At 67.0% G+C, this 111,229-nt stretch carries 101 protein-coding genes (2 of these 101 cut by a window edge); 58 read left to right on the top strand and 43 right to left on the bottom strand.

All coding sequences use genetic code 11. The annotated features are described in order from the left end of the window. From mrdA to AC2A1N_RS15995, 6 genes are all read left to right on the top strand, one after another. Positions 1-122, top strand: partial view of a penicillin-binding protein 2 gene (gene mrdA, locus AC2A1N_RS16020; RefSeq protein ID WP_188217720.1) — the 3' portion only. It extends 1,951 nt beyond the left edge of the window; only the last 122 of its 2,073 coding nucleotides appear in the window; its start codon lies beyond the left edge, outside the window; the stop codon is at positions 120-122. Beyond that, positions 119-1,231, top strand: coding sequence for a rod shape-determining protein RodA (gene rodA, locus AC2A1N_RS16015; RefSeq protein WP_484372851.1), 1,113 nt, complete (start codon positions 119-121; stop codon positions 1,229-1,231). Before mrdA ends, rodA (AC2A1N_RS16015) begins: the two co-directional genes overlap by 4 nt. A 100-nt stretch (positions 1,232-1,331) precedes the next feature. Beyond that, positions 1,332-2,426 (top strand): rod shape-determining protein RodA, encoded by a 1,095-nt coding sequence (gene rodA / locus AC2A1N_RS16010; RefSeq protein ID WP_061479688.1) that lies wholly within the window; start codon positions 1,332-1,334, stop codon positions 2,424-2,426. 878 nt (positions 2,427-3,304) lie between these two features. Continuing rightward, positions 3,305-4,450 carry a lytic murein transglycosylase B gene (mltB, locus tag AC2A1N_RS16005; RefSeq protein WP_061479687.1) on the top strand — a complete coding sequence of 382 codons (1,146 nt, stop codon included), beginning with the start codon at positions 3,305-3,307 and terminating at the stop codon, positions 4,448-4,450. Then, entirely contained in the window at positions 4,447-5,718 is a 1,272-nt protein-coding gene (locus tag AC2A1N_RS16000; RefSeq protein ID WP_154351434.1) for a septal ring lytic transglycosylase RlpA family protein, read from the top strand. Before mltB ends, AC2A1N_RS16000 begins: the two co-directional genes overlap by 4 nt. 100 nt (positions 5,719-5,818) lie before the next feature. Beyond that, positions 5,819-7,039: a D-alanyl-D-alanine carboxypeptidase family protein gene (locus tag AC2A1N_RS15995; protein WP_154351433.1), complete on the top strand. Its 1,221-nt coding sequence runs from the start codon at positions 5,819-5,821 to the stop codon at positions 7,037-7,039. Positions 7,040-7,283: 244 nt separating this feature from the next. Here AC2A1N_RS15995 and AC2A1N_RS15990 read toward each other — a convergent pair whose 3' ends face one another. Continuing rightward, complete coding sequence (locus tag AC2A1N_RS15990) at positions 7,284-8,342, bottom strand: lipid A deacylase LpxR family protein (protein WP_080376906.1); 1,059 nt, start codon at positions 8,340-8,342, stop codon at positions 7,284-7,286. A 351-nt stretch (positions 8,343-8,693) separates the two neighbouring features. Here AC2A1N_RS15990 and AC2A1N_RS15985 point away from each other — a divergent pair, with 351 nt between their 5' ends. From AC2A1N_RS15985 to gnd, 7 genes are all read left to right on the top strand, one after another. Then, positions 8,694-8,972 (top strand): YbeD family protein, encoded by a 279-nt coding sequence (locus tag AC2A1N_RS15985; RefSeq protein WP_005411067.1) that lies wholly within the window; start codon positions 8,694-8,696, stop codon positions 8,970-8,972. Then, positions 8,960-9,670: a lipoyl(octanoyl) transferase LipB gene (gene lipB, locus AC2A1N_RS15980; protein WP_134968132.1), complete on the top strand. Its 711-nt coding sequence runs from the start codon at positions 8,960-8,962 to the stop codon at positions 9,668-9,670. Before AC2A1N_RS15985 ends, lipB begins: the two co-directional genes overlap by 13 nt. Before the next feature lie 18 nt (positions 9,671-9,688). After that, positions 9,689-10,699, top strand: a complete 1,011-nt coding sequence (lipA, locus tag AC2A1N_RS15975; protein WP_061479683.1) for a lipoyl synthase — start codon at positions 9,689-9,691, stop codon at positions 10,697-10,699. 270 nt (positions 10,700-10,969) lie between these two features. After that, positions 10,970-13,147, top strand: coding sequence for a carboxy terminal-processing peptidase (locus AC2A1N_RS15970; protein ID WP_005419368.1), 2,178 nt, complete (start codon positions 10,970-10,972; stop codon positions 13,145-13,147). Positions 13,148-13,381: 234 nt separating this feature from the next. Beyond that, positions 13,382-13,972: a DUF2242 domain-containing protein gene (locus tag AC2A1N_RS15965; protein ID WP_005419366.1), complete on the top strand. Its 591-nt coding sequence runs from the start codon at positions 13,382-13,384 to the stop codon at positions 13,970-13,972. A 17-nt stretch (positions 13,973-13,989) separates the two neighbouring features. Continuing rightward, on the top strand, positions 13,990-15,228 hold the full coding sequence (locus tag AC2A1N_RS15960; RefSeq protein ID WP_242891379.1) for a hypothetical protein: 1,239 nt from the start codon (positions 13,990-13,992) through the stop codon (positions 15,226-15,228). A gap of 10 nt (positions 15,229-15,238) precedes the next feature. Further along, positions 15,239-16,147: a phosphogluconate dehydrogenase (NAD(+)-dependent, decarboxylating) gene (gnd, locus tag AC2A1N_RS15955; RefSeq protein WP_484372847.1), complete on the top strand. Its 909-nt coding sequence runs from the start codon at positions 15,239-15,241 to the stop codon at positions 16,145-16,147. A 184-nt stretch (positions 16,148-16,331) separates the two neighbouring features. On the opposite strand, the gene AC2A1N_RS15950 is transcribed toward gnd, so the two are convergent. After that, complete coding sequence (locus AC2A1N_RS15950; RefSeq protein ID WP_061479680.1) at positions 16,332-17,375, bottom strand: oxidoreductase; 1,044 nt, start codon at positions 17,373-17,375, stop codon at positions 16,332-16,334. Positions 17,376-17,547: 172 nt separating this feature from the next. Here AC2A1N_RS15950 and AC2A1N_RS15945 point away from each other — a divergent pair, with 172 nt between their 5' ends. The 4 genes from AC2A1N_RS15945 to AC2A1N_RS15930 all read left to right on the top strand — a co-directional run bounded on the left by AC2A1N_RS15945 (position 17,548) and on the right by AC2A1N_RS15930 (position 21,935). Continuing rightward, positions 17,548-17,934 carry a BON domain-containing protein gene (locus AC2A1N_RS15945; protein ID WP_242891269.1) on the top strand — a complete coding sequence of 129 codons (387 nt, stop codon included), beginning with the start codon at positions 17,548-17,550 and terminating at the stop codon, positions 17,932-17,934. Between the two features lie 230 nt (positions 17,935-18,164). Then, the gene (locus tag AC2A1N_RS15940; protein WP_061479679.1) at positions 18,165-19,982 is read left to right on the top strand and encodes a sensor histidine kinase; all 1,818 of its coding nucleotides are present in this window, start codon (positions 18,165-18,167) and stop codon (positions 19,980-19,982) included. After that, positions 19,979-20,419 (top strand): response regulator, encoded by a 441-nt coding sequence (locus tag AC2A1N_RS15935; RefSeq protein ID WP_005411057.1) that lies wholly within the window; start codon positions 19,979-19,981, stop codon positions 20,417-20,419. Before AC2A1N_RS15940 ends, AC2A1N_RS15935 begins: the two co-directional genes overlap by 4 nt. A gap of 4 nt (positions 20,420-20,423) precedes the next feature. Next, a complete protein-coding gene (locus AC2A1N_RS15930; RefSeq protein ID WP_111201871.1) occupies positions 20,424-21,935 on the top strand; it encodes an ATP-binding response regulator in 1,512 nt (503 codons plus the stop codon). An 80-nt stretch (positions 21,936-22,015) separates the two neighbouring features. Here AC2A1N_RS15930 and AC2A1N_RS15925 read toward each other — a convergent pair whose 3' ends face one another. Then, positions 22,016-22,756, bottom strand: a complete 741-nt coding sequence (locus AC2A1N_RS15925; RefSeq protein ID WP_154351430.1) for a proteasome-type protease — start codon at positions 22,754-22,756, stop codon at positions 22,016-22,018. A 90-nt stretch (positions 22,757-22,846) separates the two neighbouring features. Here AC2A1N_RS15925 and folK point away from each other — a divergent pair, with 90 nt between their 5' ends. Further along, the gene (gene folK / locus AC2A1N_RS15920) at positions 22,847-23,332 is read left to right on the top strand and encodes a 2-amino-4-hydroxy-6-hydroxymethyldihydropteridine diphosphokinase (protein WP_053498221.1); all 486 of its coding nucleotides are present in this window, start codon (positions 22,847-22,849) and stop codon (positions 23,330-23,332) included. Between the two features lie 60 nt (positions 23,333-23,392). On the opposite strand, the gene AC2A1N_RS15915 is transcribed toward folK, so the two are convergent. Then, positions 23,393-24,130: a pteridine reductase gene (locus AC2A1N_RS15915; protein WP_005419347.1), complete on the bottom strand. Its 738-nt coding sequence runs from the start codon at positions 24,128-24,130 to the stop codon at positions 23,393-23,395. Positions 24,131-24,189: 59 nt separating this feature from the next. On the opposite strand from AC2A1N_RS15915, the gene AC2A1N_RS15910 reads away from it, so the two are divergent. After that, on the top strand, positions 24,190-25,374 hold the full coding sequence (locus tag AC2A1N_RS15910) for a class I SAM-dependent methyltransferase (RefSeq protein ID WP_061479676.1): 1,185 nt from the start codon (positions 24,190-24,192) through the stop codon (positions 25,372-25,374). Further along, positions 25,371-25,763: a VanZ family protein gene (locus tag AC2A1N_RS15905; protein WP_061479675.1), complete on the top strand. Its 393-nt coding sequence runs from the start codon at positions 25,371-25,373 to the stop codon at positions 25,761-25,763. The genes AC2A1N_RS15910 and AC2A1N_RS15905 overlap by 4 nt, the downstream gene beginning before the upstream one ends. Before the next feature lie 118 nt (positions 25,764-25,881). Here AC2A1N_RS15905 and AC2A1N_RS15900 read toward each other — a convergent pair whose 3' ends face one another. The 3 genes from AC2A1N_RS15900 to AC2A1N_RS15890 form a co-directional block, all read right to left on the bottom strand. Then, positions 25,882-28,239: a family 20 glycosylhydrolase gene (locus AC2A1N_RS15900; protein WP_134968137.1), complete on the bottom strand. Its 2,358-nt coding sequence runs from the start codon at positions 28,237-28,239 to the stop codon at positions 25,882-25,884. Positions 28,240-28,350: 111 nt separating this feature from the next. Next, positions 28,351-31,014 (bottom strand): TonB-dependent receptor, encoded by a 2,664-nt coding sequence (locus AC2A1N_RS15895; protein ID WP_484372841.1) that lies wholly within the window; start codon positions 31,012-31,014, stop codon positions 28,351-28,353. Positions 31,015-31,157: 143 nt separating this feature from the next. Next, complete coding sequence (locus tag AC2A1N_RS15890) at positions 31,158-32,174, bottom strand: glucokinase family protein (protein WP_065178048.1); 1,017 nt, start codon at positions 32,172-32,174, stop codon at positions 31,158-31,160. 375 nt (positions 32,175-32,549) lie between these two features. Between AC2A1N_RS15890 and AC2A1N_RS15885 the strand changes: the two genes are divergently transcribed. The 6 genes from AC2A1N_RS15885 (at position 32,550) to AC2A1N_RS15860 (ending at position 41,489) form a co-directional block, all read left to right on the top strand. Beyond that, positions 32,550-33,842, top strand: coding sequence for a sugar MFS transporter (locus tag AC2A1N_RS15885; protein ID WP_484372839.1), 1,293 nt, complete (start codon positions 32,550-32,552; stop codon positions 33,840-33,842). 39 nt (positions 33,843-33,881) lie between these two features. Next, a complete protein-coding gene (locus AC2A1N_RS15880) occupies positions 33,882-34,949 on the top strand; it encodes a LacI family DNA-binding transcriptional regulator (RefSeq protein ID WP_005411045.1) in 1,068 nt (355 codons plus the stop codon). A 7-nt stretch (positions 34,950-34,956) separates the two neighbouring features. Further along, positions 34,957-35,985 (top strand): SIS domain-containing protein, encoded by a 1,029-nt coding sequence (locus AC2A1N_RS15875; RefSeq protein ID WP_180867711.1) that lies wholly within the window; start codon positions 34,957-34,959, stop codon positions 35,983-35,985. Further along, complete coding sequence (gene nagA, locus AC2A1N_RS15870) at positions 35,985-37,133, top strand: N-acetylglucosamine-6-phosphate deacetylase (protein WP_484372836.1); 1,149 nt, start codon at positions 35,985-35,987, stop codon at positions 37,131-37,133. Before AC2A1N_RS15875 ends, nagA begins: the two co-directional genes overlap by 1 nt. Beyond that, a complete protein-coding gene (locus AC2A1N_RS15865; protein ID WP_065178052.1) occupies positions 37,133-38,200 on the top strand; it encodes an acyltransferase family protein in 1,068 nt (355 codons plus the stop codon). The genes nagA and AC2A1N_RS15865 overlap by 1 nt, the downstream gene beginning before the upstream one ends. Positions 38,201-38,462: 262 nt before the next feature. Beyond that, entirely contained in the window at positions 38,463-41,489 is a 3,027-nt protein-coding gene (locus AC2A1N_RS15860; protein ID WP_242891294.1) for an autotransporter family protein, read from the top strand. 92 nt (positions 41,490-41,581) lie between these two features. Here the strand turns inward: AC2A1N_RS15860 and AC2A1N_RS15855 are convergent, their stop codons facing one another. Together AC2A1N_RS15855 and AC2A1N_RS15850 are read right to left on the bottom strand one after the other, a co-directional pair. After that, the gene (locus AC2A1N_RS15855; RefSeq protein ID WP_021204665.1) at positions 41,582-41,920 is read right to left on the bottom strand and encodes a hypothetical protein; all 339 of its coding nucleotides are present in this window, start codon (positions 41,918-41,920) and stop codon (positions 41,582-41,584) included. A 54-nt stretch (positions 41,921-41,974) separates the two neighbouring features. Next, positions 41,975-42,421: a hypothetical protein gene (locus AC2A1N_RS15850; protein ID WP_242891296.1), complete on the bottom strand. Its 447-nt coding sequence runs from the start codon at positions 42,419-42,421 to the stop codon at positions 41,975-41,977. A 415-nt stretch (positions 42,422-42,836) separates the two neighbouring features. Between AC2A1N_RS15850 and AC2A1N_RS15845 the strand changes: the two genes are divergently transcribed. The 5 genes from AC2A1N_RS15845 to AC2A1N_RS15825 all read left to right on the top strand — a co-directional run bounded on the left by AC2A1N_RS15845 (position 42,837) and on the right by AC2A1N_RS15825 (position 45,436). After that, complete coding sequence (locus AC2A1N_RS15845) at positions 42,837-43,880, top strand: S41 family peptidase (RefSeq protein ID WP_242891298.1); 1,044 nt, start codon at positions 42,837-42,839, stop codon at positions 43,878-43,880. After that, positions 43,877-44,215 carry a hypothetical protein gene (locus AC2A1N_RS15840; RefSeq protein ID WP_061479619.1) on the top strand — a complete coding sequence of 113 codons (339 nt, stop codon included), beginning with the start codon at positions 43,877-43,879 and terminating at the stop codon, positions 44,213-44,215. The genes AC2A1N_RS15845 and AC2A1N_RS15840 overlap by 4 nt, the downstream gene beginning before the upstream one ends. A 49-nt stretch (positions 44,216-44,264) precedes the next feature. Continuing rightward, complete coding sequence (locus AC2A1N_RS15835; protein ID WP_242891301.1) at positions 44,265-44,567, top strand: type II toxin-antitoxin system HigB family toxin; 303 nt, start codon at positions 44,265-44,267, stop codon at positions 44,565-44,567. Further along, positions 44,564-44,923: a helix-turn-helix domain-containing protein gene (locus AC2A1N_RS15830; RefSeq protein WP_061479618.1), complete on the top strand. Its 360-nt coding sequence runs from the start codon at positions 44,564-44,566 to the stop codon at positions 44,921-44,923. The genes AC2A1N_RS15835 and AC2A1N_RS15830 overlap by 4 nt, the downstream gene beginning before the upstream one ends. 78 nt (positions 44,924-45,001) lie before the next feature. Further along, the gene (locus tag AC2A1N_RS15825) at positions 45,002-45,436 is read left to right on the top strand and encodes an SseB family protein (protein WP_242891303.1); all 435 of its coding nucleotides are present in this window, start codon (positions 45,002-45,004) and stop codon (positions 45,434-45,436) included. A gap of 342 nt (positions 45,437-45,778) precedes the next feature. On the opposite strand, the gene AC2A1N_RS15820 is transcribed toward AC2A1N_RS15825, so the two are convergent. The 3 genes from AC2A1N_RS15820 to AC2A1N_RS15810 all read right to left on the bottom strand — a co-directional run bounded on the left by AC2A1N_RS15820 (position 45,779) and on the right by AC2A1N_RS15810 (position 49,345). Continuing rightward, positions 45,779-46,999: a multifunctional CCA addition/repair protein gene (locus tag AC2A1N_RS15820; RefSeq protein WP_242891311.1), complete on the bottom strand. Its 1,221-nt coding sequence runs from the start codon at positions 46,997-46,999 to the stop codon at positions 45,779-45,781. 55 nt (positions 47,000-47,054) lie between these two features. Then, positions 47,055-47,291, bottom strand: a complete 237-nt coding sequence (locus tag AC2A1N_RS15815) for a hypothetical protein (protein ID WP_242891313.1) — start codon at positions 47,289-47,291, stop codon at positions 47,055-47,057. A 68-nt stretch (positions 47,292-47,359) separates the two neighbouring features. Continuing rightward, positions 47,360-49,345 carry a transglycosylase SLT domain-containing protein gene (locus AC2A1N_RS15810; protein WP_242891323.1) on the bottom strand — a complete coding sequence of 662 codons (1,986 nt, stop codon included), beginning with the start codon at positions 49,343-49,345 and terminating at the stop codon, positions 47,360-47,362. Between the two features lie 151 nt (positions 49,346-49,496). On the opposite strand from AC2A1N_RS15810, the gene AC2A1N_RS15805 reads away from it, so the two are divergent. The 3 genes from AC2A1N_RS15805 (at position 49,497) to AC2A1N_RS15795 (ending at position 53,295) form a co-directional block, all read left to right on the top strand. Further along, positions 49,497-49,904 (top strand): ExbD/TolR family protein, encoded by a 408-nt coding sequence (locus AC2A1N_RS15805; protein WP_154351756.1) that lies wholly within the window; start codon positions 49,497-49,499, stop codon positions 49,902-49,904. 57 nt (positions 49,905-49,961) lie between these two features. Continuing rightward, complete coding sequence (locus AC2A1N_RS15800) at positions 49,962-50,189, top strand: hypothetical protein (RefSeq protein ID WP_242891325.1); 228 nt, start codon at positions 49,962-49,964, stop codon at positions 50,187-50,189. 295 nt (positions 50,190-50,484) lie between these two features. Further along, positions 50,485-53,295, top strand: coding sequence for a TonB-dependent receptor (locus AC2A1N_RS15795; protein ID WP_429001055.1), 2,811 nt, complete (start codon positions 50,485-50,487; stop codon positions 53,293-53,295). Positions 53,296-53,427: 132 nt separating this feature from the next. On the opposite strand, the gene fhuE is transcribed toward AC2A1N_RS15795, so the two are convergent. From fhuE to AC2A1N_RS15780, 3 genes are all read right to left on the bottom strand, one after another. Continuing rightward, entirely contained in the window at positions 53,428-55,590 is a 2,163-nt protein-coding gene (gene fhuE / locus AC2A1N_RS15790; protein WP_484372830.1) for a ferric-rhodotorulic acid/ferric-coprogen receptor FhuE, read from the bottom strand. Positions 55,591-55,775: 185 nt separating this feature from the next. Then, on the bottom strand, positions 55,776-56,327 hold the full coding sequence (locus tag AC2A1N_RS15785; protein WP_061479612.1) for a M23 family metallopeptidase: 552 nt from the start codon (positions 56,325-56,327) through the stop codon (positions 55,776-55,778). A 77-nt stretch (positions 56,328-56,404) separates the two neighbouring features. Next, positions 56,405-56,887, bottom strand: a complete 483-nt coding sequence (locus tag AC2A1N_RS15780) for an Lrp/AsnC family transcriptional regulator (RefSeq protein WP_061479611.1) — start codon at positions 56,885-56,887, stop codon at positions 56,405-56,407. 72 nt (positions 56,888-56,959) lie between these two features. On the opposite strand from AC2A1N_RS15780, the gene AC2A1N_RS15775 reads away from it, so the two are divergent. Beyond that, positions 56,960-57,829, top strand: coding sequence for an EamA family transporter (locus AC2A1N_RS15775; RefSeq protein ID WP_484372828.1), 870 nt, complete (start codon positions 56,960-56,962; stop codon positions 57,827-57,829). A gap of 110 nt (positions 57,830-57,939) precedes the next feature. On the opposite strand, the gene AC2A1N_RS15770 is transcribed toward AC2A1N_RS15775, so the two are convergent. The 4 genes from AC2A1N_RS15770 to AC2A1N_RS15755 form a co-directional block, all read right to left on the bottom strand. Beyond that, complete coding sequence (locus AC2A1N_RS15770) at positions 57,940-58,677, bottom strand: endonuclease/exonuclease/phosphatase family protein (RefSeq protein ID WP_172412138.1); 738 nt, start codon at positions 58,675-58,677, stop codon at positions 57,940-57,942. Between the two features lie 53 nt (positions 58,678-58,730). Further along, positions 58,731-59,567: a thiol:disulfide interchange protein DsbA/DsbL gene (locus tag AC2A1N_RS15765; protein ID WP_484372826.1), complete on the bottom strand. Its 837-nt coding sequence runs from the start codon at positions 59,565-59,567 to the stop codon at positions 58,731-58,733. A gap of 106 nt (positions 59,568-59,673) precedes the next feature. Continuing rightward, on the bottom strand, positions 59,674-60,324 hold the full coding sequence (locus tag AC2A1N_RS15760) for a thiol:disulfide interchange protein DsbA/DsbL (RefSeq protein WP_484372824.1): 651 nt from the start codon (positions 60,322-60,324) through the stop codon (positions 59,674-59,676). A gap of 106 nt (positions 60,325-60,430) precedes the next feature. Next, complete coding sequence (locus AC2A1N_RS15755; RefSeq protein ID WP_049414654.1) at positions 60,431-61,231, bottom strand: c-type cytochrome; 801 nt, start codon at positions 61,229-61,231, stop codon at positions 60,431-60,433. 156 nt (positions 61,232-61,387) lie between these two features. Between AC2A1N_RS15755 and yihA the strand changes: the two genes are divergently transcribed. Continuing rightward, positions 61,388-61,990, top strand: a complete 603-nt coding sequence (yihA, locus tag AC2A1N_RS15750; RefSeq protein WP_049414655.1) for a ribosome biogenesis GTP-binding protein YihA/YsxC — start codon at positions 61,388-61,390, stop codon at positions 61,988-61,990. 99 nt (positions 61,991-62,089) lie between these two features. Here yihA and AC2A1N_RS15745 read toward each other — a convergent pair whose 3' ends face one another. The 3 genes from AC2A1N_RS15745 to AC2A1N_RS15735 all read right to left on the bottom strand — a co-directional run bounded on the left by AC2A1N_RS15745 (position 62,090) and on the right by AC2A1N_RS15735 (position 65,200). Further along, positions 62,090-63,064 carry an MBL fold metallo-hydrolase gene (locus AC2A1N_RS15745; RefSeq protein WP_134969190.1) on the bottom strand — a complete coding sequence of 325 codons (975 nt, stop codon included), beginning with the start codon at positions 63,062-63,064 and terminating at the stop codon, positions 62,090-62,092. A 610-nt stretch (positions 63,065-63,674) separates the two neighbouring features. Then, complete coding sequence (locus AC2A1N_RS15740) at positions 63,675-64,499, bottom strand: helix-turn-helix transcriptional regulator (protein WP_061479605.1); 825 nt, start codon at positions 64,497-64,499, stop codon at positions 63,675-63,677. Next, the gene (locus AC2A1N_RS15735) at positions 64,496-65,200 is read right to left on the bottom strand and encodes a VIT1/CCC1 transporter family protein (RefSeq protein WP_242891333.1); all 705 of its coding nucleotides are present in this window, start codon (positions 65,198-65,200) and stop codon (positions 64,496-64,498) included. The genes AC2A1N_RS15740 and AC2A1N_RS15735 overlap by 4 nt, the downstream gene beginning before the upstream one ends. 152 nt (positions 65,201-65,352) lie before the next feature. Between AC2A1N_RS15735 and AC2A1N_RS15730 the strand changes: the two genes are divergently transcribed. Next, complete coding sequence (locus tag AC2A1N_RS15730) at positions 65,353-66,717, top strand: glutamate--cysteine ligase (protein ID WP_242891335.1); 1,365 nt, start codon at positions 65,353-65,355, stop codon at positions 66,715-66,717. A gap of 92 nt (positions 66,718-66,809) precedes the next feature. On the opposite strand, the gene AC2A1N_RS15725 is transcribed toward AC2A1N_RS15730, so the two are convergent. After that, on the bottom strand, positions 66,810-67,868 hold the full coding sequence (locus AC2A1N_RS15725) for an NAD(P)-dependent alcohol dehydrogenase (protein WP_061479602.1): 1,059 nt from the start codon (positions 67,866-67,868) through the stop codon (positions 66,810-66,812). A gap of 107 nt (positions 67,869-67,975) precedes the next feature. Here AC2A1N_RS15725 and AC2A1N_RS15720 point away from each other — a divergent pair, with 107 nt between their 5' ends. Continuing rightward, positions 67,976-68,860 carry a LysR family transcriptional regulator gene (locus AC2A1N_RS15720; protein ID WP_242891337.1) on the top strand — a complete coding sequence of 295 codons (885 nt, stop codon included), beginning with the start codon at positions 67,976-67,978 and terminating at the stop codon, positions 68,858-68,860. Positions 68,861-68,913: 53 nt separating this feature from the next. On the opposite strand, the gene tli1a is transcribed toward AC2A1N_RS15720, so the two are convergent. Next, the gene (gene tli1a, locus AC2A1N_RS15715) at positions 68,914-69,414 is read right to left on the bottom strand and encodes a Tli1a family immunity protein (protein WP_484372821.1); all 501 of its coding nucleotides are present in this window, start codon (positions 69,412-69,414) and stop codon (positions 68,914-68,916) included. Between the two features lie 169 nt (positions 69,415-69,583). Next, the gene (locus tag AC2A1N_RS15710) at positions 69,584-70,246 is read right to left on the bottom strand and encodes a TetR/AcrR family transcriptional regulator (protein ID WP_242891339.1); all 663 of its coding nucleotides are present in this window, start codon (positions 70,244-70,246) and stop codon (positions 69,584-69,586) included. A gap of 75 nt (positions 70,247-70,321) precedes the next feature. Between AC2A1N_RS15710 and AC2A1N_RS15705 the strand changes: the two genes are divergently transcribed. Further along, a complete protein-coding gene (locus tag AC2A1N_RS15705; RefSeq protein ID WP_242891341.1) occupies positions 70,322-71,017 on the top strand; it encodes a DAPG hydrolase family protein in 696 nt (231 codons plus the stop codon). A gap of 12 nt (positions 71,018-71,029) precedes the next feature. Here the strand turns inward: AC2A1N_RS15705 and AC2A1N_RS15700 are convergent, their stop codons facing one another. Next, entirely contained in the window at positions 71,030-71,446 is a 417-nt protein-coding gene (locus AC2A1N_RS15700) for a VOC family protein (RefSeq protein ID WP_110713647.1), read from the bottom strand. Between the two features lie 140 nt (positions 71,447-71,586). On the opposite strand from AC2A1N_RS15700, the gene AC2A1N_RS15695 reads away from it, so the two are divergent. Next, the gene (locus tag AC2A1N_RS15695) at positions 71,587-72,117 is read left to right on the top strand and encodes a hypothetical protein (RefSeq protein WP_484372818.1); all 531 of its coding nucleotides are present in this window, start codon (positions 71,587-71,589) and stop codon (positions 72,115-72,117) included. After that, positions 72,107-72,721, top strand: coding sequence for a hypothetical protein (locus tag AC2A1N_RS15690; RefSeq protein ID WP_242891345.1), 615 nt, complete (start codon positions 72,107-72,109; stop codon positions 72,719-72,721). The genes AC2A1N_RS15695 and AC2A1N_RS15690 overlap by 11 nt, the downstream gene beginning before the upstream one ends. Positions 72,722-72,767: 46 nt before the next feature. Here AC2A1N_RS15690 and AC2A1N_RS15685 read toward each other — a convergent pair whose 3' ends face one another. After that, positions 72,768-73,871, bottom strand: a complete 1,104-nt coding sequence (locus AC2A1N_RS15685) for an alkene reductase (protein WP_242891347.1) — start codon at positions 73,869-73,871, stop codon at positions 72,768-72,770. A gap of 130 nt (positions 73,872-74,001) precedes the next feature. Here AC2A1N_RS15685 and AC2A1N_RS15680 point away from each other — a divergent pair, with 130 nt between their 5' ends. After that, complete coding sequence (locus tag AC2A1N_RS15680; RefSeq protein ID WP_061479599.1) at positions 74,002-74,907, top strand: LysR family transcriptional regulator; 906 nt, start codon at positions 74,002-74,004, stop codon at positions 74,905-74,907. Here AC2A1N_RS15680 and AC2A1N_RS15675 read toward each other — a convergent pair. After that, the gene (locus AC2A1N_RS15675; protein WP_180867657.1) at positions 74,889-75,926 is read right to left on the bottom strand and encodes a hypothetical protein; all 1,038 of its coding nucleotides are present in this window, start codon (positions 75,924-75,926) and stop codon (positions 74,889-74,891) included. The two genes, AC2A1N_RS15680 and AC2A1N_RS15675, sit on opposite strands and share 19 nt — an antisense overlap. A gap of 180 nt (positions 75,927-76,106) precedes the next feature. Here AC2A1N_RS15675 and frmR point away from each other — a divergent pair, with 180 nt between their 5' ends. The 5 genes from frmR to AC2A1N_RS15650 all read left to right on the top strand — a co-directional run bounded on the left by frmR (position 76,107) and on the right by AC2A1N_RS15650 (position 80,394). Then, positions 76,107-76,382: a formaldehyde-responsive transcriptional repressor FrmR gene (gene frmR, locus AC2A1N_RS15670; RefSeq protein ID WP_005411009.1), complete on the top strand. Its 276-nt coding sequence runs from the start codon at positions 76,107-76,109 to the stop codon at positions 76,380-76,382. A gap of 59 nt (positions 76,383-76,441) precedes the next feature. Then, complete coding sequence (locus AC2A1N_RS15665) at positions 76,442-77,551, top strand: S-(hydroxymethyl)glutathione dehydrogenase/class III alcohol dehydrogenase (RefSeq protein WP_061479597.1); 1,110 nt, start codon at positions 76,442-76,444, stop codon at positions 77,549-77,551. An 8-nt stretch (positions 77,552-77,559) separates the two neighbouring features. Further along, positions 77,560-77,907 carry a YqcC family protein gene (locus AC2A1N_RS15660; protein ID WP_061479596.1) on the top strand — a complete coding sequence of 116 codons (348 nt, stop codon included), beginning with the start codon at positions 77,560-77,562 and terminating at the stop codon, positions 77,905-77,907. A gap of 22 nt (positions 77,908-77,929) precedes the next feature. Beyond that, positions 77,930-78,760, top strand: coding sequence for an S-formylglutathione hydrolase (fghA, locus tag AC2A1N_RS15655; RefSeq protein WP_484372814.1), 831 nt, complete (start codon positions 77,930-77,932; stop codon positions 78,758-78,760). Between the two features lie 188 nt (positions 78,761-78,948). Continuing rightward, the gene (locus tag AC2A1N_RS15650) at positions 78,949-80,394 is read left to right on the top strand and encodes a GGDEF domain-containing protein (RefSeq protein WP_242891351.1); all 1,446 of its coding nucleotides are present in this window, start codon (positions 78,949-78,951) and stop codon (positions 80,392-80,394) included. A 114-nt stretch (positions 80,395-80,508) separates the two neighbouring features. Here the strand turns inward: AC2A1N_RS15650 and AC2A1N_RS15645 are convergent, their stop codons facing one another. From AC2A1N_RS15645 to AC2A1N_RS15625, 5 genes are all read right to left on the bottom strand, one after another. Further along, positions 80,509-80,847: a hypothetical protein gene (locus tag AC2A1N_RS15645; RefSeq protein WP_006469105.1), complete on the bottom strand. Its 339-nt coding sequence runs from the start codon at positions 80,845-80,847 to the stop codon at positions 80,509-80,511. Between the two features lie 77 nt (positions 80,848-80,924). Then, positions 80,925-81,866 carry a DegV family protein gene (locus AC2A1N_RS15640; RefSeq protein WP_164144675.1) on the bottom strand — a complete coding sequence of 314 codons (942 nt, stop codon included), beginning with the start codon at positions 81,864-81,866 and terminating at the stop codon, positions 80,925-80,927. Between the two features lie 95 nt (positions 81,867-81,961). Next, positions 81,962-82,594: a 2-hydroxychromene-2-carboxylate isomerase gene (locus tag AC2A1N_RS15635; RefSeq protein WP_061479593.1), complete on the bottom strand. Its 633-nt coding sequence runs from the start codon at positions 82,592-82,594 to the stop codon at positions 81,962-81,964. A 25-nt stretch (positions 82,595-82,619) separates the two neighbouring features. After that, a complete protein-coding gene (locus AC2A1N_RS15630; protein WP_242891360.1) occupies positions 82,620-83,882 on the bottom strand; it encodes an amidohydrolase family protein in 1,263 nt (420 codons plus the stop codon). Beyond that, positions 83,882-85,291, bottom strand: a complete 1,410-nt coding sequence (locus AC2A1N_RS15625) for an amidohydrolase (RefSeq protein WP_484372811.1) — start codon at positions 85,289-85,291, stop codon at positions 83,882-83,884. The genes AC2A1N_RS15630 and AC2A1N_RS15625 overlap by 1 nt, the downstream gene beginning before the upstream one ends. 152 nt (positions 85,292-85,443) lie before the next feature. On the opposite strand from AC2A1N_RS15625, the gene AC2A1N_RS15620 reads away from it, so the two are divergent. Both AC2A1N_RS15620 and AC2A1N_RS15615 read left to right on the top strand, forming a co-directional pair. Continuing rightward, entirely contained in the window at positions 85,444-86,220 is a 777-nt protein-coding gene (locus AC2A1N_RS15620) for an AMP nucleosidase (protein WP_049415280.1), read from the top strand. A 43-nt stretch (positions 86,221-86,263) separates the two neighbouring features. After that, positions 86,264-86,803 carry a DUF924 family protein gene (locus AC2A1N_RS15615; RefSeq protein ID WP_005419210.1) on the top strand — a complete coding sequence of 180 codons (540 nt, stop codon included), beginning with the start codon at positions 86,264-86,266 and terminating at the stop codon, positions 86,801-86,803. Between the two features lie 121 nt (positions 86,804-86,924). Here the strand turns inward: AC2A1N_RS15615 and grxD are convergent, their stop codons facing one another. Beyond that, positions 86,925-87,851, bottom strand: a complete 927-nt coding sequence (grxD, locus tag AC2A1N_RS15610) for a Grx4 family monothiol glutaredoxin (RefSeq protein WP_154351406.1) — start codon at positions 87,849-87,851, stop codon at positions 86,925-86,927. A gap of 59 nt (positions 87,852-87,910) precedes the next feature. Between grxD and AC2A1N_RS15605 the strand changes: the two genes are divergently transcribed. After that, positions 87,911-88,690, top strand: a complete 780-nt coding sequence (locus AC2A1N_RS15605) for a polysaccharide deacetylase family protein (RefSeq protein WP_061479589.1) — start codon at positions 87,911-87,913, stop codon at positions 88,688-88,690. Positions 88,691-88,815: 125 nt separating this feature from the next. Here AC2A1N_RS15605 and AC2A1N_RS15600 read toward each other — a convergent pair whose 3' ends face one another. From AC2A1N_RS15600 to AC2A1N_RS15590, 3 genes are read right to left on the bottom strand one after another with little or no spacing between them, the layout of a single operon-like run. Further along, on the bottom strand, positions 88,816-89,535 hold the full coding sequence (locus AC2A1N_RS15600) for a class I SAM-dependent methyltransferase (RefSeq protein ID WP_154351405.1): 720 nt from the start codon (positions 89,533-89,535) through the stop codon (positions 88,816-88,818). 4 nt (positions 89,536-89,539) lie between these two features. Continuing rightward, positions 89,540-90,157 carry an SGNH/GDSL hydrolase family protein gene (locus AC2A1N_RS15595; RefSeq protein ID WP_242891364.1) on the bottom strand — a complete coding sequence of 206 codons (618 nt, stop codon included), beginning with the start codon at positions 90,155-90,157 and terminating at the stop codon, positions 89,540-89,542. A gap of 3 nt (positions 90,158-90,160) precedes the next feature. Beyond that, positions 90,161-91,435, bottom strand: a complete 1,275-nt coding sequence (locus AC2A1N_RS15590; protein WP_242891366.1) for a pyridoxal phosphate-dependent aminotransferase — start codon at positions 91,433-91,435, stop codon at positions 90,161-90,163. 113 nt (positions 91,436-91,548) lie between these two features. Between AC2A1N_RS15590 and rsgA the strand changes: the two genes are divergently transcribed. Beyond that, entirely contained in the window at positions 91,549-92,658 is a 1,110-nt protein-coding gene (gene rsgA, locus AC2A1N_RS15585) for a ribosome small subunit-dependent GTPase A (protein ID WP_134969347.1), read from the top strand. 123 nt (positions 92,659-92,781) lie between these two features. Next, on the top strand, positions 92,782-94,035 hold the full coding sequence (locus tag AC2A1N_RS15580; RefSeq protein WP_061479584.1) for a flavohemoglobin expression-modulating QEGLA motif protein: 1,254 nt from the start codon (positions 92,782-92,784) through the stop codon (positions 94,033-94,035). Positions 94,036-94,473: 438 nt separating this feature from the next. On the opposite strand, the gene AC2A1N_RS15575 is transcribed toward AC2A1N_RS15580, so the two are convergent. The 4 genes from AC2A1N_RS15575 to AC2A1N_RS15560 form a co-directional block, all read right to left on the bottom strand. Next, positions 94,474-96,771, bottom strand: coding sequence for a TonB-dependent receptor (locus AC2A1N_RS15575; RefSeq protein ID WP_134968459.1), 2,298 nt, complete (start codon positions 96,769-96,771; stop codon positions 94,474-94,476). Between the two features lie 202 nt (positions 96,772-96,973). Continuing rightward, a complete protein-coding gene (gene phbB, locus AC2A1N_RS15570; RefSeq protein ID WP_005419193.1) occupies positions 96,974-97,714 on the bottom strand; it encodes an acetoacetyl-CoA reductase in 741 nt (246 codons plus the stop codon). A gap of 24 nt (positions 97,715-97,738) precedes the next feature. Further along, positions 97,739-99,067, bottom strand: coding sequence for a CitMHS family transporter (locus AC2A1N_RS15565; protein ID WP_005419191.1), 1,329 nt, complete (start codon positions 99,065-99,067; stop codon positions 97,739-97,741). Between the two features lie 75 nt (positions 99,068-99,142). Further along, a complete protein-coding gene (locus AC2A1N_RS15560; protein ID WP_242891383.1) occupies positions 99,143-100,282 on the bottom strand; it encodes an OprO/OprP family phosphate-selective porin in 1,140 nt (379 codons plus the stop codon). Positions 100,283-100,524: 242 nt separating this feature from the next. Between AC2A1N_RS15560 and AC2A1N_RS15555 the strand changes: the two genes are divergently transcribed. From AC2A1N_RS15555 to AC2A1N_RS15540, 4 genes are read left to right on the top strand one after another with little or no spacing between them, the layout of a single operon-like run. Next, positions 100,525-101,214: a response regulator transcription factor gene (locus tag AC2A1N_RS15555; protein WP_014038433.1), complete on the top strand. Its 690-nt coding sequence runs from the start codon at positions 100,525-100,527 to the stop codon at positions 101,212-101,214. Continuing rightward, positions 101,207-102,598 carry a sensor histidine kinase gene (locus tag AC2A1N_RS15550; protein ID WP_061479580.1) on the top strand — a complete coding sequence of 464 codons (1,392 nt, stop codon included), beginning with the start codon at positions 101,207-101,209 and terminating at the stop codon, positions 102,596-102,598. The genes AC2A1N_RS15555 and AC2A1N_RS15550 overlap by 8 nt, the downstream gene beginning before the upstream one ends. Further along, entirely contained in the window at positions 102,595-103,650 is a 1,056-nt protein-coding gene (locus AC2A1N_RS15545; protein ID WP_061479579.1) for an ABC transporter substrate-binding protein, read from the top strand. Before AC2A1N_RS15550 ends, AC2A1N_RS15545 begins: the two co-directional genes overlap by 4 nt. A 28-nt stretch (positions 103,651-103,678) precedes the next feature. After that, positions 103,679-104,329 (top strand): response regulator, encoded by a 651-nt coding sequence (locus tag AC2A1N_RS15540; RefSeq protein WP_061479578.1) that lies wholly within the window; start codon positions 103,679-103,681, stop codon positions 104,327-104,329. 329 nt (positions 104,330-104,658) lie between these two features. Here AC2A1N_RS15540 and AC2A1N_RS15535 read toward each other — a convergent pair whose 3' ends face one another. After that, positions 104,659-107,301, bottom strand: a complete 2,643-nt coding sequence (locus AC2A1N_RS15535) for a hybrid sensor histidine kinase/response regulator (protein ID WP_242891375.1) — start codon at positions 107,299-107,301, stop codon at positions 104,659-104,661. Between the two features lie 66 nt (positions 107,302-107,367). Further along, positions 107,368-108,537 carry an OprO/OprP family phosphate-selective porin gene (locus tag AC2A1N_RS15530; protein WP_061479576.1) on the bottom strand — a complete coding sequence of 390 codons (1,170 nt, stop codon included), beginning with the start codon at positions 108,535-108,537 and terminating at the stop codon, positions 107,368-107,370. Positions 108,538-108,869: 332 nt separating this feature from the next. On the opposite strand from AC2A1N_RS15530, the gene AC2A1N_RS15525 reads away from it, so the two are divergent. Together AC2A1N_RS15525 and AC2A1N_RS15520 are read left to right on the top strand one after the other, a co-directional pair. Continuing rightward, a complete protein-coding gene (locus tag AC2A1N_RS15525) occupies positions 108,870-110,213 on the top strand; it encodes a dicarboxylate/amino acid:cation symporter (RefSeq protein WP_484372804.1) in 1,344 nt (447 codons plus the stop codon). 230 nt (positions 110,214-110,443) lie between these two features. Further along, a protein-coding gene (locus AC2A1N_RS15520; RefSeq protein WP_061479574.1) for an NADP-dependent malic enzyme crosses the window boundary here: on the top strand, positions 110,444-111,229 show its 5' portion. The gene runs 1,506 nt beyond the window's last position; 786 of the gene's 2,292 nt are visible here — the first part of the coding sequence; its start codon is at positions 110,444-110,446; its stop codon lies off the right edge, out of view.

Raw genomic sequence — 111,229 nt, 5'->3', positions numbered from 1 at the left:
GAGAGCATCCGGTGCTGATCGGTGCACCCGCACCGGAGCCGGCGCCTGCGCCGCAGCCGGGTGCGCCGACCGCCGCGCTGCCCGCCACGCCCCGCCCGACCCCTGCGGAGCCTGCACGATGAGAGTGTTCCTGCGCTGGGCCGGCGACATGCTGCGCCGCTTTTTCAGCACGCTGGACTGGGTGCTGTGCCTGGCCCTGGGCGCGCTGATGGTGATTGGCCTGGCGACCCTGAAGAGCGCTGGTGGCGACAGCCTGGTGATGGCGCAGGGCGCGCGTTTCGCGGTGGGCATGGCCGCACTGTGGGGCATCTCGCGGGTGCCGATCCTGCGCATCCGCTCGGCCACGCCGATGATCTACGCGATCTCGATGATCCCGCTGCTGGCGGTGTTCGCGCTGGGCACCGGTAAATATGGCCGGCAGTGGCTGGACCTGAAGTTCTTCTACCTGCAGCCGGCCGAACTGCTGAAGGTGAGCCTGCCGATGATGGTGGCGTGGTACCTGCACAAGATGCCGCTGCCGCCGCGCTTCAATACCGTGCTCGTGGCCTTGATCATCATCGGCGTACCCACCGGCCTGGTGATGATGCAGCCGGACTTCGGTACCGGCGTGCTGATCGCCGCCAGCGGCGTGTTCGTGCTGCTGCTGGCGGGCCTGCCGTGGTGGTGGGTTGGGCTGGGCGTGGGCGGCGTGGCTGCGGTTGCGCCGGTGGCCTGGTTCTGGTTGCTGCGGCCGTACCAGAAGGACCGCATCATGATGTTCCTGGACCCGGAGATGGACGCGCTGGGCGCCGGCTGGAACATCATCCAGTCGAAGATCGCGATCGGTTCCGGCGGCTTCGATGGCAAGGGCTGGGGCGAAGGCTCGCAGTCGCACCTGAACTTCATTCCCGAGCAGACCACCGACTTCGCGTTCTCGGTGCTGAGCGAGGAGTTCGGCTGGATCGGCGTGGCCACCGTGCTGGCGCTGTACCTTGTGGTGATCGGGCGTTGCCTGTGGATCGCCAGCCAGTCGCGCGATTCCTATTCGCGCCTGCTGGCTGGTGCCACCGGCCTGGCGTTCTTCGTCTACGTGCTGGTGAATGGCGGGATGATTTCCGGCCTGCTGCCGGTGGTAGGCGTGCCGATGCCGCTGATCAGCTACGGTGGTACTTCGGCGGTGTCGCTGCTGGCCGGTTTCGGCCTGGTAATGGCGGTGCGCAGCCACAACCCGGTGCACGGGGGTTACGGGTAACATCGGCTGCGCGCTTCTTTAGAGTCGAGCATGGCTCGACTCTACAAACGCAGGGCCACAATGACAGCTTCACGCAAGCACCCGTTGCTACCGTGCCCGCGTGAAATGGAAACGACTGCTTGGCGGCTGCCGTGAGGCGCTGCGCACGATCGATCTGCCGTTGCTGGGCGCGTTGTTGATCCTGATGGGCGCCGGCCTGGCGGTGCTGCACAGCGTGTCCGGCCCGGTGGCCGGGCAGGCGGCACGCTTTGCCGGTGGGCTGTTGGCGATGTGGCTGCTGTCGCGTGTTTCGCTGCTGCGATTGCGTGCGTGGACCCCTGCGATCTACGCGCTGTCGATGCTGCCGCTGATGGCGGTTTACGTCATCGGCACCGGCAAGTACGGGCAGCGCTGGCTGAACCTCGGCGTGTTCTACCTGCAGCCGTCCGAGCTGCTCAAGCTCAGCCTGCCGCTGATGGTGGCGTGGTACCTGCATCGGCAACCACTGCCGCCCTCGCCGCGCACGGTATTGACTGCCGCGCTGCTGATCGGCATGCCGGCGGTACTGATCCTCATGCAGCCCAACCTCGGCACCGCCACGTTGGTCACTGCCAGTGGCGTGTTCGCGTTGTTGCTGGCGGGCCTGCACTGGGGCTGGTTGGCGACCGGGGCGGCAGGGCTGGCAGTGGCTGCACCCCTGGCGTGGTTCGGCTTGCTGCGGCAATACCAGAAGGATCGTGTGCTGACCTTCCTCGACCCGGCGGCCGACCCGCTTGGTACCGGCTGGAACATCCTGCAATCGCGCATCGCGATCGGTTCCGGGGGCTGGCAAGGACGCGGCTGGGGGCAGGGCACGCAGGCCACGCTGGATTTCCTGCCCGAGTACACCACCGACTTCGCGTTCTCGGTGCTGGCCGAGGAATTCGGCTGGATCGGCGTGGCGACGCTGTTCGCGCTGTACCTGTTCGTGGTGGGGCGTTGCCTGTGGATTGCGGTGCACGCGCGCGACACGCACGCGCGATTGCTGGCCGGTAGCCTGGGGCTGGCGTTCTTCGTCTACGTGCTGGTGAACGGCGGAATGATTTCCGGCCTGCTGCCGGTGGTGGGCATTCCGATGCCGCTGATCAGTTATGGCGGGACATCCGCTGTCTCGTTGCTGGCCGGCGTCGGGTTGGTGATGGCGGTACGCGGGCACCGGCCCGTGCACGGGGGATAGGGTTTCCAGCCAACGGCGCAGCCCCTCGTGGGTGGTTGGGTTGGTCGCTTAAAACCGGATTGCTGAGGGCTGGCCGGGTGGGTGAGTAGTGCGGGGACGCCGTAAACCCGTCCATGCCGCGGACACCCCGCACTACCCACCCACCCGGCCGCTGACAGTTCACGGGTGTTCTCCATCCACGGAGAAGAAAAAGAAGATCAAAGGCAAAAGCAGCTTGGCCGGTTGCTTCATTGCTTCCTGTAGAGCCGAGCCATGCTCGGCTCACGAGCAAGCGCAGCGCCGCGACCCGCTTTTGAATTTTCTTTTCTTTTCCATGGGGGAACGCGCCCGGAACCTGTCCGCAGCCCAGCTCCCCGGCCCCACCCGCGAACCGCTTTTCGCGACCACCCCCGAGGGGCGGCGCCGTTGGCCGAGGACTTCCTGGCGCTGCGCATTGCCCGTTGTGGAAGCGTTCTCACAACAATGCGACGCAACACGCTCCCCGACGAAAGTCCGCAAAAAACGTTAGCTGGTTCACATTTTTACACCGCGTTGATCTTGATCAATGGACTTGTCGTAATCGGCCTGCACAATGGCGGCCCGTTCGGCACGGCGCGCCGTCAATCGATGCAGCGCGAGGGGGCGTCGGGCGGGAGCAGTACTGATCCAACGGGTACAGGGAGCGCGGGGAACTGCCACTGGGGAGCGGCAGCCGCGCAGGTACCGACCGGATCCGGTCGCCGGTTGCGTCTGCGGGGATGGGGACGCAACCGGCCACCTCTATCTGAATGGGGAAGCTCGATCACGACGTCTTCACATTTCCCGCTGAACGCGGGCAAATCGTTGTGATTCATGGTGTTAGGGGTTTTAATTCATCCATGACCTGCTAACCTGCGACGATGATTCGACGCACTCTGGCCTGCATGCTCACCCTCGGCCTGGTCGCCTGCGCGACCCAGCCGAAGTCCCCACCGTCTCCGCCCCAGGCCAGCAGTACGCCGCGCCAGCCCGCCACCAAGGCCCACGGCCCGGCCGAGGCCGCGCCCGAAGCGGCCGCTGCTACAGCGCCGCCGGTCGATCTCACCCCGGTGCCGTTCGAGGTCGCACGGGCCCGCTTTGTTGCCGATACGGCCAAGCGCTATGGCCTGAAGCCAGAGCAGATCAGCAGCGTGCTCGACCAGGCGCAGGTGCGCCAGCCGATCATCGCCGCCATGTCGCGCCCGGCCGAACGGGTCAAACCGTGGAACGAATACCGGCCGATGTTCATCAGCAAGGCACGCATCGATGGCGGCCGCGCGTTCCTGGCCCAGCATCGTGCAGAACTGGATCGCGTGCAGCAGCGCACCGGCGTGCCGGCCGAAGTGATCGTGGCGATCATCGGCGTGGAGACCAGTTACGGGAAAAATGCCGGCAACCACCGCGTGCTCGATGCGCTGTACACGCTGGCGTTCTACTACCCGCGCAGTGGCGACCCGGCCAAGCTGGAACGCGAAGTGCGCCGCGAGCTGTTCTTCCGCGATGAGCTGGCCAAGCTGTTCGAGCTGGGCCGTGAGGAAAAGCTGGACATCACCACGCTCAAGGGCAGCTATGCCGGTGCGATGGGCATGGGCCAGTTCATGCCGTCCAGCTATCTCGATTACGCCGTGGACGGTAATGGCGATGGCCGTCGCGACCTGTTCACCAGCTACGACGATGTGTTCTCGTCCATCGCCAATTATTTCGTGAAGAAGGGCGGCTGGGTCCGTGGTGGTCAGGTGGCCGTACCGGCCACGCTGGCGCCGGGGCGCGAGGAGTTCAACCCCACCGAATGGATGCCGACCTGGTCGCTGGCCGACCTGGCACAGCGCGGCTACCAGCCCAGCGCTGCGGTGCAGCCGGGCGCCACCGCAACGCCGATCACGCTTGAGGGCAGCACCGGCAAGCAGTACTGGCTGGGCTTCCAGAATTACTACGCGATCACCCGCTACAACCTCTCGAAGATGTACGCGATGGCCGTGTTCCAGTTGTCGCAGGCCATCGCCGGACAGGAGCTGCCCCCGGCATGAACATCAGATGGCTGGTCCCGAGCTTGATCGTCCTCGCGCTCGCTGCCTGCAGCAGTGCGCCGAAGAAGCCGGCCACGGCCGGCCACGGTGGCAAGCCCAGCGGCACGGTGGTGCAGGGTCGCGGCTCGCGCCCGGCGCATTGCCCGGAGGGCTCGCCCTATGCCGCGGCCAAGGAAGACCCGAACACGCGCGGCAACTACACCGCCGGGGGGCTGTACAAGCCAGGCGTGCGTGACAGCACCCCGGACTACATTCCCAACGTCGCCTGCATTCCCGAGCCGGAAGTGACCGCCGAAGAGCGTTCGGCCATCGGCAACAAGTCGCCGTACGTGGTGCTGGGCAAGTCGTACAAGGTGCTCGACGACACCCGCAACTATGTCGAGCGCGGTACGGCGTCGTACTACGGCGCCAAGTTCCACGGCCGCCTGACCTCCAACCGCGAGGTCTACGACATGTACCAGTTCACCGCTGCGCACAAGACACTGCCGCTGCCCAGCTTCGCCCGCGTCACCAACCTGGACAACGGCGAATCGGTCATCGTGCGCGTCAACGACCGTGGCCCGTTCCATGATGGTCGCGTGGTCGACCTCAGTTATGCCGCCGCGGTACGCCTGGGCATCACCCAGCGCGGTACCGGCAACGTGGAAGTGCGTGCGCTGCAACCGGGCGAGAGCAACCTGCTGGCCCAAAAGCCGTCGCGCCGCGAGCGCCGTGCCGCCGAAACGGCTGTCGCGGCGGCCAGTACGCGCCCGGTAACGGCTGCGGGTGCCACCTCCGACAGCGACATTGATCGCCTGGTCAAGCGCCTGCCGACCGACGCCATGCCTGCGCGTGGCCAGCCGGCCACCACCCAGGGCGTGGCCAGCGCCGTGCCGGACGTGGCGGTCAGCAGCCTGCCGCCGAGCGCACCGCCGGCGCGCAGCGCCCCTGTGGCACCGGTTGCCGTCGCCAGCGCCGCGCCGCGCGCGGTCACGCCGGCGCCGGCGCGTACGACGCCGGCCACACCGACGGCCCCCAGCCTGTCGCAGCAGGTGGTGGGCGCGGTGATGGTGCAGGTCGCCAGCTTCTCCAGCCGCGACAATGCCACCCGCGCAATGGGCCAGCTCAACGCCGCCGGCATCGTCGGCGCGACCATCAGCGACATCGCCGCCGGTGGCCGCACCCTGTTCCGCCTGCGCGTTCCCGCCAGCGACCATGCCAGTGCCGCGGAACTTGTCGGCCGCATTGCCGGTCTGGGCCTGGGTTCGCCGCAGATCGTCAAGGATTGACCCGCCCGGGCCGGTGCTGCCGGCCCATGCTGCCCCGGCCTTACAATGGCCACTACGTTCCACCCTCCATTCCTGGCCGTCCCCTGGAGCCTGCTGTCCAATGAATTTCCGTTCCGCCGCCACCGCCCTGGCCGCCACCCTGGTGGTGGGCCTGGCTTCCGCCCAGACCCCGCTGCCGACCCCGGCCACGCCGGCGCCCGCCGCCGCCGCTGCCGCCCCGGCCACCGTTGCCACCCCGCCGGCGCCGGTGCCGAGCGTATCCAAGGCCTGGGTGCTGATGGACTACGCCACCGGCCAGGTGCTGGCTGGCGAAAACATCCACGAGCAGCTCGCGCCGGCCAGCATCACCAAGGTGATGACGTCCTACGTGGTTGCCGCCGAGGTCAAGAACGGCAAGGTCCGTGCGGATGACCCGGTGATGATGAGCGAGCGCGCCTGGCGCGAAGGCGGCGCCGGCACCGATGGCAGCTACAGCGGCTTCCCGGTCAACCAGACCGCACGCCTGGAAGACATGGAAAAGGGCATGGCGATCCAGTCCGGCAATGACGCCGCGATCGCCCTGGCCGAGCACGTGGCCGGCAGCGAAGAAGCCTTTGCGTCGCTGATGAACAGCTACGCCGCCAAGATCGGCATGAAGAACTCGCACTTCGTCAACGCCCACGGCCTGACTGCCGAAGGCCACCACAGCACCGCCTACGACCTGGCGCTGCTGGGCCGCGCGATGGTGCGTGATTACCCGGAAACCTACGCGTACAACAAGATCAAGGAATTCCAGGTCGGCAACATCAAGCAGCCGAACCGCAATCTGCTGTTGTGGCGCGACGGCAGCGTGGACGGCATCAAGACCGGCCACACCTCCGAAGCCGGTTACTGCCTGATGAGTTCGGCGCAGCGCGGCGACCAGCGCCTGATCGCCGTGGTATTGGGCGGTGCGTCGGAAAAGCAGCGTGCCGATGACAGTCTGGCCCTGCTGAACTGGGGCTTCCGCTTCTTCGAGACCCACCGCCTGTACGAGCCGGGCAAGGCCGTGGCCGAGCACAAGGTCTGGAAGGGCACCACCGACAAGGTGCAGCTGGGCGTGGCCCAGCCGATGCTGGTGAGCGTGCCGCGCGGCCGCTACAACGACCTGAAGCCGAGCATCGATGTGCCCAAGACCCTGGAAGCACCGTTCACCGCCGGCCAGCAGATCGGCACCGTGAAGGTCACCCTGGATGGCAAGGTCGTCGCCGAAGCGCCGCTGGTGGCCGTGGCCGCCGTCGAGCAGGCCGGCTTCTTCAAGCGCCTGTGGGACAGCTTCTGGATGTGGTGGGAATCGGAATGATCCACGCCCCGGCGTGGTGAACGAAAAGGCCGGCGAATGCCGGCCTTTTCTGTTTCGGGATGCCGGTTGCGTGCGGATGCGGGGAGTGCCGGCCGCTGGCCGGCTCCGCTTGAACCCATCCGGATGTGCCAACAGCCGGCCAGCGGCCGGCACTACCCTCACCCGCTCGCTTGCAGCGAGCGATGCAATAACCGGTGTGCCGACCAACGGTCGGCACCTGCCCGCTTCACCATCAGCCCCTCGCCTACAGCGACCGGCTGATGGTGAAGCTGCCGAACACCGGCGCCTCGCGCTGGCCGTTGAACTCGCGCGTGCTGTGGTAGCGCGCGGCGGCGAACTTCCAGCGGCCGTACATCACCGCCACGCCGTACCCGCCGTAGGCCACCACATGGCGCTTGTCCACGCTGTGACTGTTGCGGAAGGTGTTGCCATCCAGGGTGATATCGCGGATCACCCAGGCAGCGTCCGAGGTCGCGAACAGGTGCCAGGACCACCCACTGGGGCGGCCGCGGCGGGTCGGCGCGGTGTTTTCGCCGGCCGGGCGCAGCGGCGTGCTGCCGAAGTCGTCCGGCAGCTTCCAGCCAAAGCGCACTTCACCGCCGAAATTGGCCTTGGTTTCCAGGTTGCCGATCGACCCGCCGTAGTGGCTGATCGCGTCCCAACCCCAACCGTCGGCATTGACGCTGGCATCGCCCGGCCAGCGGCGCATGCGCTCATGGGTCAGCATGAACAGTGGTTCGTTGTGCAGCTGGTTGTCCCAACCCTTGAATTTTTCGTCGCCCAGCACGTCGTGCACGGCATTCTGCACCTGCTTGCCCTGTGCCCACGGACCGACCACGCCCAGTGTCAGCTGGGTGGTCTGCAGGCGGTCGCCGCTGCGCGCATTGAAACCGAAGTTCGCGATCAGCACGCCGGCGTAAGGGCGGTCGTCCTCGATCAGGTCCCTGCGAGTGAAATCGGTCGGGGTGAAGATCCCCTGGCCGATGCTGAAGATCATGTTCTGCTGTTCGAACTTGCCCGGATGCAGCCCTTCCAGGTACCGGTTTACCCAGCGCGCCATGCGCGGCAGGCAGGGGTCGTCGGTGTAATCGACCAGATTGGGGGAGACCAGGGTCAACAGCGCACCGTTGGTATAGCCCTGATCCTGGTGGCGGCCGCCGAACAGGTCGTTGTCGACGCGGAAATTGACCTGCGGCGGGTGGTCGCGCATGGCGTCCGGGCCACATTGTTCGGCCGCCTGGGCGGCAAGGGGGAGGGCAGAGGCCAGCAGGCCGGCGAGCCCGAGAGCTGCGACACTACGCATGGATGGAATGCTCATGGGGAAGGGGGCGGTTTTCAGTCGTTTTCTGCAACGCTACGGTACTCGTGCCCGCGCGTCGGAACGAGCACGTCCAGATCACTTGTCTGTTCCGAAAACAACATTGTCCGGCGGGCACAATTTGTTACCCGCGTACGCGCCGCAGGCCGGGCGTGAAGGCGGTCGCGGGCCGCCCGTACGATGTTCGCGCTGGTGATGGTCAGGAGATTGCAGTCAGCTGCCGTTGGGCCTCAGGCCCGTCCCTTTGGGCCGCCTGCAACGCAGCAGACCGCCGGTGCGGTCCTGGCGTTGATGAATACTCTTGGGTTTGTTGCCCTGCGGCCCGATAATGGGGCCATGGAAATCAAGTCCGACAACCCCGACCACGGCTTCCAGTTCCCCGGCCAGTTCGAGCTCAGCGCCATGGGCCCGGCCAACCGCGGCCTGGAGCATGAGCTTCCCCGCCTGTTGCTGGCCGCCGGCATCGATGTGGTGAACGAACGCATCAGCTGGAAGCACTCCTCCAACGGCAAGTACGTGTCCGTCCGCATCGTGTTCAAGGCCGAGAGCCGCGAACAGTACGACCTGGCGCACCAGGCGCTGCGTGACCACCCGGAAGTGAAGTGGACGCTGTAGCCGACTCCTGCCCGGCCGAAGCCGCCCCGGAGGACCGTGCGCCGCGTCCGGCGCTGGTCCGTGACCTCGGCCGCCAGCCGTATGAACCGGTGTGGCGCGCCATGCAGCGCTTCACCGACCAGCGCAGCGACGCCGATGCCGACGAGCTGTGGGTGGTCGAGCACGATCCGGTGTTCACCCTGGGCCAGGCCGGCAAGGACGAGCATGTGCTGGCGCCGGGCGACATCCCCGTGCTGCACGTGGACCGCGGCGGCCAGGTGACCTATCACGGTCCCGGCCAGATCGTGATCTATCCGTTGCTGCGCCTGCCACGGCTGGGTATCGGTGTGCGCGACTACGTGTGCCGCATCGAGCAGGCGATCATCGATACGCTGGCCGAGTGGAACATCGGCGCCGAACGCCGCGAGGGCGCCCCGGGCGTCTACGTCGGTGGTGCCAAGATTGCCGCACTCGGCATCCGTGTGCGCCGCGGCTGCACCTTCCATGGGCTGGCCTTCAACGTGGCCATGGACCTGGAACCCTTCCACCGCATCAATCCCTGTGGCTATCAGGGGTTGCAGGTGACCTCGGTGCTGGACTTGGGCGGCCCCTCGGGGATGGACGCCGTCAAGCCGGTGCTGCTGGACCACCTGGCCCGCCAGTTTGGCCTGCTGCTGCAGCACACGCCCGAACTGCCCGATCTTTCTGCGGCCGCCTGACCGCTCCCCGGAACTGCCATGACTGAAACCACCGCCCGTTCCATTCCCCTGCAGATCGTGCAGGGCGATTCTCCGTCCACCGCGCCGTTGCAGGCCGGGGTCAAGCAGCTGGGCGGTGACAAGATCAACCGTTCGCCGGTGCAGTTCGCCGATGCGCCGGTACTGCGCAAGCCGTCCTGGATCCGCGTGCGCATTCCTTCGGGCAATGCCGTGCAGAACCTGAAGGCCAAGCTGCGCGAGAACCGCCTGGTGACGGTATGCGAGGAAGCCAGCTGCCCGAATATCCACGAGTGCTTCGGTCATGGCACCGCCACCTTCATGATCCTCGGTGAGGTCTGCACCCGGCGCTGCTCGTTCTGCGACGTGGCCCATGGCCGCCCGAAGCCGCCGGATGCCAACGAGCCGGCCAGCCTCGGCCAGACCGTGGCCGACATGGGCCTGAAGTACGTGGTGGTGACCAGCGTCGACCGCGATGACCTGCGCGACGGGGGTGCCCAGCATTTCGTTGACTGCATCACCGCCATCCGCGAGAAGTCGCCGGGTACCCGCATCGAGGTGCTGACCCCGGACTTCCGCGGCAAAGGCCGCATGGAACGTGCGCTGGAGATCCTGGCGCAGAACCCGCCGGATGTGTTCAACCACAACATCGAGACCGTGCCGGACCTGTATCGCAACGTGCGCCCGGGTGCGGACTACCAGTGGTCGCTGAACCTGCTGAAGAACTTCAAGGCGCAGCATCCGGACGTGCCGACCAAGAGCGGCATCATGCTGGGCCTGGGCGAGGACTTCGAACAGATCAAGGCCACGATGCGTGACCTGCGCGCGCACGACGTGGACATGATCACCATCGGACAGTACCTGCAGCCGACCGCGCACCACCACCCCGTGCTGAAGTACTGGACGCCCGAGGACTACAAGGCGCTGGAAGTCTACGGCTACGAACTGGGCTTCAGCCACGTGGCCTCCGGCCCGATGGTGCGCTCGTCGTACCACGCCGACGTGCAGGCCAAGGGCGCCGGCGTTTCCTGACATCCTGCCGGTGGGTGGGAGCTGCTTCTCCTGTGGGTGCGGACCGCACACCTCTGCCTGCCGTAGAGCCGAGCCCATGCTCGGCTGCTTGCTGCCGGCCAGCCGAGCATGGGCTCGGCTCTACATGCATTCACAATTTGCTACACCGGCCCGGCTAGGCTGGTTTTCCACCGAGCGCGGCCGGGTGACAAACCCGGCAACTTTCGGCACTGTCGGGGTGTCTGAACACCCTGCAGTCTCTCCCTTGGCAAGGCGCCTTCGAGCACGTCAATGAAATTCAAAGCCCCCGCATTCCTGATGGCCCTGGCGCTGGTCGCGCCGCTGGCGCTGGCGGCCAAGGCCGACTCGCCTGCATTGCCCGCTGCGGCAACTGCCGATCAGGTGACCACCTCCAAGCTGGTGTATGGCCTGTTGTCCGACAGTCGTTACGCCTACCGCCCGCGTGCGCTGGACGAGGCCACCTCCAAGGACGTGTTCAAGCGCTATCTGGAGACGCTGGACGGCGCCAAGCAGTATTTCACCCAGGCCGACGTGGCGCGCTTTGCGCCCTTCGAAGCCAACATCTCCTCGGCCATCCGTGGCGGCGAGCTTGAGCCGGCGTTCCAGGTGTTCGCGGTCTACAAGCAGCGTGTCGGCGAACGTGTGGCCTTTGCGCGCAAGCTGCTCAAGCAGGAGCCGGACTTCACCACCGACGAGCGCTTCGAGTACGACCGCAAGAAGGTGCCGTGGGCGGCCAGCAGCGCCGAGCTGGATGAGCTGTGGCGCAAGTCGGTGAAGAACGACTGGCTGCGCCTGAAGCTGGCAGGCAAGAAGCCGGACGATATCCGCAAGACGCTGGACAAGCGCTACGCGACGCTGGAGAAGTCGGTCAACGAGCTGAAGGGCGAAGACGTCTTCCAGTTCTTCATGAATTCGTACACCAGCGCGGTTGATCCGCACACCGATTACTTCACCCCGCGCACGGCCGAGAACTTCAACCAGGCGATGTCGCTGTCGCTGGAAGGCATCGGTGCGCAGCTGCAGCGCCAGGACGACGTGGTGGTGATCCGCGAGATCATCGCCGGCGGCCCGGCTGCGGTGGACGGCACGCTGAAGCCGGGTGACCGCATCGTCGGCGTTGGCCAGGGCAAGTCTGGCCAGGTCGAGGACGTGATCGGCTGGCGCATCGACGATGTGGTGGCCAAGATCCGCGGCGCCAAGGACACCCAGGTCAAGCTGGAGTTCATTCCAGCTGCCGAAGGTGCCGATGGCAAGCACCACACCCTGGTGCTGACCCGGCAGAAGGTGCGCCTGGCCGAACAGGCCGCCAAGGGCGAGACCATGACCATTCCGGCCGCCAACGGCGAGCCGGCACGGAAGATCGGCGTGATCAAGCTGCCGACCTTCTACCAGGATTTCGAAGGCCGCCGCCGCAACGCGGCCGACTATGCCTCGGCCACCCGTGACGTGGCCAAGCTGCTGGCTGGTTTCAAGAACGACAAGCTGGACGGCGTGGTGCTGGACCTGCGCAACAACGGCGGCGGTTCGCTGGATGAAGCCATCGAACTGACCGGCCTGTTCATCGAGCAGGGCCCGGTGGTGCAGGTGCGCGAGTCCGGTGGCCGCGTCACCGTCAACAGCGATCGCAACCAGGGCGTGGCGTGGGATGGCCCGCTGGCGGTGCTGATCAACCGCGGTTCGGCCTCGGCCTCGGAGATCTTCGCCGGCGCGATCCAGGATTACGGCCGTGGCCTGGTGATCGGTGAAACCAGCTTCGGCAAGGGCACCGTGCAGAACATCGTCGACCTCGACCGCTGGCCGAGTGGCGAGACCCAGCGCTTCGGCCAGGTCAAGCTGACCATCGCCCAGTTCTTCCGCATCAGCGGCAGCAGCACCCAGCACAAGGGCGTGGTGCCGGACCTGGCCTTCCCGGCCAGCGTCGATGCCACCGAGTTCGGCGAGAGCACCTACGATAACGCCCTGCCGTGGACCCGCATCGCCGCCGTGCCGCACACCCAGTACGGCAACTTCGCGCCGCTGCTGCCGAAGCTGGAGGCCCGCCACGACGCGCGAATCGCCACCGACAAGGAATTCCAGTGGTGGAACGAGGACGTGCAGCAGTTCCGGACCGAGGCGGCGAAGAAGTACATCTCGCTCAACGAGGCCACCCGTCGCGCCGAACGCGAGCGCCAGGACGCCCAGCGCAAGGAACGCCAGCTGCAGCGCAAGGAGCTGGGCCTGGCCCTGGACCCGCTGGCCGATGACAGCAGTGATGATGGCCTGACCGGCAACGAACGCGACATCGTGAAGGATGCCGCCCGCGAGAAGGCCGCCGAAAAGCGTCCGGACCCGCTGCTGCGCGAGTCGGCCTCGATCCTGGCCGACGCGGTGAACCTGCTGGCCAATGACCGTCCGCTGTCGGCCCAGGTGCTGCCGCAGTCCACCGGCGCGGGGCGTTGGGCGGACTGAGCCGGAGACGGCGCGCGACATCCGCAGGGGCCGGCATTGCCGGCCCCTTTCTGTTTGGGAAGCGCATTCCCGGTCGCGCCGGGCCATGCCCGGGCCAGTGAAGTGCCGCAAACGACTTGATCCCCTCCGTCCCCTTTTACGTGCATGAACCGGGAGCAACGTGGGGGGGCATATCGACCTGCCGCACACGGGGGCGGGACTACCCTTGGTGCTTCCGTTCTCGCAGGAGTACCCATGCGGGCCTCCCGTCTTTCCAGCGCTGCCGTGGCGTGCGCCAGCGCCTTGATCCTTTCGGCCTGTGGTGGCCGCGCCGCCGACAGCACCGTGCTGCGCGAGTCTTTCGATTCCGGCGATACCTTCTCGCGCACCGTTGAGGGACGCCCCGGCGAAGCCTGCGAGGCCGCGCGCCGCACGCTGCTCAGCCAAGGCTATGCCATCGCCCGTTCCGATGATGCGCAGGTGGAGGGCAACAAGAACTTCCAGCCGCGCGAGGATGACCATGAGCAGCTGGTGCTGCGCATCTCCTGCGCCCCGCGCGGCAGCCAGACGCTGGTATTCGTCAGTGCCGTGCAGGACCGCTACGCGCTGAAGAAGAGCCCGACCTCGGCCAGTGTCGGTGTGGGTGCGCTGGGCTCGGTGTCGCTGCCGTTCGGCAGCAACGACGACTCGCTGGTGAAGGTGGCCAGCAGCACGGTCACGGATGCCGAGTTCTATCGTCGCTTCTTCCAGCGCCTGCAGCAGTATCTGCCGGCCGCGGCTGGCACGCCATCGCCATCGCCGGCAGCGGCGCCGGAACCCGCACCGGCGGTCACGGACCAGGGCTGAGTGTGCGCGGCAGGTGGCTGATTGCAGCCCTGCTGCTGGCGCCCGCGTGGGTCGTGGCAGCGCCATCCCCGGACTGTACGCAGGGCCTGCTGCAGCGGTTGGGGTGGCGCTTCGAAGAAGCGTCCCTCACCGCGCCGGAGGTGCGCGGTGGTCCCGTATGTACGCGTGCCTCGCTGGCTGATTCACAAGCGGCCGGCGACCTGCAGGTGCGGTGGCCGGCGGCGCTGCCCGCTGCCGCTCGGCAGGCACTGCTGCAGCAGCTGCTGGATGACCCCGCCACCGTCTGCGCCTATGCCTTTGAGCTGGGGGCGGCCACGCGGCGCGCGACTTCGGCATTGCAGGGCAATCCCACGTTCCGCTTCTCCGGCCCGCAGCTGGGATGGATCGGCTTCGGATTGCAGGGCGCACCGGCACAGGGTTGGCAGCGTACGCGCAGTTTCGGTCGTGGCTTCGTGCCCCGCGCGGGCAACAGCCATGCGCTGCAGGCGTTCTACAGCGGTGCCGTGCGTGCCGAATGCGGTGTCGGCCGCCAGGTCGCACAGCTGGCCACCCAGCGCGAGCTGTATGGCGATGCTGCGTTCGACACCGGGTTCGCAGCGGAGGAACTGTCGATCGGCACCTTCCTCGCGCTGCACGACACCGACAGCATCCTGCTCGGCGCGCATGCGGGCGACCTCTTCGCCGATGGCAAGGCGGTGCGCACCTCGGCGATGGGGCGGCAGGCGTTCGTGGGCGTGCCCGGTTTCATCGAACATGTGTACGACAAAGGCACGCTGGACGACCTGAGCAACCAGGCCGAGAACTTCGTGGTGGTCGAGGTGGGCGAGGGCGCTGCGCAGGCGCTGGCGCTGCACGCCGGCCTGGCCTGGTACGACCAGCGCAATGCCGAGCTCTGGAAACTGGCGCAGGACATCCCGCGCATCGGCCAGCGCTATTTCGAGCGCCTGCTGTTCGAGCGCGATCCACAGCTGCGCGCACGCCTGGCGCCGCGCTACCACGCGGCTCTTGTGCGCATGGATCAGCTGCTGGACGATCCGTTCTACCAGCAGTTCGTGATCTACGTGCATCCGCGCGGTATACGTCCTATCGGCTACCACATCGTCCGCCTGCTCGATCGCAACCCGAGAACGCCGTTTTCGATCGACCTGGCGGTGCACAATCTGCATACCACGCTCTACCGGCGTTGGCGCGAGGCGCAACTGCGCCACTGCGCGGCTACCGGCAGGCCAGGCAGCCTGACCCTAGACCCCAACTGAAGGTGAAACAATGGATATTGCAATGATCGGCCTCGGCCGCATGGGCGCCAACATGGCCCAGCGCCTGCATCGCGGCGGCCACCGCGTGGTCGGCTACGACCCGGGCGAAAGTGCGCGCCAGCGCGCTGCAGAGGGGGCCGGCCTGGAAGTGGTTGATTCGCTGGCCGCCGCCGTGGCCGCGCTGCCGGTGCCGCGCGTGGTGTGGCTGATGGTACCGGCCGGCGAAACCGTCGACCAGACGCTGGGCCAGTTGACCCCGCACCTGGCCGAGGGTGACATCGTCATCGACGGCGGCAACTCCAACTACCAGGACTCGATCCGTCGCGCCAAGGCGCTGGCGGAGGACGATCTGGGCTACGTCGACTGCGGCACCAGCGGCGGCGTGTGGGGCCTGCAGGAAGGCTACAGCCTGATGGTCGGTGGCGAAGCGCCGGTGGTGGAGCAGATCGCACCGCTGCTGCGCACGCTGGCACCGGCAGAAGATCGTGGCTGGGCGCGTGTCGGTCCGTCGGGCGCCGGCCATTTCACCAAGATGGTCCACAACGGCATCGAGTACGGGATGATGCAGGCCTATGCCGAAGGCTTCGCGCTGATGGAGCGCAAGCAGGAGATGGCGCTGGACCTGGCCCAGGTGGCCGAAGTCTGGCGCCACGGCAGCGTGGTGCGTTCGTGGCTGCTGGACCTGAGTACCGAAGCACTCAAGCGCAATCCGTCGCTGGATGGCATCGCGCCATACGTGGAGGATTCCGGCGAAGGCCGCTGGACCGTGGCCGAAGCCATCGCGCTGGACGTGCCGGCACCGGTGATCACGTTGTCGCTGCTGGAACGCCTGCGTTCGCGCGAATCGAATTCGTTCACCGACCGCCTGCTGTCGGCGATGCGCAATGAATTCGGCGGCCACGCCATCAAGAAGTCGTAAGCACTGCGGTGGGGTCAGAGCCCTTCGGCGTTGCCGAAGGGATCCGACCCCGGGCAGATCAGGGTCGGATCCCTTTCCGCAGGAAAGGGTTCTGATCCCATGCAGCCAGTCGAGCATGGCTCGACTCTACAAAAGCCGTCTCCGATCGTTGCCACGTCATCGACGCATGGCGTGGATCTACTGGTCAGTCCAACGCGATCCGCCGCCCTTCGCGCGCGCTGTCCATGCCGGCCTGCAGCAGCCGCATCAACTGCAATGCCTGCATCGGGCTGACCGTCGCTTCGCCGTCGCCGTGCATCGCCGCTGCGAACTGCGCATACAACCGACGATAGTCGCCGGGCAGGTTGTCGACGGTGCTGCGCAGAACATTGTCTTCTGCATCACAGCGCACCAGTTCGCCATGCCGGGGATCGATGCCCCAACCGGGCGCACCCGGTGCTACGCCGCGGCGCAGCTGGGCCTCCTGCACATCCAGGCCGTACTTGATCCAGCTGGCCTTGCTGCCATGCACGCTGAAGTGCGGGGCAGGGGCAGCCACCAGTGAACCGGCATGCACGATGGCGCGATGCCGCGGGTAGTGCAGTACGGCGTGGAAGTAATCGATGCCGGTGCCACCTTGGCGCTGCACGGCCAGATCCGCATCGATGGCGTCGGGCCAGCCGAACAGCACCAGCATCTGGTCCAGCAGGTGCGGGCCGAGGTCGTACCACAGGCCACTGCCTGGCCCGTCCTGTTCGCGCCAACGGTCGCGCACCTGCGGCCGGTAGCGGTCGAAATGCGCATGGCATTCGGCCACCTCGCCCAGCGTGCCTTCGGACAGCAGCGCCTGCAGCGTGAGGAAGTCGGCATCGAAGCGCCGGTTCTGGAACACGGTGGCGATGCGGCCGGCGTCGCGTGCTGCGGCCAGTACCGTTTCCGCTTCGGCCACATCCAGCGCAAAGGGTTTGTCGACCAGCACGTGCTTGCCGGCGGCCAGCGCGGCCATCGCCAGTGGCGCGTGCTGTTCGTTCGGCGTGGCGATCACCACCGCATCCACCGCTGGATCGTCGAACACGTCCTGTGGCGTTGCACGCACGTGTACGTTGCTGAACGTGCGCAGCAACGTGTCGCGCTGCGAGCTGACGATGCTGTGCAGGACCAGGCCGGGCGTGTGCTGGATCAGCGGCGCATGGAAGACGCGGCCGGCGAGGCCGTAGCCGATCAGGGCCAGGTGCAGGTCGGGGCGCATGGCAGAGCTCCGGCAGGGGGGGAAGGGCAGGGTAAACGACGGATGCGGACAGCCCAAAACTGAACCGTTGCCGTTGGAAACGCTTCGATTCACGGCGGCATGACCGCGACGCCACGCCTGCTCTACGTGCGCTTGTCCAGACTGGCAGCACATCCCGAAGGAGAACGACACGATGAGCAATACCACTCGCACGCTGATTGCTTCTGCCCTGACGCTGGGCCTGGCACTGTCCTCCTCGGCCGCCTTCGCCAAGGACCCGGCCGCGAAGAGCCCGCCGACCACCAGCGCACATCCGGCTACCCATGCGGATCGCCATGATTCCAACGAACCGGTGACCGACAGCTGGATCACCACCAAGGTGAAGGCGGACCTGCTGACCAGCAGCAACGTCCCGGGCACCGAGATCAAGGTGGAAACGGTGAACGGCGTGGTCAGCATGAGCGGCACCGTGGCCACCCAGGCCGAGAAGGACAAGGCGGTCACCACCGCCAAGGGCATCAAGGGCGTGACCCGCGTCGATGCCGCCGCATTGAAGGTCAGCGCTGCCGCCAAGCGCTGAACCGGTTGGGCGCCCCCGCGTGGGGCGCCCGCTGACCTGTAGAGCCGAGCCACGCTCGGCTGGAACTCCAAGGCAGCCGAGCATGGGCTTGGCCCTACAGTCTGATTGCCAACCCGTTCAGCTGGCCGCGCTGGAAATTCCAGAGTTGTGACCGCCTGCGCTATATTGCCGGTTCCGCCGCAACCGGGTTCGGCCCGGCCAACGCGTCGCGGCAGAGCTGACGAGGAACTATGGCGCTGGTTTTCAGTGACGACATCTGGGACCGCTGGCGGTTGCCGGCCTTGGCGCTGGCCGCCGCCGCGATCATCGTGGTGCCGTGGTTGACCCTGCGTAAACTGCAGCAGGACAGCGAACAAGCGATGGCCTGGGTCAACCACACCCAGGCCGTGGGCGTGGCACTGCAGCAACTGCAGGCCGATGTGCGCGATGTTGAATCGGCCGCGTTGACCCTGTCCAAGGGCGTGGATGCCCCCGGCCTGCGCGAGCGCATGGCCCGCGCCGATGAAATTCCCGGGCGCCTGGCCGAGCTGGGCCGGATGACCCGCGACAATCCCGACCAGCTGATCCGCATCGGTCGGATCGAATCGATGCTGGAAGGCCGCATGACACTCGCCCGCGAGCTGGCCAGGTCCGAGCCGAACAGCGACCAGCGCGAGCTGGTGCAGGACCTGAGTACGCGCTATCCCATCCGCGGGCTGGTGGAAGAACTGCAGGCCAGCGAGCAGAAGCTGCTGGCGCTGCGCGCCGAGCAGGCGGCGCGCCAACGCAAGCAGACCGAACTGGTGTCGTGGAGTTCGCTGGTGATCCAGCTGGCGCTGCTCGGCTTGGTGCTGTGGCTGCTGCAGCGGCAGATCGGCCGTCGCCTGCATGCCGAGCGGCAATCGCTGCGCTCGGCTGCACGTGCGGCGTCGGTGCTGCAGACCGTGCGCGAACCGATCGTGCTGCTCGACCGCGACCTGCGCGTGCAGCTGCACAATCCAGCGTTCGCTGAGCTGTACGGCCTGCAGGACGAGCGCGCCGACGGCCTGCTGCTGGAAAACGTTGGCGACAATGCATGGCAGGACCCGGTGGTCCGGCAGCGCCTGGCCGACGTGCTGTCGCGCGGTCGCGAACTGTGGGACTTCGAGCACGAGCAGCGCACCGCTGACGGCATGGTGCGCTACATGCTGCTCAACGCGCGGCGCATGCCGCTGCCCGACAGCGATGACGAGGTGGTGCTGCTGACCATCAGCGACGTCACCATGCAGCGCGCAGTGCAGCTGCGCGTGGAAGAGCTGAACCGCCAGCTGGAAGGCAAGGTTGCGCAGGTATCCGAGGTCAACCGCGAGCTGGAGGCCTTCAGCTATTCGGTCTCGCATGACCTGCGTGCACCGCTGCGCCACGTGGCCGGATTCTCCGACAAGCTGTCGCGCCACCTCGGCGATCAGGCCGATGACAAGAGCCGCCACTATCTGGACGTGATTTCCAGTTCGGCCCGGCGCATGGCAGCGTTGATCGACGACCTGCTGGTCTACTCGCGCCTTGGCCGTGCGGCGATGCGGCAGCAGGCGGTGGACATGCAGTCGCTGGTGGCCGACACCCGCGCCATGCTCGATTCCAACCTGCAGGCCGAGGCCGAGAACAGCGGCCATGCGCACCAGGTGGAGTGGAGCATCGCGCCGCTGCCGATCGTGGTGGGCGACGAGAACATGATCCGCCAGGTCTGGCTCAACCTGCTCGGCAACGCAGTGAAGTACTCGGGCAACCGCGAGCCGGCGAAGATCCGCGTTGACTACCAGCAGCAGCCCGACGGCGGCCATCAGTTCACGGTCAGCGACAATGGTGCAGGCTTTGACATGGCCTACGCCGGCAAGCTGTTCGGTGTGTTCCAGCGCCTGCACAAGGCCAGTGACTATCCGGGGACCGGCATCGGCCTGGCCAGCGTGCGCCGCGTGCTGACCCGCCATGGTGGCCGTATCTGGGCCGAGGCCGAACCGGACGTCGGCGCCACCTTCCACTTCTACCTGCCCCCCGCGACCGACGCGGACAAACAAGGTCCTTCTGCATGACGACTCTGCGCACCATTCTTCTCGCTGAAGACAGCCCGGCGGATGCCGAAATGGCGATCGACGCCCTGGAGGAAGCGCGTCTGGCCAATCCCATCGTGCACGTCGAGGACGGCGTGGAAGTGATGGACTACCTGCTGCGCCGCGGTGCCTTCGCCAACCGCGAGGAAGGCTTGCCGGCGGTGCTGCTGCTGGACATCAAGATGCCGCGCATGGATGGCCTGGAAGTGCTGCGGCAGATCCGCGAGCACGAAGAACTCAAGCGCCTGCCGGTGGTGATCCTGTCGTCCTCGCGCGAGGAAAGCGACCTGGCCCGCAGCTGGGACATGGGCGTGAACGCCTACGTGGTCAAGCCGGTGGACGTGGACCAGTTCTTCGGCGCGGTGCAGACCCTGGGCAAGTTCTGGGCATTGATCAACCAGGCACCGGAACTCGAGTGAGCCCATGCCCCTGACCGGTCCCGCCCTGGGGGCGCTGCGCATCCTGCTGGTGGAAGACTCACCGGAAGATGCCGAGCTGATGTCCGAACAGATGCTCGACGCGGGCCTGGAGGCCCGTTTCGAGCGTGTCGAGAGCGAGGCGGAACTGCGCCAGGCACTGGCGGTGTTCCAGCCGGACATCGTGCTGTCCGACCTGAGCATGCCGGGGTTCTCCGGTGACGACGCGCTGCGCATCGTGCGCGAGACCTCGCCGGAGGTGCCCTTCATCTTCGTCTCCGGCACGATGGGTGAGGAGAATGCGGTGGCGGCGCTGCAGAAGGGCGCCAACGACTACATCATCAAGCACCAGCCTGCGCGCCTGCCTTCGGCGGTCGCACGTGCGATCCGCGATGCACGCAGTGCGGTCGAGCGCGCACGCGTGGAAACCGAACTGATGCGTGCGCAGCGCCTGGAAAGCCTTTCACTGCTCGCCGCCGGCCTCAGCCACGACCTGCGCAACATCCTGCAGCCGTTGCTGATCATGCCGGACCTGCTGAAGGCCCGTACCGAGGATCCGCAGCTGCACCACCTGGCCGACGTCATCGCCGAGTGCGGCCGCCGCGGCCATGAGATGGCCGAGTCGATGCTGTCGTTCGTGCGTGGTTCGCGCAAGCCGAGCGAGCGCATCGAGATCAAGGGCCTGTTCGATGCGGTGGCGCTGCTGTTGCGCAGCAACGTGCCCGATGCCGTGCGCTTGGAACTGCAGGTGCAGGACGAAGGCCTGGTGGTCGACGCCAACTACACCGAACTGCAGCAGGTAATGCTGAACCTGGCGCTCAACGCGATCCAGGCGATGCCCAACGGTGGCCGCCTGAGCCTGACCGCCAGCCATGCCGGCCAGCGCGATGGCGTGGACTGGATGCAGATCTGCGTGTCCGATGAAGGCATCGGCATGGATGCGGACACGCTGTCGCACCTGTTCAATCCGTTCTTCACCACCAAGGCCGATGGCACCGGCCTGGGCCTGATTTCCTGCAAGCGCATCGTCGAAGGCGCCGGCGGCAGCATCCATGTCAGCAGCCAACCGGGGCAGGGCACCTGCTTCGAGCTGCGCTTGCCGATGCACGAAGCCAGCGACGGCAGCGAGCCGATCGAGCAGCTGGTGGCCCTGGGCAGTGGCCAGTCGATCCTGGTGGTCGACGGCGAAGCCACGCGCCTGTCGCTGCTCGGCAACGCGCTGTCCAGCCAGGGGTATCAGCTGCAGCTGGCCTCCGATGGCCCGGCGGCGCTGCGCTGGATGCAGCAGGAGGCGATGCCGGCGCTGGTGATTGCAGACGCCGGCTCAAAGCTGCTGCCGGCCAGCCAGCTGCTGGGCGAGATGGCTGCGCTGGGCTATCGCGGCCCGGCGCTGGTGCTGGAGGACGCGGCGGTGGCGGTGCCTGCCGATGCCTTCCCGGCCGGCGTGGACGTCCATGTACTGCGCAAGCCGCTGCAGATGCAGCAGGTCTTCCGCGCGGTGGCCGAAGCGCTGGGCTGAGTAAGCATCGCCGGGCATGGCCCGGCGCTACCCACCGCCTTCGGTAGCGCCGGGCCATGCCCGGCGGCAGGTCAGGTCGATCAATCCACGGTTTCCCAGGGGAACCGCGGCAGCGCGTCCACCGCCTGTTCCAGCCGCCGCGACCAGTTCTGGTGGATGTCGGCATACAGCGTGGAATCCGCGCCCAGCCGCAGCTGCTGGCCGATGCGCAGTTCACCGTCGCGCAGCAGCGCCAGATCGATCGGCAGGCCCACCGACAGATTGGAGCGGATGGTGGAATCGAGCGACACGATCGCCGTACGCGCTGCATCCTCCAGGCGCGTGGCGGGGCTGAGGATACGGTCGAGGATCGGCTTGCCGTACTTGGATTCACCGATCTGCAGGTAGGGCGTCTCCGGCGAGGCGGCTATGGCGTTGCCGAGCGGGTAGATCATGTACAGCCCGGGCCGCTCGCCGGCGATTTGGCCGCCGAAGATCAGCGTGGCCTGGGTGTTGACCCCGTCATGGCCGTGTTCGCTGTGGCTGCTGTGCACCTGGCTGTCCACCAGCAGCTGCCCCACATACGCGGCGGCTTCGAACAGGTGGGTCATGTCGCGCAGGTTGGGCACGCGCCGCTCTGCGGCATCGCGGCCCAGGCGCGACACCAGCAGCTGGGTGGTGGCCAGGTTGCCAGCCGCCATCAGCACGTAGGCTGCCTGGCCGGGATATTCGAACACGTGCAGCTTGCGATGCACGCGTACATCGTCCAGCGAGGCATTGGTCCGGGTGTCGGCAGCGAAGACCAGGCCCTCGTCCACCTCGATTCCAACGCAATAGGTCATGTCGGTGCCCTATCATGTGCGTCCCGGATTGTAGGCAGGCCGCCGTGACGACGGCATGTCCACGCCCCCCATCGCTGCCACCTGAACCGCATGACGACCGTGCTCCTGAGCCTGGGCAGCAATGTCCAGCCCCGCCGCTACCTCCACGCCGCGGTGGCGGCCCTGCGCGAGCGCTTCGGCGCGCTGCAGGTCTCGCCGGCCTACCGTACCGCCGCGGTCGGCTTCGACGGCCCGGCCTTCCTCAACAACGCGGTGGCGATCGAGACGGACTTGCCGCTGCAGGAACTGGACGACTGGCTGCATGCGCTGGAGGACGCGCACGGCCGCGACCGTAGTGGGCCGCGCTTCTCCGACCGGACCCTGGATATCGACGTGGTGTTCTACGGCGACCTGGTGGTGGAAGGTCCCGGCCACCTGCGCATTCCCCGTCCCGAACTGAAGCATGCCTTCGTGCTGAAGCCGCTGGCCGATATCGCGCCCGACTTCATCGATCCGGTCAGCGGGCTGGACCTGGCGACGCTGTGGCGCGCGCACGCGCAGTTTGGCGAGGCGTTCGAGGTGGTTGACCTGGATTGATGGAGGTTGCCGGCCAGCGGCCGGCATGACCGGTAGCGCCGGCCGCTGGCCGGCAACCTCTCAGCTGACCGTGCGCCCGCCATCCACGCGCAGCGTGTGGCCGGTGACGAAGCTGGCTTCGGCCACCAGCCAGTACACCGCTTCGGCGATCTCCTCGACCGTACCGATCCGCGCCAAAGGCGTGCGCGCCAGCAGGGCCTCGCGGGCGAAATCGTCCTTGCCCTGTTCCGGCCAGAGGATCGCGCCGGGCGCCACCGCATTGACCCGCACCTTCGGCGCCAGCTCCAGCGCCAGCGAACGGGTGGCCATCTCCAGCGCGGCCTTGGCCATCGTGTAGGCGATGTGGTCGCGCATCGGGTCGGTGCCGTGCAGGTCGGTCAGGTTGACGATGCAGCCCTGCTGGCGGCGCAGGTAGGGCGCGGCCGCCTGTGACAACAGCAGTGGCGCGCGCGCATTGACCGCATACAGCTCGTCCATCGCCTCGGCGGTGACCTGGCCGAGCGGGGTGGCATAGAAGTTGGAGGCGTTGTTGACCAGCGCGTCCAGGCGGCCGAAGTGGGTAACGGCCTGTTCCACCAGGTCGGGCAGGGCGTCGGCGTCACGCAGGTCGGCCTGCAGCGCAAGCACGCTTCCGGGCCGCACGTTGTCGAAATCGAACGCGGCCTGCTGCAGTTCGGCGCTGGAGGTGTTGGCATGCAGTACCACCGACCAGCCACAGGCGTGGAACTGGCGGGCGATGGCCGCACCGATCCGGCGCGCGCTGCCGGTGATCAGGACCACGGGGTGGGTATCGCTCATCGAGGGTCCTCCAAGGCTCGGCTATCCTGTGCACCATTGTCACCGCATTCGAAGACGCCATGCAGCCCACCTTCCCCCTGCCCGAAGCCGATGCCCTGGCCCACAGCGACCAGCTGGCGGCCGCCCTGCGCGCCGAAATCCTTGCGCAGGGCGGGGCGATGCCGTTCTCGCGCTTCATGGAGCTGTGCCTGTACACCCCCGGCTGGGGCTACTACAGCGCCGGCGCCAGCAAGTTCGGTGGCAGCGGCGACTTCACCACCGCACCCGAGCTCGGCAGCCTGTTCGCCGGCAGCGTGGCCAATGCGCTGGCGCCAGTGTTCGCCCAGCTGGGCGCGCAGGCCCGCATGCTGGAACTGGGCGGCGGTACCGGCGCCTTCGCCGAGGCCGTGCTGCTGCGCCTGGCCGAACTGGACGCGCTGCCATCGCGCTACGCCATCCTCGAACCCAGCGCCGACCTGCGCGAGCGCCAGCAGCAGCGCCTGCAGCAGAACCTGCCGGCCGAGTTGGCCGCGCGCGTGGACTGGATCGACCGCCCGTTCGAGGAGGACTGGGAGGGCGTGGTGTTCGCCAACGAGGTGATCGACGCGCTGCCGACCCCGCGTTTCCTGATCCGGGACGGCGAGGTCTATGAGGAAACCGTCGAGCTTGATGGCGAAGGCAACTTCATCCGTGGCGCGCAGCCGGCTGACATCCTGCTCAACGGTGCGGTGCGCCACATCGAGCGCTACCTGGAAAAGCCCTTTGCCGACGGTTACCGCTCCGAGGTGCTGCCGCAGCTGCCGTACTGGCTGCAGGCAGTGGCTGGCGGCCTGCAGCGTGGTGCGATGCTGTTTGTCGATTACGGTTACAGCCGCAGCGAGTTCTACCAGCACGACCGCGACGATGGCACAGTCCGCGCGTTCTACCGCCACCACGTGCACAACGACGTGCATCGTTGGCCCGGCCTGCAGGACATCACCGCGTCGGTGGATTTCACCGCGATGGCCGAGGCGGGCATGCACGGTGGTTTCGAATTGGCGGGGTACTGCAGCCAGGCCAGTTTCCTGCTCGGCAACGGCCTGGACCAGGTGCTGCTGCTGGCCGAAGAGCGTACGGATGAGGTCGGCCGTATCCAGCTGCGTGACCAGGTGAAGAAGCTGACCCTGCCGACCGAGATGGGCGAGCGCTTCCAGGCCATCGGCCTGCAGCGCGGCGTCGACTTCGAGCCGGCGTTCGAACTGGGCGACCTGAGCTGGCGCCTGTGAGCAGTGCGTTGCCGCTGATCAAGCCGCTGCGGCGGCCGCGGCTGTGGACTGTGCTGTGGGTGCTGGCGGTACTGCTGGTGGTCGTGGTCTGCCTGATCCCACCGCCGCCGATTCCACTGCCGGAAAACAGCGACAAGGGCGAGCACTTCCTCGCCTACTTCATCCTGGCCGGCAGCGCGGTGCAGCTGTTCCGGCCGGGGCGCCCGCTGCTGTGGGTGGGCGTGGGGCTGGTGCTGATGGGCGTCGGCATCGAGTTCGCGCAGGGCGCGCTGACCAGCAACCGCACTGCCGACCCGATGGACGCCATTGCCAACACGATCGGCGTGCTGGCCGGCATGGCCACGGCACTGACCCCGTTGCGCGATCTGCTGGTGCGCTGGCGGGGCTGAGGTCCCTGTAGAGCCGAGCCCGTGCTCGGCTTCCTCCCGAAAGGCAGCCGAGCATGGGCTCGGCTCTACAGTAGATCCACGCCATGCGTGGATGGATTGCGCCAGGACAGGCTTGCGGTTACTTCTTCAGCGTGACCTCATCCAGCACCCACATCGCCGGGCGCGTATCGCCGGTGAAGTTGATGCACAGGTCACCCGTGCCCTGCGTGCCCTTCGGCAGCGCCGCACGCAGGGTCACGAAGCCATCGGCATCGGGCGTGGCCGGCAGCGGTACTTCAGCCAGCACCTTGCCGCTGCAATCGCCGTGACGCACCTGCATTTCGCCATGCGCGCGCCTCGCTTTTTCGAAGCGACGCTTGGGTTCATCGTGGGCCAGCTGGAAGTAGTACGGAATGCGGCCCGCGCGGACCTCCACGCTGCCGATGCCGTCCAGCTGCGCCTGCGGCCAGCGCCAGCACGGCTGGAAGATGTCGACGTTGAACACCGCACGCGTTCCCTCGCGCGGGCCGTCGTCTTCCAGGCGCAGCACCAGCCCCTTCTTGCCCACGCAGCTGAGCAGCGCATCGCTGCGGCGGCTGAGCAGCGACTGCGCGGTGAACGTGGCGATGGTCGGCTTCGCGGCCAGCATCTGGCCCTGGTAGAACGCAGCGGCCTGCACGGTGGTCGGCAGCGTCGCGGTCAGCGGCTGCTGGTACAACGGCGACTGCGCGGTCACCGGCTGGCCATGGGTGCTGTAGCGCACTTCATAACCCAGCGGGTTGGCCAGCGATAGGGTCACGGAGTTTTTCGCGCGATCATCGGTGTAGTCCACGCCCACTTCGAACGGGGTCTGCGCGTAGGCCAGGCCCCAGGCACGGTAGCGCTGCAGCTGCGCGGGCAGGCGCGCGAGGAAATCGCGGAAGTCGCGATGTTCCGGCGTACTCCAGCCGGTCTCGGCCACGGCGGCCAGGCGCGGGAACAGGTTGTGCTGCAGGCGCGCGTAGGTGCGCGTGTGCTCGGTAAACATGTTGGCCTGCAGGCCGAGAATGTGCTGGCGCTTGTCGGCCGCCAGCTCGGCCGGCACCGGCTCGAAGTTGTACAGCTTGCCCAGGTTGACCTGGGCCGGGCGACCGGGTGGTTCATTCGGCGAGGCGGTCTGCAGGTAATCCAGGTACAGGTACCCCACCGGCGACATGACCACGTCATGGCCGGCACTGGCTGCAGCCAGCCCACCTTCGGTGCCCTGCCACGACATCACCGTGGCCTGCGGTGGTAGGCCGCCTTCGAGGATTTCGTCCCAGCCGATCAGGCGCCGGTCGTGCTGCTCCAGGAAGGTTTCCAGGCGCTTGATGATGTGGCTCTGCATGGCCATTTCATCCTTGATGCCCAGCGCACGCATGCGCTGCTGCACCTGTTTCGAGGCTTCCCACTGGTCCTTGACCGCCTCGTCGCCGCCCACGTGCACGTACTTCGCAGGGAACAGCGCGATCACTTCTTCCAGTACGTTCTCGAGGAAGGTGACGGTGCTGTCTTCCACGTTGAACAGGTTCGGGAACACGCCCCATTCGCTGATCGGCTTCAGCGGGGTGTTGATCGAACCCAGTTCCGGGTACGCGGCAATCGCCGCGGTGGCATGGCCGGGCACGTCGATTTCCGGAATCACCTGGATATGCAGCCTGGCGGCATAGGCGATCACTTCGCGGATCTGCTCCTGCGTGTAGAAGCCGCAGTACGGATGCTCCTTGCCACTGGCCGGATCGATGCCACCGTCGCCGGCCGGCAGGCGGCAGCTGCCCACCTCGGTCAGCTTCGGGTAGCGCTTGATCTCCATGCGCCAGCCCTGGTCATCGGTGAGGTGCCAATGGAAGGTATTGAGCTTGTGCGCGGCCATCGCGTCGAGCACATGCTTGATCTCGTCCAGGCTCTGGAAATGCCGCGCCGAGTCGAGCATGAAACCGCGCCAGCCGAAGCGCGGCGCGTCCTGGATCTGCACCGCCGGCAGCACGCCGTTGCTGCCACCCGTGGCCAGCTGGGCAAGCGTGGTTGCGCCGTAGAACAGGCCGGTTTCGTTGCCGGCCTGCACCAGCACGCCCTGCGCGGTGCTTTCCAGCGTGTAGCTCTCACCACTGTCGCGGAAGGTCGGGATGATCTGGAAGCGGATGCTGCCCGACGTGCCTGCCGCCTTGCCCTGGGCCGGCGTAAGGCGCGGACCGCCGCTGCGGGCCAGCAGGTCGGCGAACTGGGTGGCGACCCGTTGCGCGGCTTCGCCTTCGGCCTGCAGCGCGGTATCGGCGCGTACGGTGATGCCGCTACCCTGGCCGTGCTGCACGGTAGCGGGCGCGGGAATCAGCATCAGGCTGCCGGCGCGCAGCTGCGGGCCCGGTGCTTCAGCGGCCGGCGTGGGATCGGCGGCGAGCGCGGGTAGCGCCGGCAGCAGGGCGAGCAGGCTGCCCAGCAGTACTGCGCTGCGCATCTGGGCGCGGGAAGGCTTGACCATCGGAACGACTCCTTGGAACGGTGCGATGAACGCTATACATGAAAAACGCCGGGCCCGGAATGACCCAGGCCCGGCGTGCGTGCACGACTCGGCGATGTTGCTGCCGCTGGATCAGTACTTGAAGCGGAAGTTGAGGTAGTACTGGCGGCCGTTGCTGTAGAACGAGGTCGGGATGGCCGCGGTCTGGTAGTACTTGTAGGTCGGGTTGTTGAGGTTCAGGCCATCCAGGCTGATGCTCAGCCAGTCGGTGGCCTTGTAGCTCAGCGATGCCGACAGCGTGCCGAAATCATCCTGGTAGTACGGGTTGGTGCCCGACAGGCTGATCAGGAACGAGGAACGGCGGGTGTAGCTGACCCGGGCGCCAAAGCGCTCGTTCTCGAAGTAGGCACCCACGTTGTAGGTGTTCTTCGAAGTACCCAGCAGGTTGTGCGAACCATCCGACCAGGTGTGCGAGGTGGTGCCGTTGGCGTAGGTGTAGTTGGCATTGATGCCGAAGTACTCGCCGATCGGCTGCTCGTAGGCCACTTCCACGCCGGTGACCTTGCCGTCGGCATTGATCGGGGTGGAGATCTGGTAGGTCTCGAGCTGGTTGGTCAGTTCGCTGTACAGCTGGCGCGAGACCACGTCGAAGGCGATGTAGTCCTTCAGCTTCATGTGGTACGCGCCCACCGACAGCAATCCGCGCGGCATGAAGTACCACTCCAGGTTGGCATCCAGGTTGGTCGACAGGGTCGGCTTGAGGTTCGGATTGCCGCCGCCGCCGGTGCGGTTCAGGTCAGAGCCGTACGAGGACGCGCCCAGTGCCGAGTAGTCCGGCAGGGTCTGGGTCTGCGAGGCGGCGACACGCAGCACCAGCGAGTCGTCCAGGTCGAACTTGATGTTGGCGCTGGGCAGGACACGGTTGCGCTTGTTCTGGAAGGCCAGGCGCTCCCACATGCCGAACAGGCTGCTGACATCGGCGTCGGCGGCCTTGCTGACGGCGTTGTAGGTGTCGATGTCCTGCTTGATGTTGACGTAGCGCAGGCCGACGTTGCCGCTCCACCAGTCGCCGCGGAAATTGGCCTGCACGTAGCCGGCGAAGTTCTTTTCCTTCACCTTCCACTCGGCGCCATAGTTGTGGCGACCGGTCGGGCCATCATTGCCGGCCAGCCAGGTGGAGTTGTTGGTCACCGCATCCTTCAGCGCGCCCGGGGTGAAGTACCACAGGTTGCGCGGGAAGGTGCCGCCGATGTCACCGGCAAAGCCGCTGGGATAGTTGGCCGTGGCACCGTTCTTCAGCGCGCTCCAGATGTCACCCGGAGTTGCACCTTCCGGCGACAGCGCTTCGCGCTTGTGGTCGGCGAAACGCAGGCCGAAGTCGATCGAGCTCAGTACGCCGCCATCATTGAAGTACTGGTTGAAGTCGAGCGTGGCCCACTTCTCCTTGTCTTCAGCGGTGACCTGCTGGTTGCCCCAGGTGCCGAAGCTGGTCGCGCCGTTGGGCGAGAGGTCGCCGCCGACGTTCCAGTCGATCGGCGAGCCATTGCCGTGGGTGGCCCAGCTGGCGCCGCCGCCGTTGGCCAGGGTGACCTCGGCGATGTACTGGCGCGGCGTCTCGCCGGTGCCCTTGGTGCTGCCGGCCTGGAACGTGGCGGTCAGGCTGTCGCTGATCTGCCAGTCGGCATCGAAGGTGACATAGCTCGACTTGGCCTTCGACTCGCGGTAGATCATGTCGTACACCGCATAGTCGGTGCCGGGCACGCCCCTGTAGGTGGCGTTGGTCAGCACGCCGTCCTTGACCACATAGCCCGGATCCGGCGCCTGCGACTTGGCGAAGCTGTTGCCGAACATCATGAAGTTGCGGTTGTAGTTGTTGGCCTTCAGCTCGGAGCTGAAACCATTCAGGCCCAGGGTGAGGCTGTCGCTCGGCTTGAACTGCAGCGAGACCAGGCCGCCCTTGCGTTCGCGGGTCTGTTCGAACAGGGTCGAACCCAGCAGGCCCGGCACGTTGACGCCGATCAGGTCCGGATTGGTCCTGGCGACCGGGTCGCCGGCGCCGATCTTGAAGAAGCCGCCCGGGATTTCCTGCGCTTCACGGCGCAGTTCGCGCTTCTGGCTGAAGCCCTGCACCATCACGCCGAAGGTGCCTTCGTCGTTCTTGTAATTGAACAATGCCGAGTACTGCGGATCGGTCGATTTGGCCAGGTCCGAACGCACCGCACCGATGGAGCCTTCCGCGGTGAACGGCTTGGAGAATTCCAGCGGCTTGCGGGTGATGATGTTGACGGTACCGGTGGTGCCGCCGTCCTGCAGCTTGGCCTGCGAGGACTTGTTCACTTCCACCGAGCTGACCAGTTCCGACGGCAGCAGCGAGTAGCTGACGCTGCGGCCGACGTTGTTGCCCTGGCTGAGCACGAACCAGTCGGCGGAGCCGACGGTGTGGCCGTTGATCAGGGTCTGGGTCAGGCTCGGGCTGGTGCCGCGCAGGCTGACACGGTCGGCTTCATCGAAGCCACCTTCATCGGCGCTGGACGAGCTGATGTTGACGCCCGGCAGGCGCTGCAGGGTATCGGCAACGTTGTGCGCGGGCAGCTTGCCCACGTCTTCGGCGGTGACCACTTCCACGCGCGCATTGGCTTCGCGCTTGGTGTCCAGCGACTTTTCCATCGAGCCACGGATGCCGGTAACGGTCACGGTGTCCAGATCGGTGGCGGTCGGGGCCGCCTGCTGCGCGTGCGCACTGAAGGCGATGCAGCTGACGATGGCGGCCGAAAGCAGGGTCTTGCGGGTGTTCATGATGTCTCTCCTCATCACTCGATTGGGTGCCGGCGGCGGTGTTCGGTTACGGTTGCGATGACATGCGCGGGGCGGCGGCGAAGTCCCGTGCGTTGGCGTGCCACGTACTGCGTGCTGCGATTGCGTTGAAGCCTGTTGCGGTGTCAGGCGGCCGACTGCTGCAGGTACCAGCTGGCAGCGCCGACCACGCCCAACTGGCCGTGTTCGACGACCTTCACCGGGATGCGTGCCAGCGCTTCGCCCATCGGCCCCTTCTGCAGGTAGCGTTCGACGAAGGTGCTGGCATGCAGGTATTCGCGGATCTGCGGCAGGATGCCGCCGGCCAGGTAGACGCCACCGTGGGCGCCGTAGAACAGCGCCATGTCGCCGATGGTGCTGCCGAGCAGGCCACAGAACACGTCCAGCGCCTGGCGCGCATGTGCATCGGTATCGGCCATGGCGGCGGCGGTGACTGCATCGGGGCTTGCCAAGGTCGGCGCCTGCCCTTGCAGTGCACACACCGCACGGTACAGGTTCATCAGGCCGGGGCCGGAGATCGCATGCTCGATCGACACGTGCGCGCGGTCGCGCTGCATGTAGCGGACGATGGCCATTTCCAGTTCGGTGCTGGCCGCCAGGGTCGGCTGGCCGGCTTCGGTGGGCAGCACCACCGGGCCGTGCGCGGTGGGGATCCACAGCGCGGCGCCCAGACCGGTACCGGGACCGACCACCAGGGTCGGGCCACGTGTGGCAGTTTCCGGTCCACACAGGTGCAGCACGCCGCTGGCGTCCACCTGCGCGGCGGCGTAGGCCACCGCTTCGAAATCGTTGACGATGTAGACCCGCTGCAGGCCGACCTCGGCTTCCACCTGGCGCGCCGACAGCGGCCACGGCAGGTTGGCGGTGATCACCGTGCCGTCTTCGCGGGCATAGCCGGCGCTGGCGACCACGCAATGCGTGGGCCGCGGGCCTTCGCCCAGGAAGTCGGACAGGATCGCGCTGAGGCCGGCATGGTCGGCATTGCGGTACTTGCGGTACTCCAGCACCTGCACCGGATGGGCGGCGTCACCGCTGGCCTGGACCCGGGCCACGCGCACATGGGTGCCACCGACGTCGGCGGCCAGGAACGAGGGCGCGACGCGGGACAGGACATGCGACGGGGCGGGGTGGCTGGCGGTCACGCGGGCTCCTGCTGCAGGTGGGCCGGCCCGGGGATCGGGGGCGGCGATTGGGGCGGAGTCTGTAACCGCGCTGACAACGATGTCAACGAGTTCGTGACACTTTCGTTGCTGCGTCGCAACGAATGCGGCGCGCAGTAAACGTTTACACGGTGTGAGTGCGGGTTTCACATGGGAACCATTGGCGCACGGGGCTCTAGGCCTGCCGCGCATTCAGCGGGGCGTACCGCGGCGGACTTGCGCAGTGCAGCACAAGGTTCAGGCAGGCGTGCATGGAAGTTGACAAACCGCCGTTGTCCATCGAAAGAATGTGACAACGTTGTTCCCAGCCACTCTCCGACGCCGCGTTCTGCGGCCGTCGCCGCAGGAGCCCTCCTGATGTCCGCCGTCCCCGCTGCAAGCGCGCGCCCGAACGTGGCCACCTCCATCGCCATCGTTGGCGTGTTGTTCTTCCTGATCGGCTTCTTCACCTGGCTCAACGGCCCGCTGATCACCTTCGTCAAGTTGGCCTTCGAACTCAGCGAGGTCGGCGCCTTCCTGGTGCTGATGGTGTTCTACCTGTCCTATTTCTTCCTCGCCCTGCCGGCGTCCTGGATCCTGCGCCGCACCGGCATGAAGAAGGGCCTGAGCCTGAGCCTGCTGGTGATGGCCGGTGGTGCCGCGCTGTTCGGTGAATTCGCCACCCAGCGCTGGTACCCGGGCGCGCTCGGCGGCCTGTTCGTGATCGGCAGCGGCCTGGCGCTGCTGCAGACCGCGATCAACCCCTACATCTCCATCCTCGGCCCGATCGAGACGGCGGCACGCCGCATCGCACTGATGGGCGTCTGCAACAAGATCGCCGGCATGCTCGCCCCGGTGCTGATCGGCACCCTGGTGCTGCATGGCATCGGCGACCTGGACAAGCAGGTGCAGGCCGCCGACGCGGTCACCAAGGTTGCGCTGCTCAACGAATTCGCCGCCAAGATCCATGCGCCGTACCTTGCGATGGCCGCGCTGCTGGTGGTGCTGGCGGTGGCCGTGCTGTTCTCGCCTCTGCCGGAGATCAAGTCCTCCGAAGCCAATGCAACGCCGTCAGGGGCACCGGGAACGGCCGAGCGCCGCAGCATCTTCCAGTTCCCGCATCTGTGGCTGGGCGTGCTGTGCCTGTTCGTGTACGTAGGCGTGGAAGTCATGGCCGGTGATGCGATCGGCACCTACGGCCACGGTTTCGGCTTGCCGCTGGACCAGACCAAGATGTTCACCTCGCTGACGCTGGGTGCGATGTTGGCCGGCTACGTGGTCGGCCTGCTGGCGATCCCCGGCCTGGTCTCGCAGTCGCGCTACCTGACCATTTCGGCAGTGATGGGCGTGGTGTTCTGCCTGGGCGCCTGGGCTACGCACGGCTACGTCTCGGTGGCCTTCGTGGCGCTGCTGGGCTTTGCCAACGCCATGATGTGGCCGGCCATCTTCCCGCTGGCGATCCGCGGCCTGGGCCGCTTCACCGAGACCGGCTCGGCCCTGCTGGTGATGGGCATCGCCGGCGGCGCGATCATTCCGCAGCTGTTCGCCGTGCTCAAGCAGCACATCGACTTCCAGCTGGTGTTCGTGCTGCTGATGGTGCCGTGCTACCTGTACATCCTGTTCTACTCGGTGATCGGCCATCGTGCCGGCCTGCCGCAGGACAAGGCCTGATCGGCGATGATGGACGGCAGCCAACCCCAGGGAAAACCCATGCGCAGAGCGACCATCAAGGACGTTGCGGAGAAGGCCAAGGTCTCGCTGAAGACGGTCTCGCGGGTGATCAACAACGAGCCCTCGGTGATGCAGGCCACCCGTGCGCGGGTGCTGCGTGCCATCGCCGAGCTCGACTACGAGCCCGATCCGTCCGCGCGCAACCTGCGCAGCGGCACTACCTTCGTGATCGGGCTGGTCTACGACAACCCGAACCCGTACCACATCATCGGCGTGCAGAACGGCGTGCTGGCCGCGTGCCGCGAGACCGGTTTCGGCCTGCAGATCCATCCCTGTGATTCGAGCTCGCCGTTGCTGGCCGATGAACTGGCCGACTGGGTGCAGCGCTCGCGGCTGGCGGGGCTGGTGCTGACCGCGCCGATGTCCGAGCGCCGCGACCTGATCCAGGCGCTGACCGCGCGTGGCATCAAGCTGGTGCGCATCATCGCCGCCACTGAAGATCCGGCCGACGGCGCCTGCGTGTTCGTCGACGACCGCGAGGCGGCCTACGAGATCACCGAGCACCTGATCCAGCTGGGCCACCAGCGCATCGGCTTCCTCTGGGGCGGCAGCTCGCACCGCTCCTCGGGCGAACGCTACGCCGGTTACGAAGCCGCGCTGAAGGACTACGGCATGACTGTGGACAAGCACCTGGTGGTGCAGGGCGATTACACCTTCGATGATGGTTTCCGTGGGGCGCGCCGCCTGCTGGCGCTGCGCGAACCGCCCACCGCCATCTTCGGTTCCAACGACGAAATCGCTGCCGGCGTGCTGGCCGCCGCCAAGTCGGCCGGCATGAACGTGCCCTACGACCTGTCCATCGCCGGTTTTGAGGACAGCCCGTTCTCGCGCCAGTCGTGGCCGCCGCTGACCACCGCCAAGCAGGCCACCGAGGACATCGCCCGCCATGCCGCGCGCCTGCTGATCGCACAACTGCGCAGCGACGCCTACGACGATGCGCCGGCACCGCTGCACAACCAGGGCTTCGTGCCGCAACTGGTGGTGCGCGGTTCGACCGCGCCGATGCGCCCGGCCGGCGCACGCCCCCTTCCTTCCGATCCTGCCTGAGCCTGCCATGTCGCCGTCAGACCCCACCGCCACCCTGATGTTCGCCGAGGCCGCTGAAGCGGCCGACGTGGTTGCCCGCCAGTTCTCGCGCAACCACGCCACCATGGAAACCCTGGCCGCCAGCCTGCGCGCCGCGCCGCCGCCGTTCGTGGTCACCTGTGCACGCGGCAGCTCCGACCATGCCGCCACCTACGGCAAGTACCTGCTGGAAACCCAACTGGGCCTGGTGGTCGCCTCCGCGTCGCCGTCGGTAGGCTCGGTCTATGCCGCACCGCTGCAGCTGCGCGGTGCGCTGTTCATCGTCATTTCGCAGTCGGGCAAGAGCCCGGACCTGCTGCGCAACGCCGAGGCGGCCAAGGCCGCTGGCGCACGCGTGATCGCGCTGGTCAACGTCGAGGATTCGCCGCTGGCGCAGCTGGCCGACACGGTCATTCCGCTGCATGCCGGTGCCGAAAAGAGCGTGGCGGCAACCAAGAGCTACCTGGCCTCGCTGGCGGCGCTGCTGCAGCTGGCCGCCTACTGGAAGCAGGACAGCAGCCTGCGCAACGCGCTGGACCTGCTGCCGGACGCGATGCGTGAAGCCTGGCAGTGCGACTGGAGCGCGGTGACCGAAGGCCTGGTCGAGGCCACCAACCTGTTCGTGCTCGGCCGTGGCCTGGGCCTGGGTGCGGCGCAGGAAGCGGCGCTGAAGTTCAAGGAAACCTGCAGCCTGCACGCCGAAGCCTACAGCTCGGCCGAAGTGAAGCATGGCCCGATGGCACTGGTCGACCGTGGCTTCCCGGTGCTGGCCTTCGCGCAGCCCGATGAAACGGGTGCCGGCACCCGAGCGGTGGTCGAGGAGTTCACTTCGCGCGGCGCGCAGGTGTGGCTGGCCGGTGCTGGCGGCAACCTGCCGGTGGCGCCCGCGCCACACCCGCTGTGCGCACCGCTGCTGACCGTGCAGAGCTTCTATCGCGCGATCAACGCGCTGGCGCTGCGCCGTGGCTTCAACCCGGACCTGCCGCCGCACCTGAACAAGGTGACGGAGACCGTGTGATGGCAACCGTGCTGCGCAATGCCCGCATCCTGGCAGGCGATGAGTTCCGCGACGATCTGGCCGTGGTGATCGAAAACGGTCGCATCAGCGCGCTGCTGCCCGACGCCGCACCACAGCTGGGTCCCGCTGCCGAGCAGGTAGACCTGGGCGGTGGCTGGCTGCTGCCCGGCTTCATCGACGTGCAGGTCAATGGCGGTGGCGGCGCGTTGTTCAACAACACGCCGGACGTGGCGGCGCTGCGCACCATTGCGCAGGCGCATCGTCGTTTCGGTACCACCGCGATGCTGCCCACGCTGATCAGCGATGACGTGGCGGTGATGCGCCAAGCCATCGGTGCGATGCGCGAGGCGATCGCGCAGGGCGTGCCGGGCGTGATCGGCATCCATCTGGAAGGGCCTTACATCGCGCCGGCGCGCAAGGGTACGCACGATGCCAGCAAGTTCCGCGTGCCGGACGAAGAAGAGATCGCGCTGGCGGCGTCGCTGGACAACGGCGTGACGCTGCTGACGCTGGCGCCGGAGCGCGTGCCACTGGAAACCATCCGTGCGCTGGTCGAACGTGGCGTGATCGTGGCCGCCGGCCATACCGCAGGCACGTACGAAGAGATCCGCGCCGGCCTGGATGCCGGCGTACGCGGCTTCACCCATCTGTACAACGCGATGTCGCCGCTGCAGGGCCGTGAGCCTGGCGCAGTGGGCGCTGCGCTGGAGGACCGCGACAGCTGGATTGGCATCATCGTCGATGGCGTGCATGTGCATCCGGCCAGCCTGCGCGTGGCGCTGGCGGCCAAGCCGCGCGGTCGCCTGCTGCTGGTGACCGATGCGATGCCGCCGGTCGGTGCCGACGATCCCAGCTACGTGCTGTATGGCGAAACCATCACCGCCATCGATGGCGTGGTGCGCAATGCCGCCGGTTCGCTGGCCGGTTCTGCGCTGGACATGGCCACGGCGGTGCGCAACACCGTGCAGCTGCTGGGCCAGCCGCTGGCCGAGGCCGCGCGCATGGCCTCGACCTACCCGGCACAGTTCCTCAACGTCGACGACCGCCTGGGCCACATCGCCGAGGGCTACCAGGCCGACCTGGTGCTGCTGGATGAGGCCCTGCAGGTGCGTGGCACCTGGATTGCAGGTCAGTACGAGGCCGCCTGATGAACAGTACGCCGCCACGCCGTCTGGGCTCGATCGATGCCCTGCGCGGCATCACCGTGGCGGCGATGCTGCTGGTCAACAATCCAGGCGACTGGAGTGCAGTGTTCGCGCCGCTGCGCCATTCGGAATGGCATGGCTGCACGCCCACCGACCTGGTGTTCCCGTTCTTCCTGTTCCTGGTGGGCGTGTCGATGGCCTTCAGCGTGGCACCGCGCGCGTTGGATGCCGCCGCACGCCCGGTGTTGGCGCGCGGCGTGCTGGAGCGCGCACTGCGCATCCTGGTGGCCGGCGTGCTGTTGCATCTGCTGATCTGGTGGGCGCTGCATACGCACCACTTCCGCATCTGGGGCGTGCTGCAACGGATCGCCGTGTGCGCGGCATTGGTGGGCGTGCTGGCGGTGTATGCACGGCCGCGCATGCAGGCCGGCGTGCTTGTTGGATTGCTGGTGGGGTACACGATGCTGCTGCTCGGCATGGGTGACCTGGCGCCGTGGACCAACCCGGCCAGCCGCTTGGACACCACGCTGTTCGCACCGTGGATCTATCAATGGCATGCCGATACCGGCCTCGGCCATGACCCGGAAGGATTGCTGAGCACGCTGGGTGCACTGGCCAGTACCGTGCTCGGCCTGTTGGCCGGTGGCCTGCTGCGCAGCGGGCGTTCGACGGCACTGGCCGGGCTGGGCGTGGCGACCGCCGTGCTGGGCCTGCTGCTGGCCGGGGTGCTGCCGTTGAACAAGCAGCTGTGGACGCCCAGCTACGTGCTGTGGACCGGCGGCCTGGCCGCGCTGGCGCTGTGGCTGGGCCACGTGCTGATCGACCTGAAGGGATGGCCGGCGCTGGGCCGGCGCTTCGGCGTCAATGCGATCACCGCGTATCTGGGGGCCTCGGTGATGTCGGTGGCGTTGATGGCCAGCGGTGCCTGGGGCTGGATCTGGCAGCAGCTGGCCAACGCGATGCCGGGTGCGCTGGAGCTGGCGTCGATGTTGCAGGCACTGGCGTTTGTCGCGCTGTGGTGGGGCGTGGCCTGGTGGCTGGACCGTCGGAAGATCTACTTGAAGATCTGAGCAGTCCCGGGGTCGGACCCCTTTCCGCAGGAAAGGGCCCTGACCCGATCCGCCAACGGCATCCACGCATGTGCGGCTCCCAGCGCCCAGAAAAAATGAACGATTTCAGCCACATCACATTGGCGTGAGGGCCCGGCGATTTCATATCCGAAGTGTGATTTCCCGCACGCAAGTTCACCTATCGAAACGGTTCACATGACGGCAGACTGCACACGCAGCAGCGTGCATCTGCAGTTCCTGATTCCCTGTCCAGGAGGACTGTATGACCCGTGCCGTCCCGCGCGCTTTCCGTCCGCGCCGCCTCACCGTTTCCATGCTTCAGGCACTGGCAGTCCCGTCCATGGTGCTGTTGACCGCCAGCGCCGCCTGGGCCGGCTGCGGCACCGTCGCTCCGGTCGCCGGCCAGACGGTCACCTGCGACGCCAACGCGCCGAATCCGCAGACGGTGCCCATCTCGGCCAGCGGCGAAGCGGGCATCACCGTCAACGTCGCCAGCGGTGCCCAGTTGCAGCAGAGCGGTGGGGCGTCGGCCGTTACCCTGGTCGGTGCAAGTGGTCACTTGTTGACCAACCAGGGCGCGATCAGTTCGGTGGGGGGTGTGGCGGTCCAGCTCGGTGGCGGCAGCCGTGTCGAGAATTCGGGCAGCATCAGCACCGGCAACAACACCGCGCTGCAGTTCGTCGGTGCGGGCGACAGCGTGCTGGTCAACCGCGGAACGATCAGTGGGCGTACCGGCGTACAGTTCGATTCAGGCAACGACCGCCTGGACATGCAGGCCGGCAGCATCAGCGGCGGTGTCCTGCAAGGGGATGGCAACGACGTGCTGTTGCTGGGCAATGGCACCATCGACAGCGTCGACCAGGGCAGTGGCGATGACCAGATGACCGTCACCGGCGGCACCGTCACCGGCCTGGTAGCGCAGGGCAGTGGCCGCGATGATTTCGTCATGAGTGGCGGCACGATCGGCGCGCTGCAGCAGGGCGACAACATCGATACCTTCCGCATGAGCGGTGGTCGCATCATCGGCGCGTTCGAGGATGGCGACCAGGCCTGGATGACCGCTGGCCGCATCGGCCGCGTCAACATGAAGCTGGACAAGAACCTGTGGGACCAGTCCGGCGGCACCGTGGATGGCAACGTGGTGACCGGCTTCGACACCGACACCATCATCATTTCGGGCACGGCCTACATCGGCGGCAACATCAGCGTCAGCGGCGGCAACGACAGCGTGACCATCACCGACGGCACCGTGCGAGGGCAGGTACTGCTCAGCACCGGCGATGACACCTTCAACTGGAACGGCGGTGGCATCGTCTACGGTGCGATCGACATGGGCCCGGACAACGACGTGGCCAACCTCAGCAACCTCAACCAGGGCAACCTGGGTGCGGTGCCGCTGTTCGACGGGGGCAGTGGCATCGACCAGCTCAACCTGAGCAACGTCAAGACCGCAGGCGTGGGCCGCTTCCAGAACTGGGAGGCGATCAGCCTGGCCAACAGCACGGAGCTGAGCTTCGATGGCGACCTGGTGCTGGGCGACAGCGCAACCGGCACCGGTACGCTCACGGTGGACGACACCAGCACCGTCTACGCGGGCAGTGGCGGCCATGCCATCCGCCCGTTCAACAGTGCTGCACTGGTGGAGATGGTCAATGCCGGGCGCATCGACCTGACCGGTACCGGCGCCGGCGACGTGTTCACCGTGCGTGGCAACTACCGCGGTGACGGTGGTGGCCTGTACCTGCGCACCGTGCTGGGCGCGGACAACTCACCCAGCGATCGCTTGGTGATCGATGGCGGTACCGCCACCGGAACCACCGGCATCGGCGTGCTGAATGCCGGTGGCAGCGGCGCGGCCACGCTGGCCGATGGCATCCTGGTGGTGCAGGCCTTGAATGGTGGCCGCACCGCGCCGGGCGCGTTCTCGCTGTTCGCACCGGTCGCGGCCGGTGCCTACGAGTACTTCCTGTTCAAGGGCGGTGTCAGTGCCGGTACCAGCGAGAACTGGTACCTGCGTTCGACGCTGGTGAGCGGCCCGACGCCGGCACCCAACGGTGGTGGCAGTGCCACCCCGCCGCCGCCGACGCCGCCGGTGGCACCACCGCCTCCCATTACCCCGGCGCCGCCACCGCCGCCCGAAGGCGCCACCGATCCGGACCTGACCGCAGGCGAGACCGCACCACCACCACCGCCGCCGGAACCGGCGCCGGTGGCACCGCCCAGCGATCCGGCGGTGCCGGATGTGCCCGTGGCCGGCGGTGCATTGCCCGGTACCGGTGCACCGCCGACGCCGGGTGCACGCCCGGCCGAAGGCGCGGTGGTACCGCTGTACCGCGTGGAAACCGCCGCCTATGCCGTGGTGCCGCCGCTGCTGCGCGAGACCTCGCTGGCCAGCCTCGGTACCTTCCACGAGCGGCAGGGCGAACAGCGCCTGCTGTACAACCAGGGCGCATTCCGCACCGCCTGGGGCCGCCTGGTGGGGCAGAGCAGCGAGATCCATTGGAAGGGCGATGCGCAGCCCGGCTTTGATGGCGATGTAATGGGCCTGCAGGCCGGCCTCGACGTGTGGGCCGCGGCGTCGGACAACCACCGCAACCAGATCGGCGTGTTCGTCGGCCGCACCCGCGCGCAGGGCAAGACCACCGGCCTGGCACTGGGCTGGGAGAACGTACAGGTGGGCCAGAACCGCCTGGACGACAAGCACGTGGGCCTGTACTGGACCTTCACCGACAGCAGCGGTGGCTACATCGACGCCGTGGCGATGCAGAGCCGCTACGACGGCCGCGTGCGTTCCTCGCGCGGGCTCGGCTTCGGCCTGAGCGGCGACGGCACCAGCGTGTCGGTGGAGGCCGGCAAGCCGCTGCTGCACGTCGGGCAGTCCGCATGGTGGCTGGAACCGCAGGTGCAGGTGATCTGGCAGCGCACTTCGCTGGATGACCGTCGCGATGAAGTATCGAGCGTGCGCTTCGACAACGACAACGCCTGGACCGGCCGTGTGGGCCTGCGTTTGGCCGGCGATTACCAGCTGGCCGACAACGGCTGGCAGCCGTATTTCAAGCTGAATTACTGGCATGGTCGTTCCGGCGAGGACCGCGTCGGCTTCGACAACGATACGATCATCAATTCGCAGCGCTCGCGCGCGCTGGAAGCCGGTGTAGGTGTGGTAGGGCGCTTCAACCGCACCATCAGCGCGTACGCGGTGGCCGACTACACGCGCGAGCTGGGCGGTGACCGCAACGAGAAGCGCCGCATCATCGAAGGCAACATCGGCCTGCGCGCGGACTGGTAGCGCGCGGTACGGATGTCATGACTCGTTCCGGTGGGTGTCGACCTTGGTCGACACGTCCTGAAATGCCGTTCGCTTTGGGCGATCGGGAATTGCTATGAATTGATGAATCCGTAGATGAGATTACCTTTCTCGAAATGGACATGAAGAATGGCTTCGCTGGGCTCGCCATCCCCGAGGAGATAGCACTCAACTGCAATGTCACCATCACCATAGTCATACGTGGTCATCAACGGTATCAAGTCGCCTGCTGCGCCGTACGCAGGTAGAGGGATGGAAATGGCGGCACCTTCTAGGAAGTACACCGGCAGAAGCTCGTAGATTTCCAGAATCATGACTGAGGTCAGGCCAAAGTCCTCCTGCAGTGTGCTGCTATCCCGATCTGATATCGCCTGCACGAATTTCCGAAGTAATTCATATCTCTTGTCGTCCATGGCTTGATCTGATGGCTTTCTCATGGGTCGATTTTTCCAGCAGGATTGCAACATCTAGCAGCATTCGTTGGCTCGTATCGGCAGCAGCTCGGGCGCGACCAACGCCCCGGCATGATCGGCCAACACCACCACTGCATGCAGCAGGCCTTCCTCCATCTGCGGCGGACACTGTGCCGCCGCGTCCTCCATCTCGCGCGCCGATTGTGCGGCCAGCAACACACCGCCGCAGGCGGACAATGCGGCAAGACAGCGCGTCGCCTCGGCCAGTTCCCGACCGCGCGCCTCGCTGAGTTGCCGCTCGCGCCACGCCTGGCCGTCGGCTCCGTGGCTGTGAGCGACGCCGTGCAACCGCGCGAAGAATGCGGAGGGCGGCGCCTGTTCGTGGACTTCGGTGAGCGCATCTTCCAACGCTTCGGCTGCGGTAGTGGACAGCTGCAGGCCGGGCAATGCAGCACCGAGCAGTGCATGCAGGCGTGGATAGGTGGGGTAGGGCGTGTTCATGGCAGCAACCTCACAAGGCAAGGCCACCTGCGGGATGCAAGGTGGCGGGCGGTGCGGGTTGGCGTGCCGGTGAAGCTCTTCACGAGGAATGACGCCGGCGGATCCGGGGATCCCCACGCACCGCCCGCCGCAGAACGACGGACGGTGCATTGTTCGGGCCGGCAACGACGTTGCAAGCCCGCTCGTGAAAAGCTTCATTCAGGACGCCAATCCCGGTCAGCGCAGGAAGCGCCGACGGAGGCAACCTTCTCGCGTTCTACGTGGCGATGACATGGGCAAAGTTGCAATTTACTGATCGCGTGCACGCTGTCTTGCTGCAACCCGCGGCGGGGCCAGATACGACAGTTCGCGCATGGCGAAAGCCATCACCTGCGGGCTATGCTGTGCGTCTACCTCAACGACAAGGAAACGTCGCATGCAGGTTCGCAAGGGAGTGCGTCGCATTGGTGCGCTGGTGATCGCGCTGGTGGCTGCCAACGCCATGGCCGATACGCCCAAGGCAATCGAAGTGCCCTCGCCGGAGGCGGAGGCCGAGATCCTCAACCTGCTTGAACGGCAGGCGCTGTATCGCGACCGGGTGGACTGGCCTGGCACCCGCACACGACTGCAATCGGTGCAGGGCGACCCCGTGAAGCGGCTGGCGTTGCTGCGCGAAGCCATTGCGGTCAGCACGGGCAATCATGGCGTATGGACGACGACCCAGCGCCAGAGCGAATCCCTTGCGCGCGCGCAGCAGGTCGCCGCCGCCGCCGTGGAAAGGGCCAAGGCCGCCGATGCGGTGGATGCGCGCATCGGCTGGCTGGTCATCGAGGGCTATGCCTCCACGCCCGGCGCGACGCCACAGGAAGCGTTCCGCCAGAACATCCAGCGCGCCGCGCGGTGGCAGCAGGTCATCCGTAGCAAGGACGACGGCATGCGCTGTGGCTGGATCGTCGACCTGCGTGACAACAGCGGTGGCAACATGTGGCCGATGCTGCTGGGCATGGCACCGCTGCTGCGCACCTCGGTGGTGAACAACGAAGATGTGGGGTCGTTCGAAACCGCACAGGGGCCGGAGCGCTGGACGTTGACCGCGACCGCCGTGCAGCGTGCAGGCAAGTCGGTGCTGGACTTCGGCCAGTCCGGCTATGTGCTGCGGCAGCCCGGCGCGCCGGTGGCAGTGCTGTTCGGACCGCGCACCGGCAGTTCGGGCGAGGCCTCGGCACTGGCGTGGCGTGGCCGCGCGCAGACGCGCAGCTTTGGCCAGCCGACGGCAGGGGTCTCGACTGGCAACAACGTGCGCACACTGGCCGATGGCAGCCGCCTGTTGTTGACCACCACCGTGATGCGCGACCGCAATGATCGTGGTGATGGGTTGAAGATCGAGCCCGACCAGCGCGTCGAGGGGGACGCCGCCACCGTGGCCGCCGCCCAAGCCTGGCTGCTGGCCCAGCCCGCCTGCCAGGGCACCCGGTCATGATCCTGATCGGCCAACAGGAACGGGTGCTGATCGTCGGCCCCACCGAAGCCCACCACTGCCTGCGCTGCCAGACCGAAACCGAATTCGCGCCGCAGCTGCGCTACAAGATGGCGCGCATCGACCTGCTGTTCGGCTTCACCTACCAGCGCCGCTACGAACTGGCCTGTACCCGTTGCGAGCACGGCTGGGTGCTGGATACCGAGACCATGGACCAGCAGCTGGGCGGGGTACCGATCCCGTGGCGGCACCGCTTCGGCCTGCCGTTGATGCTGGTGGTGGTGGCCGGGCTGGCTGCGCTGGGCTGGCTGTGGCGACACGGATACATCGGCCGCTGATGAAGATGAAACGGTTGCTTATGTCCCATACTGGGACTAGGATGTCCGAATGAAAGTGGTTGCTTTGGCGACGCTGAAACGATTCTGGGAACGTCACCCTGATTCGGAAGCAGCGCTGAGGTCCTGGTATGACGAAGTGAGGCACGCCGTCTGGGACACACCGCATGACGTACGCCAACGTTACGCAAGCGCAAGTTTCGTGGCCAATAGTCGTGTGGTGTTCAACATAAAGGGCAACAGCTACCGGATCATCGTCGCTGTGGGTTACAGGTTTCAAGTGGTCTACATCAAGTTCATTGGCACCCACGCCGAGTACGACCGGATCGATGCCGACACTGTGGAGCTTCTATGAACATCCATCCCATCCGTACGGAAAGCGACTACGAAAACGCGCTGCGCGAGATTTCGTTCTATGTCGACAACGAGCCGGAGCTGGGCAGCGAGGATGGCGATCGATTTGAAATTCTCGTAACGCTGGTTGAAGCCTACGAAGCGAAGCACTACCCGATCGAGCCGCCAGATCCTATCGATGCAATCCGCTTCCGCATGGAGCAGGGCGGTCTGACCGTGAAGGATCTGGTGCCCTCCATCGGCCAGCTCAACCGTGTCTATGAAGTGTTGAATCGCAAGCGCGGTCTGACTCTTGAAATGATCCGGAAGCTTCACCGCAACCTGGGCATTCCCGCAGAAAGTCTCATCGGCCGCTGAAGCCCCTGCCGATACGCTGCCGTGCCTCACTCCCGGCCTGTTAAAGTTGCAGCCTGCAACCACGTACCGGAACCGACCATGGACCACGACACCCCGTTCGAACCCCTCAACGACCTCGAGGTGCGCCTGCTGCAGGCCCAGGACGGTACGCTGACCGCAGCGCAGTTTCTCGACGGCCTGCTGACCTCGACGGCGTTCGTGCTGCTGGACAAGGCCATCGGCGAAGATGGCGCCTGGGACGAGAGCATCTCGCCGCTGGTGCTGACCAGCGAGAGCGGTGAGCCGATGTTCGCGGTGTTCACTGCCCCCGAGCGCGCGGGCCTGTGGCACGAGCAGCTGCCGCAGTTCGCGCATGCCATGCCGATCGCGGTGTACGCGCTGCTGGCCGGTATCGGCGACGGCGTCGGCCTGGTGCTGAACCCCGGCCTGGACGTGGGCATGGAGATGATTCCCGATGCCGTGGCCCAGCTGAAGCAGCGTGCGGCGGCGATCACCCGTGGGATGGCGCACTGATCCCGCGATTGTCTGGTTGCCGGCCAGCGGCCGGCACTACCCGTGGTGCCGGACGGCGGCGATGGCTTGTAAGTGCGTCCTGTTCAATGGAGAGGAGCATCGTGGGCAGGCGTTCTAACCGATCGCTGTGGGTCTATGAGATCGGCCTTGTTGCGGGTTTGGCACTGGTAGCTGCGTTCATCACCCGGTTCAATCCGGTGGAGACGCTCCGATTGGGTGGATGGCTGTTCCTCTTGATGCAACCCATCTTGTTGGGTGCTCATGCTGTCGACCACTTCTCGCGTAAGCGTCGTCGATAGACGGGCGATCGGTGCCGGCCAGCAGCCGGCATCACCAGGTGCTTCAGCGGGCGGCGGCGATGGCTTTCACCCGCGCCTTGGCCAGCGCCTCGCCAATGGCCGGCCCCTTCAGGTGCGTGGTATCCAGATCACGTGCCTGCACTGACAGCGCCGCCTGGTGCAGGCGCTTGAGCGTTTCGCCCTGCGGGTAGTCGGCGTCCTCGAAGCCGAGCCGGCCGCGCTTGTCGGCCTCGCAGCACAGTGCGATACGCGCCACGCGCTCCGGCCGGCGCAACGCATCGCAGCGGCCCAGTAGTTCCAGCACGGTGGCATCGCGCAGTTCGTCGATGCGGTGCACGTTCAAGTGCTCGCGGCACACCGCTTCAGCCAGCTGCTGGTGCTCGGCTGGAATCTTCAACCGCGCACACAGTGCCTTCAACGGCTTGATGCCGCGCTGCTCGTGCATGATGTGGCGCGGCCATTCCTCCGGCGGGGTCAGGCCCTTGCCGAGATCGTGGGTGAGGGCAGCGAAGCCGACCAGGTCATCGCCGGGGGCGAGCTTCGCGGCCATGTCGCTGACCATTTCCTGGTGGATGCCGGTGTCGACTTCCGGGTGGAATTCGGCACGCTGCGGTACGCCGTACAGTGCTTCCAGTTCGGGCAGGATCGGGCCCAGTGCCTGCGCATCGTGCAGCGTGCGCAGGAAGGCGGAGGGCCGTTCACTGACCAGCGCCTTGCGCAGTTCCTGCCAGACGCGTTCCGGCACCAGTGCGTCCAGTTCACCGCTGGCGGCGACCTCGCGCATCAGTGCCATGGTCTCTTCGGCGACGCTGAAGCCCAGTGGTGAAAAACGGGCCATGAAGCGCGCCGCGCGCAGCACGCGCAGCGGATCCTCGACGAAGGCCGGCCCGACATGGCGCAGCACGCGCTGTTCCAGGTCACGGACACCGCCATAGGGATCGACCAGCGTGCCGGTGTCTTCGTCGCAGGCAATCGCATTGATGGTGAAGTCGCGGCGCTGCAGGTCTTCTTCCAGCGTCACCGCCGGATCGGCATCGACCACAAAGCCGCGATAGCCGCGGCCGGATTTGCGCTCGGTGCGCGCCAGCGCGTATTCCTCACCGGTCTTCGGGTGCAGGAACACCGGGAAATCACGGCCGACTGCGGTGTAGCCCTGTGCTTCCATCTGCGCGGGCGTGGCGCCGACCACCACCCAGTCGCGGTCGCCGGCAGGGCGCTGCAGCAGGCGGTCGCGTACGGCGCCGCCGACAAGATAGATCTTCATGGGGGGATGATCGCATGGCCGGCGCAGATGTTCCGGTACGACCGATGCTGAGGCCTCACGTCAGGCCGCGCCACTCCGGCACGAACAGGCCGGCCAGGAACCATAGGCCGTAGACGATCCACAGGCAGAGGACGTACAGCTTGATCTGGGCTTCGTCCCACAGGCTGCCCCAGCTGTCGACGAAGGCCAGCGACTTCCAGCCTTCCATCCAGGCCGCGCCACCCCAGCGCAGTACCCAGGTGGCGAACAGGCTCCAGGCGGCGAATATCCCGATCCAGGCCAACAGGCTCATTGCGTTCCCCTCCCCGGGAAATGGCTACCAGGTCGTGCCAGCCAGAAGCCGGCACGACCGCAGTGCGATCAATCGCCGCCCTGCTCAGCGTCGGCCGCGCAGCTGAATTTCTTGCGCTTGTCCACCAGGCGGCCCATCAGGCGGTCGCTCAGCGGCAGCGCATCACCATTGAGGCGCCAGTCGTAGATCACGCTGAAGGCCAGCACGCGGGCGACGTACTCGCGGGTTTCCTTGTAGCTGATGGTCTCGATCCACAGATCCGGATCGAAGCCCGGGCGTTGGCTCTGCCAGCGTGCTGTCGGCGTTGGCCCCGCGTTGTAGGCGGCGATGGTCACGTACGGCAGGCCGTCGTACTTGTTCATCAGCTGGCGCAGGTAGGCGGTGCCGATGGCGATGTTGGTGTCCGGGTCGTACAGGCTGTCGGCGCCGCCGTAGCCGGTCAGGCCGATCGACTTGGCGACGCTGGCACCGGTGGCCGGCAGCACCTGCATCAGGCCCATGGCGTTGGCAGGCGAGCGCGCGCGCGGGGTGAACGTGCTCTCGGCACGGATCTCCGCCGCCACCCAGGCCGGATCGATCGCGTTGCGTGCCGACTCGCGGCGGATGGTGGCGTCGTGGTGCAGCGGGAAGCGCAGGTCATACAGGCGCTGTTCCTGCGGCTGCTTGCCGAGCGCGAACACGGCGCGGTCGAACCAGCCGTTGTCCTGCGCCACGCGCACGGCGAGGCGGCGCTGGGTGTCGTCGAAGCGCGACAGCGCGCTGTTCCATTCGGCCACGGCCCAACCGGCGCGGTCGATCTGGTACAGCGCCATCGCGCGCTGGATGGCCGGGTCGCGCGCGACCGCTGCCTGTGCCTGCGCGCTGTCGTTCGGCTTCCACGGGCACAGGGTGTAGCCCTGCTGCAGCTTGTCGGCGGCCAGGAAACCGTGGAAGGTCGGTGCGCGTGCGGCTTCGCGGAACAGCGGCTGCGCCTGCTGGGCCTGGCCGGTCTTCTCCAGCATGCGGCCTTCGAAGTAGCGCCAGCGCGGGTCGCTGCGCTGCTTGCTGCCCATCTTGCGGATCGCGGTCAGCGCCGCCGGCCAGTCGCCGCGCGACATCGCTTCGCGCACGCGCCACTCGTGCAGGCGTTCGTCATAGGCCGACTCCGGCACCGCGTTGAGGCGGCGTGCCGAATCGGGCAGGTAGGAGGCCACCGTCCACAGCGCGATCTGGTACAGCACCTGGCCCTGCTGGTCGGCACTCAGGCCGAGCGCCTGGGCGTACTGCGGCAGCTGCTGCTCGGTGGCGCCGGGGTCGGCCTTGGCCAGCTTGGCCAGGCCATCGGTGGCGATGCGCCGGCTGCGCTCGTTACGAGGCCAGTTCAACGCGCTGGCGTTGGGCTTGTCGACAAAGGCGGCGTAATTGTTCGCCAGCGCCAGGTCGGCGGCGGGCAGGCCGCGTGCGGCGCTGCGCATCACCGCCGGCTGCTGGGCGTCGGCGGCGGCATCGATGCGTTCCCAGCGCAGGGCGTCGCTCAGGCCGCCTTGTGCCTGCAGCACGGCGAAAACGGCATCACAGCCGTCCGGCAGCGACTTGCCGTTCTTGCGCCACAGGTCCTGCGCTTCACTGATCCACTGCGGATCGACCTTGCCCGTCACCTGACGCGCGGTCAGCTGCGCACAGCGCAGGCCGGCGTTGTCGGTGGGCACCCAGTTGGCGAGCAGGGTGGGCCAGTCCTGGCGGCGTGCGAGCGAGGGCAGCCACACGCTGCGGAAGGTGGTGGCCACGGCCTGGCCGTCGTAGCGCTTGAGGAAGGCCTGGGCCTGCGCGGTATCGACGGTGTCGATGTTGCGCCGCAGGTTGGCGTACTCCAGCCAGCCATAGGCCGGATGACGGCTGAGCGCAGCGGCCTGGCCAGGATCGTACTGGCCGCGTTCGGCGGCTGCGATCGCGGCTTTCAGCTGCGCGTTCTGGGCATCGAGGGACTGGGCATTGGCGCAGCCGATCAGCAGCGTGGTGGCCAAGGGCAGCAGGGACAGGGCGGTCGAAGTGCGTCGGGTCATGGCGGGCAGCATAGCGGGCGATGGCTGAATTCAGTTTCGCATTGCGTGCACGCCCGGCGTCGGCAACGACAGCTGAATGAATCCGCGCAGGCCCCTGCCGCACGGGGTCGCAGGCGTCGTAACGTCGGCCTTGGGCGAACGGCCCGGCTGCAGGGAGCGGCACATGGCGTTCAGTAGCGCAGAAAGAAGCGGCCCGCTGGCGGACATCAATGTCACGCCACTGGTGGATGTGATGCTGGTGCTGTTGATCATCTTCATTGTGACCGCGCCCATCGTGGCCCGGCCGATTGCGGTGCAGTTGCCGCAGGCCACCGATCGGGTGGTCGACCGTCCCGAACCGCCGCCTCCGATCGAGCTGCGCCTGGATGCCTCGAACCAGCTGAGCTGGGATGGCCAGCCGATGGTCATCGACGATCTGCAGGCGCGCCTGCAGGCGCAGGTGGACGAAAATGTCGGCAACCTGCCGGAACTGCGCATCGCCACCGATCCCGCGGCCGAGTACGAAGGCATGGCGAGGATATTGGCTGCGGCCGAGGCGACCGGCATGGAGCGGATTGCCTTCGTGCGTTGAGTCCGGCAACGGGCGGTCTGCCATCGGCGGGCCGCGCTTCCTGCCGGGGAACGTGGCGTGCGATACGGGACACAGCGCGCCACCTCCTTGGTGGCCACTCCCAATCTGGCACCGCTGGTGCAGGCGCAGCAGATGCCGCAGCAGCATCGCTCCCCGGTGCATCTGGCGACCGCCGACGACACCGACTATGAGGATATGGCGCGCAGCCCATGCTGGCTGTCAGCCAGCATGGGCTGCGCGTCGACGCGCCCGGTCACTAGCGCTGGCATCGACAAGGCCCCTTGATGAGCTGTGGCGGATCTCGGCGCGCGCTGTCGCCACCGGCATCACAGCGAAGGGCGTTGAACAGTACCGTCCGGTTCTAAACGGCCCCCATTTGACGCAAATGGCCGTCAATTGCGTCAATTCCGCGTGAAAGAGTGTCGATCGTCACGCCGTGATTTTTACCGCTTGTTTACAAAGGAGACGCTGCCGCCATGCAGGGGGGTGCGGCAGTCCATGTCCCGACATTCCTTTGGAGAGAGAGCGAATGAATCACCTGCACCACCGCCCTTTGGCGGTTGCCGTCGCGCTGTGCGTGATGACCCTGGCACCGTTGGGTGCCGCTGCACAATCCACCACCAACCTGGATGCGGTGGAAGTCACCGGTACCCGCATCAAGCGCGCTGAGGTGGAGGGCCAGGTGCCGATCCAGACGCTGACGCGCGGCGATATCGAACGCACCGGCCTGACCTCGATCGGCGAAGTGCTGCAGCAGCTCACCGGTTCCGGTTCGGCGCTCAACGCCAAGTTCAACTCATCCGGCAACTTCGGTTTCCCGCCCGATGGCAGTGGCGTGGGTGCCGGTTCGGCGCAGGTCGATCTGCGCCACCTGGGTGCCAAGCGTGTGCTGGTGCTGGTTGACGGCATCCGCTGGGTCAACGAGTCGTCCGCATCGGGCGTCGGTGCGGCCACCGACCTCAACACCATTCCGCTGGCCATCGTCGAACGCATCGAGGTGCTGGAAGACGGCGCGTCGTCGCTGTACGGCTCCGATGCCATCGCCGGCGTGGTCAACATCATCACCCGCCGCGACTTCGATGGCGGGCAGGTGACCCTGAACTATGGTGAGTACAGCAAGGGCGACGGCACCCAGAAGGGCGTGGACCTGGCGTGGGGCAAGAGCGGCGACCGCTTCAGCCTGTTCCTGGGCGCCAGCTGGACCAAGCAGGACCCGGTATTCGCCAAGGATCGCGAGCAGTCGCGCTTCCCGATTCCGGGCACCGGCCTGGCCTTCGGCAGCGGCGGCATTCCACAGGGCCGCTTCGCCTTCGTCGACCCCAACACCGGTGCCGAGCAGGACATCGTGCCCAACAGCGGCGTGCCCAACCCGCGCTATGACGGCAGCGCCGGCTGCAACCGCAGCGATGACTACCACTGCTTCACCAGCGCCGACCGCTTCAACTTCGCCGAATACAACATGGTGCTCACGCCGTCCGAGCGCAAAGGCCTGTTCGGCCAGTTCCGCTTCGACATCACTGACAACGTGCAGTGGTACATCAAGGCGCTGGGCAACCGCCGCGAGTCGACCAACCAGGCCGGTCCGGAGCCGCTGTTCTTCGGTCCTGACGGCGCCACCGGCAATCCGCTGGCCGACAACATCGTGGTCTCGCGCCTGAACCCGTACAACCCGTTCGGTTTCGATCTGGTGTCCGGCGACAACATGAGCCTGATCGGGCGCCGGCCGGTGGAAGGTGGCGCGCGCGTGTTCAAGCAGGAGGTCAACACGACCTACGTGGCCACCGGCCTGGTCGGCAACTTCCAGGCCGCCGACCGCAGCTGGTATTGGGACGTCAACGGCATGTACAGCAAGAACAAGGCCGAACAGACCAACTACGGCAGCTACAACATCTACAACGTCAACATGGCGCTGGGTGACCCGGCGGTGTGCGCGGCAACCCCGGGCTGCGTGCCGTTGAACATCTTTGGTGGCGTCGGTTCGATCACCCCGGACATGCTGAAGTGGATCCAGCCGGTGGTGCACGACCGCAGCCAGAACGAGCTGAGCCTGTTCACCGCCAACCTGTCCAGCGAGCTGTTCTCGCTGCCGGCCGGCCCGGTGTCCTTCGCCACCGGTTTCGAGTACCGCAAGTACGAGGGCTGGTACCAGCCGGATCCGCTGACGGTGATCGGCCACTACAACGGCGTGCCGTCGCAGCCGACCTCCGGTTCCTACGACGTCAACGAGGCCTACCTGGAGTTGAGCGTGCCGATCTTCGCCGACTCCTCGTTCGGCAAGAAGCTGGACCTGAGCCTGGCCGGCCGCTATTCGGACTACTCCACTTTCGGTGGCGAGTTCACGCCCAAGTACGGCCTGCGCTGGCAGGTGACCGATGACTTCGTGCTGCGCACCACGTACGCCGAGGGTTTCCGCGCACCGTCCATTGGCGAACTGTACGGCTCGGCCGCACGTGCCGACCTGCAGCTGTTCGATCCGTGCTCGGTGGGCCTGGGCGGTACGCCGCCGCGTGGCAGTGCCGCCAATTGTGCCGCGCTGGGCGTGCCGGCCGGCTTCCAGCAGGCCAACTCGCAGATCTCGGTGACCACCGGCGGCAATCGTGATCTGGAACCGGAGCGCTCGCGCAGCTTCAGCACCGGCTTCGTGTGGAGCCCGTGGTTCGGCAACAACGCGTCGTGGTCGGAGCGCTTCGACGTGGAAGTGACCTTCTACCGCCACGCCATCGATGGTGCGATCCAGGCCATCAACGCCCAGACCCAGCTGGACCTGTGCGTGGACACGCTCGACCCGGTGTACTGCGATGGCATCACCCGCGCCAGCACGGGTGCGGTCAGCAGCTTCAACAACCGCTTGACCAATCTGGGCTCGATCAAGACCGACGGCTGGGACGTGGACCTGTTCTGGACGTTGCCGCAGACCTCCTTCGGCCAGTTCAAGCTGGCGTGGAAGAACACGTTCGTCGGTCGTTACGAAGCCACCGGCGCGGCCGGGCAGAAGCAGCCGCAGAAGCCGGGCGTGGAAGTGGCCGACAGCTCCATTCCGGAGTGGACCAGCAACGCCAGCATCGCCTGGACGATGGATCGCTGGAGTGCGAACTGGACGGTGCGGCACATCTCCGAGCTGACCGAGAACTGCGGCGATGCCGTGGCATTCCCGGTGTGCAGCAACCAGGCCGACGGCACCAACACGCTCTCGGCCACCACCTTCCACGACATGCAGGTGGGCTACAAGATCGACTGGATGAAGGGGCTGCAGCTGACCGCGGGCCTGAACAATGTGTTCGACAAGGATCCGCCGATCTGCCTGTCGTGCTCGTTGAACGGGTATGACGCTTCGACCTACGACATCCCGCGCGGTCGTTACTGGTACCTGCGCGCGGACCTGCGGTTCTGATGTGAGGGGGGCAGCGCCGGTCAGTTCCGGCGCTGCCTTGCGGATGTAGCGCCGAGTCCGCGCTCGGCTGATTCTCTGAGCCGAGCATGGGCTCGGCTCTACAGGTGCGGGGCGGTCGTACCCCGCGTCTGATCAGAACGCCCAGGTGAACGTCAGTGAGCCATTGCGGCCATCGCCGTACGCACCGTAGCCGGTGATCTGCGAGTAGTACTTCTTGTCCAGCAGATTGTTGAGGTTGGCCTGCACGCTCCATTCCGGCGACAGGCGGTAACGCACGAAGGCGCTGACCAGGGCGTAGCCGCTCTGTTCGATGCGGCCGTAAGCCGGCACCGCGTAGTAGATGCGGTTCTGCCAGTTGGCGCCGCCGCCGACGGTCAGTGCCTGCAGCGACTGCGGGGTGTAGCTGGTGAACAGTTTCAGCGCGGTCTGCGGCAGGTTGGTGTTGATGTCGGCGCCGTTGATGTCCTTGGCCACGTAGCGCGAAGCACCGAAGGTCGCGTTCCAGCCGGGCGTCAGTTCGCCGTTCACTTCGAACTCGAAGCCACGGCTGACGGTGCCGCGCGCGGCCACGTAGGCCGTTTCGCCGCCGGTGCCGCCGATGACCGGCTCGCCGGTGGACTGGCCGACGTTGTCCTGCTCGATGCGGAACACCGCCACCGAGGCATTCAGTCGGTTGTCGAACCAGGCACCCTTCACGCCCACTTCGTAGCTCTTGCCGTCCACCGGGTCCAGGTAGCTGCCGTTGCGGTCCTTCAGCATCTGCGGCTGGAAGATCTCGGTGTACGAGGCATAGGTGGAATAAGTGTCGTTGATGTCGAACACCAGGCCCGCATACGGGGTGGTGACTTTGTGCGAACGGTCGGCGCCTTCGCCTTCGCTCTTCCAGTCGGTGTAGCGCGCGCCCACGATCAACTTCAGCGGATCAGCCAGCGACAGGCGTGCTGCAGCATAGGCGGCCTTCTGGGTGATGGCGCCTTCGCTGGCCAGGGCCAGCGGATTCCAGTTCGGTTCGCTGATGTTGCCGTTCCAGTTCAGGTAGCTGGAGAAGGGGTCCCAGGCGAGGCCGGCGCCGCCGATCTGGTAGTCGCCGTAGTTGGCGTACTCGCGCTTGTTGTAGCTCAGGCCGCCCATCACTTCGTGCTTCAGGCCAAACAGCTCGAACGCGCCACTGAAGTAGCCGTCCACCGCATTGACCTTGCGTTCGGTGTTGTAGAAGCCGGCCGACGGCGAAATGCCGGCACCGGTGTTCTTGTCGAAGAACGAAGCGCCGGTGACCCAGTCGTTGTAGGCCGGGTAGAACAGCTTGTCGTCGGCCTTGGTTTCGTCGTGGGTGGCGCCGATGCGGACTTTCCAGTCATCGTTGAAGGCGTGTTCCAACGTGGCGAACGCGCGCTTGCTGGTGGTGTCCCAGTAGGTCCAGCTCGGGTTCGGATTGAACGATTCGTCGTAGCCGGTGCTGGTTCCATCGGAGAACAGCATCGGGAAACCACCCCAGGTGGCGCCGTTGGCGCGCTTCTGCTGGTAGTCGTAGCCCACGCTCAGCTGGGTGTCCGGGGTCAGGTCGGCGTCGATGACGGCGTAGCCCAGCGTCTTGTGCTGGTTGTAGCGGTCCATCTGCGCGTCGGTGTCCAGGTAGCTGCCGATCACGCGGGCGCGCACCGAACCGCTCTTGTTCAGCGGGGTGGTCACGTCCACGGTGCTGCGGGTGCGGCCCCAGCTGCCGACGTTCACCGAGACGCTGCCGGTCAGTTCGGCGCTGTCGGCGTGCTTGCGCACCAGGTTCACCGACGCCGACGGGTTGCCGGCACCGGTCAGCAGGCCGGTGGCGCCACGCACCACTTCCACGCGGTCATACAGCGCCAGGTCCAGGCCGGAATCGCCGTAGCTCCAGTTCTGCACCATCTGCGTCGGCAGGCCATCGAACTGGTAGCTATCGATGTAGAAGCCACGCGAATAGAACTCGATGCGCTCGCTGTCGGACTGGGTGCTGCTGACGCCGGTGGTGTTGGCCAGCACGTCGATGATGTCGTCCAGGTTCTGATCTTCGATGCGCTGGTGGCTGATGATGCTGAGCGACTGCGGGATCTCGCGCGGCGCCAGGTCGAAGCGGGTACCGGCCGAGGTGCGGCGCACCGAATAGCCTTCGGCGCGTTCGCCCTTGACCACCACTTTGTCGAGCGTGGTCGGGTCGGCGGCGGTGTCGGCGAAGGCGGCCGGGGCCACGGCGCAGAGTGCAGCGAGCACGGCAACGGACAGCCGTTGCGGCTGCGGGATACGGAAGGCGGAACGGTTCATGGGGGTCCTGGACGAGCACGCGCGCTCGGCCAGCATCCAGAGGGCGAGGCGCTACGGGTGGGAAACGGGCGGGCAGGCCGTCCTGGCACCACCGGAAACGAAGGAAATGGTAATACGAACTATTCCTATTTACAAACCATGAACGCGGAAGGCGCTCACGCAGGACTCGACGCAGCACATGGCGTTCAGCGCAGCAGCGGCAGTGGATCGCGGGCACCGTCGGTGCCGTAGATGCCCCAGTGCAGGTGCGGCGGCGTGCCCTTGGCGTTGCCGCTGTCGCCGACGTGGCCGAGAAGGTCGCCGGCCTGGACCACCTGGCCGCGCGCCAGGCCCTCGGCCCAGTCGTCCAGATGGGCGTAGTAGTAGCGCTCGCGCCCGGGCCCGATCACCCACACCTGGCGGCCACCGAGGCCGCGGTCGCTGACATCCACGACGACGCCGGCGGTGGCACTGCGCACCGGCGTGCCGCGCCTGGCGAAGATGTCGATGCCGGCGTGGGAACGGTCACGGCCGCGCGGAGCGCCGAACGTATCGGCGATCTGGCGGGGCCGCACACCTTCCACCGGCACCGGAAGCTCGGTGGCCGGAGGCATCCGCGAGAGTGTCCACAGCAGTTTCGGTGCAGCGGCCCATGGGCTGTTCCACAGCGCCATCGCGGCAACGATCGCGATGGCCAGCCACAGGCCGCGCAGCAGCCAGCGGCGCAGGCGACGGGCGGGGGAGGGCGGTGTGTTCATGGTCTCCGACTGTAGCGCCGAGCCACGCTCGGCGGCTGTTGCTTTGTGGTCAAAGCGCAGTCGAGCATGGCTCAGCGCTACAGAACCGGGGCCAGCGGCACTTCGAAACTGCGCTTCAACGTTCCCAGTGCCACCGAGGTGCGGAAGCGCTCGATGTTGTCATCGCCACCGAACAGGCGCTCGGTGATCGCTTCGTACTCCTCCATCGACGCGGCCGAAAGCAGCAGCAGGAAATCGCCATCGCCGGTGATCGAGTAGCACTGCTGCACCGCCGGGTCGTCCTGCACGCGGCGCTTGAACGGCGCCACGCGTTCACGCAGCTCGCTGACCACGCGCACCTCGACGATGATGGTCAGCGGCCGGCCGATCTTTGCGGCATCGATCACCGCCACATTGGCCGCGATCACGCCGCTGTCCTGCAGCCGCTTGATGCGTCGCTGCACGGCCGGGGTGGACAGGTGCACGGCCTCGGCGATCTCGCGCTGCGGCAGGGTGTTGTCCCGCTGCAGCAGGTCGAGGATGGCGCGGTCGAAGCTGTCGAGCACGGGGGCGGTGGCCATGGCGAGCAGAAGTTGCACGAACGGGCTGTCAATTGAGCCAAGTGCTCGGCGCCGGCGCAATAGACTTTGCCCATGCAGACCTCACGACTTGCGCCGATGTTGCCGGCGCTGGCGGTGCTCGGCTCGGTCACCTCGCTGGCCATCGGCACTTCCTACGCCAAACACCTGTTCCCGCTGATCGGCGCCCAGGGCACCAGTGCGCTGCGCGTGGGCTTCTCGGCGCTGTTGCTGCTGCTGTTCTGGCGGCCGTGGCGCTGGAAGACCCGCCGCGTGGACGCGATCACCCTCCTGCGCTACGGGCTCACCCTGGGCCTGATGAACCTGCTGTTCTACATGGCGCTGCGCACGATTCCCTTCGGCATCGCGGTGGCCATCGAGTTCACCGGGCCGCTGACGGTGGCGATGCTGTCATCACGACGCCCGATCGATTTCCTCTGGGTGGGCTGCGCGGCGGTGGGGCTGTTGCTGCTGCTGCCGATCGGCGGTGGACCGGCGCTGGATCCGGCCGGCGTGCTGTATGCCATGGGCGCAGCGGCGTGCTGGGGCCTGTACATCGTGTTCGGCAAGCGTGCCGGCCACCTGCACGCCGGGCATTCGGTGTCGCTGGGGCTGCTGGCGGCTTCGCTGGTGGTGGTGCCGGTGGGCGTGGCGCATGCCGGTGCCGCGCTGCTCGATCCGAAGATCCTGGCGGCCGGCCTGCTGGTGGCGCTGGTGTCCAGTGCGATCCCGATGTCGCTGGAGATGATGGCGCTCAAGCGCCTGCCAAAGGAAACCTTCGGCATCCTGATCAGCATGGAGCCGGCGGTGGCCGCGCTGTGGGCGATGCTGCTGCTGCACGAGCACCTGCATGGATTGCAGTGGCTGGCGATCGGCTGCACGGTGCTGGCTTCGGTGGGCAGCACGATGACTGCGCGGGGGTTGAAGGCGTCGGCCACCGCCTGAAAAAAGGGGACGGAGGGGATTAAGTCGTTCATGCCCTGATTTAGGGGGCGCCAGGCGGCGGCAGGCGCGAAGCGTGCGGACCAACGGTCCGCACCTACCAGGGGGGCGGTTCAGCGCAGGGCGTCGGCCGGGACGTCGATCTGCATCGCCAGGGCGAGGTGATCGGAGAACGCGGCCGGTATGGCTTCCACGGTGCGGGTCTGCAGGCCACTGCTGACCAGGATGTGGTCGATGGCGCGGTCGGGGCGCCAGCTGGGGAAGGTCGGCACGATGCAGCCGGGCGGCTGCAGCCGGGTCTTCTGGTACAGCACCTGCATTTCCGGGCGTTCTGCCAGGCAGTTGAAGTCGCCCATCAGCACCGCGTTGGGATGGTCGGACAGCAGTTCGGCAATGAAGCCCAGCTGCGACATCCGCGATCCCGCGCCCAATGACAGATGCGCCACCGCCACCGCCAGGCCGTCGGTACCGTCGCCGAACTTGGCCAGCAGCACGCCGCGCCCGCCGATGCGGCCGGGCAGGGCGTGGTCCTGCACTTCCACCGGTTCGAGCTTGCTCAGCAGGCCATTGGCGCTGGAGGCGACCCCGCCCATGCGCCGGTTTGGCTGGTGGCTCCAGTAGTTGAAGCCGGCGCGCTGGGCCAGGTAATGGGTCTGGTTGGTGAAGCCCGAGCGCAGGCTGCCCGGGTCGGCCTCCTGCAGGCCGACGATGTCATGTTCGCGCGCCAAGGTGGCGATCGCGTCCAGGCTGCTGCGCTTGCGACCCGCCGGCAGCGCATGTGACCAGCTGCGGGTCACATAGTCGCTGTAACGGCGGGTACTTGAGCCGGCCTGGATGTTGGCCGTCAGCAAGCGCAGGGTCCGTGTACGGGGGGAATTCACGGCCGGGAAATGCTTCTCTTGGATCAGTGAGCCTGGGCCGCACCGCGTTCGCGGGCGATCAGGTGATCGGCGATGCGCAGCATGTCCGGGAAGCTCTTGCCCTTCACCAGGTACTTGCCGTTGACGATGATCGACGGGGTGCCGCTGATCTGGCTGCGCTGGGCGAACTGCTTGGCCGAGTTGGTCTTGGCATTCACCGCGAAGCTGCCCATGGTGGCCGCGAACTGCTTCGGATCGACGCCGTAGGCGGCGTAGAACTTGGCGATGTCTTCCACCGAGTCACGGCCGCGCTCGCCCTTCAGGGTCTTCTGCGAGTGGATGGCGGCGTACAGCGCTTCGTGGGTCTTCTCCTGCACGCCCAGGGTCTGCGCGGCGTAGAAGGCACGCGCGTAGTCATCCCAGGTGCCGCCGAACATGGCCGGCACGTAGACGAAGTTCACGTCGCTGGGCAGACCAGCCTTCCACGGGCCGACCAGCGGCTGGAACGCGGCGCAGGCCGGGCAGACGTAGCCGAAGATCTCGGTCACTTCGATCTTGCCGGCGGCCGGCTGGAACGGCTGGCCGTTCGGGATCACCTGGTAGTCGGCACCTTCCACCGGAGCCGGGCCGGTCAGTGCGGCGGTGGTCGGGGCCGGTGCGGCGGCCGGCGCCGCTTCGGCCGGGGCCTTCTCGCCTTCAGCGGCAGCCGGCGCGGCGCCTTCGCTGCCCGTTGCCGGCGCAGCAGCCGGTTCGGTGCTGGCTGCCGGGGTGGCTGCCGGTTCGGCCGGGGCTGCGGTGGTGTTGGTGCTGCCGTCGTCGGCCTTGCAGGCGGCCAGGATCGGCAGCAGCGCTGCGAGGGCGAGGGCGTAACGGATCTTCATGGAAACGTCTCCAGCATCTGGAAAGGTGGGGCCGGCGGCAGGCGCCGGCCAAGGGGAAATGATGACATGCGGCGGCGACAACGCCGTGTCGGTGGTGGGTGTTGGTTCAGCGGCCGCGGGCGGCGCGCGCCTGCGCGATCAGCGCCGAGGCAATGCGCAGCTGGTCGTCGAATCTGTTGCCGCGCACCAGGTACTGGCCGTTGATGATGATGGCCGGGGTGCCCGGGATCTTGGTGCGCTGGGCGAACGCGCGCGCGGCGTCGACCTTCTTCTGCACGGCATCGCCGCGCAGGGCCTGGATGTAGCGGTCCGGCGTCACGCCGTAGGCCTTGTAGAAGGTGGCGAGCTCATCGGCCGAGACGTTCTGCATCGGCAGCGAACCCTGTTCGTGCAGGGCCTTGAACACGGCGGCATGGCTGCGCTTGGCCACGCCGACTTCGTCGGCGGCGTAGTAGGCCAGGGCCCAGGCATCCCAGGCACCGCCGAAGGCCGCCGGGACCGGGGTGAAGCGCACGTCGGCCGGCAGCTTGGCCGCCCAGGCTTCCAGCTGCGGTTCGAAATGGGCGCAGTGCGGGCAGGTGTAGCCGAAGACTTCGACCACCTCGATCTTGCCGGCCAGCGGCTGGAACGGGCCCGGCTGGGCGATGCGCTCGTAGTCTTTGCCCTCGACCAGCGGGGCATTGGCGGGGGGGGCGGCGCAGGCTGCCAGCGGCAGCAGCACCAGCACGGACAACAGCAGGCGGGAAATCAACCTCATCGACACGCATCTCCGTTGAAAAAAGCAACGCCGGCGCAGCCGCCGGCGTGAAGGAAACATACCGCAGCCGTGGGCCGACGTCGCGGCCCGGGCCGACCAGTGGTGGTCAGGGGGCGGCAGCCGGTTGTGCTGGCGTGGCCGTGGTGGCCACATCGTCGGCCTTGTTGTGCAGGCCCTGCAGGTAGCTCGACAGCGCCTGCACCTCCTGCTCGCTGAGCTTCTGCGCGACCGTGGCCATGATCTGGAAGTGCGCCTTGTCGGTCTCGTTGGTCTGGCCGGCCTGGTACTCCTGCAGGCGGCGCGCGACATAGCTGGCGTGCTGGCCACCGAGATGCGGATAGGCCGGGCCGGGATTGCCGGCACCGCTGGGGCCATGGCAGGCCATGCAGGCCGGCAGGCCACGCTTGGCATCGCCGCCGCGGTACAGCTGCTGGCCGATCTCGTAGAACTTCATGCCCTTGTAGGGACCCTCGGTGACCGCCGTGTCATCGGCGATGCCGGCGTTGGCTTTCTGCGTGGCGAAGTAGGCGCCGATATCACGCATGTCCTGCGGGGTGAGGTTCTGCACGAACGGCACCATCGCCACTGCCGCGCCGGAACTGCGCTGGCCGTTGGCTATCAGGGCCATCTGCTGGGCCACGTAGCGCTCGCTCTGGCCGGCAATGGACGGATACATCTCCACCGTGGAATTGCCGTCGACGCCATGACAGGCCGCGCAGGCCGAGGCCTTGGCCTGGCCGGCCTTGGCATCGCCCCAGTGGGTCTTGCTGAAATCCACCTCCAGCGAGGCGGTGTTGATCGGCCCATTGTCGGGCAGCGGGGTCAACGTGGTCTGCGCGAACGCAGCAGCGGCAACGACTACAGCAGTGGCAAGGGCGGATACGGCAAGAACGCGAGCGTGGCGCATGCTGAAGCTCCGTATGGACCGGGCCGGGCGGTGGCCGCCGGCATCGTTCGGATTATCAACGCCGTTTCCGCGCACGGTCAACGCAGCAGTGCAGCAAAATGCCCGCAAAGGCCGCCGGCACGGGCGCGCGGCGCCGCAACATGCGATCCTAGGCACATGTCATTGCTCATCGAACGCGCCCGTTACCACCTTTCGGCCCATAACGTGCGGCAGCTGCCGCCCGACGAAGGGGCCGAAGTGGCCTTCGCCGGCCGCTCCAACGCCGGCAAGTCCAGTGCGCTCAACGCGCTGACCCGCCAGAACGCCCTGGCGCGTGTCTCCAAGACCCCCGGCCGTACCCAGCAGCTGGTGTTCTTCCAGGTCACCCCGGAGGCGCATCTGGTCGACCTGCCCGGTTACGGCTACGCCAAGGTGCCGCTGGACCTGCAGGCGCACTGGCAGGCCTTCATCGACAAGTACTTCCGCACCCGCGAGGCCCTGAAGGGGCTGGTGGTGGTGATGGACATCCGTCATCCGCTGAAGGACTACGACCGGCAGATGCTGTCCTATGCCGTGCAGCGCGGCCTGCCGGCGCACGCCCTGCTGACCAAGGCCGACAAGCTCAGCCGCAGCCAGCAGATGCAGTCCCTGCAGAAGGTGCGCAAGGAGCTGCAATCGGCCTACGGTGACAGCGTCAGCGTGCAGGTGTTCTCCGGCGAAGACCGTACCGGCGTGGACGAAGCCCGCGCCGTGATCGGCGGCTGGCTGGGGCTGGAATAGGGCCTTCCCTGCCTTCCTGTAGAGCCGAGCCTACGCTCGGCTGCGGAATCCCGGCACGCTGCGCGTGGTAGCCGGGCATGGGCTCGGCGCTACACGAGGTCATTTCAACGGCGAATACTCCGCCGGGACCCACGCATAGGCCTGGCCTTCGCTGCGGACGTGGCCCAGGCCGGGGAACGGCAGGTGCGCACCGGCCACCCACCAGCCGTTGGCGGTGGCCTGCTGCAGCAGCCCGCGACGGCTGGCGATGGCCGCCTTGCGGTCCGAATCGGCCTCGAACGCGGCCTCCGGGTGCGCGAACTGCACCGCATGGAAGTGCAGCACGTCGCCCCACACCAGCAGTGACTGGCCCTGGCTGTCGAACCGGTAGGAGACGTGGCCGGGGGTGTGGCCATGGGTGTCCATCGCCACCGCGCCGCCGGGCAGGGCATCGCCGGGGTTGAACGTGCGCAGGTGGCCACTGGCCTGGTACGGCGCCACCGCGTTGCGCGCCAGCGGGAAGGCGAAGCGCACACCCTTCGGCGCAGAAGCCTCGCTGGCCGGGTTGAGCCAGTAGTCGGCATCGGCCCTGGACAGCCACACCGTGGCATTCGGGTAGGCCGGCTTGCCCTGCGCATCGAGCACCCCGCACAGGTGGTCCGGATGGGCGTGGGTCAGCAGCACCTCGTCCACCTCGGCCGGGTCCACGCCGGAGGCGCGCAGGTTGCCCAGCACCTGGCCCAGGCCGGGGCCGAAGCACTGCGCGGTGCCGGTATCGACCAGGGTCAGGTGGTTGCCCTGGCGCACCAGGAAGGCGTTGATCGCGGTCTGCAGGCCCTTCTTGTCTTCGGGCACGTAGCGGCCTTCCAACAGGCGGCTGACCAGTGTCGGCGGCACGTCGACCACTTCCTGCCGGCCCAGCGCGACCACGCCGTCGAACAGGGCGGTGACCTGCAGCGCACCGACGCGCTGGTGGTAGACGCCGGGCACCTGCTGGGTGGGCGCGGGCGAGGTGGCTTCGGCCAGCGCGGCCAGTGGCAGGGCGGACAGGGCCAGCAGCAGGGCGGTGCGCAGGGGCAGGTAACGCAGGGTCATGGCGGTTCTCGGTGGACGACGGGCGATTCCGTTGCTGCATAGCGTGCCGCGGCCGGCGTGTGCGCGGCGCTCAAACCACTGCGCGGAATGCTCAGGGAAGGGTGGGGCAGGGCTGCGCCCTGCACCCGCAGAGGCAACAGCAACAGCAACAGCGGGCTATCCGTGGGATGGCGGGGCGGGTCCGGTTGCGGGGGACGCCGTAAATACGTCCCTGTAGGCTCGGTCGCGCCATCCATGGCGCTCACGCCCCCGCAACCGGACCCACCCCGCCTTCGACAGTTTTCCGCGAACTGTTGGAGATGCTCTTGGGGTCAGATCCGTTTTCCGCAGGAAAACGGATCTGACCCCAGAGTTTCATTCGATATCTGACAGATGTGTCGACCAAGGTCGACACCTACCAACAGCCGAGTGAACCTGTCGAAGGTGGGGCGGTGTCGGAGTGCGGGGTGTCAGCCGCATGAATGCGGCTGCCAAGCCTACAGGGACGTACTTGCGGCGTCCCCGCACTCCGGCACCGCCCTGCCATCCCACGGATAGCCCGGTGTTGCTGTTGCTTCGGCCGTTGCCGTTGCCTCTGCAGGTGCAGGGCTGCAAGCCCTGCCGCCCCCCCTCAAATGTCTGTGGGAGCCAGCCCGTACTGCTCGGCGAAGCGCTTGCTGAAACTGGCCGCAGACCGGTAGCCCGCGCGTGCGGCTACGGTCTTCAGCGGCAGGTCGGTGGTGTAGAGCAACTGCATGCCATGCGCCAGCCGGGCCTCGGTGAGCAGCTGGCGCAGGCTGGTGTCCTCGGCGGCGAGCCGACGGCGCAGGGTCGCGCCGCTCAGCGCGAACAGCGCTTCCACATCACGCGATTGCCAGTCGCGAGCCGGCTCGGCGGCGATGCGGTCGCGGATCTGTTCGCCCAGGCTCGGCGCCTGCGGCAGCAGCAGGTTGCCGTGGCCCTGCCGGCACAGGGTCAGTACCAACGAGGCCAGGGCCAGCCGCGCTTCGCTGTAACGGCCGTCCTGCAGCGATTGCCGCCACTGGCGCAGCACCACGCCATGATCGATCAACGGCAGTCGCGCCATCGCATGACCGGCGGCGGGAAGCTCCCCGCTCCACAGCGTACGTGCGGCCGCCAGCACTTCGGCACACAGCGGCACGATGGCGCTGAGGTAGCGGCCACTGCGTGGGTCGGGGGTGTTGACCACATCGATGCGGCAGCGCTGGGTCAGCAGCAGGATGTCGCCGGGGATGAACTCCAGCGACTGGTGCGCGGTACGCACCTGCTTGCGGCCTTCCAGCAGGATCGCGAACTGTGGTTGTGGAATCTCCACCGAGCTGGCGCCATGTTCGCGCCGAGCGGTGATGCACGCATAACCTTCGGCGCGTGCGCAGCCGGCCAGGCTGGCCATCTCGGCCAGCAGTGCGGTGGCCGGTGGCAGCATGGCGGTCATGACACGTGGGCACCGAACAGGCGACCGACGCCCGCTGCCGCGGCCATCGCCAAAGCGCCCCAGAACATCACCCGGATCGCGCCGCGAACCGGCGGTGCGCCGCCGGCCCTGGCCGCCACTGCGCCGGTCAGGCACAGGCCGAGCAGGGTACTGGCCGTGGTCATCAGTGCGACCCTGTCGGCCGGTGCGAGCAGGGCGGTCAGCACCGGCAGCGCCGCGCCGCAGGTGAACGCACCGGCCGAGGCCAGCGCTGCCTGCAGCGGACGGGCGCGCAGGGTATCGGTGATGCCCAGTTCGTCGCGGGCGTGGGCACCCAGCGCATCATGGGCGGTGAGCTGTTCGGCCACCTGCCGTGCCAGCGCAGGCTCCAGGCCGCGGTGGCGGTAGATCGAAGCCAGCTCCTCCAGCTCGCTGTGCGGATTTTCGCGCAGCTCGCGCCTTTCCATTGCCAGGTCTGCGTCTTCGGTGTCGGCCTGGGTCTGTACCGAGACGTACTCGCCGGCGGCCATCGACATCGCGCCGGCCACGGTGCCGGCCACGCCGGTGGCGAGGATGGTGGTAGCGGAGGCGCCGCCGGCGGCCACGCCAACCACCAGGCCGGCCACCGAGACGATGCCATCATTGGCGCCCAGCACGGCGGCACGCAGCCAGCCGACGCGCTCGGAGCGGTGCAGTTCGGGGTGTCGTGAATGGCGGCTCATGACGTTGAGTGTACGAGGGTCAAGAGGGCGTCGGTAGGATGCTGAAACCCGTCACCGTCGCATGACGCAACGAGGTGCCACGCTATAGTGCGCCCTTGCGATGGAAGGCCGCGAGCCCCACATCCCCCGCCACCGTCCAGCGAGCCTTCCCCTTGTCGAGCCCCAGCCACGTCGCCGATACCCCCATTACCGACCGCTCGCAGCTGGTGGAGGTGATCGCCTCCGGCGAGAAGCCCCGCGCGCAGTGGCGCATCGGCACCGAGCACGAGAAGTTCGGGTTCCGCCTGGATGACCTGCGCCCGCCGACCTTCGAGGGGGAGCGCGGCATCGAAGCACTGCTCAACGGCCTGGTCCGCTTCGGCTGGGAGCCGGTTCAGGAGAATGGCCGCACCATCGCCCTGCTGCGCGATGGGGCCTCGGTGACCCTGGAACCGGCCGGCCAGCTGGAGCTGTCCGGTGCGGCGCTGGAGACCATCCACCAGACCTGCGTGGAGACCGGCACCCACCTCAACGAAGTGGCGCAGGTGGCCGGCGAACTGCAGCTGGGCTTCCTCGGCATGGGCTTCCAGCCGAAGTGGAAGCGCGATGAAATGCCGTGGATGCCGAAGGGCCGCTACAAGATCATGCGTTCGTACATGCCCAAGGTCGGTTCGCTGGGCCTGGACATGATGACCCGCACCTGCACGGTGCAGGTGAACCTGGACTACGCCACCGAAGCGGACATGGTGAAGAAGTTCCGCGTGTCGCTGGCGCTGCAGCCGATCGCCACCGCGCTGTTCGCCGATTCGCCGTTCACCGAAGGCAAGCCGAACGGCTACCTGAGCTATCGCTCGCACATCTGGACCGACACCGACGCCGACCGCACCGGCATGCTCGACTTCGTGTTCGAGGATGGATTCGGCTACGAGCGCTATGTCGATTACCTGCTCGACGTGCCGATGTACTTCTCCTATCGCGACGGCACCTACCACGACGCCAGCGGGCAGAGTTTCCGCAACTTCATGCAGGGCAAGCTGCCGGTGCTGCCGGGCGCGTTGCCGACCCTGCGCGACTGGTCGGACCACATGACCACCGCGTTCCCGGAAGTGCGCCTGAAGAAGTACCTGGAAATGCGCGGCGCCGATGGTGGCCCGTGGAGCCGCCTGTGTGCGCTGCCGGCGTTCTGGGTGGGCCTGCTGTACGACGACACGGCGCTGGACGCTGCCTGGGACCTGGTGCGTGACTTCACCCTGGCCGAGCGCCATGCGCTGCGTGACGGCGTGCCGAAGCATGCAATGAACCTGCCGTTCCGCAACGGCACGGTGCGCGACCTGGCCCGGGAAGCGGTCAGGATTTCCGTGGAAGGCCTCAAGCGCCGTGCGGCGCGCAATGCCGATGGCCAGGACGAGAGCAAGTTCCTGGACGTGCTGCAGGAGATCGTCGAATCCGGCCTGACCCCGGCCGAGCGCAAGCTGGCGCTGTTCCATGGCCGCTGGCATGGTGACGTCGATCCGGTGTTCCGCGAGTTCGCGTACTGACCGTCATGCGGGGTTGCCGGCCAGCGGCCGGCACTACCCAAAAGAAAAACCCCGGCATTGCCGGGGTTTTTCATTTCCAGATCCGTCTTGGCTCAGGCCGCGTTCTTCAACGTCGCCATGTCGATCACGAAGCGGTAGCGCACATCGTTCTTCGCCATGCGCTCCCAGGCTTCGTTGACGTTCCTGATGTCGATCATCTCCACATCGCTGACGATGCCGTGCTCGGCACAGAAGTCCATCATTTCCTGGGTTTCGGCCATGCCGCCGATCGCCGAGCCGGTCAGGTGCTTGCGGCCGAAGATCACGCTGCCGCCGGTCAGCGGCGGGTCCAGTTCGGTCAGCACGCCCACCAGGCACATGGTGGCCTCGCGCTTGAGCAGGCCCATGTACGGATTGGTGTCATGGCTGACCGGGATGGTATTGAGCAGGAAGTCGAAGCTGCCGGCGTGCGCCTTCATCTGCGCCGCATCGCGCGAGACCAGCACCTCATCGGCGCCCAGGCGCTTGGCATCGGCGCCCTTTTCCGGGGTGGTGGTGATCATCACCACGTGCGCACCGAGCGCCTTGGCGAACTTCACGCCCATGTGGCCGAGGCCGCCGAGGCCGATCACGCCGACCTTCTGGCCCGGGCCGACCTTCCAATGGCGCAGCGGCGACCACGTGGTAATCCCGGCGCACAGCAGCGGTGCGGCCGCCTTCAGGTCGAGGGTATCGGAGACCTTCACCACGAAGCGCTGCTCTACCACCACGTGGTCGGAATAGCCGCCGTAGGTCGGTGCGCCGCTTTCGCGTTCACGGCCGTTGTAGGTCCAGGTCGCGCCCTCGGCGCAGTACTGCTCCAGGTCGTGCTGGCAGGCGTCGCAGTGGCGGCAGGAGTCGACCATGCAACCCACGCCGGCGTGGTCGCCGACCTTGAAGCGGGTGACGTTGCTGCCGACCTCGGTGACGCGGCCGATGATCTCGTGGCCCGGCACCATCGGGTAGATCGAGCCACCCCAGTCATCGCGGGCCTGGTGCAGGTCGGAGTGGCAGATGCCGCTGTAGAGGATCTCGATGCGCACATCGTCGGGACCGACCGCACGGCGTTCGAACTCATAGGGGACCAGCGGAGCGGTATGGGAATGGGCGGCGTAACCACGGGCGAGGGACATGGGGAATCCTTGGCAGGGTTTATCGAAAGGCGCTTTACAATACGCCGCGTTCCCAATGGCAAGAAGCGTGGATATCGGCATGATTCATCAAGTGAAACTGCACAATCATGGCCACTGACAACCTTTCTCACCTGGCCGCGTTCGCGGCGGTTGCCCGCCACCGCAGCTTCCGCCGCGCTGGCGCCGAGCTGGCGCTGTCGACCTCGGCGGTGAGCTATGCGATCCGCGCGCTGGAAGAACGACTGGGCGTGGGCCTGTTCCACCGCACCACGCGCAGCGTGGCCCTGACCGAGGCCGGGCAGCGCCTGCTGGAGCGCTTGCAGCCGGCGCTGGGGCAGGTGCATGACGCGTTGGAAGAAATGAACCACTTCCGCGCCGCCCCGGCCGGCCTGCTGCGCATCAACGCCACCCGCGCGGCGGTACCGACCCAGTTGGGGCCGCGACTGGCGCGCTTCCTGCACGCTCATCCCGACGTGCGGGTGGAGCTGACCGAAAATGATGGGCTGGTCGATATCGTCGCCGAGGGCTACGACGCGGGCGTGCGCCTGCACGAGTTCGTGCCCGAGGACATGGTGGCAGTGCCGATGGGGCCACCGCTGCGCGGGCTGATCGTCGGCTCGCCGGATTACCTGCGGCGGCATCCGGCGCCGCTGCATCCGCGCGACCTGGCCGCGCATGAATGCATCCGCTTCCGCTTTGCCAGCGGGCATCTGTACAAGTGGCAGTTCGAGCGCGGTGGGCAGGCGCTGGAAATCGACGTGCCCGGACGGCTGACGCTGAGCGAGCAGGGCACCGTGGTCGGCGCGGTACTTGATGGCATCGGCCTGGCCTACGTGCTGGAAGACACCGCGCGGCCGTATATCGAATCGGGGCAGATGGTGGCGGTGCTGGAAGACTGGAGCGAGCCGTTCGCCGGGTTTGCGCTGTACTACCCGAAGCAACGGCAGATGCCCGGCGCGTTGCGTGCGTTCGTGGATATGCTGCGCGAGTGAGTTGCGACGAATCGCACTTCCATCAGGTCATTGGATGATATTCGTGAATGCAGCTACTTTGAACATGACGCCGCTTCTTTTGAATGAAGCGGGATCTTGATTGGGTACTTCGGGGAGCCATAGGCGTAGCAGGATGTAGTGACCTGAACATCGTCACAGGGCAAGAAATGCACCGTAATGCCACATACGCGTTCCTTCCCATAGTCCGGAACAGGGACTACTTTGCTTAGCTTTTTCTTCTGGGCATCAATCTGATCGATCCAGGCGTAGTACTTCTCTCTATCCTCAAATCCTGGGAAACCGGCCGAGGAGCCGACACCTCTTTCCCAGTCGATGCGTACTGTCATTCCTTCTCGCCAACGCTTGGGTGCAGCGTAACAACATGCTCCGCCGCCTATCTGGTGCGGACCAATGCTGTCTACGGCTGAACGACCATCAACGCTGAAGTAGTTTATGGCCCAGCTTGTATGGTTGACGCCCTCGATGGTGCCGGCTTTGGCGGTGGTAATTGATGCGGCCAGCACAAGTGAACAGGTCAATAGGTGGAATCGCATATGAGGCGCTGCCGTGAGATAGGCGGTTGATGGTGGGCTCGATATGCCTGTTACACCATGCAAAAAATTGCAGAAGCACGTGCTGGTTGACCTTGGAGTCGAGAAAATCGCCTCGTGTCATGGTGTCCTTTCAGGAGCTGCACCGCGCAGCCATGCGTAGAGTGGCCTGCTACGCCCCCTGCAACACCGGCCCCAACAACGCCACGCACTCACGTAGATGCACCTCTACCGGGGCATCTGCGGCCACCACGCCGATCACACGTTCGCGCAGCGGCTCGGCCACGGCCATCGCCAACATCAGCCGCGCCATGCGCACGGGATCTCCCTCGCGCAGCAGCCCGCGCTGCTGCTGGCGCGCCAGCCAGTCAGCCAGCAGCGCACGGCCGCGTTCGATGCCGTTGTCCAGATAGGCCTGCAGCAGCGCGTCCTTGCCGGGGAAATCGGTGGCCAGCAGGCGGAACACCTGCACCGCCTGCGCCGACAGCGCCTGCGCGCACATCGCCTGCAGGATGTCCTGCAGCAATGGCAGTACCTCTTCGGCATCACGCGCATCGCGCTGCAGCTGTGGCGCGAAGCCGTCGGTCCACTCGCGTACCGCAAGCCCAACCAGTTCCTCGCGATTGCTGGCGTGGCGATACACCGTCTTCTTCGCCACCCCGGCGTGCGCCGCCACCGCTTCGATGGTGGTGGCCTCGTAACCCTGTGCCAGCAGCAGCTCCAGGGTGGCCTGCAGTACCGCGTGGCGGACTTCCGCCTCCGGGCGCGCAGGGCGGCCGCGGCGGCGGGTCGGCGTTGTGGGCTCGGGCAGGGTCGTGCTGTTCATTGCGCCCATCTTACCGCATCCGGCTAATTGCGAAACGTCGAACGTTTCCGTATTGTCGGGCCTCCCAACCCGTAGGAGACCCCCATGGATACCGCTGTGAACGCTCGCGCCTGGCTGGACCACCACGATCTGCTGGACCCGGCGCCGATGCACCTGGAGACCGGCATCCAGCGCCGCGAAGACGGCACCCTGCTGGTGGCGGTGCGCACCGATCTGCACGGTTGCAAGGGCCGCATGCTCGACTGGTGGTTCACCTTCTTCGAGACCACCCAGCACATCCGCTGGTGGCATCCGGTCGATCATGTCGAGCATCGCGGCTGGGACGCGGCCTGGCAGCGTGGACGCAGCTACCACGGTGCCAGCATCCATGCCGTGGAATCGCTGGCTGACATTCCGCCGGTGGCGGCGCGCCTGAAGTTCCATGACCCGCGCACGCTGCTGGTGCCTGAGCGCCTGCAGGCGGCACAGGATGCAGGCGATGTATCGGCGGTGATCGCCGCGCGCATCGGCTTCGGCGACCACGTACGCCTGGATGCAGACGGTGATCCCTGCGACGGGCAGATGCTGCACGTGGCGCGCGATACGCCGTTTGGCTGCGTGCTGCGCAGCCGCTTCGTACTCGGCCTGGACAGCACCGATCCGCACCGCGATGCTGGCGATGCGGTCGGCCTGGGCCTGCTCAAGCACTGCTACACGGAGTTCAGTTTCCTCTCGCGCCTGCTGCCGTCGCTGTACTACGGCGAGCGTGCCAACGGCGAAGCGGTGCCGTTGCCGTGGTGAACGATGTGCCGGTCATTCGACCAGTACGTCGTAGCCTTCGCCACTGAACTGGATCAGGCAGAAGCCATGGCCGAATGGATCGGCCAGCACGGCGATGCGCCCCCAGCGACGCTCGCGCACGGACTGCTCAAGTGTCGCCCCGGCCGCAACCGCACGTACTACTGCAGCTTCGATGTCATCCACCACCCAATCCAGGTGCAGCGGCGTCCAATGGCGCTCGTAGTCGCGCACGTCGCCGTCTTCAGTAGCGACGCTGCCAGCTTCGTTCTGCAGCAGGTACAACGGTGTTGGCCCGCCGAGCAGTTCCACGGCCTCCGGCCCGAGACGGCGGCCGATCCGCAAGCCGAAGGCTTCGGTGTAGAAGGTCTCAGCGGCAGCAAGATCGGGCACGTCGAGGTTGACGATGAACGAAGTGGTGACGGAGTTCATGGGGACTTTCGTCATGTTGTTGGGCACGGATGGGCGGTCTAGGATCGCACTGTAGTTCCGGATCGGAGTGCCCGGTCGTTGCGACTGGTGGCCTCGTTGCCAGGGAGGATTCCATGCGGGATCTGGAAGTGGAAGCGCGCGTGCGCAAGCTGGAGCAGCGGACAAGCCGGTGGCGCTGGCTGCTGGTGGCAGCGCCCGTCCTGTTGGTATCGATCGTGCTGGCCGGTCGCGGTTTTGCCAGGCCGGAGGCCGGCATTGTTCCGGAGATCCGCACCCAACGCCTGATCGTGCTTGATCACGAAGGACGCAAGCGCGTGGAAATCGGCGAGGACGCGCCGGACCTGGACATCAAGCGCAACGCCCGGGTGGCGGGGTTGATCATCTTCGATGGCAATGAACAGGAGCGTGGAGGCATGGTCACCGCCGACGATGGCAGTGCCACGGTCGCCTTGGATGCCCCGCGCGGCGTTGGCTATCGCGTGTCTGATCGGGCCGGAATAAAAGTGGGGGCGGACGGTTCTGCGCTTATCGGTGTCCTGTCCAACGCCGGGGGCTTTGCCGCCAGGCTGGTCGCGCAGGGCGCGGAAGGACAGCTGGAGATGAGCCGCGTGGATTCCGCCGAAGGCGGAGCATCCACCCGTGTGGTCCACGTGGAGGCTGATGGCAGGTGACGGAACAACAACAGGCTCAACCAGGGAGCACAACATGCATGAGCAGGATATAGCCCTACGCTTGGAACGCCTGGAGCATGGGCTGCGCCGCAGGAATCTGCTGGCTGCCTCGATGTTCGCGCTGGGCGCATCGTTGGCCCTGATCGGAACCAGCGTGGCCACACCTGATGCCGGCGTGGTGCCGGAGATCCGTACCTACAAGCTGTCCGTGCTCGACAGTGAAGGGCGCACGCGCGTGCAGATTGCCGAGGACGCCAGTGACATTGCCCGCAACTCACGCGCAACGGGCATGACCATCTACGATGCGAAGGGCGATGAGCGCGGCGGCATCGGCACCATGGCCAACGGCAGCGCGGTAATGGCGTTGGATGCGCCGGTTGGCGTGGGATACAAGGTTCGCGATCGGGCGGGCATGAGAGTCGCGCCCGATGGCACCGCCGTGATCACGGCACTGTCCAACGAGGGCAGCTTTGCCGCCAGCCTGGTGGCGCAGGGCAACCAGGGGCGGCTTGAGCTGAGTCGCAAGGACTCGGCCAGGGGCGAGATCAGCACCCGTGTACTGACCTTTGATTCTGACTCGACCAAGGTAGAGAAGGCGCCGTGATGTTTCCTGTGGCGCGTGGCGCGTCGCATCCACTCATCGCGTGGCTCTACTGTGCGCGCGGGTAATCGAGGTAGCCCGCCTCGCCGCCCCCATAATAGGTGCTGCGGTCCGGCGTGGCCAGCGCGACGTTGCGCTGCAGGCGCTCGACCAGATCCGGGTTGGCGATGAACGGCTGGCCAAACGCGGCCAGGTCGATGGTGCCAGCTTCGACCAGTTGCAGGGCGCGTTCGCGGGTCATGCCACCTGCGAGGATGACGGTGCCGCCGTAGGCCTGCTTGAACTGCCGCAGGAACACCTCGCCCAGCACCGACTGGCCCGCCTGCAGGTTGTCGTTGAGATGCACATAGGCCAGGCCGCGCTTGCCCAGCTCCTCGGCCAGGTACAGGTAGGTGGCCTCGTTGTCGGGGTAGAACGGCATGTCGAAGGTGAGGTTGTTCGGCGCCAGGCGCACGCCGATCCGCTGCGCACCGATGCGCTGGGTCATCGCATCGACGGTCTCCAGGATCAAGCGCGCACGATTGGGCAGCGAGCCGCCATAGCGGTCCTCGCGCTGGTTGATGAGCGGGTTGAGGAACTGTTCGAACAGGTAGCCGTTGGCGGCATGCAGTTCGATGCCATCGAAACCGGCGGCGATGGCGTTGTCGGCGCCGCGCGCGAAGTCGTCGACGATGCCGGGGATCTCTTCGGTGGCCAGCGCACGTGCCGGGGTGGGATCGGCGTGGCCGCGGCTGCCGTCGTCCAGATAAATGAACGAGGTGTTCTTCGGTGCGCTGGCGACCGGCCGGGTACCGGCGCTTACCGGTTGACCACCGTCGGGCTGCAGCGAGTAATGCGACATGCGGCCGACGTGCCAGAGCTGGGCGAAGATCGTGCCCTGTGCGGCATGCACCGCCTCGGTGACGAGCTTCCACCCGGCGACCTGCTCGGCCGACCAGATACCCGGCACGTCAATGTAACCCTGGCCCTGCGGCGAGACCGGGGTGCCTTCACTGATGATCAGGCCCGCGCTGGCGCGCTGCCGGTAGTACTGCGCGGTGAGTTCATTGGCCACCGCGCCGGGGTTGCGGGCGCGGGTCATCGGGGCCATCACGATGCGGTTGCGCAGGGCGATGCCTGCCAGATCGAAGGGGCGGAACAGGGCGGCGGTCATGTCGGTCATCTTGGTGCGGGGAGGAGGCGCCAGCGGCGCGATGCACACAGAATGGAGTTGACATGCAGGCGCATAAAGCGCTTCGATCTCCCCAGGTGCGGGACTATTTGTCCCCAATGGAGCGCGATAGATGCTGCCGCTGGAATCATTGAATGGCCTGGTCACGTTCGTTACCACGGCCCGCTCAGGCAGCTTCACCGAGGCTGCCGACGCGCTGGGCATCTCACGCTCGGCGGTCGGCAAGGCCATCGCCCGGCTGGAAGCGCGGCTGGGCGTGCGCCTGTTCCACCGCACCACGCGGCGCATCGCGCTGACCACCGACGGCGAGGCGTACTACGCATCGTGTGCGGCGGCGCTGGAAGAAATCTCCGCCGCCGAGGCCTGCCTGGGGTCGGCCGGCCTGCCCAGCGGACGGCTGCGCATCGACATGCCATCCTCGTTCGGGCGCCTGGTGGTGCTGCCGGTGCTGCTGCGCCTGTGCCGGCAATACCCGGACCTGCAACTGACGATGACCTTCACCGATCACTTCGTCGATCCGGTCGAAGAGGGCATCGACCTGCTGATCCGCTTCGGCGGATTGCACCAGGCCGAGCATCTGGTCGCGCGCCGGCTGGGTCGCCAACGACTGGTCACCTGCGCATCGCCGGAGTACCTGCAGGCGCATGGCGTGCCGGCCTCCGTGGAGGATCTGGCGCAGCACCGCAGCGTCGTTGGTTTCCGCCACGGCCAGCCGGTGGCGTGGCGGATCGGCAGGGACGATGCCGAGGGAACGTTCATCCCGAATGCGACCTACCAGCTCAACGATGGTGACGCGGTGATCGATGCGGCCATCGCTGGGCTGGGCATCTGCCAGATGCCCGTTTCACTGGTACGCCGTCATCTGGAATCCGGGGCGCTGCAATCGGTGCTGGATGCGCACATGCAGCGGCATATCGACATCCATGCGCTGTGGCCACCGACCCGCCACCTGCGGCCCAAGGTGCGCTACGTGGTGGATGAGCTGGCGCGGTTGGCGGCTCAGGGCGTGTTTGATTGAGCCGGGGCTGCCACTTCGGGTGCCCCATCGAGCGTATTGCGTGGCGGGAACGCCATCATCCCTGCCAACTGGCAGTACGCGGCAGCATCCAGGAAGGTTGTGGGCACATGGTCCTCAAGCTGGCGGACTTTGCGCAGTCCTTCGATCGGTTCGAGGATGGCCGGAAAATTCTTGTCCTGCTCGTCCAGGACGCGATCAAGCCGGTCTTTCAGCGGGCTCTTGTAGAAGAAGTCCGGCAGCACGATGCACATCTGGGTGCCGGGCCGCGAGACGATCTCGCGCATCGCCGTTTCAAATGCGTCGGCATGATCAGCATCGTCGATGCGCAGCTGCAGGTCCTCCGCCTCGCCGACCGGGCGGTAGTACACGCTGCCAGGGCGGAACAGGAAGGTATACAGATGCGTTCCTTCCACCTTGTACGTCCTTGGTGAGCGTTGCCGCTGCAACTCGGTGGGGAGCGGCACTGAGCGTCCGTCTGCCAGCAGCAGCCTGGCGTTCAAGCCGCAGCTGCTGCCGTCGGTTCCGAACGATACTTCGTAATCCAGACCGGGTTCCGGCGTCAGCAGGAGCGAGGGCGGCAGCGTGAAGCGCAGGTCGCGAACCCTTTCGCCTGCGGGAACGCAGCGGCGATTGCCCTCGAAGTTGGCCATCACATTGACCAGCTGGCCCGGCACCAGTGCGAATTCGCGATAGAAGGGCTTGCGGATCCCGCCCAGCGTACCGGTGGCGAATGATCCGGGCATGCCGATCGAGGTGCTTTCATTGCCGGTGGCCAACGAGGCGATCGTGCTGAACACGCCCTTGGACGCCTTGCTCTCCACCCTGACCACCTCGGCTTCGGCACCGCTGCGCGTGTGGTTCTTGCGCATCGACAGATACTGGCCATTGGCACTGAACAGGCGGATGCGCGCCGGTTGCTGCAGATCCACCTGGGCCACCGCAGAGGTGGAGGCCTGCTCGGCCAGTGCGGGAAACGCCAGGGCCATGGCCAGGCAGGCGGGCAGCAGGGAACGCACCATCAGCAGAACTCCGTGTCATTGCAGGCGACCCATTCGCCATCAGGCACCGGATATCGGCTGCGTGGCGGTGTTCTTTAGCCGGGTCTGCCGGCGGATCGAGATGGCGGCAGGGAGCGGCCGGTGGCACTGGCACCCAGGCTATGTATACTATCCCCCAGTATAGTTCCGAGCTGGCCCGCCATGCCGCACTCCCCCGAAGAGAAGAAGAAGGTCCTGGCCCGCGTGCGCCGCATCCGCGGCCAGTGCGATGCGCTTGACCGCGCGCTCGAAGCTGGCGCCGACTGCGGGCCGGTGCTGCAGCAGATCGCCGCCATCCGTGGCGCGGTCAACGGCCTGATGTCCGAGGTGATGGAGGCCCATCTGCGCGAGGAATTCGGCCAGCCCGCCGCCTCCGACGAACAACGCGCCGAACGCGTGCGCGACATGAGCGCGTTGATCCGCTCGTACCTGAAGTAAACGACGGCGCAACATGGCGCCGCCCATCCTGTCATTGCCTGTCTCTGGAGAGTCCACCCATGAAATCCCGTGCCGCCGTCGCCTTTGGTCCCGGCCAGCCGCTGCAGATCGTCGAGATCGACGTCGCCCCGCCGAAGAAGGGCGAAGTGCTGGTGAAGATTACCCACACCGGTGTCTGCCACACCGACGCGTTCACCCTGTCCGGCGATGACCCGGAAGGCCTGTTCCCGGTGGTGCTGGGCCATGAAGGCGCCGGCATCGTGGTGGAAGTGGGCGAGGGCGTGACCAGCGTCAAGCCGGGCGACCACGTGATTCCGCTGTATACCGCCGAGTGCGGCGAGTGCCTGTTCTGCAAGAGCGGCAAGACCAACCTGTGCGTGTCGGTGCGCGCCACCCAGGGCAAGGGCGTGATGCCCGATGGCACCAGCCGCTTCAGCTACAACGGCGAGCCGCTGTATCACTACATGGGCTGCTCGACCTTCAGCGAGTACACCGTTGTTGCCGAAGTCTCGCTGGCGAAGATCAACCCGGACGCCAACCCGGAACACGTCTGCCTGCTCGGCTGTGGCGTCACCACTGGCATCGGCGCGGTGCACAACACCGCCAAGGTGCAGGAAGGCGACAGCGTGGCGGTGTTCGGCCTGGGTGGCATCGGCCTGGCGGTGATCCAGGGTGCGCGCCAGGCCAAGGCCGGCCGCATCATCGCGGTGGACACCAATCCGTCCAAGTTCGAACTGGCGCGCGAATTCGGCGCCACCGACTGCATCAACCCGAAGGACTTCGACAAGCCGATCCAGCAGGTCATCGTGGAAATGACCACCTGGGGTGTGGACCACAGCTTCGAGTGCATCGGCAACGTCAACGTGATGCGCGCGGCGCTGGAATGCGCGCACCGTGGCTGGGGCCAGAGCGTGGTGATCGGCGTGGCCGGTGCCGGGCAGGAGATCTCCACCCGCCCGTTCCAGCTGGTAACCGGCCGCAAGTGGATGGGCACTGCCTTCGGTGGCGTGAAGGGCCGCAGCCAGCTGCCGGGCATGGTCGAGGACGCGATGAAGGGCGACATCGAACTGGCCCCGTTCGTCACTCACACCATGGACCTGGACAGGATCAACGACGCCTTCGACCTGATGCATGAAGGCAAGTCGATCCGTTCGGTGGTCCACTACTGAGGCGCGGCGTGGGCTGGTTCGATGCCCTGCGCCGGCCGCGTGCGGAAGACCCGCGCGCGGCCCTGGTGGCGCCGATCGAGCAGGCGTTGCGTGCGCTGGGCTGGGTCGACGGCGAGGTGGGACCACCGCGTGCGGTGACTTCGGCCTTCGGCAGCGACGATGGCATACCGTTCGAGCAGTGGCTTGCGCAGGTATTCCTGCCGCGCCTGCACGAAGCCCGCGCCGACGGCCAGTGGCCACCGCGCAGCGACGTGGCGGTGGCGGCGTACCGCAATCTGGATGGCCAGCCTGGCGTCGAATCGCTTCTGCGCCTGCTGTCGCAGCTGGATGAGTTGATCAACACACGTGACGGCTGACGCCGCCGCGCAGGAGAGCACCATGGAACGCATTGAACACCGCGCCTGTTTCGGCGGCTGGCAGGACGTCTACCGGCATCATTCCACCACGCTGGGCTGCGACACGCAGTTCGCCGTGTACCTGCCGCCGCAGGCGGAAACGCAGAAGCTGCCGGTGCTGTATTGGCTGAGCGGCCTGACCTGCACCGAGCAGAATTTCATCACCAAGGCCGGCGCGCAGCGCTATGCGGCCGAGCACGGTGTGATCATCGTCGCGCCCGACACCAGCCCGCGCGGTGATGACGTGGCCGATGCCGAAGGCTACGATCTGGGCAAGGGGGCAGGCTTCTACCTCAATGCCACCCGTGCTCAGTGGGCGAAGCACTACCGCATGCACGACTACGTGGCGCAGGAACTGCCGGCGCTGATCGAGGCGAACTTCGCGGTGACCGACGCGCGCGCGATCAGTGGCCATTCGATGGGAGGCCATGGCGCGCTGGTGATCGCGCTGCGCAACCCCGGGCGCTATCGCAGCGTGTCGGCGTTTTCGCCGATCGTCGCGCCCAGCCACGTGTCGTGGGGGCAGAAGGCCTTCCATGCCTATCTGGGCGACAACCCGGCCGACTGGGCGCAGTGGGATACGTGCGCGCTGCTGGAGGCGGCCAGCGAGCGCCTGCCGCTGCTGGTCGACCAGGGCGAGGCGGACGAGTTCCTGCAGACCCAGCTGCAGCCGCAGCGCCTGCAGGAGGCCTGCGCGGCCGCCGGCCATCCGCTGACCCTGCGCCTGCAGCCGGGTTACGACCACAGCTACTATTTCATCGCCAGCTTCATCGGCGAGCACATCGCCCACCACGCCCGCGCCCTGCACGCCTGAGGGCTCTCCGGTAGTGCCGACCGCTGGCCGGCAACCCGCAGCCCTGCAATTCCCTGGGATTGCCGGCCAGCGGCCGGCACTACCATGGTGATGCACGCGGAGTGTCGTTTTGCCGCAGTGGATCACGCCGCTGTGGCGTGCCGGCGCGCTATCGTGCGCTCAGACGGCCTTGCGGATCGGGGGGATGCATGCCGGTAGTGCTGGCGCTGCTGTACGTGCTCTGCCATGGGCTGGCCGTGGCGTTCTGGCCGAGCCCGGCGGGCGTGGGCTCTTTCCTGTTCCTGACCGGCGCACCGCTGCTGGCCGCCGCCGCGTGCCTGGTGCGGGCGCAACGTGACCGCGCCGCTCTGGGCTGGCGTTCTACCGCAATGGCACTGCTGCTGTGGGCCGGTGGCATGACGTTCAACATGGTGGATGCGCTGGGCGCCGGCCGGGCTGACTTCACCCCACGCATCAGCCTGTTGTTGTACGTGCTGTATGGCGTGCCGCTGGTGTTCATCCTGGCCCGGGCACGCCGCGAGCGCCCGAGCATCAGCCTGATCGACGCGGCGATGGCGGCGCTGCTGGGTGTGCTGTTCTTCGTGCACACCGCATCGTTCGCCGCCCGTGTCGAGGTCGACGCCCATGCCATGTCCAACATGCAGCGCATGTTCGACATCCAGAACCTGTGTATCGCCGCGTTCGCCATGGTGCGATGGCTGGCCGGCGACGTGCCCGAACGGCGCAGGTTCTTCCGTGCACTGGCGTTGTACGCACTGGCCTATCTGCTGGTGGCCTACTACATCAACCACTACACCTCCGATGATGCATTCGGTGCGTTCAACGACCTGCTGATCGACGTCCCTTTTCTGCTGATCGCCTGCATGGCGCTGGACACGGCGCCGGACACAGGCACCACGGCACACCCGCGGCTGGCGAGGACGGTGCAGGCCGCCGGTCCGATCATCCTGCCGTTGCTGCTGCTGGTGGTCGGCACGCTGGTGGTCGATCATGCGCGGCCGTTGGCCGTCGCGGGCTTCGTCGTAGCCACCCTTGGTTTCGGCCTGCGCAGCGTCCTGCTGCAGACCGATCTGCTGGAGCGTCAGGCAGCGCTGGATCAACTGGCGCGGCAGGATGGCCTCACCGGCGTGGCCAATCGCCGCGAGTTCGACGCGCGGCTGACCTCCGAGTGGAATCGCGCGCGGCGCAGCGGCACCGAGCTGGGCCTGCTGCTGGTGGATATCGACCACTTCAAGGCCTTCAACGACCGGCACGGCCATCCGGCCGGTGATCGTTGCCTGCAGGCGGTGGCCGGGGTGCTGAAGGGCGTCGCAGGTCGCGGCGGTGACAGCGTTGCGCGTTATGGCGGTGAAGAATTCGCTGTCATCGTGCCTGGAAGCCCACTGTCGGGCGTGCTGGCGCTGGCCGAGCGCCTGCGCGAAGCGGTCGAAGCGCTGCCATTGCCGGAAGGCCCGGTCAGCATCAGCGTCGGCGTGGGCTACCTGCACCCACCGGCGCTGGCCAGTGCCGACCAGCTGCTGGCCGATGCCGATGCGGGCCTGTATGTCGCAAAGCGTGCCGGCCGCAACCGGGTGGTCCTGCATGCGCGCGTGCTGGATGACGAGGGCAACGCGCACGGAACCATGGACTGTTGAGCGGACCAGCCCATGGCGTGCCGCCCGTCCAGGGACATCGCACTGGGTAGTGCCGGCCGGTGGCCGGCATCTCCTCGGTTGCCGGCCAGCGGCCGGCACTACCACGGCGTGGCCTCAACGCACGTCGCGCAGTTCCCAGTGGTGGCCGGCCAGCAGGCGCAGGCGCTGCTTGAACACGTCACTGTCGATACGGGTGGTGGCGACCAGGTTGATGCGCAGGTCCTTCTGCTCGCCGGTCACGGTGGCGTCCGGATCGGTCACGCCCCACTGCGGTTCCACCGCATCCGGGTCGGGTTGCTTGGCTTTCCAGCGCTCGAACAGCGTGCCGCTGCGCAGGGCGTCCTGCAGCTCTTCGGCGAAACCGGCGGCGCCCTGCGAATGGAAGGACAGGTCAGGGTCGTTGCCGCGGGCTTTGGACGGGTCGGGCAGGCTGATGTGGTACTGCGCAGGCATGAAGTTCTCCTTGAAGTGCGGCAAGACTGGCACAACCGCGGTGGAATCGATGTGCAGATTCCAGCCACGGTCGGCCTTCATTCAAACCGGTGTGGCCCATCGGCGAAACCCACCGTGACCGCGCCCTTGCCGACGTTGACCATGCCGGTCAGGCTCATCACCGATTCGTACACGGTCACGCCATGGGTGGCGCAGACCTCTTTCAGCTGTGCGTAGCCGGGCAGCGTGCGCAGCTCGTCCAGTTCTCCGCCGTAGCTGACGCACACCGTCGGTGTCATCAGCCCGGCACGCACGCGCTGGCCGACCACCGCGAACAGCTTCTGCACGGCGCTGTCGAAGCCCTTGATCTTGGCGACCGGCCCGGTTTCGCCGCGGTAGCCGTGCAGCACCGGCTTGATGTCCAGTGCGCTGCCCAGCGCCGCACTGAGCAGGCCGACGCTGCGGTCGCCCTTATGCCGGGCGCGCGCACGCATGTAGTACAGATCACGGGTGACCATGTAGCCGTGCACGTTGCCGGCCAGTTCTTCCAGCCGCTCGCGGATCTGCTGCACGCTGGCGCCACTGTCACGCAGGCGAACCGCCTCCACCGCAGTCACCGCCTGCGCGGCGAACAGGTTCTGGGTATCGAGCACGCGCAGCGCGAACGGCGAGTTGTAGCCCGCTGCCTGCCGCACCGGCTTGTAATCGTTGAGGATGGCGAAGCTGGCCTGCAGCGCATTGTCGTGGATCGGGCTGCGGGTCTTGGTGATGGTCATGCAGAACACGTGGTCGTAATCGATCACCAGCTGCTGCAGGAACAGGTCGCGGATCTGGTTGACACTGAAGGGGATGGTCTCCGCCTCGGCACCGTGCTCGGCCACGTGTGCATGCAGGAAACTCAGCGTGGCCTGCTCATCGCGATGATCAGCCAGCACGGCTTCGCCGATGCGGACGGTGATCGGCAGCAGCACGATGTTGTGCTCGGCAATGAAGTCCTGCGGCAGGTCGCAGGCCGAGTCGACGACGATTCCGATGCGCATCCGCGGCTCCCCCTCCAGGGCGGTTGTAGGTTCGGAAACGTGAAATCTATCTCAAATTCTGGCGTGGCGCGCGAGGGAAACGCGCCAGGCCCTGTTCAGCGACTGCGCTGCACGGCCACCGGAAGTTCGGCCAGGCGCTGCCATTCGGGCTGCTGCAGCAGGGCGGGATCGGCCAGCACGGCGGCCATCAACGGATGGGCGTCGTTGCCCCAGAACAGTTCGTCATCGATGGCCAAGGTCGGTACCCCGAACACGCCGGCAGCAATGGCGGCCTCGGTGTTCCTCCGCAGCTGCTCCTTGACCGCGGGGGCCGCGATGGCGCTGGCGACATCCTCGATCCCCAGCCGCGCAGCCGGTTCGCGCAGGGCCTCGGCGCTATCGGCGGCATTGCCGTCGCGCCAGATCCAGTCGAACAGCACGTCCACCGCCTGCACGCTGCCACCGGCGGCCAGGCACAGCCGCAGGGCAGACAACGGGTTGAACGGGTGGCCCGGCGGGAACCGCAGCGGTGTGCCTTCGGCCTGCGCAGTCCACAGCAGCTGGCGGTACATGAAGCGGCGCTTGGCCGGAATCTCGGCCGGCCCGAGGTTGCCCAGGTGATGCAGCACCGCACCGAAGGCGATCGGCACGGTCTGAATCTGTGCGAACTGGGGCAGCTGCTTCAGCTTCTGCCAGTGCAGGTAGGAATAGGGCGAGACGAAGTCGAAGTACCAGCGCAGGGTGGCCATGCGGGTTTCCTTGGATGACTGGAGGTCAGGGCTGCGCGTTGCGCTGCAGGTAGCGGTCGCGCAGCTCGGTCTGGCGCGAGCGCATCGGCATCGCCCGGCCGCCCAGCCAGACCTGTTCGGCATAGTGCGCCACGTCCAGCGGGTCGCCTTCCCACAGCACCAGGTCGGCACGCTTGCCCGGCTCGATGCTGCCGATCTGGTCGGCCACGCCGAACGCCTGCGCCGGCACCCGGGTCAGGCCGGCCAGGCCGTCGGCCCAGGGCAAACCGTTGGCCACGGCATTGCCGGCCAGCTGGCGCATCTTGCGGGCGTTGTGCGAGGCGTCGCCACGCTGCACGAACGAGACCGCCACGCCGGAACGTTGCAGGCGTGCCGCATTTTCCAGCGTGGCGCCGATCTGGTCGAAGCTGGCCGGCAGGTTGGACAACACATCGACGAACACCGGTACCTGTGCGGCGGCCAGCTCCGGCGCCAGCTGCCAGGCTTCGCTGCCACCGGCGATGGCGATCTTCACCTTTTCGCGGGCGGCCCAGCGCAGCAGCTGGCGAATGTCCGCCGTGCGGTCCACCTCCACCACGATGCGGCCGTGCCCGGCCAGGTAGCGGCTGAGCGTGCGGCGCCCGGCCGGCGTCAGCAGCGCATGTGGTGAATCGGCGGCAACCTGGCCACGCGCCTCGTCCACCATCTGCTGCAGCAGCATCCATTGCGCTGCACGCGACTGCCCGGTCAGCTCCACTGCGGCCGACCCCAGGCGCAGGAACAGCGCGCGCGGCCCGAGGGGATCGGCGCTGCCGTCCAGCCGCATCACGCCACCCTGGCCTGCAACGAAGCCGCCGCCGGTGGCCGCCCCCAGGGCGGTGAAGCCGATGCCGTCCAGGCGTGCCACCGGGATCAGCACCGAGGCCGGGTTGTACGCCAGGGTGACATCGAACTCGGGGCGCAACGGTTGTTCGCCGATCTTCAACGTGCTGTCGACCGTGCTCGCTTCACCGGAGACCTCTTCGATGCCGATCTCGGTGATGCCCCCGAACAGCGCCGGTGTCAGCGGGCGGCCATCGGCCTCGACCACGCTGGCCCCGGCCGGGGCGGACAGCCCGCTGCCGACTGCGCGGATGATCCCGCCCTGCACCAGCACATCGGCGTGCTGCAGGCTGCCGCGCGTGCTGGCCGTATGCACGGTCGCGTTGCGCACCAGCAGGTCCTGCGCCTGCGCGGATGCGGAGAGGCAGGCCAGCACCATGACCGTAGCGCCGAGCCATGCCCGGCGACGCTTGTTCAACGCGCCCATCAGTGCACCTCCTGGCCAAGCTGGAAGTCGGAACGTGGCGTGGCCGCAGGTGCGCTGCGGTCGTACAGGCGGCGGCCGTCGATGAAGACCTGCTCGGCCAGCGCGTACGAGCTGAAGGGGTTGCCGTTCCACACCACCACGTCGGCCATCTTGCCGGCCTCCAGGGTGCCGGTCTGGCCTTCAATCCCCAGCGCCCTGGCGGCGTTGGCGGTCATCCAGGTGATGGCGTGTTCGGGGGGGATCTCCGGCATGCGTGCGCGGCGCGCGGCGGCGATCACCTTGGCCGCTTCCTGGTTCAGGCGCTGGATGCCTTCGGGTGAATCGGAATGGACGATGGCGCAGCTGTTCTTCGGCCGATCGACCAGTGCGATGTTCTCCGGAATGCCGTCGAAGGCTTCCATCTTGAAGCCCCACCAGTCGGCCCACAGCGCGCCGCAGACGCCGTCGGCGGCCAGCCGGTCGGCCAGCTTGTAGGCCTCCACGCCGTGGTGGAAGGCGGCCACCTTGAAGCCGAATTCCTTGGCCAGGTCGAGCATGGTGGCCATCTCGTCGGCGCGATAGCAGTGGATGTGCACGCGGATGTCGCCTTCGATCGCGCCGGCCAGCGTGTCCAGCTTGAGATCGCGCTTGCCGCCGGCATCACCGGCGCTGTCGCCCTTGTCGCTGCCGAACCAGCTCCTGTGCTTGGCCGGCTTCGGTTTGTTCTTGGCGATGTAGTCGGCGGCATCGATGAAGGCGGCGCGGTAACCGGCAACGTTGCCCATCCGCGTGGCCGGAGCGACGCCCTTGCCTCCGCCGTACACCCGCTTCGGGTTCTCGCCGCAGGCCATCTTCAGTCCCCACGGTGCGCCGGGAAACTTCATCGCCTGGTAGGTGATGGCGGGGACGTTCTTCAGGGTCACACCACGACCACCGACCAGGTTGGCCGAGCCCGGCAGCACCTGCATGCTGGTCACGCCGCCGGCCAGTGCGGTGGCGAAACCCGGGTCCTGCGGCCACACCGAGTGCTCGGCCCAGACGTTGGCGGTGACCGGCGCGGTCATCTCGTTGCCGTCGCTGTGCGCGCCGACGCCGGGGCTGGGGTATACACCCAGATGCGAATGCACGTCGATCAGCCCGGGGGTGACCCACTTGCCCTGCGCATCGATGCGGGTGACGCCGGCGTCGGTCTGCAGCTGGCGGCCGACGGCGGCGATGCGACCGTCGCGCAGCAGCACGTCGGCATTGTCCAGGCGCTGGCCGGTGCCGGTCAGCACGGTGGCGTTCTGGATCAGCACCGGTGCATCGGGGTGTGCCTGGTAGGTGCTGGGGTAGGGATCGGCGACGAAGCGCGAGGCGCCCACCGCCGGAGCCGTGCTCAATGAAAGCAGTGCCAGGGCTACCCCAGCGCGCAACAACGTCGATGCCATGCAGTTCCCCTTGCAGCCTGGTCCAACCGCCGACGCTAGCCCGGAGGCGGCGGGCTTGCCAAGTGACCTTCTTCACAGGCCTGCCGACGGTAGCTCGACGGCACCGGCCGGGTGGCTGAAAATACCCGGTCCCCCGCCGTACCGGACCGCCCATGAAGAGCAAGCAGGAAATCGTCGACAACTGGCTGCCGCGCTACACCGGCGTGCCGCTGGACCAGTTCGGCCAGCACATCCTGCTGACCAACTTCGGCGGCTACCTGCACACCTTTTCCGAGCTGACCGGTGCGCCCATCATCGGCCTGGACCGGCCGATGGCCAGCGCCACCATCGATGGCATCACCATGATCAACTTCGGCATGGGCAGCCCCAATGCCGCGATCATCATGGACCTGCTGTCGGCGGTGATGCCCAAGGCGGTACTTTTCCTGGGCAAGTGCGGTGGCCTCAAGCGCAAGAACCAGCTGGGTGACCTGGTGCTGCCGATCGCGGCGATCCGCGGAGAAGGTACGTCGGGCGACTACCTGCCGCCGGAAGTGCCAGCCTTGCCGGCGTTTGCGCTGCAGCGTGCAGTCTCGACCATGATCCGCGACCTCGGCCACGACTACTGGACCGGCACCGTCTACACCACCAACCGCCGGGTCTGGGAGCACGACGAGGCCTTCAAGGAGCGGCTGCGGGCGATGCGCTGCATGGCCATCGACATGGAAACCGCCACGGTGTTCGCCGCCGGCTTCGCCAACCACATCCCCAGTGGCGCGCTGCTGCTGGTCTCGGACCAGCCGATGATCCCCGATGGGGTCAAGACCGAAGCCTCCGATGCCAAGGTCAGCTCCCAGTTCGTGGAAAACCATATCCAGATCGGTATCGAGGCGCTTAAGCTTATCCGGCGCAACGGCAAGTCGGTCCGCCACCTGCGCTTCGATGAATGATGATGATGGCCTGGCGCGGCGCGCCGGCCCTGGGGAGTAGGTCATGGACGTTGCCGCGCAAGTGGTGGATTTCTGGAAAGAAGCGGGCCCTGCGAAGTGGTTCGCCCGCGACGATGCGTTCGACGCGCAGTTCCGCCAGTTGTTCCTGGATGAGCATTTCGCCGCCGCTTCGCGTGGGCGTGAACACTGGCTGGGCAGTGCCGAGGGCGCACTGGCGCTGATGCTGCTGCTGGACCAGTTCCCGCGCAACTGCTTCCGCGGTACTGCCCATTCCTATGCCACCGATGGCCTGGCCCGGCACTACGCCATGCGCGCCATCGAGGAAGGCCTGGACCTGCAGCTGGTGCCGAAGCTGCGCGCCTTCATCTACCTGCCGTTCGAGCACTCCGAGGACCCGTTGGACCAGGACCGTTCGGTGGCGATGTTCGATGTGCTGGGCGACAAGGAATACCTGCAGTACGCCGAGCTGCACCGCGACATCATCCGCCGCTTCGGCCGTTTCCCGCACCGCAACGCCGTGCTGGGGCGCATTCCCTCGCCGGAGGAACTGGACTACCTGGCCGAAGGCGGTTTCGCCGGCTGAAAGAAAGGGGACGGAGGGGATTAAGTCGTTTGTGGCATAAACGACTTAATCCCCTCCGTCCCCTTTTTTTGGGGGCCAGATCCGCTTTCCGCAGGAAAGGGCGCTGACCCCGCGCCGTCAATCAGTACTTCGGCACGCCGTTGTCGACGTCTTCCGACCAGGCATTGATGCCGCCGGTCACGTTGAACACCTTGGTGAAGCCCAGGGCGCGGAACTGCTCGGCGGCCTGCGCGCTGCGACCACCGTGGTGGCACATGAAGGCCAGTGCGGTGTCCTTCGGCAGGGCTTCCAGCGCGGCACGGCCGTTGCCGTCGAAGGTCTTGAACGGCACGCCGACGGCGGCGATCTCACGTTCGTCGGCCGGGCGCACGTCCACCAGGGTGATGTTGCCGGCACGCACCATGTCATCGGCATCACGCACGCTGATTTCCTGTACCGGCTTGGGCGCGTTCGGGTTGTCGATGGCCAGGCCCTTGCCGCGGATGTCGTCCACCCAGTCGATGGTGATGCCGTTGGCGCGACGGGCGCTGGACAGGTCGAACTGCACGCGCAGGCCGTTGGATTCGGCAGCGATCGCGCCTTCGTCATGCGGGGCCAGCTGGAAGTTCGGCTGGAAGCCGGCGTCGATGGTCAGCTGCAGGGCAGCGCCCGGAGCGTCGGCCAGCGCGCCCTTGAGCATTTCCACGGCGGCCGGGGTGACGGTGATGCTCGGCGGGGTACGGTCCGGCGCAGCCAGGCCCAGCACGCTGCTCAGCTCGCCGCTGGCAGCCATCTGCAGCACGATGTCACTGCCGCCGACCAGTTCGCCGTCGATGTACAGCTGCGGGATGGTCGGCCAGTCGCCATAGGCCTTGATGCCTTCACGGATTTCCTGGTCGGCCAGCACGTTGACGTGGGCGAACTCGACGCCCAGGTCCTGCAGGGCGCCCACGGCCTTGGCCGAGAAACCGCACTGTGGCATCGACGGCTGGCCCTTCATGAACAGCACGACGCGGTTGGCGTTGAGGATGGATTCGATGCGCGAACGCAGGGCGGGATCGAGGGACATGGACGTCGGGGTTCCGGGAATTCGAACCATCGATTCTACCCCTCATGGCATCATGGGGGATGAGCAACGCAGGAACATTGCATCGCATTCCGACCCGGCCCTGGCGCTGGCTGCCCTGGCTGGTGGCGTCGCAGCTGCTGGTGATCCTGGTCTGGGTCCTGGCGGGCTGGCACTGGGGGTTGCCGCTGATGGTGGCCAGCCACGCACTGTTCTTGGTGCCGGTGTTCCTGCCCAACAGTCGCTTCTATGCGCCGGTGCTGAGCCGGTTGCCGGATGCCGGCAACAGCGTCTGGTTGACCATTGATGACGGTCCTGGCCCGGAAACCCGTGCCGTCCTCGACCTGCTGGACCGCCACCAGGCCCACGCCACCTTTTTCCTGGTGGGCGAGCGCGCGCTGGCGCAGCCGGAACTGGTGCAGGAGATCCTGCGCCGCGGCCACGACCTGGGCAACCACAGCCACAGCCATCCGCAGGCGCGCTTCTGGCGGCTGGGCCCGGCGGCGATGCGCGCCGAGATCGAGGGCTGCCAGCACGCGCTGCAGGCGGTAAGCGGTCGCCCGGTGCGCTGGTACCGCTCGGTGGTGGGCATGACCAATCCGTTCGTGGCGCCGGTGCTGCAGCGGCTGGGCCTGGTCCGGGTCGGCTGGAGCGCGCGCGGCTTCGACGGCATCGGTTGCACGGCGCAGGGGGTGCTCGACCGCCTGCTGCCGGATCTGCGACCGGGGGCCATCGTGCTGCTGCATGAGGGGGCCGCCCACGGTCACAACCTGGCGATCATCGAGGGCGTGCTGCAGGCACTGGACGAGCGCGGGCTGAAAGCGCGGCTGCCGGTCCCGTAACGCCGGCCCTGGTGATGTAGAGCAGCCGGGCATGGGCTCGGCTCTACAAGGGGGGCGCTACTGTAGCGCCCGAGCCGATGCTCGGGCGGCGGTGCGCAGCACCGGAAAAACGTCGCAGCGCGGCTCTACAGCGCGGGGCGTTCGGCCACCAGCAACCAGCTGTTGAATGGCGTGCGCCCATGCAGGGGACGCGGCGCCGTCACCTGCAATCCGGCCTCGGCCAGTGTCGCTTGCAGCACGTGCGGGTCGGGGTAATGGCGCGGCCGCATGCCCATCCAGCCGACCAGCCAGGCCAACCGGTCCGCCACCCGCGTGGTGCGGTCGCGACCATCGCCGGTGGCCAGCGGGGTGCGCAGCAGCAGGCGGCCGCCGGCGGCCACCCGCGCGCTGGCCGCACGCAGCAGTGCCAGTTGTGGGCCCGCGTCCAGGTACTGCAGCACATCCAGCAACAGGACGTGTCCGGGTTGCGCCGGCAGTGGCGCCTGCACGTCCAGGCAGTCGAAGCGCACAGCGTGCAGGCCGGTGGCGGCACGCTGGGCACGGGTGATCTTGCTGGCATCCACGTCCACGCCGAGGTAGGGGTGGGTGCCGCCGCGCTGGCGCAGCACATGGGCGAACAGCCCCAACCCGCAGCCCAGGTCCAGCACCGGCTGCCCGTCGTCGCGCAGATGCTGCAGCACGCCGTCATACAACGGGTCGCTGCCGAGCTTGCCGCGGGTGTAGTAGTAGTCGCGACGGCTGCCCCAGGCCCGTGCCGGGCGGAACGCTTCGGCGATCGCGCGGGCCTGCGGGGCGGTCAGCGGTGTGCAGGGCAGGGGCGGGCCGTTCCGTGGCTTACCATCCATCGTGTCAGTCCGTTCCGCCGAGCAGGCGTGCGGCGACCGGCAGCGCGCGCGCGCTCCACAATGCGTACATCCGCGCCGACGGGTGCAGGCCGTCTTCGGCGATCATTGCCGGGTTGCCGCCCTGGTCACGGCTGATGTCGGTGATGTCGACGAAGGCCACGCCCTGCTGGGTGCTGATCACCTCGGCCGCTGCGTTGAACTCGTCGGTCTCGATCTCGATGGTGGCCAGGTCGCGGCCGCTGCCGGCACCGAACGGCGTCGCGCCCCAGTCGGGGAAGGACAGCACCAGCACGCGCCCGGGGCGGCCACCGGCCAAGCCGATCGCCCGCTGCAGCAGGGCCTGGAACTGTACGCGGTACTCGTCCAGCGGCCGGCCGCGGTACTGGTTGTTGACGCCGATCAGCAGGCTGACGAAATCGAACGGGCCCTGGGGCGCAGCCGCATCGATGCCGGCGTCCAGCTCGTCGGTGGTCCAGCCGGTGGTGGCGATGGTCTGCGGGTCGGCCAGCGCCACATCCTGCGCACGCAGGGCGGCGGCCAGCTGGTGCGGCCAGCGGTCTTCGACGGCAACGGCTTCTCCGACGGTGTACGAGTCGCCCAGCGCCAGGTAGGACAGCGCCACCGCTCAGGCCACCGAACGGCGCGGCTTCAGCGGCACGACCTTGGTCGCGTCCTCGGCACGCCGGGCCAGCACGCGGTCGATGCGGGCGAACACATCGCGCATCACCGAGGCTTCCGGCAACAGGGTCACGCGGAAATGATGGCGGTAGGGCACGTTGAAGCTGGAACCCGGTACCACCAGCACGCCTTCGTTGTTCATCAGGTCCAGCGCGAAGTCGTGGTCGTCAAAGCCCTTGGCAGCGGCACCGACCACGGCCGGGAACGCATACAGCGCACCGGCCGGCGCGACCAGCGACAGGTGCTCGCTGGCTTCGCAGGCGTCGATCACCGCGCGGCGGGTTTCATACAGGCGGCCGCCCGGGGTGCACAGTTCGGAGATGGTGTCCGGGCCGTTCACTGCGGCCTCGATGGCGTACTGGCCCGGCACGTTGGCGCACAGGCGCAGCGCGCCCAGCAGGTCCAGCGCGGCGCGGAAGTCGCCCAGGCGCGCGTCGTCGCCGCTGAGATGGGCCCAGCCCACGCGCCAGCCGCAGGCACGGTGCACCTTGCTCAGGCCGCTGAAGGTCAGGCACGGATGGTCGCCGGCCAGCGGCGCGACCGGTTGGAACACCGCATCGTCGTACAGGATCTGGTCGTAGATCTCATCGACCAGCAGCAGCAGGTTGTGGCGGCGTGCGATCTCGACCACGTGCTCCAGCAGTTCGCGCGGGTAGCTGGCGCCGCTGGGGTTGTTCGGGTTGATCAGCACGATGGCGCGGGTGCGCGAGGACACCAGCGTCTCGATCTCGCTCGGGTCCGGCTGGAAGCCGTTTTCGGCGGCGCAGCGGTAGTACACCGGTCGGCCATCGTTGAGGATGGTGGAGGCCGACCACAGCGGGTAGTCCGGCGACGGCACCAGCACCTCATCGCCCGGATTGAGCAGTGCGCGCAGCGACAGGTCGATCAGCTCGCTGACACCGTTGCCGACGAACACGCGGTCCGGATGTGCATCCGGTGCGCCGCGGCGGGCGTAGTAATCGGCGATGGCTTCACGCGCCACCGGCAGGCCCTGCTGGTGGGTGTACGGGTCGGTGCGGCCCATGTCGTCGGCGATCGCGCGCTGCAGGTGCTCGGGTGCGCGGAAACCGAAGTTGCCCGGGTTGCCGATGTTGAGCTTGATCAGCTTGCGGCCCTGCGCCTCCAGCTCCCGCGCTCGCCGGGCCAGTTCTCCGCGGATTTCGTAGCGCACTTCGGAAAGGCGCTCGCGGATGGCCAGGGGCTTGGGCGAGATGGTGGACATGAGGCTGGGCCGTCAAAAGGCATGGGGATTCCATCCTACCGGAATTGCTGCAGTGCATGGCAATGGCTCCGGGCCTGCCATTGCTGGGCTGGCCGGGGGCCGTCACAGGTAGAATGGCGGCGATGACCCAGACCCCCGATTTCATCGCCCTGCAGACCATCGGCTGGCCCTGGCCGGGCCCGGCGCAGCAGGCCGACTGGCAGGCCGTGATGGCCGCACATCCGCAGGCCCGCCCGGCACGGGTGATCGAGCAGCACCGGACCCATTACGTGGTGGCCGATGGCCCGGATGCGGCGATCAAGGCCGAGTCACTGCCGGAATGGCAGCGCCCGCGCTTTCCCAGCCACGAGCGGCCGGCCGTGGGCGACTGGGTGCTGCTGGACGGCGTCCGCATCGTCGCGCTGCTGCCACGTCGCACCGCGATCAAGCGTGGCGCCGCCGGTGAGCACTACCACCAGCAGGTGATCGCAGCGAACATTGATACGGTGTTCATCGTCTGTGGGCTGGATGCCGACTTCAATCCGCGCCGCATCGAGCGCTACCTGCTGCTGGTCGGCGGTGGCGGCGCCGAACCGGTGGTGGTGCTGACCAAGGCCGACCAGACCGAGTACAGCGAGGATGCGCTGGCAGTGCTGGAAGAGCTGGAGATGCAGGGCATCGCGCTGCATGCGATCAACGGCCTGGATGCCGACAGCGTGGCGGTGCTGCGGCCGTGGCTGGGCCCGGGGCGCACGGTGGTACTGGTGGGTTCCTCCGGTGCCGGCAAATCCACGCTGACCAACACCCTGCTCGGCGAGCAGCGGATGAAGACCAACGCGGTGCGCGCCAACGATTCGCGCGGCCGCCACACCACCACCCATCGCGCGTTGATGCCGCTTCCGACCGGCGCCTGCCTGATCGACACCCCCGGCATGCGCGAGCTGAAACCGACCGGCGAAGAAACGCTGTCCGAAGGTGGCTTCGCCGATATCGAAGCGCTGGCCACGCAGTGCCGTTTCAACGACTGCAAGCATCAGCAGGAACCGGGCTGCGCTGTTCGTGCAGCGATCGACGCTGGCGAGATCGAAGAGAGCCGCCTGCTGAACTACTTCAAGCTGAAGGAAGAAGTGGCTGCCGCCGCCGCCAAGCTGGCGGTTCGCCAGGCCGAGACCGCGCAGGAACGTGGCGGCAAGAAGGGCAAAGGCCAGCAGTTCCGCCCGGCCGGAAAGCCACGCCGGCGCTGACAGTGCAGCCGAGCGTGGGCTCGGCTCTACAACGGTTGTATCCCGGGACACCTTGTAGCGCCCGAGCCAATGCTCGGGCGGCGGCGCACTGCGCCTGGCACGGCAGGGCGCTATAGTCCGCGCATGGAACCGACCGCGACGCTGGACCGTGAGGTGGCCCACCATGCAGCGCTCGATGCGCGCCTGGTCGAGGCCGTGGGAGGCATCCGCCTGCTGGGGCTGACCAGCTGGCCGGCCACGGTGCAGGTACCGTTCCTGGACAGCGTGGCGCGCGGCCAGCCGGTGCTGCCGAAGGTGGATTACCCTCGGCTGGACTTCAGCGAAGAGCGCCGTGCGCTGGCCGCGATCGCTGCCGACTGCGATGACAGCCACCCGCTGGGCCACTATGTGCAGCAGTCGGCGCAGAGCTGGGACCTGGCCGCGCAGCTGCTTGAGGGGCTGGGCACTGCCGCCGTCGATACCTGTTCGGTGCAGCTGTTCGGCGCGCCCGAGCAGCCGCTGCCGGGCAATGGCCCGAGTACGCGCGACGCGGCACGCCACTTCATCCAGATTGCCGCCGAACTGGACCACGAACTGCTGGCACCGGAAGAGCAGGTACCGGTCTCGGCCATCGCGCTGCAACTGCAGTTGCAGAACGACCTGGATGCGTTCTTCGAATCGCGCATCATCCAGGTGCAGCTGGATCCGGAGCTGGTGTCCAAGGCGGCTGCCGGCCCGACCCGCATCCGCCTGCGTACCAGTGCGCGCTTCAGTGCCTACGACCGCGCGCAGCTGTTCCACCACGAAGCGCTGGTGCATTCGCTGACCGCATTGAACGGCCGCGAACAACCGGTGTTGCCCAGCCTGGCGTTGTCCTCGCCACGGGTGACCGCCACCCAGGAAGGGCTGGCGACGTTTGCCGAGCAGATCACCGGCAGCATCGACATCGAGCGCCTCAAGCGCATCAGCCTGCGTACCGAAGCGATTGCGATGGCACGCGAAGGCGCCGATTTCATCGAAGTGTTCCGCTATTTCTGCGATGCGGGGCAGAACGCGGAAGAGAGTTTCGCCTCGGCGCAGCGCGTGTTCCGCGGCGTGCCGCCCCGTGGCGGCCTGGCCTTCACCAAGGACACGGTGTACCTGCGCGGGCTGGTGTCGGTGCACACCTTCTTCCGGCACATGCTGGCCGAAGACCGCCTGCAGGTCTGCCGCTGGTTGTTTGCCGGCAAGATGAGCCTGGCCGATGCGATCGCGTTCGCGCCGCTGTTCGAGGCGGGGGTATTGAAGCCACCGCGCTGGCTGCCGCACTGGGTGAGCCGGGCGAACGGCCTGGCCGGCATGCTGGCGTTTTCGCTGTTTGCCAACCGGATACGGATGGACCAGCTGGCACCGGAATGAAATGCGTTGGCGGGATGATGCGCTGGCACCTCGATGGATATCGCTGGGCGGCGGTGGGGCACCCTGGCCAGGACACGCCGTAAACCCATCCATGGGGGCTCGATCGGCGCATCCATGCGCCTCACGGTCCTGGCCAGGGTGCCCCACCGCCGCCAGACAGTTTCCCGCGCGGGCGGCAGCACATCACCGCGCCGAAGGGATTGCGCTTGAAAAGCAAAGAGCCGGGCAATGCCCGGCTCTTTGCTTTTGCTCTTCTTTGCCTTCCGCACCGTGGCGCGGGAAGCCGTCGAGCAGGGTCGGATGGGCCGGCGCAGGACCGTTGGCGCCATGGATGGCGCCATCGAGCCCCCATGGATGGGTTTACGGCGTGTCCTGCGCCGGCCCATCCGGCTCTGCCCCGCGATGATAATCAAGACGCCACGGAGCAACGCTTTCGATTTAGAACTCCGCCGCCACCGTCATGAACAGCTGCCGCGGCGCGCTCGCATGGATCGCATAGCGCGTGCCCTTCGGATCGGTCGGTGCGAACGAGCTCAGCTGGCCGGCGTAGCGCTTGTTGGTCAGGTTGGTCGCATTCAACGACACCCGAACGTTGCGCAGGCCCAGGCCCGGGCCGAAGTCGTAGCCTGCACCGGCGTCGAAGGTGGTCACGCCCGGCACCGACTGGTCGTTGGTGTAGGTGTAGTAGCGCTTGCCGGTGTACTTGGCGCGCAGGCTGGCGAAGAAGCCATCGCGGTTCCAGCTGATCTCGCTGGAGGCCATGCGCTGCGGCGTATCCACCGTGATCTTGCCGGCCACCGGCACGATCGCGCCGCCCGAGGTGTAGTCATCCTCGTAGGTGGTCTTGTTCCAGGACAGCGCGTTGTACCACTGCAGGCCGTCGATCGGCTTGAGGATGAAGGTCAGTTCCGCGCCGTGGCTCTTTACCGAACCGACGTTGATGAAGCGCGTCACGCACTCCGGACGCGTGCCGACTTCGATGCTCGAGCACGGGTTCAGCGACAGCAGGCGGTTGTCGAATTTCACGTTGTAGGCGGCGATCGAGGCCTGGTACTTCTCGCCGAAGGTACGGAAGCCGGCTTCCAGGCTCTTGGACTTCTCCGGTTCCAGCCCGGCGCTGGCCGCGAACGATTCCGGCGACACCTGCAGCGGGCCACCGCTGCCGCCACCGACAAAGGCGGCGATGTTCTCGGCGTACGAGGCAAACAGTTCATTGTTGGCGTTGAGCTTGAAACCCAGGCCCACCTGCGGCAGCACCGACTTCTTGGCGGTCAGCGTGCCCGAGGCGATGCGGGTTTCCACGCCCGGCTGGGCGGTGGCGCGCATGCGGGTGTTCGGGCTCTTGATGCCCACGTCCACGGTCAGGCGCTGGTCCAGGAAGCGCATGCGGTCCTGCACGTAGAACTGGCGCGTGCGGATGTCGAAGTCCTGGTTGAACAGCAGGCGGTCCGGGTTCTTCAGGTACAGGTCGTCCAGGAACGGGCCACTGATGTAGTAGAAGTTGCGCGAGACGTTGTGGTCGTTCTGCTCGTACCACAGGCCGGCTTCCAGTTCGTGGATGCCCACCGTCCACGACAGCGCGGCGGTCAGACCATCGCGGTTGATCGTGTAGTTGGTGCTGCGGATCGAAATCGGCAGCATCCTGTCGGTGCCCGGGTAGGACGGCTGGCCCGGTGCCCACCAGTGGCCCTGGCCACGGTTGTCGTGGTGGTAGGCCAGCAGCTTCAGGCGACCCTGCTCGCCCAGGCGCAGGTCGGCATCGACCGAATACAGGTTGTCGTCGCGCAGTGCACGGCTCTGGTAGTACGCATCGTCGATGCTGTTGACGCCGCCGCTGAACCTGCAGCGCGCCTTGTTGTAGGTGCCCGGCGCGCAGTACGCGGCGGCGACGGCGCGATCCCAGTCCGGCGCGTAGATGTTCCAGTCATAGCCCAGGCCGCGGGCCAGCATGTCCTTGGACAGGTAGGCGTAGTTGGCCTGGCTGGCGCGCGAGGTCGCCACGAACGCACCGAAACGGTGGTCGCCGACATTCCACACGGCCTTGGCGTTGAACTGGCGGGTGGTCTGGTTCTGGTACGGCGCCGCCCACATGTCCTGGTCCTGGTGCACGCCGGACACATAGGCCGAGAAGCCGTTGAGGTCGCCGGTATCCACGCGCAGGTAGCCGCGACGCTGGTTGTTGTCACCCACGGTGACGCTGGCGCGGCCACCGAATTCGGTGGACGGGTCCATCGAGAAGTACTGGATGGTGCCGCCTAGGTTGCTGGTCGAAGCCACGCCCAGCGAGCCGATGCCCTGCGACAACTCTGCGCCGGCCAGGTTCTCGGCGATGATCGCGCGGGCAATGCTCAGGCCGTTGTAGTTGCCGTAGCTGTTGTCACCCAGCGGAATGCCATCAAGCGTGTAGCCGAGGCGGCTCTTGTCGAAGCCGCGCAGGCTGATGGTCTGCGATTCTTCGTTGGCGCCGAAGGCGTCGTTGGACTGCACCGACACGCCCGGCAGGCGGTCGAGGATCTTCTGGCCACTGGAGCCCGGCGGCAGCACCTGCTTGTCGACGGCGGTGATGCGCTGTACCTGGCGGGTCTCGCCCTGGCCGATCACGGAGACGGTATCCAGCGTCTGCGCGCTCAGCGCGGCTTCGGTGCTGGTGCCGGTATCGGCGGTGGTGGCGGCATGTGCGCTGGCGGCGGCGAAGAGCGCGATCGCCACGGCGATCGTCAGGTGTCGGGTCTGCATGATGGTCCGTTGCATGGGGGGTGGTCACCGGCACGGGTGCGCGGTGCATGGCCACTATGCGAACGGAACATGAAACCTTCTTTACGAGAAACCAACGAACGACGCAGGCCCCCGTGCGTGTCCTGCAACCCGATAGAAAAAGGGGCCGGATCCCCCTCGCGAACGAAGATTCACCGGCCCCGCGCACTCCGTGGGGGAGGGCTCAACCCATGTACAGGCCACCGTTGACCGGATAGTCGGCACCGGTCACGTACGAGGCTTCATCCGAGGCCAGCCACGCGCACAGGCCGGCCACTTCCTCGGGCCGACCCAGCCGGCGCACCGGCACCGAGGCGGCCAGCCGATCCAGTACATCCGGCGGGAAGCTGCTGATCGCCTGGCTGGCGATGTAGCCTGGCGACAGCGTGTTGACGGTGACCCCGCGCGAGGCCACTTCGGCGGCCAGTGCACGGCTGAAACCGTGCATCGCGGCCTTGGCGGTGGCGTAGTTCACCTGGCCGATCTGGCCCTTGTGGGCGCTGACCGAACCGATGTTGATGATGCGGCCCCAGCCGCGCGTGGCCATGCCATCGACCACCTGCTTGGTCAGGTTGAACAGCGCATTGAGGTTGGAGGCGATCACCGCGTTCCAGTCTTCCACCGTCATCTGCCGGAAAAGAAGGTCGCGGCTGCCGCCGGAGTTGTTGACCAGCACGTCCACTTCACCGACTTCTGCACGGACCTTGGCGAACGCGGCGCTGGTCGAGGCCCAGTCGGTGGCGTTGCCTTCGGAGGCGATGAAGTCGAAGCCCTGTTCGCGCTGCTCGCGCAGCCAGTTGGCCTTGCGCGGCGAGTTGGGCGCGCAGCCGGCGACCACGGTGTGGCCGCTGCGGGCCAGGCTCTGGCAGATGGCAGTGCCGACACTGCCCATTCCACTGGTGACGTAAGCGATTCGAAGCGTCATTGCAGAAGGCTCCTTGGCAAAGGGTCAGGCGGCGAGGGGATACAGGCCGAACAGCAGGCTGCCGATCATCAGCAGCATCGAGATGGCGATGGCCCACTTCAGGGTGAACTTCTGGTGGTCGGCGAATTCGACCTTGGCCAGGCCCACCAGCAGGTAGGTGGACGGCACCAGCGGGCTGAGCAGGTGCACCGGCTGGCCGGCCAGCGAGGCGCGCGCCATCTCCACCGGGGTGATGCCGTAGTTGCCGGCCGCCTCCGACAGGATCGGCAGCACGCCGAAGTAGAACGCGTCGTTGGACATGAAGAAGGTGAACGGCATCGATGCCACGGCGGTGATCACCGCCAGGTACGGGCCCCACGACTCCGGAATCACCGCCAGGAAGCTGTGCGACATCGCCTCGACCATGCCGGTGTTGTTGAGGATGCCGGTGAAGATGCCCGCGGCGAAGATCAGCGACACCACCGACAGCACGTTGCCGGCGTGGTTGACCACGCGGCGGCGCTGTTCGGCCAGGTTCGGGTAGTTGATCACCAGGGCGATGGCGAAGCCGACCATGAACAGCACCGGCATCGGCAGCACGCCGATGATCAGCGCGGTCATCAGCGCCACGGTCAGGGCCAGGTTGACCCACAGCAGCTTCGGACGCTTGATGTCCTCGGCGTCTTCCACGGTCGGCAGCGGGTTGCTGTCATCGGACACGCTGTTGTCCATCCAGCTGCCGCCCTTGGGCAGGGTCACCACGCCAAGGCGACGGCGTTCCTTCAGGCCCAGGTACCAGGCCAGCAGCAGCACGCCGGCACAGGCGATCACCATCGACGGGATCAGCGGCACGAACACATCGGCCGGGTCCACGTGCAGCGCGGTGGCCGCGCGTGCGGTCGGGCCGCCCCACGGGGTCAGGTTCATCACGCCGCCGGCCAGGATGGTCACGCAGGTCATGTTCAGCGCGTTCATGCCGAGGCGCTGGTACAGCGGCAGCATCGCCGAGACGGTGATCATGTAGGTGGTCGAACCGTCGCCATCGAGCGAGATCAGCATCGCCAGCACCGCGGTGCCGAGCACGATCTTCATCGGATCGCCCTTGACGAAGCGCAGGATCACCCGTACCAGCGGATCGAACAGGCCGGCGTCGATCATCACCCCGAAGTAGAGGATGGCGAACATCAGCATCACGCCGGTCGGCGCGATCTTCTTGATGCCCTCCAGCATCATCTCGTCGATGCCGGCACCGAAGCCGCCGATCAGCGCGAACAGGATGGGGATGGTGATCAGGGCGACGAGCGGCGACAGGCGTTTGCTCATGATCAAGTACATGAACGTAATGACCATGCCAAAGCCGAGGATGCTCAGCATCATCTGCGGACTCCTTGCGAATACAGGACGTGGGGGAGTGGAAGGGGCCCGGGCGGCATACCCGGGAATTCGGGCTTAGAAGTCGTACTGCAGGCGTCCGGTGACCGCGCGCGTGCGGTCCACCGTCACCCCGGCCAGGCGGTCGCGGTTGCGGCTTTCGATCACGTTGAGCATGAAGCGCAGGTTGTCGCGCAGGTACCAGTTGCCACCCAGCGTCCAGGCTTCGGTGCTGCCACGGCGCAGGTCCGGCGCACCATCGAGATGCTGCGCACCCCACATCTGGTCGTAGCGCAGCGCTACTTCGAAGGCACCGGCCTTGTGGCGGATGTCCTTGACCCGTGCGAAGCGGCCGGTCTTGCGGTCGTAGGCACGGCTTTCGCCGGTGACGAACCAGCTGAGCATGCCGTAGGCCGCCATCACGTCGCCGCGCTGCGCACCGTCATCGAAGGTGGCGCCACTGAACTCGCCCTGCCACGACAACGGGCCGCGCACCTGCGCGTATTCCAGCGACCACTTGTTGACGTCGGTATCGCGGCCGGCGGAGAAGTCGACAAGGGTCAGGCGGCTTTCATCGGACAGGTGGCCGGCCGGGCGTGGTCGGATCTTCAGGCCCGGAACGCCGTTCGCGCCGGGGTTGTCATAGGCCTCGCGGGCCAGCGACAGGCCCAGGTGCAGCACGTCGCCATCGGCGGGCGAGGGCGCCCAGGTGACACGGCCACCGGCGGCACGCCCCTTCACCTGCCAGGCGTCGATGCTTTCCAGGCTGTAGATGCTGGCGGCCCAGGTGAAGTCACCCGGGTTGGCCTGCCACGAAGCGCCCAGGCGGTACAGCGGCGCCAGCGTGGTGCCGGCGTTGCCGCGCTCCAGGAAGCTGCCGTAGTTGGAACTGGTGCGGTCATCCAGCGAGAAGTACTGCTTGAACTGGCCGACGGTGAGCTTGCCGGCCTTGCCGAAGCTGCGCGTCAGGTACACGTCCTTGGCCTCGACGCGGTCGCCGGAGAAATCGGCTTCCAGCTTGTAGTCGACCACGAAGAACCTGCCGGACACGTCCAGCCAGGCACGACGGATCTCGGTGTCGTCCTTGTTCGGGGTGCCGCGGTCGTCGTTGTCGAAGGTGGCGAAGTCCAGGTGCAGGCGGCCACCGAGGGTGGCGGTGACCGGGCGGTCGTCTTCGGCAGCGAAGGCCGGCGCCGACAGGGCAGCCAGCGCCATCATGGCGGCAGGACGCCGCCAGGCAAACGTGAATTCCACAAACCCTCCCAGGTGCGCGCCAGGCGCGCGGCAATCGTGGGCACCGGACGGTGCGCGGCCGCAGTCTGGGTCGGGCAAGCTGTCATCGTCCTGTCAGCGGTTTGTGCGGTGCAGCGTAAATCCGGCCGCTGCGCTCGCTGGGCCACACCCGGCAAGCGCGGCGGCGGCATGCGGTAGCATTCGGTTCCCCTCCCACCCGTGTGCCCATGCGCCTGCTGCTGGTCGAAGACAACCCGGATCTGGCCGATGCGATCATTCGCCGGATGCGCCGCAGCGGGCACGCTGTGGACTGGCAGGCTGATGGCCTGGCCGCCGCCAGCGTGCTGCGCTACCAGAGCTTCGACCTGGTGGTGCTGGACATCGGCCTGCCCAAGCTCGATGGCCTGCGCGTGCTGGCCGGCATGCGCGAGCGCGGTGACAGCACGCCGGTGCTGATGCTGACCGCGCGCGATGGCATCGAGGATCGCGTGCAGGCGCTGGATGTCGGTGCCGACGATTACCTGGGCAAGCCATTCGATTTCCGCGAGTTCGAAGCGCGCTGCCGCGTGCTGCTGCGGCGTGCGCGTGGCCAGGCCAGCGAAGTGGTGCAGATCGGCGGCTTCCAGTTCGACAACGCTGCGCACCGGGTCAGCCTCGACGGCGAACCGATCGAACTGCCCAACCGCGAGTACCGCCTGCTGGAGATCCTGGTCGGGCGCCTCGGCCAAGTGGTCGGCAAGGATGAGATCGGCAACGGCCTGTTCGGTTTCGATGACGAAGCGGGCCCGAATGCCATCGAGTTGTATGTTGGCCGCCTGAGAAAGAAGCTGGCCGGCGCACCGCTGCGCATCACCACGGTGCGCGGTGTCGGCTATCTGCTGGAAGCCAGCGACGCCAGTGCCGACGCCGATGGCTGACATGCGCGCTGCAACGGCCGCGCCGGGCTCGCTGCGGCGCACGCTGCTGCTCTACCTCGGCGTGCTGCTGGCGGTGTTCGCAGTGGCCCTGCTGTTCGCCGCGCGCGATTACGGCCAGCGCGCCGCCAATCGATCCTACGATCACCTGCTGGTGTCCTCGGCGTTGTCCATTGCCGATTCGGTGGCCCTGGTCGATGGCCAGTGGCAGGTCGATCTGCCGTATGCGGCGTTGGACCTGCTGGCGATGGCACCGGAAGACCGCGTGTTCTACAGGGTGGCCGACAACCGCGGCAACCTGATCACCGGCTATGGCGACCTGCCGGCACCGCCGCGCCGGCCAGGTACCCAGCCGCAGCTGTTCGATGCCACCTACAGCGGCGAAACCGTGCGCTTCGTGGTGGTCAGCCGCAGCTTCGCCGCCGCCTCGGCGCAGGGCGAGGTGCAGGTCCAGGTCGGCCAGACCCGGCTTGCGCGTGAAGCGGTCGCGCAGGACATGGTCAATCGCGCGTTGCTGGCGATCGGCGTGCTGTCCGGGCTGCTGCTGGCACTGGTGGCGTTCGGCGTGCATCGCGCATTCCGGCCGCTGGTGCGGGTGGAGCGCGAGCTGTCGCGACGGGAGCCGTCCGACCTGAAGCCGCTGGATGCCCGCGTTCCGCGCGAGATGGACCAGATGGTGGCGGCGCTGAACCGCTTCATGGAACGCCTGTCCAGCAGCAACGAGACACTGCGCGCGTTCATGGCCGAGGCTGCGCACCAGATGCGCACGCCGCTGGCTGCATTGCGCGCACAGGCACAGCTGGCGCTGGATGATGACGATCCGGAGGACATGCGGCGCAGCCTGCAGGCGATCGAGCGCAACGCCACCCATATGAGCCGGCTGCTGAACCAGCTGCTCAGCGATGCCAGCGTGATCCATCGTTCACATCTGCAGCGCTTTGCAGCGGTGGACCTGGCCGAGACCGTGCACCAGGCCTTGCATGAAGCGCTGCCGCAGGCCGGTCCGGCGCCGCGCGTGCAGTTGGCGATGACCGCCGAACCGGCACTGGTGCACGGCGATGCGCTGCTGCTGCGCGAGGCGATCAAGAACCTGGTCGACAACGCACTGAAGTACGGCGGTGACGGCGACTTGCAGATTGCCCTTACCGTGGAAGGCGAGCAGGCCGTGCTGACCATCGCCGACCACGGCGCAGGCATCGCCCCGGCCGATGCCGAGCGCGTATTCGAGCGTTTCGCCCGTGGCGAAGGCGCGCCATCCGGCGGTGCCGGGCTGGGCCTGGCCATCGTCAAGCGCGTGGTCGACAGCCATGGCGGCCGCATTGACCTGAGCAACCGCCCGCAGGGCGGGCTGGTCGCCACCATCCGCCTGCCCCGGAGCAGTCCATGATCCGCTTGTTCGCGACGAGTGTTGCGCTGCTGCTGGCCCTGCCGGTGTTGGCCGCGCCCGGCGATGTGCGCCGTTTTCCCGCACAGGGAGCGGCCACCGCGCAGCTGCGCATCCACGGCACCACCGACATCGAAGTGTTCGCGGTGGTCATCGCCGACTACCAGCGCCTTCACCCCGGCACCGAAGTGGTGTACGAGGACATCATCACCCAGGACCTGTACGCGCGTTATCTGCACGACCGTGGCGGGCCGGCATCACCGGACCTGCTGATCTCCAGCGGCATGGACCTGCAGACCAAGCTGGTCAACGATGGCCATGCGCTGCCGCACCGCTCGGCGCAGACCGCGGCGCTGCCGGCGTGGGCGCAATGGCGCAACGAGGCATTCGGCATCAGCTACGAGCCGGTGGTGATGGTCTACAACACCCGCGCACTGCCGGCAGCGAAGGTGCCGCACACGCGCCGCCAGCTGCTGGACCGGCTGCGTGCTGAAGGTGCACCGCTGCGCGGCAAGGTCGGCACCTATGACATCGAGCGCAGCAGTGTCGGCTACCTGCTGGCGACCCAGGACGCGCAGCGCGGCAGCATTGCCGGCGCGCTGCTGGGCGCGCTCGGCGACAACGACGTGGTGCGCGAGGAGCGTACTGGCGTGCTGCTGGACCAGGTGGCCAGTGGCCAGCTGTCGCTGGTCTACAACGTGCTCGGCTCCTACGCGCAGGCACGTGTCGATGCCGGCGCGCCGCTGGCCATCGTCGAGCCCGAGGACTACACGCTGGTGGTACTGCGTACCGCGGTGATCCCGCGCACCGGCCCGCATCCGGAAGAAGCGCGGCGCTTCCTCGATTACCTGCTGTCGCCGCGTGGCCAGCAGGTGCTGTCGCGCGAAGCGCGGCTGATGCCGATCGTGACCGGCAACGCACGGGGTGACGATGCGCCCGGCCGCAGCCGCCGTCCGATCCAGCTCGGCCCGGGCCTGCTGGTGTACCTGGACGCGCTCAAGCGTCGCCAGTTCCTCGATGCCTGGCGCAGCAGCGTCGAGCCGGCCGGGCGCTGAGGCGGCGACCTGCCCGTACAATGGCGGTATGAGCGAATACACCATCCTGATCGCCGATGACCACCCGCTGCTGCGTTCGGCGGTGGTGCAGTCCTTGCGGCAGAGCCTGCCGCTGGCACAGGTGCGCGAGGTTGCGAGCGCCGAGGCGCTGGCCGAGGCACTCGACGCGCATCCCGATGTGGACCTGGTGCTGCTCGACCTGACCATGCCCGGCGCACACGGTTTTTCCGCGCTGCTGCACGTGCGCGGCTCGCATCCGGACATTCCGGTGGTGATCCTCTCGTCCAACGACCATCCGCGGGTGATCCGCCGTGCCCAGCAGTTCGGCGCGGCTGGTTTCATCCCGAAGTCGGCCCCGGCCGAGACCATCGGCGAGGCCGTGCAGACGGTGCTCGACGGCGGCCTGTGGTTCCCGGCGATGGCCGCCGAGCGCTCGGAGGCCGATGCGCTGCTGGCCAGCCGCCTGGCCCAGCTGACCCCGCAGCAGTTCCGCGTGCTGCTCTGCCTGGCCGATGGCCTGCTCAACAAGCAGATCGCCTACACGCTGGGGCTGGCTGAGAACACGGTGAAGGTGCATGTCACCGCCATCCTGAAAAAACTCGAGTGCCATAGCCGCACCCAGGCCGCGGTGCTGGTGAAGGCGCTGGAGCCTGAAGGCGACGCCGGCATCGGGCTGTAGTTTCCAGCCAACGGCATAGCCCCTCGTGGGTGGACACGTAGAGCAGTTCATGGGGGAGGCCGGGCAGGTTCCGTGCGCGTCCACCCACGGAAGAGAAAAGAGGATCAAAAGCAAAGGCAGCCTGGCAGGCCGCTTTTTGTAGAGCCGAGCCCACGCTCGGCTGCTTTCTGGCCGGTCGGTGAAGCCGAGCATGGGCTCGGCTCTACACGAGCATCTACACGAGCAAGCGCAGCGCGCGACTCGCTTTTGAACTTATTTTCTTCTCCGCGGGTGGACGCGCACGGCACGTGTCCGTGGCCGGGTAGATGGGCTGCGCCGTTGGCTGGAAACTACCCGCGATGCCGGATCAACAACTGACTCATCAGCGCCCGCAGCGCAGGCGGCTTTACCGGCTTGGCCATCATTCCCCAGCCGCGCTCGGCGGCCATCTCACGCAATCCCGCATCGCGCTCTGCAGTGACCAGCACCACCGGCGGGCGTGCCTGCCACAACTCCGCCAGCGTCTCGTACAGCACCGGCCCGTGGTGATCACCCATGCGCACATCCAGCAGCACCAGCTCCGGAACCGTCTCGGCACTGGCCAACTGCAGCGCCGCCTGTGGCCCATCGGCCAGCGCCACCTCGCAGCCCCAGCGCTCCAGCAGCGCACGGCTGGCCGCACACACGTGCGGATCGTCGTCGATCACCCACACCCGACGCCCACGCAGCGGGTTGTCCGCGCCCGGTTCCTGCGCCAGTACCGGCGCAGGCGCGGTGGCCGGAATCGCGCTGGCTTCGCCGAACGGTACGCCTACCGCGAACACGCTGCCCCGGCCCAGCTGCGAGCGCAGCCGGATCGGATGGCCGAGGAGGCGGCCGATGCGGTCGACAATGGCCAGGCCAAGGCCGGCGCCGCGCTGCTGGCCGTCGTGCAGGCGACGGAACTCCTCGAAGATCTCGCCCTGCAACGCGTCGGGAATACCCGGGCCCTGGTCGTGCACTTCGATCCACAGCAGTCCTTCACGGCGGCGGCAGCCAAGCAGCACGCGGCCGCGCTCGCTGTAGCGCAGTGCATTGGACAGGAAATTCTGCAGGATGCGGCGCAGCAGCGCTTCATCGCTGACCACCACGGCATGGGTATCGACCCAGTCCACCACCAGCCCGCGTGACTGCGCGGCGATGCCGAACTCGCGCGCCAGCGTCTGCAGCAGGGGGCCCAGCCGGAACGCCTGTACGCGGGTGGGCAGGCTGCCTGATTCCAGCCGCGCGATATCCAGCAGGCTGTTGAGGATCGCGTCCTGCGCCGCCAGCGCGGCATCGATATGATCGGCAGTCTGCTGCTGCGCCGGGTCGCCCAGCTTGCCGCGCAGCACTGAGACGAACATGCGCGCAGCGTTGAGCGGCTGCAGCAGGTCGTGCACCGCCGAGGCGACGAAGCGGGTCTTGTAGCGGTTGGCCTGCTCGGCCTCGCGCCGCGCCTCGTCCAGGTCGCGGGTGCGTTCGGCGATGCGGTGTTCCAGCGCATCGGCCAGCGAGCGTAGTTCGCGCGCAGCGTTCTTGTAGCTGGTGATGTCCGCATAGCTGGTGACGAAGCCGCCGTCGGGCAGCGGATTGCCGCGGATCTCCAGCACCGTGCCGTCGTCCTTTTCGCTCTCGCGCATGTGCGGGCGGCCACTGCGCAGGTGGTTCAGGCGGCGCTCGATGGCCTCGTCCACCGGGCCGGGACCGAGCAGGCCACGACGGGCATTGAAACGGAACAGTTCCTCGATCGGCCGGCCCACGCGCACCAGGTCTGCCGGGAACCGGAACAGTTCCAGATAGCGCGAATTCCACGCGACCAGGCGCAGGTCGCGGTCGATCACCACCACACCCTGCGGCAGGTGTTCGAGGCTGCGGCTGAGACCACTGTCGGCGTCGGTGGCGGCCTGCAGCAGGCCATCCTGTGCGGTGCGCAGCTCCTGTGCGTGCTGCTTGAGCAGGGTTTCCAGTTCGCGGCGGCTGCGCAGGCGATGCTTGGCCAGGCGCCTGCGCTGCTGCACGAACAGCACCAGGAAGCCCAAGGCCAGCCACGCGGCACCGCCGGTCAGGGCGGCCGCGCGACCTGCTGCAGTAGCGGCGCCGGCGTCGTGCAGCAGGTGCAGGTTCCAGCCTTCGGCGGGCAGCGCCAGGCTTTGCCACAGCATCGGCTGCGGCAGCGCAGGATCCAGCAGCCGCACCATGCGGCCGCCATCGGACAGCACGTCTTCGGTACGTGCACGCAAGGGCTGCAGGGCACGGTCGGCGTACTGACGGGCATCGAGCATTTCGCGGCGCTCACCGGCACGCAGCGGACGCAGCAGCCGGTAGCGCCAGCTGTCCCGGTTGGCCAGGAACACGACGTCGTGGTCGTCGCTGGCCAGCACCACGTCCGGGCTGCTCAACCATTCCTGTTCCAGCGCGGACAGCTCGACCTTGATCACCACCACGCCGAGCCGCTTGCCGTCATCCTCGATGGCCTGCGAAAGGTAATAGCCGGGCACGCCGGTGGTCATGCCGATGCCGTAGAAGCGACCACGGCCCTGCGCCAGCGCCTGGCGGTAGTAGGGGCGGTAGCTGTAGTTCTCGCCGACGTTGCTGGTCGGTTGGTCCCAGTTGCTGGCCGCCACCGCCACACCATCGTGGCCGACCAGGGTCAGGGTCGAGGCCCGGGTGACTTCATTGGCACGTTGCAGCTTGAGGTTCAGTCGCTGCCGTTCGCCGGGCGAGGGCGGCACACGCAGTGCGTGCAGCAGATCCGGATCCAGCGCCATGACCTGCGGCAAGGTGCCGAAGCGGTCGATGCGCTGTTGCAGGCCCTGGCCATACAGTTGCAGCTGGCGTTGCACCTGGCTGCTTTCGTCGCCGAGCGCGCGCCGCCAGGCGTAATGGCCAGCGGCGACCGCGCACAGCACGGTGCCACCGACCATCACCAGGATGGTCAGCAACAGCATCCGGTGGCGGCTGAGCCAATACATGGCGGCAGTCTACGCAGGGCCGGCGGGCGTGGCGTGCACGCCCGCCGGGGTCTGACGTGGAAGGGGTCAGAAGTGCATCTGCGCGCGCAGTTCGAAGATCTCCGGCGTGCTGTGCACGCCACGACGGCTGGCGTCGACCTTCACGTAGTTGGCCTGGAACTTGAAGTGGCTGGTCAGGTACCAGTTCGCACCCAACGTCAGGTCGTGCTGGCGGCCACCCAGGATGTCACCATCGTCGAGGTCCAGGCGGCTGTAACGCGCCACCAGTTCGACCGCACCGTAGTTGTGCGCCGGCTTGATGTTGGCCACCGCGCCGGCGTTGTACGGCCGCGATTCGCCGGTCAGCACCCAGCTGGCCATCGCGTACTGGCCGCTGCCGGTGAAGTCGGGCTTGCCGTCATGGCGGGTGACCGTGGCACGCAGCGCTTCGGCCTGCAGCGAGAACGGGCCGCGGATCCAGATGCCTTCCAGGCCGGTGCGGCGGATCTGGTCGGCGGTGACCAGCGCGCCGGAATCGACGTAGCGGATGTCGGTCAGGCCGGCTTCCGGGCGCGCGCGCAGGCGGGCGCTGGCCTCGTGGTGCACGTCGCGGCCATCGCTGTAGCCGCGTGGGTTCTCCTGCGAGTAGGCCAGGCCCAGGTGGATAACGTCACCCGGTGCCTTCACCGGCGTCCACACCGCACGCACCGCCTGGGTGGTTCCGGGGTTGTCGCCCTGCAGGTCCTTGCCGCCATAGGCGCCTGCCTGCAGCAGGTACTGCGGGCGCTCCAGCACCCATTCCACACCCGTGCGGCGGCCGGCGTAGAAGGCCTGCACGGGCAGTGCGGTTTCCAGGAAGCTGCCGGCGCGCGAAGACGTGTTCGCGTCCAGGCCAACCGGGGTCTTCATGTAGCCGAAGCGGAAGCGGCCGATGTCGCGGCCGAAGAAGGCCTTGCTCTCGAAGCGCACGAACACGTCCAGCCAGGTGTCGGACTGGAAGTCGTAGTAGACCATCGCGTCGTAGACGCCCTTCTTCTTCAGCGTCGCGCCGAACTCCTTGCGGCGCACGGCGTCATCGTCCTCGAGGCCGCTGGCCGAGGAAAAATCGTTGTAGTCGTAGGCGATGTTGGCGGTAGCGGCCAACTCGGTGCCATCGCCGAAGGTGTACCTGGTCGGCCAGTTGTCGAAATCCGCAGCCGAAGCGAAGGCGGGAAGGGCGGCCAGCGACAGGGCCAGCAAGGTGGGATTCGGGCGCATGTAGGGTGCGGCTCTCTCAGATTGCGTGTGGACAGGACATCAACGGCCGCAGGGGCCGAAACTTTCGCAGGGACATGCCCAGCCGTTCAGCCCGGGCCACCGGCCTTCCCGTTTCCGGGCGGTGCGGCGCCAGTGTAGGCACCTGTGCCACCTGAACCGGGGGGCTAGTACCAATAGGTTATCTGCGCCGGCGTGCCTGGCGCGTACAAAGGCGTCCATTGGTCGCCCCCCCTGTGCGTGCAGTACAGGGCCTGCGATCAGTTTCCACGGTAACGGCTCCCGTGCAGTCCCGGGGCCGTACGTGCCTGAAAACGCCCCTTCCGGAGTCCGCCATGCACATCCCGACCGCAGCACCGGTGCCTGCAAAGCCGTTGCCGATCTATCGCCAGCTGTACTTCCAGGTGATCGTGGCGATCGTCCTGGGTGCCATCCTCGGCCACTACGAACCGCTCATCGGCGAGAAGATGAAGCCGCTCGGCGATGCCTTCATCAACCTGGTGAAGATGATCATCGCGCCGGTGATCTTCCTCACCATCGTCACCGGCATCGCCAGCATGACCCACCTGCGCACGGTGGGCCGGGTGTTCGCCAAGGCGATGGCGTACTTCCTGTTCTTCTCCACGCTGGCGCTGATAGTCGGCATGATCGTGGCGCACGTGGTACAGCCCGGCGCGGGCATGAACATCAACCCGGCCGAGCTGGACCAGACCGCAGTGCACAGCTACGTCGAGAAGTCGCATGACCTGACCCTGGTCGGCTTCCTGATGGACATCATCCCGAAGACACTGATCAGCGCGTTCGTCGATGGCAACATCCTGCAGGTGCTGTTCGTGGCCGTGCTGTTCGGCATCGCGCTGGCATCAGTGGGCGAGAAGGGCAAGCCGATCGTGAACTTCCTGGAGGCGCTGGTCGCCCCGGTGTTCAAGCTGGTGCACATCCTGATGAAGGCCGCCCCGATCGGTGCCTTCGGTGCGATCGCCTTCACCATCGGCAAGTACGGCGTCGGCTCGCTGATCAACCTCGCCTGGCTGGTGGGCTCGTTCTACCTCACCGCGTTCCTGTTCGTGGCGGTGATCCTCGGTGTGGTCTGCCGCCTGTGCGGCTTCTCGGTGTTCAAGCTGGCGCGCTACCTGAAGGCCGAACTGCTGCTGGTGCTCGGCACCTCCTCGTCGGAGTCGGCGCTGCCGTCGCTGATGGAGAAGATGGAACGCGCCGGCTGCAGCAAGTCGGTGGTGGGCCTGGTGGTCCCGACCGGCTACTCGTTCAACCTGGACGGCACCAACATCTACATGACCCTGGCGGCACTGTTCATCGCCCAGGCCACCAACACCGAACTGACCCTGGGCCACCAGATCGCCCTGCTGCTGGTCGCCATGCTCAGCTCCAAGGGCGCGGCCGGTGTCACCGGCGCCGGTTTCATCACCCTGGCCGCCACCCTGGCCGTGGTGCCGGAGGTGCCGGTGGCTGGCATGGCGCTGATCCTGGGCGTGGACCGCTTCATGAGCGAATGCCGCTCGCTGACCAATTTCATCGGCAATGCGGTGGCCACCGTGGTGGTCTCGCGCTGGGAAGGCGCGCTGGACCGCAACCGCCTGCAGCTGGCGCTGGATGGCCGCGAGAGCGAACTGCCGCCGCCGGTCGATGCGCTGCCCGAGGCGCTGCCGGCCAAGGGCTGATCCAGGTGTGTGGTACCGCGGGGCCGATCACGTCAGTGGTACGGCCCCGCGGCGTTTCAGGGCGTCCCATGGCTGTCATGGGCAGCGCCGAAGCTGGTATCGCGGTACCGTCGCATACGGCACGGAATTGTGCGGTCGCAGCATGCTTGCGACAGGATAGCGACAGGTCCGGACGCTCCAACGGGGGTATCATCCCCTGTCCCTTCTGCCCATTCATGTAACCCACATCGATGTCCAACGAAGATTTCAAACAGGCCGCCCTCGATTACCACCGGATGTCCCCGCCGGGAAAGATCAAGGTTTCCGCTACCAAGCCCATGCTGACCCAGCGCGACCTGTCGCTGGCGTATTCGCCGGGCGTGGCGTACGCCTGTGAAGCGATCAAGGCCGACCCGCAGCAGGCCAGCGAGCTGACCGCCCGCGGCAACCTGGTGGCGGTGATCTCCAACGGCACCGCGGTGCTGGGCCTGGGCAACATCGGCGCGCTGGCCGGCAAGCCGGTGATGGAAGGCAAGGGCGTGCTGTTCCAGAAGTTCGCCGGCATCGATGTGTTCGACATCGAAGTGGATGAGACCGACCCGGACAAGCTGGTCGACATCATCGCCTCGCTGGAACCGACCTTCGGCGGCATCAACCTGGAGGACATCAAGGCGCCGGAATGCTTCGTGGTCGAGCGCAAGCTGCGCGAGCGCATGAAGATCCCGGTGTTCCATGACGACCAGCATGGCACGGCGATCATCGTCGGCGCGGCCGTGCTCAACGCGATGGCGATCACCGGCAAGAAGATCGAGGAAGTGAAGCTGGCGACCACGGGCATGGGCGCGGCCGGCATTTCCTGCGTGAACATGCTGGTGCAGCTGGGCCTGAAGCCGGAGAACATCCTGGCCTTCGATCGCGAGGGCGTGATCCATACCGGTCGTACCGACCTGGACCCGGAAAAGCAGCGCTATGCGCGTGACACCGACAAGCGCACCCTGGCCGAGATCGTCGACGGCGCGGACATCTTCCTGGGCCTG

The sequence above is a fragment of the Stenotrophomonas maltophilia group sp. SKK55 genome, from assembly GCF_057179845.1.
Note: the sequence above shows the minus strand (reverse complement) of the source record. Positions and strands in the feature narration are given on the sequence as shown.

What these genes read in the sequence shown, in the direction of transcription:
- AC2A1N_RS15820 (WP_242891311.1), bottom strand. Translation starts at nt 46,999, where the DNA reads ATGAAGATCTATCTTGTCGGCGGCGCCGTACGCGACCGCCTGCTGCAG.
- AC2A1N_RS15550 (WP_061479580.1), top strand. Translation starts at nt 101,207, where the DNA reads ATGGCTGACATGCGCGCTGCAACGGCCGCGCCGGGCTCGCTGCGGCGC.
- AC2A1N_RS15880 (WP_005411045.1), top strand. Translation starts at nt 33,882, where the DNA reads ATGCGCAGAGCGACCATCAAGGACGTTGCGGAGAAGGCCAAGGTCTCG.
- folK (WP_053498221.1), top strand. Translation starts at nt 22,847, where the DNA reads ATGACGACCGTGCTCCTGAGCCTGGGCAGCAATGTCCAGCCCCGCCGC.
- AC2A1N_RS15925 (WP_154351430.1), bottom strand. Translation starts at nt 22,756, where the DNA reads ATGACCTATTGCGTTGGAATCGAGGTGGACGAGGGCCTGGTCTTCGCT.
- AC2A1N_RS15785 (WP_061479612.1), bottom strand. Translation starts at nt 56,327, where the DNA reads ATGAACACACCGCCCTCCCCCGCCCGTCGCCTGCGCCGCTGGCTGCTG.
- AC2A1N_RS15700 (WP_110713647.1), bottom strand. Translation starts at nt 71,446, where the DNA reads ATGAACTCCGTCACCACTTCGTTCATCGTCAACCTCGACGTGCCCGAT.
- AC2A1N_RS15835 (WP_242891301.1), top strand. Translation starts at nt 44,265, where the DNA reads ATGAAAGTGGTTGCTTTGGCGACGCTGAAACGATTCTGGGAACGTCAC.
- AC2A1N_RS15985 (WP_005411067.1), top strand. Translation starts at nt 8,694, where the DNA reads ATGGAAATCAAGTCCGACAACCCCGACCACGGCTTCCAGTTCCCCGGC.
- AC2A1N_RS15760 (WP_484372824.1), bottom strand. Translation starts at nt 60,324, where the DNA reads ATGAGGTTGATTTCCCGCCTGCTGTTGTCCGTGCTGGTGCTGCTGCCG.
- gnd (WP_484372847.1), top strand. Translation starts at nt 15,239, where the DNA reads ATGGATATTGCAATGATCGGCCTCGGCCGCATGGGCGCCAACATGGCC.
- AC2A1N_RS15845 (WP_242891298.1), top strand. Translation starts at nt 42,837, where the DNA reads ATGCAGGTTCGCAAGGGAGTGCGTCGCATTGGTGCGCTGGTGATCGCG.
- AC2A1N_RS15875 (WP_180867711.1), top strand. Translation starts at nt 34,957, where the DNA reads ATGTCGCCGTCAGACCCCACCGCCACCCTGATGTTCGCCGAGGCCGCT.
- AC2A1N_RS16000 (WP_154351434.1), top strand. Translation starts at nt 4,447, where the DNA reads ATGAACATCAGATGGCTGGTCCCGAGCTTGATCGTCCTCGCGCTCGCT.
- AC2A1N_RS15600 (WP_154351405.1), bottom strand. Translation starts at nt 89,535, where the DNA reads ATGGATGGTAAGCCACGGAACGGCCCGCCCCTGCCCTGCACACCGCTG.
- AC2A1N_RS15830 (WP_061479618.1), top strand. Translation starts at nt 44,564, where the DNA reads ATGAACATCCATCCCATCCGTACGGAAAGCGACTACGAAAACGCGCTG.
- AC2A1N_RS15755 (WP_049414654.1), bottom strand. Translation starts at nt 61,231, where the DNA reads ATGCGCCACGCTCGCGTTCTTGCCGTATCCGCCCTTGCCACTGCTGTA.
- AC2A1N_RS15525 (WP_484372804.1), top strand. Translation starts at nt 108,870, where the DNA reads ATGCACATCCCGACCGCAGCACCGGTGCCTGCAAAGCCGTTGCCGATC.
- AC2A1N_RS15945 (WP_242891269.1), top strand. Translation starts at nt 17,548, where the DNA reads ATGAGCAATACCACTCGCACGCTGATTGCTTCTGCCCTGACGCTGGGC.
- AC2A1N_RS15745 (WP_134969190.1), bottom strand. Translation starts at nt 63,064, where the DNA reads ATGACCCTGCGTTACCTGCCCCTGCGCACCGCCCTGCTGCTGGCCCTG.
- AC2A1N_RS15565 (WP_005419191.1), bottom strand. Translation starts at nt 99,067, where the DNA reads ATGCTGAGCATCCTCGGCTTTGGCATGGTCATTACGTTCATGTACTTG.
- AC2A1N_RS15540 (WP_061479578.1), top strand. Translation starts at nt 103,679, where the DNA reads ATGAGCGAATACACCATCCTGATCGCCGATGACCACCCGCTGCTGCGT.
- AC2A1N_RS15940 (WP_061479679.1), top strand. Translation starts at nt 18,165, where the DNA reads ATGGCGCTGGTTTTCAGTGACGACATCTGGGACCGCTGGCGGTTGCCG.
- AC2A1N_RS15535 (WP_242891375.1), bottom strand. Translation starts at nt 107,301, where the DNA reads ATGTATTGGCTCAGCCGCCACCGGATGCTGTTGCTGACCATCCTGGTG.
- AC2A1N_RS15690 (WP_242891345.1), top strand. Translation starts at nt 72,107, where the DNA reads ATGGCAGGTGACGGAACAACAACAGGCTCAACCAGGGAGCACAACATG.
- grxD (WP_154351406.1), bottom strand. Translation starts at nt 87,851, where the DNA reads ATGTCCCTCGATCCCGCCCTGCGTTCGCGCATCGAATCCATCCTCAAC.
- AC2A1N_RS15895 (WP_484372841.1), bottom strand. Translation starts at nt 31,014, where the DNA reads ATGAACACCCGCAAGACCCTGCTTTCGGCCGCCATCGTCAGCTGCATC.
- AC2A1N_RS15640 (WP_164144675.1), bottom strand. Translation starts at nt 81,866, where the DNA reads ATGCGCATCGGAATCGTCGTCGACTCGGCCTGCGACCTGCCGCAGGAC.
- AC2A1N_RS15910 (WP_061479676.1), top strand. Translation starts at nt 24,190, where the DNA reads ATGCAGCCCACCTTCCCCCTGCCCGAAGCCGATGCCCTGGCCCACAGC.
- mltB (WP_061479687.1), top strand. Translation starts at nt 3,305, where the DNA reads ATGATTCGACGCACTCTGGCCTGCATGCTCACCCTCGGCCTGGTCGCC.
- AC2A1N_RS15810 (WP_242891323.1), bottom strand. Translation starts at nt 49,345, where the DNA reads ATGCTGCCCGCCATGACCCGACGCACTTCGACCGCCCTGTCCCTGCTG.
- AC2A1N_RS15710 (WP_242891339.1), bottom strand. Translation starts at nt 70,246, where the DNA reads ATGGGCGCAATGAACAGCACGACCCTGCCCGAGCCCACAACGCCGACC.
- AC2A1N_RS15915 (WP_005419347.1), bottom strand. Translation starts at nt 24,130, where the DNA reads ATGAGCGATACCCACCCCGTGGTCCTGATCACCGGCAGCGCGCGCCGG.
- AC2A1N_RS15590 (WP_242891366.1), bottom strand. Translation starts at nt 91,435, where the DNA reads ATGTCCACCATCTCGCCCAAGCCCCTGGCCATCCGCGAGCGCCTTTCC.
- phbB (WP_005419193.1), bottom strand. Translation starts at nt 97,714, where the DNA reads ATGACGCTTCGAATCGCTTACGTCACCAGTGGAATGGGCAGTGTCGGC.
- AC2A1N_RS15995 (WP_154351433.1), top strand. Translation starts at nt 5,819, where the DNA reads ATGAATTTCCGTTCCGCCGCCACCGCCCTGGCCGCCACCCTGGTGGTG.
- AC2A1N_RS15530 (WP_061479576.1), bottom strand. Translation starts at nt 108,537, where the DNA reads ATGCGCCCGAATCCCACCTTGCTGGCCCTGTCGCTGGCCGCCCTTCCC.
- AC2A1N_RS15620 (WP_049415280.1), top strand. Translation starts at nt 85,444, where the DNA reads ATGAAGAGCAAGCAGGAAATCGTCGACAACTGGCTGCCGCGCTACACC.
- AC2A1N_RS15930 (WP_111201871.1), top strand. Translation starts at nt 20,424, where the DNA reads ATGCCCCTGACCGGTCCCGCCCTGGGGGCGCTGCGCATCCTGCTGGTG.
- lipA (WP_061479683.1), top strand. Translation starts at nt 9,689, where the DNA reads ATGACTGAAACCACCGCCCGTTCCATTCCCCTGCAGATCGTGCAGGGC.
- AC2A1N_RS15950 (WP_061479680.1), bottom strand. Translation starts at nt 17,375, where the DNA reads ATGCGCCCCGACCTGCACCTGGCCCTGATCGGCTACGGCCTCGCCGGC.
- AC2A1N_RS15685 (WP_242891347.1), bottom strand. Translation starts at nt 73,871, where the DNA reads ATGACCGCCGCCCTGTTCCGCCCCTTCGATCTGGCAGGCATCGCCCTG.
- AC2A1N_RS15775 (WP_484372828.1), top strand. Translation starts at nt 56,960, where the DNA reads ATGCAGACCTCACGACTTGCGCCGATGTTGCCGGCGCTGGCGGTGCTC.
- AC2A1N_RS15545 (WP_061479579.1), top strand. Translation starts at nt 102,595, where the DNA reads ATGATCCGCTTGTTCGCGACGAGTGTTGCGCTGCTGCTGGCCCTGCCG.
- AC2A1N_RS15645 (WP_006469105.1), bottom strand. Translation starts at nt 80,847, where the DNA reads ATGCCTGCGCAGTACCACATCAGCCTGCCCGACCCGTCCAAAGCCCGC.
- AC2A1N_RS15735 (WP_242891333.1), bottom strand. Translation starts at nt 65,200, where the DNA reads ATGAGCCGCCATTCACGACACCCCGAACTGCACCGCTCCGAGCGCGTC.
- AC2A1N_RS15825 (WP_242891303.1), top strand. Translation starts at nt 45,002, where the DNA reads ATGGACCACGACACCCCGTTCGAACCCCTCAACGACCTCGAGGTGCGC.
- AC2A1N_RS15725 (WP_061479602.1), bottom strand. Translation starts at nt 67,868, where the DNA reads ATGTCCCTCGCCCGTGGTTACGCCGCCCATTCCCATACCGCTCCGCTG.
- AC2A1N_RS15765 (WP_484372826.1), bottom strand. Translation starts at nt 59,567, where the DNA reads ATGAAGATCCGTTACGCCCTCGCCCTCGCAGCGCTGCTGCCGATCCTG.
- AC2A1N_RS15740 (WP_061479605.1), bottom strand. Translation starts at nt 64,499, where the DNA reads ATGACCGCCATGCTGCCACCGGCCACCGCACTGCTGGCCGAGATGGCC.
- AC2A1N_RS15675 (WP_180867657.1), bottom strand. Translation starts at nt 75,926, where the DNA reads ATGGTGCGTTCCCTGCTGCCCGCCTGCCTGGCCATGGCCCTGGCGTTT.
- AC2A1N_RS15815 (WP_242891313.1), bottom strand. Translation starts at nt 47,291, where the DNA reads ATGAGCCTGTTGGCCTGGATCGGGATATTCGCCGCCTGGAGCCTGTTC.
- AC2A1N_RS15990 (WP_080376906.1), bottom strand. Translation starts at nt 8,342, where the DNA reads ATGCGTAGTGTCGCAGCTCTCGGGCTCGCCGGCCTGCTGGCCTCTGCC.
- AC2A1N_RS15855 (WP_021204665.1), bottom strand. Translation starts at nt 41,920, where the DNA reads ATGGACGACAAGAGATATGAATTACTTCGGAAATTCGTGCAGGCGATA.
- AC2A1N_RS15575 (WP_134968459.1), bottom strand. Translation starts at nt 96,771, where the DNA reads ATGCAGACCCGACACCTGACGATCGCCGTGGCGATCGCGCTCTTCGCC.
- AC2A1N_RS15580 (WP_061479584.1), top strand. Translation starts at nt 92,782, where the DNA reads ATGGAACCGACCGCGACGCTGGACCGTGAGGTGGCCCACCATGCAGCG.
- AC2A1N_RS15805 (WP_154351756.1), top strand. Translation starts at nt 49,497, where the DNA reads ATGGCGTTCAGTAGCGCAGAAAGAAGCGGCCCGCTGGCGGACATCAAT.
- AC2A1N_RS15605 (WP_061479589.1), top strand. Translation starts at nt 87,911, where the DNA reads ATGAGCAACGCAGGAACATTGCATCGCATTCCGACCCGGCCCTGGCGC.
- AC2A1N_RS15885 (WP_484372839.1), top strand. Translation starts at nt 32,550, where the DNA reads ATGTCCGCCGTCCCCGCTGCAAGCGCGCGCCCGAACGTGGCCACCTCC.
- rodA (WP_484372851.1), top strand. Translation starts at nt 119, where the DNA reads ATGAGAGTGTTCCTGCGCTGGGCCGGCGACATGCTGCGCCGCTTTTTC.
- AC2A1N_RS15555 (WP_014038433.1), top strand. Translation starts at nt 100,525, where the DNA reads ATGCGCCTGCTGCTGGTCGAAGACAACCCGGATCTGGCCGATGCGATC.
- AC2A1N_RS15630 (WP_242891360.1), bottom strand. Translation starts at nt 83,882, where the DNA reads ATGGGCGCGTTGAACAAGCGTCGCCGGGCATGGCTCGGCGCTACGGTC.
- yihA (WP_049414655.1), top strand. Translation starts at nt 61,388, where the DNA reads ATGTCATTGCTCATCGAACGCGCCCGTTACCACCTTTCGGCCCATAAC.
- frmR (WP_005411009.1), top strand. Translation starts at nt 76,107, where the DNA reads ATGCCGCACTCCCCCGAAGAGAAGAAGAAGGTCCTGGCCCGCGTGCGC.
- AC2A1N_RS15840 (WP_061479619.1), top strand. Translation starts at nt 43,877, where the DNA reads ATGATCCTGATCGGCCAACAGGAACGGGTGCTGATCGTCGGCCCCACC.
- AC2A1N_RS15650 (WP_242891351.1), top strand. Translation starts at nt 78,949, where the DNA reads ATGCCGGTAGTGCTGGCGCTGCTGTACGTGCTCTGCCATGGGCTGGCC.
- AC2A1N_RS15615 (WP_005419210.1), top strand. Translation starts at nt 86,264, where the DNA reads ATGGACGTTGCCGCGCAAGTGGTGGATTTCTGGAAAGAAGCGGGCCCT.
- fghA (WP_484372814.1), top strand. Translation starts at nt 77,930, where the DNA reads ATGGAACGCATTGAACACCGCGCCTGTTTCGGCGGCTGGCAGGACGTC.
- AC2A1N_RS15780 (WP_061479611.1), bottom strand. Translation starts at nt 56,887, where the DNA reads ATGGCCACCGCCCCCGTGCTCGACAGCTTCGACCGCGCCATCCTCGAC.
- AC2A1N_RS15865 (WP_065178052.1), top strand. Translation starts at nt 37,133, where the DNA reads ATGAACAGTACGCCGCCACGCCGTCTGGGCTCGATCGATGCCCTGCGC.
- nagA (WP_484372836.1), top strand. Translation starts at nt 35,985, where the DNA reads ATGGCAACCGTGCTGCGCAATGCCCGCATCCTGGCAGGCGATGAGTTC.
- AC2A1N_RS15935 (WP_005411057.1), top strand. Translation starts at nt 19,979, where the DNA reads ATGACGACTCTGCGCACCATTCTTCTCGCTGAAGACAGCCCGGCGGAT.
- fhuE (WP_484372830.1), bottom strand. Translation starts at nt 55,590, where the DNA reads ATGAACCGTTCCGCCTTCCGTATCCCGCAGCCGCAACGGCTGTCCGTT.
- AC2A1N_RS15795 (WP_429001055.1), top strand. Translation starts at nt 50,485, where the DNA reads ATGACCCTGGCACCGTTGGGTGCCGCTGCACAATCCACCACCAACCTG.
- AC2A1N_RS15665 (WP_061479597.1), top strand. Translation starts at nt 76,442, where the DNA reads ATGAAATCCCGTGCCGCCGTCGCCTTTGGTCCCGGCCAGCCGCTGCAG.
- AC2A1N_RS15680 (WP_061479599.1), top strand. Translation starts at nt 74,002, where the DNA reads ATGCTGCCGCTGGAATCATTGAATGGCCTGGTCACGTTCGTTACCACG.
- AC2A1N_RS15560 (WP_242891383.1), bottom strand. Translation starts at nt 100,282, where the DNA reads ATGATGGCGCTGGCTGCCCTGTCGGCGCCGGCCTTCGCTGCCGAAGAC.
- rsgA (WP_134969347.1), top strand. Translation starts at nt 91,549, where the DNA reads ATGGCGGCGATGACCCAGACCCCCGATTTCATCGCCCTGCAGACCATC.
- AC2A1N_RS15705 (WP_242891341.1), top strand. Translation starts at nt 70,322, where the DNA reads ATGGATACCGCTGTGAACGCTCGCGCCTGGCTGGACCACCACGATCTG.
- AC2A1N_RS15720 (WP_242891337.1), top strand. Translation starts at nt 67,976, where the DNA reads ATGGCCACTGACAACCTTTCTCACCTGGCCGCGTTCGCGGCGGTTGCC.
- AC2A1N_RS15900 (WP_134968137.1), bottom strand. Translation starts at nt 28,239, where the DNA reads ATGGTCAAGCCTTCCCGCGCCCAGATGCGCAGCGCAGTACTGCTGGGC.
- AC2A1N_RS15860 (WP_242891294.1), top strand. Translation starts at nt 38,463, where the DNA reads ATGACCCGTGCCGTCCCGCGCGCTTTCCGTCCGCGCCGCCTCACCGTT.
- AC2A1N_RS15625 (WP_484372811.1), bottom strand. Translation starts at nt 85,291, where the DNA reads ATGGCATCGACGTTGTTGCGCGCTGGGGTAGCCCTGGCACTGCTTTCA.
- AC2A1N_RS15970 (WP_005419368.1), top strand. Translation starts at nt 10,970, where the DNA reads ATGAAATTCAAAGCCCCCGCATTCCTGATGGCCCTGGCGCTGGTCGCG.
- AC2A1N_RS15965 (WP_005419366.1), top strand. Translation starts at nt 13,382, where the DNA reads ATGCGGGCCTCCCGTCTTTCCAGCGCTGCCGTGGCGTGCGCCAGCGCC.
- AC2A1N_RS15850 (WP_242891296.1), bottom strand. Translation starts at nt 42,421, where the DNA reads ATGAACACGCCCTACCCCACCTATCCACGCCTGCATGCACTGCTCGGT.
- AC2A1N_RS15635 (WP_061479593.1), bottom strand. Translation starts at nt 82,594, where the DNA reads ATGGCCACCCTGCGCTGGTACTTCGACTTCGTCTCGCCCTATTCCTAC.
- tli1a (WP_484372821.1), bottom strand. Translation starts at nt 69,414, where the DNA reads ATGCGATTCCACCTATTGACCTGTTCACTTGTGCTGGCCGCATCAATT.